The organism is Arthrobacter sp. NPDC089319 (assembly GCF_040684925.1).
In the GTDB taxonomy this organism is placed as follows: domain Bacteria; phylum Actinomycetota; class Actinomycetes; order Actinomycetales; family Micrococcaceae; genus Crystallibacter.
The window spans coordinates 1-113,735 of record NZ_JBFBGZ010000010.1 but is presented as its reverse complement, the minus strand read 5'-3'; the positions used below and the strand labels follow the sequence as shown (position 1 = coordinate 113,735).

Annotated in this window: 109 protein-coding genes, 4 pseudogenes and 1 riboswitch (1 of these 114 running past the window's edge); of the genes and pseudogenes, 37 read left to right on the top strand and 76 right to left on the bottom strand. The window is 61.7% G+C overall.

The annotated features are described in order from the left end of the window. The 9 genes and pseudogenes from AB0N75_RS15215 to AB0N75_RS15175 form a co-directional block, all read right to left on the bottom strand. A protein-coding gene (locus tag AB0N75_RS15215) for an SDR family NAD(P)-dependent oxidoreductase (RefSeq protein ID WP_364651606.1) crosses the window boundary here: on the bottom strand, positions 1-387 show its start. 429 nt of this gene lie to the left of the window's left edge; 387 of the gene's 816 nt are visible here — the first part of the coding sequence; the start codon lies at positions 385-387; its stop codon lies beyond the left edge, outside the window. Further along, the gene (locus tag AB0N75_RS15210) at positions 387-1,145 is read right to left on the bottom strand and encodes an alpha/beta fold hydrolase (protein WP_364651648.1); all 759 of its coding nucleotides are present in this window, start codon (positions 1,143-1,145) and stop codon (positions 387-389) included. Before AB0N75_RS15210 ends, AB0N75_RS15215 begins: the two co-directional genes overlap by 1 nt. Before the next feature lie 108 nt (positions 1,146-1,253). After that, entirely contained in the window at positions 1,254-2,204 is a 951-nt protein-coding gene (locus tag AB0N75_RS15205) for an ABC transporter substrate-binding protein (RefSeq protein ID WP_364651603.1), read from the bottom strand. A 149-nt stretch (positions 2,205-2,353) separates the two neighbouring features. Further along, positions 2,354-2,797 carry a DUF126 domain-containing protein gene (locus AB0N75_RS15200; RefSeq protein WP_364651600.1) on the bottom strand — a complete coding sequence of 148 codons (444 nt, stop codon included), beginning with the start codon at positions 2,795-2,797 and terminating at the stop codon, positions 2,354-2,356. Then, positions 2,794-4,080, bottom strand: a complete 1,287-nt coding sequence (locus AB0N75_RS15195; protein WP_364651597.1) for an aconitase X catalytic domain-containing protein — start codon at positions 4,078-4,080, stop codon at positions 2,794-2,796. Before AB0N75_RS15195 ends, AB0N75_RS15200 begins: the two co-directional genes overlap by 4 nt. Beyond that, positions 4,077-5,372: an FAD-dependent oxidoreductase gene (locus AB0N75_RS15190; protein ID WP_364651595.1), complete on the bottom strand. Its 1,296-nt coding sequence runs from the start codon at positions 5,370-5,372 to the stop codon at positions 4,077-4,079. Before AB0N75_RS15190 ends, AB0N75_RS15195 begins: the two co-directional genes overlap by 4 nt. Then, positions 5,369-7,138, bottom strand: coding sequence for a dihydroxy-acid dehydratase (locus AB0N75_RS15185; protein ID WP_364651592.1), 1,770 nt, complete (start codon positions 7,136-7,138; stop codon positions 5,369-5,371). The genes AB0N75_RS15190 and AB0N75_RS15185 overlap by 4 nt, the downstream gene beginning before the upstream one ends. Before the next feature lie 77 nt (positions 7,139-7,215). Further along, a complete protein-coding gene (locus tag AB0N75_RS15180; protein ID WP_364651589.1) occupies positions 7,216-8,094 on the bottom strand; it encodes an IclR family transcriptional regulator in 879 nt (292 codons plus the stop codon). Positions 8,095-8,551: 457 nt separating this feature from the next. Then, positions 8,552-9,859 (bottom strand): annotated as a pseudogene (locus AB0N75_RS15175) (IS256 family transposase). Between the two features lie 579 nt (positions 9,860-10,438). On the opposite strand from AB0N75_RS15175, the gene AB0N75_RS15170 reads away from it, so the two are divergent. The 3 genes from AB0N75_RS15170 (at position 10,439) to AB0N75_RS15160 (ending at position 12,672) form a co-directional block, all read left to right on the top strand. After that, the gene (locus tag AB0N75_RS15170) at positions 10,439-11,563 is read left to right on the top strand and encodes an IS110 family transposase (protein WP_364651586.1); all 1,125 of its coding nucleotides are present in this window, start codon (positions 10,439-10,441) and stop codon (positions 11,561-11,563) included. Between the two features lie 93 nt (positions 11,564-11,656). Next, positions 11,657-12,280 (top strand): hypothetical protein, encoded by a 624-nt coding sequence (locus AB0N75_RS15165; protein ID WP_364651584.1) that lies wholly within the window; start codon positions 11,657-11,659, stop codon positions 12,278-12,280. A 2-nt stretch (positions 12,281-12,282) separates the two neighbouring features. After that, on the top strand, positions 12,283-12,672 hold the full coding sequence (locus tag AB0N75_RS15160) for a hypothetical protein (protein ID WP_364651581.1): 390 nt from the start codon (positions 12,283-12,285) through the stop codon (positions 12,670-12,672). Between the two features lie 159 nt (positions 12,673-12,831). On the opposite strand, the gene AB0N75_RS15155 is transcribed toward AB0N75_RS15160, so the two are convergent. The 5 genes from AB0N75_RS15155 to AB0N75_RS15135 form a co-directional block, all read right to left on the bottom strand. Then, positions 12,832-13,599 (bottom strand): NAD(P)H-binding protein, encoded by a 768-nt coding sequence (locus AB0N75_RS15155; protein ID WP_364651646.1) that lies wholly within the window; start codon positions 13,597-13,599, stop codon positions 12,832-12,834. Positions 13,600-13,711: 112 nt separating this feature from the next. Further along, on the bottom strand, positions 13,712-14,353 hold the full coding sequence (locus AB0N75_RS15150; protein ID WP_364651578.1) for an SDR family oxidoreductase: 642 nt from the start codon (positions 14,351-14,353) through the stop codon (positions 13,712-13,714). Positions 14,354-14,462: 109 nt separating this feature from the next. Further along, positions 14,463-14,816, bottom strand: a complete 354-nt coding sequence (locus tag AB0N75_RS15145) for a DoxX family protein (RefSeq protein ID WP_364651575.1) — start codon at positions 14,814-14,816, stop codon at positions 14,463-14,465. A 55-nt stretch (positions 14,817-14,871) separates the two neighbouring features. Then, entirely contained in the window at positions 14,872-15,909 is a 1,038-nt protein-coding gene (locus AB0N75_RS15140; protein ID WP_364651572.1) for an LLM class flavin-dependent oxidoreductase, read from the bottom strand. A gap of 100 nt (positions 15,910-16,009) precedes the next feature. Continuing rightward, complete coding sequence (locus tag AB0N75_RS15135; RefSeq protein ID WP_364651569.1) at positions 16,010-16,885, bottom strand: NADP-dependent oxidoreductase; 876 nt, start codon at positions 16,883-16,885, stop codon at positions 16,010-16,012. A 166-nt stretch (positions 16,886-17,051) separates the two neighbouring features. Between AB0N75_RS15135 and AB0N75_RS15130 the strand changes: the two genes are divergently transcribed. Together AB0N75_RS15130 and AB0N75_RS15125 are read left to right on the top strand one after the other, a co-directional pair. Then, entirely contained in the window at positions 17,052-17,726 is a 675-nt protein-coding gene (locus AB0N75_RS15130) for a helix-turn-helix domain-containing protein (RefSeq protein WP_364651566.1), read from the top strand. 243 nt (positions 17,727-17,969) lie between these two features. Next, positions 17,970-18,558, top strand: a pseudogene (locus AB0N75_RS15125) (recombinase family protein). Positions 18,559-18,984: 426 nt separating this feature from the next. Here AB0N75_RS15125 and AB0N75_RS15120 read toward each other — a convergent pair. From AB0N75_RS15120 to AB0N75_RS15085, 8 genes are all read right to left on the bottom strand, one after another. After that, positions 18,985-19,332 carry a hypothetical protein gene (locus AB0N75_RS15120; RefSeq protein ID WP_364651563.1) on the bottom strand — a complete coding sequence of 116 codons (348 nt, stop codon included), beginning with the start codon at positions 19,330-19,332 and terminating at the stop codon, positions 18,985-18,987. A 225-nt stretch (positions 19,333-19,557) separates the two neighbouring features. Further along, complete coding sequence (locus AB0N75_RS15115; protein ID WP_364651560.1) at positions 19,558-20,424, bottom strand: TIM barrel protein; 867 nt, start codon at positions 20,422-20,424, stop codon at positions 19,558-19,560. Next, positions 20,421-21,431, bottom strand: a complete 1,011-nt coding sequence (locus AB0N75_RS15110; RefSeq protein ID WP_364651557.1) for a VOC family protein — start codon at positions 21,429-21,431, stop codon at positions 20,421-20,423. Before AB0N75_RS15110 ends, AB0N75_RS15115 begins: the two co-directional genes overlap by 4 nt. A 54-nt stretch (positions 21,432-21,485) precedes the next feature. Beyond that, on the bottom strand, positions 21,486-21,911 hold the full coding sequence (locus AB0N75_RS15105) for a carboxymuconolactone decarboxylase family protein (RefSeq protein ID WP_364651554.1): 426 nt from the start codon (positions 21,909-21,911) through the stop codon (positions 21,486-21,488). A 21-nt stretch (positions 21,912-21,932) separates the two neighbouring features. Continuing rightward, complete coding sequence (locus AB0N75_RS15100; RefSeq protein WP_364651551.1) at positions 21,933-22,730, bottom strand: fumarylacetoacetate hydrolase family protein; 798 nt, start codon at positions 22,728-22,730, stop codon at positions 21,933-21,935. Beyond that, entirely contained in the window at positions 22,727-23,773 is a 1,047-nt protein-coding gene (gene dmpG, locus AB0N75_RS15095) for a 4-hydroxy-2-oxovalerate aldolase (protein ID WP_364651548.1), read from the bottom strand. The genes AB0N75_RS15100 and dmpG overlap by 4 nt, the downstream gene beginning before the upstream one ends. After that, positions 23,770-24,705 carry an acetaldehyde dehydrogenase (acetylating) gene (locus AB0N75_RS15090; RefSeq protein WP_364651545.1) on the bottom strand — a complete coding sequence of 312 codons (936 nt, stop codon included), beginning with the start codon at positions 24,703-24,705 and terminating at the stop codon, positions 23,770-23,772. Before AB0N75_RS15090 ends, dmpG begins: the two co-directional genes overlap by 4 nt. Before the next feature lie 52 nt (positions 24,706-24,757). After that, complete coding sequence (locus AB0N75_RS15085; protein WP_364651543.1) at positions 24,758-25,585, bottom strand: 2-keto-4-pentenoate hydratase; 828 nt, start codon at positions 25,583-25,585, stop codon at positions 24,758-24,760. Positions 25,586-25,634: 49 nt separating this feature from the next. On the opposite strand from AB0N75_RS15085, the gene AB0N75_RS15080 reads away from it, so the two are divergent. The 7 genes from AB0N75_RS15080 (at position 25,635) to AB0N75_RS15050 (ending at position 31,547) form a co-directional block, all read left to right on the top strand. Beyond that, on the top strand, positions 25,635-26,402 hold the full coding sequence (locus tag AB0N75_RS15080) for an IclR family transcriptional regulator (RefSeq protein ID WP_364651540.1): 768 nt from the start codon (positions 25,635-25,637) through the stop codon (positions 26,400-26,402). A gap of 164 nt (positions 26,403-26,566) precedes the next feature. Continuing rightward, complete coding sequence (locus tag AB0N75_RS15075) at positions 26,567-27,526, top strand: tripartite tricarboxylate transporter substrate binding protein (protein WP_364651537.1); 960 nt, start codon at positions 26,567-26,569, stop codon at positions 27,524-27,526. Between the two features lie 31 nt (positions 27,527-27,557). Then, the gene (locus AB0N75_RS15070) at positions 27,558-28,127 is read left to right on the top strand and encodes a tripartite tricarboxylate transporter TctB family protein (RefSeq protein ID WP_364651534.1); all 570 of its coding nucleotides are present in this window, start codon (positions 27,558-27,560) and stop codon (positions 28,125-28,127) included. Beyond that, positions 28,124-29,653, top strand: a complete 1,530-nt coding sequence (locus tag AB0N75_RS15065) for a tripartite tricarboxylate transporter permease (RefSeq protein WP_364651531.1) — start codon at positions 28,124-28,126, stop codon at positions 29,651-29,653. The genes AB0N75_RS15070 and AB0N75_RS15065 overlap by 4 nt, the downstream gene beginning before the upstream one ends. 26 nt (positions 29,654-29,679) lie before the next feature. Beyond that, on the top strand, positions 29,680-30,168 hold the full coding sequence (gene aroQ / locus AB0N75_RS15060) for a type II 3-dehydroquinate dehydratase (RefSeq protein ID WP_364651528.1): 489 nt from the start codon (positions 29,680-29,682) through the stop codon (positions 30,166-30,168). Then, on the top strand, positions 30,165-31,058 hold the full coding sequence (locus AB0N75_RS15055; RefSeq protein ID WP_364651525.1) for a shikimate dehydrogenase: 894 nt from the start codon (positions 30,165-30,167) through the stop codon (positions 31,056-31,058). Before aroQ ends, AB0N75_RS15055 begins: the two co-directional genes overlap by 4 nt. Positions 31,059-31,153: 95 nt before the next feature. After that, a riboswitch (guanidine-III (ykkC-III) riboswitch) is annotated at positions 31,154-31,222 on the top strand. 10 nt (positions 31,223-31,232) lie between these two features. Further along, on the top strand, positions 31,233-31,547 hold the full coding sequence (locus tag AB0N75_RS15050; RefSeq protein WP_364651522.1) for an SMR family transporter: 315 nt from the start codon (positions 31,233-31,235) through the stop codon (positions 31,545-31,547). Positions 31,548-32,082: 535 nt separating this feature from the next. Here AB0N75_RS15050 and AB0N75_RS15045 read toward each other — a convergent pair. Further along, positions 32,083-32,391 (bottom strand): hypothetical protein, encoded by a 309-nt coding sequence (locus tag AB0N75_RS15045; RefSeq protein ID WP_364651519.1) that lies wholly within the window; start codon positions 32,389-32,391, stop codon positions 32,083-32,085. Between the two features lie 335 nt (positions 32,392-32,726). Here AB0N75_RS15045 and mobC point away from each other — a divergent pair, with 335 nt between their 5' ends. The 6 genes from mobC to AB0N75_RS15015 all read left to right on the top strand — a co-directional run bounded on the left by mobC (position 32,727) and on the right by AB0N75_RS15015 (position 39,301). Next, positions 32,727-33,032, top strand: coding sequence for a plasmid mobilization relaxosome protein MobC (mobC, locus tag AB0N75_RS15040; RefSeq protein ID WP_364651516.1), 306 nt, complete (start codon positions 32,727-32,729; stop codon positions 33,030-33,032). Positions 33,033-33,035: 3 nt separating this feature from the next. Then, complete coding sequence (locus AB0N75_RS15035; RefSeq protein WP_364651513.1) at positions 33,036-34,667, top strand: relaxase/mobilization nuclease domain-containing protein; 1,632 nt, start codon at positions 33,036-33,038, stop codon at positions 34,665-34,667. Between the two features lie 40 nt (positions 34,668-34,707). After that, positions 34,708-35,940: a hypothetical protein gene (locus AB0N75_RS15030; protein WP_364651510.1), complete on the top strand. Its 1,233-nt coding sequence runs from the start codon at positions 34,708-34,710 to the stop codon at positions 35,938-35,940. A gap of 128 nt (positions 35,941-36,068) precedes the next feature. Continuing rightward, positions 36,069-36,368, top strand: a complete 300-nt coding sequence (locus AB0N75_RS15025) for a hypothetical protein (RefSeq protein ID WP_364651507.1) — start codon at positions 36,069-36,071, stop codon at positions 36,366-36,368. Positions 36,369-36,543: 175 nt separating this feature from the next. Then, entirely contained in the window at positions 36,544-37,638 is a 1,095-nt protein-coding gene (locus AB0N75_RS15020) for an ATP-binding protein (RefSeq protein WP_364651504.1), read from the top strand. 1,444 nt (positions 37,639-39,082) lie between these two features. Then, entirely contained in the window at positions 39,083-39,301 is a 219-nt protein-coding gene (locus tag AB0N75_RS15015) for a DUF2188 domain-containing protein (protein WP_364651502.1), read from the top strand. Between the two features lie 187 nt (positions 39,302-39,488). On the opposite strand, the gene AB0N75_RS15010 is transcribed toward AB0N75_RS15015, so the two are convergent. From AB0N75_RS15010 to AB0N75_RS15000, 3 genes are all read right to left on the bottom strand, one after another. Then, positions 39,489-39,668 (bottom strand): DUF6338 family protein, encoded by a 180-nt coding sequence (locus AB0N75_RS15010; RefSeq protein WP_364651644.1) that lies wholly within the window; start codon positions 39,666-39,668, stop codon positions 39,489-39,491. Positions 39,669-40,029: 361 nt separating this feature from the next. Continuing rightward, positions 40,030-40,440: a Zn-ribbon domain-containing OB-fold protein gene (locus AB0N75_RS15005; protein WP_364651499.1), complete on the bottom strand. Its 411-nt coding sequence runs from the start codon at positions 40,438-40,440 to the stop codon at positions 40,030-40,032. After that, on the bottom strand, positions 40,437-41,624 hold the full coding sequence (locus AB0N75_RS15000; protein ID WP_364651496.1) for a hypothetical protein: 1,188 nt from the start codon (positions 41,622-41,624) through the stop codon (positions 40,437-40,439). The genes AB0N75_RS15005 and AB0N75_RS15000 overlap by 4 nt, the downstream gene beginning before the upstream one ends. Positions 41,625-41,789: 165 nt before the next feature. On the opposite strand from AB0N75_RS15000, the gene AB0N75_RS14995 reads away from it, so the two are divergent. The 4 genes from AB0N75_RS14995 to AB0N75_RS14980 all read left to right on the top strand — a co-directional run bounded on the left by AB0N75_RS14995 (position 41,790) and on the right by AB0N75_RS14980 (position 47,310). After that, entirely contained in the window at positions 41,790-42,782 is a 993-nt protein-coding gene (locus AB0N75_RS14995; protein ID WP_364651493.1) for an alpha/beta fold hydrolase, read from the top strand. A gap of 3 nt (positions 42,783-42,785) precedes the next feature. Next, positions 42,786-44,807, top strand: coding sequence for a dehydrogenase E1 component subunit alpha/beta (locus AB0N75_RS14990; RefSeq protein ID WP_364651491.1), 2,022 nt, complete (start codon positions 42,786-42,788; stop codon positions 44,805-44,807). An 89-nt stretch (positions 44,808-44,896) separates the two neighbouring features. After that, on the top strand, positions 44,897-46,393 hold the full coding sequence (locus tag AB0N75_RS14985) for an AMP-binding protein (protein ID WP_364651488.1): 1,497 nt from the start codon (positions 44,897-44,899) through the stop codon (positions 46,391-46,393). Next, the gene (locus AB0N75_RS14980) at positions 46,390-47,310 is read left to right on the top strand and encodes an alpha/beta hydrolase (RefSeq protein ID WP_364651485.1); all 921 of its coding nucleotides are present in this window, start codon (positions 46,390-46,392) and stop codon (positions 47,308-47,310) included. Before AB0N75_RS14985 ends, AB0N75_RS14980 begins: the two co-directional genes overlap by 4 nt. Positions 47,311-48,252: 942 nt before the next feature. Here AB0N75_RS14980 and AB0N75_RS14975 read toward each other — a convergent pair. From AB0N75_RS14975 to AB0N75_RS14920, 12 genes are all read right to left on the bottom strand, one after another. Then, positions 48,253-49,686, bottom strand: a complete 1,434-nt coding sequence (locus tag AB0N75_RS14975) for an IS30 family transposase (RefSeq protein ID WP_364651482.1) — start codon at positions 49,684-49,686, stop codon at positions 48,253-48,255. Positions 49,687-50,094: 408 nt separating this feature from the next. After that, positions 50,095-50,955, bottom strand: coding sequence for a 3-hydroxyacyl-CoA dehydrogenase family protein (locus tag AB0N75_RS14970; protein WP_364651479.1), 861 nt, complete (start codon positions 50,953-50,955; stop codon positions 50,095-50,097). Then, positions 50,952-52,139 (bottom strand): thiolase family protein, encoded by a 1,188-nt coding sequence (locus AB0N75_RS14965; RefSeq protein ID WP_364651476.1) that lies wholly within the window; start codon positions 52,137-52,139, stop codon positions 50,952-50,954. The genes AB0N75_RS14970 and AB0N75_RS14965 overlap by 4 nt, the downstream gene beginning before the upstream one ends. A 420-nt stretch (positions 52,140-52,559) precedes the next feature. Then, the gene (locus tag AB0N75_RS14960; RefSeq protein WP_364651473.1) at positions 52,560-53,657 is read right to left on the bottom strand and encodes a phosphotransferase family protein; all 1,098 of its coding nucleotides are present in this window, start codon (positions 53,655-53,657) and stop codon (positions 52,560-52,562) included. Continuing rightward, positions 53,657-54,910, bottom strand: a complete 1,254-nt coding sequence (locus AB0N75_RS14955; RefSeq protein ID WP_364651470.1) for an acyl-CoA dehydrogenase family protein — start codon at positions 54,908-54,910, stop codon at positions 53,657-53,659. The genes AB0N75_RS14960 and AB0N75_RS14955 overlap by 1 nt, the downstream gene beginning before the upstream one ends. 33 nt (positions 54,911-54,943) lie before the next feature. Next, positions 54,944-55,708 (bottom strand): SDR family oxidoreductase, encoded by a 765-nt coding sequence (locus AB0N75_RS14950; protein WP_364651642.1) that lies wholly within the window; start codon positions 55,706-55,708, stop codon positions 54,944-54,946. A gap of 131 nt (positions 55,709-55,839) precedes the next feature. Continuing rightward, entirely contained in the window at positions 55,840-56,613 is a 774-nt protein-coding gene (locus AB0N75_RS14945; RefSeq protein ID WP_364651467.1) for an SDR family NAD(P)-dependent oxidoreductase, read from the bottom strand. Between the two features lie 27 nt (positions 56,614-56,640). Next, complete coding sequence (locus tag AB0N75_RS14940; protein ID WP_364651464.1) at positions 56,641-58,146, bottom strand: TRAP transporter large permease subunit; 1,506 nt, start codon at positions 58,144-58,146, stop codon at positions 56,641-56,643. Continuing rightward, on the bottom strand, positions 58,143-58,715 hold the full coding sequence (locus AB0N75_RS14935; protein WP_364651461.1) for a TRAP transporter small permease: 573 nt from the start codon (positions 58,713-58,715) through the stop codon (positions 58,143-58,145). The genes AB0N75_RS14940 and AB0N75_RS14935 overlap by 4 nt, the downstream gene beginning before the upstream one ends. A 69-nt stretch (positions 58,716-58,784) precedes the next feature. Continuing rightward, positions 58,785-59,867 (bottom strand): TRAP transporter substrate-binding protein DctP, encoded by a 1,083-nt coding sequence (dctP, locus tag AB0N75_RS14930; protein WP_364651458.1) that lies wholly within the window; start codon positions 59,865-59,867, stop codon positions 58,785-58,787. 171 nt (positions 59,868-60,038) lie between these two features. Further along, positions 60,039-61,259 carry a CoA transferase gene (locus tag AB0N75_RS14925; protein ID WP_364651456.1) on the bottom strand — a complete coding sequence of 407 codons (1,221 nt, stop codon included), beginning with the start codon at positions 61,257-61,259 and terminating at the stop codon, positions 60,039-60,041. Positions 61,260-61,261: 2 nt separating this feature from the next. After that, positions 61,262-62,170, bottom strand: coding sequence for an enoyl-CoA hydratase/isomerase family protein (locus AB0N75_RS14920; protein WP_364651453.1), 909 nt, complete (start codon positions 62,168-62,170; stop codon positions 61,262-61,264). Between the two features lie 366 nt (positions 62,171-62,536). Between AB0N75_RS14920 and AB0N75_RS14915 the strand changes: the two genes are divergently transcribed. The 4 genes from AB0N75_RS14915 to AB0N75_RS14900 all read left to right on the top strand — a co-directional run bounded on the left by AB0N75_RS14915 (position 62,537) and on the right by AB0N75_RS14900 (position 65,121). Beyond that, complete coding sequence (locus AB0N75_RS14915) at positions 62,537-63,277, top strand: XRE family transcriptional regulator (protein ID WP_364651450.1); 741 nt, start codon at positions 62,537-62,539, stop codon at positions 63,275-63,277. 79 nt (positions 63,278-63,356) lie between these two features. Next, positions 63,357-64,103: an SDR family NAD(P)-dependent oxidoreductase gene (locus tag AB0N75_RS14910; protein ID WP_364651448.1), complete on the top strand. Its 747-nt coding sequence runs from the start codon at positions 63,357-63,359 to the stop codon at positions 64,101-64,103. Positions 64,104-64,562: 459 nt separating this feature from the next. Then, positions 64,563-64,832: a hypothetical protein gene (locus AB0N75_RS14905; protein WP_364651445.1), complete on the top strand. Its 270-nt coding sequence runs from the start codon at positions 64,563-64,565 to the stop codon at positions 64,830-64,832. 55 nt (positions 64,833-64,887) lie between these two features. Further along, positions 64,888-65,121, top strand: coding sequence for a hypothetical protein (locus AB0N75_RS14900; RefSeq protein ID WP_364651442.1), 234 nt, complete (start codon positions 64,888-64,890; stop codon positions 65,119-65,121). A gap of 357 nt (positions 65,122-65,478) precedes the next feature. On the opposite strand, the gene AB0N75_RS14895 is transcribed toward AB0N75_RS14900, so the two are convergent. After that, positions 65,479-65,916, bottom strand: a complete 438-nt coding sequence (locus AB0N75_RS14895; RefSeq protein ID WP_364651440.1) for a DUF4913 domain-containing protein — start codon at positions 65,914-65,916, stop codon at positions 65,479-65,481. 15 nt (positions 65,917-65,931) lie between these two features. Further along, on the bottom strand, positions 65,932-67,701 hold the full coding sequence (locus tag AB0N75_RS14890) for a TraM recognition domain-containing protein (protein ID WP_364651436.1): 1,770 nt from the start codon (positions 67,699-67,701) through the stop codon (positions 65,932-65,934). A 227-nt stretch (positions 67,702-67,928) separates the two neighbouring features. On the opposite strand from AB0N75_RS14890, the gene AB0N75_RS14885 reads away from it, so the two are divergent. The 3 genes from AB0N75_RS14885 (at position 67,929) to AB0N75_RS14875 (ending at position 71,153) form a co-directional block, all read left to right on the top strand. Next, positions 67,929-69,020, top strand: a complete 1,092-nt coding sequence (locus AB0N75_RS14885) for a tyrosine-type recombinase/integrase (RefSeq protein WP_364651433.1) — start codon at positions 67,929-67,931, stop codon at positions 69,018-69,020. A 4-nt stretch (positions 69,021-69,024) separates the two neighbouring features. Next, positions 69,025-69,375 carry a helix-turn-helix transcriptional regulator gene (locus AB0N75_RS14880; protein WP_364651430.1) on the top strand — a complete coding sequence of 117 codons (351 nt, stop codon included), beginning with the start codon at positions 69,025-69,027 and terminating at the stop codon, positions 69,373-69,375. A 407-nt stretch (positions 69,376-69,782) separates the two neighbouring features. Further along, the gene (locus AB0N75_RS14875) at positions 69,783-71,153 is read left to right on the top strand and encodes a hypothetical protein (RefSeq protein ID WP_364651427.1); all 1,371 of its coding nucleotides are present in this window, start codon (positions 69,783-69,785) and stop codon (positions 71,151-71,153) included. Positions 71,154-71,212: 59 nt separating this feature from the next. Here AB0N75_RS14875 and AB0N75_RS14870 read toward each other — a convergent pair whose 3' ends face one another. The 13 genes from AB0N75_RS14870 to AB0N75_RS14810 all read right to left on the bottom strand — a co-directional run bounded on the left by AB0N75_RS14870 (position 71,213) and on the right by AB0N75_RS14810 (position 82,856). Then, on the bottom strand, positions 71,213-72,631 hold the full coding sequence (locus tag AB0N75_RS14870) for a DUF87 domain-containing protein (RefSeq protein ID WP_364651424.1): 1,419 nt from the start codon (positions 72,629-72,631) through the stop codon (positions 71,213-71,215). Positions 72,632-72,743: 112 nt separating this feature from the next. Continuing rightward, positions 72,744-74,252, bottom strand: coding sequence for an SCO6880 family protein (locus AB0N75_RS14865; protein ID WP_364651421.1), 1,509 nt, complete (start codon positions 74,250-74,252; stop codon positions 72,744-72,746). Continuing rightward, positions 74,239-75,525, bottom strand: a complete 1,287-nt coding sequence (locus tag AB0N75_RS14860; protein WP_364651418.1) for a hypothetical protein — start codon at positions 75,523-75,525, stop codon at positions 74,239-74,241. The genes AB0N75_RS14865 and AB0N75_RS14860 overlap by 14 nt, the downstream gene beginning before the upstream one ends. Before the next feature lies 1 nt (position 75,526). Continuing rightward, positions 75,527-76,273, bottom strand: coding sequence for a hypothetical protein (locus AB0N75_RS14855; protein WP_364651416.1), 747 nt, complete (start codon positions 76,271-76,273; stop codon positions 75,527-75,529). A 26-nt stretch (positions 76,274-76,299) separates the two neighbouring features. Then, positions 76,300-76,569 carry a hypothetical protein gene (locus AB0N75_RS14850; RefSeq protein WP_364651413.1) on the bottom strand — a complete coding sequence of 90 codons (270 nt, stop codon included), beginning with the start codon at positions 76,567-76,569 and terminating at the stop codon, positions 76,300-76,302. A gap of 11 nt (positions 76,570-76,580) precedes the next feature. Continuing rightward, positions 76,581-77,180 (bottom strand): DUF6668 family protein, encoded by a 600-nt coding sequence (locus AB0N75_RS14845; protein ID WP_364651410.1) that lies wholly within the window; start codon positions 77,178-77,180, stop codon positions 76,581-76,583. A gap of 39 nt (positions 77,181-77,219) precedes the next feature. Then, positions 77,220-78,677: a chromosome partitioning protein ParA gene (locus AB0N75_RS14840; RefSeq protein WP_364651407.1), complete on the bottom strand. Its 1,458-nt coding sequence runs from the start codon at positions 78,675-78,677 to the stop codon at positions 77,220-77,222. A gap of 45 nt (positions 78,678-78,722) precedes the next feature. After that, the gene (locus tag AB0N75_RS14835) at positions 78,723-79,235 is read right to left on the bottom strand and encodes a hypothetical protein (protein WP_364651404.1); all 513 of its coding nucleotides are present in this window, start codon (positions 79,233-79,235) and stop codon (positions 78,723-78,725) included. Further along, a complete protein-coding gene (locus AB0N75_RS14830) occupies positions 79,232-80,311 on the bottom strand; it encodes a CHAP domain-containing protein (protein ID WP_364651401.1) in 1,080 nt (359 codons plus the stop codon). The genes AB0N75_RS14835 and AB0N75_RS14830 overlap by 4 nt, the downstream gene beginning before the upstream one ends. Positions 80,312-80,544: 233 nt before the next feature. Next, positions 80,545-80,976, bottom strand: coding sequence for a hypothetical protein (locus AB0N75_RS14825; protein WP_364651398.1), 432 nt, complete (start codon positions 80,974-80,976; stop codon positions 80,545-80,547). Next, positions 80,973-81,503, bottom strand: a complete 531-nt coding sequence (locus tag AB0N75_RS14820) for a hypothetical protein (protein ID WP_364651395.1) — start codon at positions 81,501-81,503, stop codon at positions 80,973-80,975. Before AB0N75_RS14820 ends, AB0N75_RS14825 begins: the two co-directional genes overlap by 4 nt. Positions 81,504-81,513: 10 nt before the next feature. After that, positions 81,514-82,512: a hypothetical protein gene (locus tag AB0N75_RS14815; RefSeq protein WP_364651392.1), complete on the bottom strand. Its 999-nt coding sequence runs from the start codon at positions 82,510-82,512 to the stop codon at positions 81,514-81,516. After that, positions 82,509-82,856, bottom strand: coding sequence for a hypothetical protein (locus AB0N75_RS14810; protein ID WP_364651389.1), 348 nt, complete (start codon positions 82,854-82,856; stop codon positions 82,509-82,511). The genes AB0N75_RS14815 and AB0N75_RS14810 overlap by 4 nt, the downstream gene beginning before the upstream one ends. Positions 82,857-83,501: 645 nt before the next feature. Between AB0N75_RS14810 and AB0N75_RS14805 the strand changes: the two genes are divergently transcribed. The 3 genes from AB0N75_RS14805 (at position 83,502) to AB0N75_RS14795 (ending at position 88,002) form a co-directional block, all read left to right on the top strand. After that, positions 83,502-83,660 (top strand): hypothetical protein, encoded by a 159-nt coding sequence (locus AB0N75_RS14805; protein WP_364651386.1) that lies wholly within the window; start codon positions 83,502-83,504, stop codon positions 83,658-83,660. Positions 83,661-83,856: 196 nt separating this feature from the next. Further along, complete coding sequence (locus AB0N75_RS14800; RefSeq protein ID WP_364651384.1) at positions 83,857-85,707, top strand: MarR family transcriptional regulator; 1,851 nt, start codon at positions 83,857-83,859, stop codon at positions 85,705-85,707. A 1,359-nt stretch (positions 85,708-87,066) separates the two neighbouring features. Beyond that, positions 87,067-88,002, top strand: a complete 936-nt coding sequence (locus AB0N75_RS14795; protein ID WP_364651381.1) for a ParA family protein — start codon at positions 87,067-87,069, stop codon at positions 88,000-88,002. 620 nt (positions 88,003-88,622) lie between these two features. Here AB0N75_RS14795 and AB0N75_RS14790 read toward each other — a convergent pair. The 6 genes and pseudogenes from AB0N75_RS14790 to AB0N75_RS14765 form a co-directional block, all read right to left on the bottom strand. Further along, positions 88,623-88,946 (bottom strand): Lsr2 family protein, encoded by a 324-nt coding sequence (locus AB0N75_RS14790; protein ID WP_364651378.1) that lies wholly within the window; start codon positions 88,944-88,946, stop codon positions 88,623-88,625. A gap of 269 nt (positions 88,947-89,215) precedes the next feature. Next, positions 89,216-89,347, bottom strand: a complete 132-nt coding sequence (locus AB0N75_RS14785; protein WP_364651375.1) for a hypothetical protein — start codon at positions 89,345-89,347, stop codon at positions 89,216-89,218. Further along, positions 89,344-89,730, bottom strand: a complete 387-nt coding sequence (locus AB0N75_RS14780; protein WP_364651372.1) for a hypothetical protein — start codon at positions 89,728-89,730, stop codon at positions 89,344-89,346. Before AB0N75_RS14780 ends, AB0N75_RS14785 begins: the two co-directional genes overlap by 4 nt. 225 nt (positions 89,731-89,955) lie before the next feature. Beyond that, positions 89,956-90,252 (bottom strand): annotated as a pseudogene (locus AB0N75_RS14775) (DUF4193 domain-containing protein); the annotation flags it as partial. 264 nt (positions 90,253-90,516) lie between these two features. Then, positions 90,517-90,801 (bottom strand): hypothetical protein, encoded by a 285-nt coding sequence (locus AB0N75_RS14770; RefSeq protein ID WP_364651369.1) that lies wholly within the window; start codon positions 90,799-90,801, stop codon positions 90,517-90,519. Positions 90,802-90,837: 36 nt separating this feature from the next. Beyond that, on the bottom strand, positions 90,838-91,164 hold the full coding sequence (locus AB0N75_RS14765) for a hypothetical protein (RefSeq protein WP_364651366.1): 327 nt from the start codon (positions 91,162-91,164) through the stop codon (positions 90,838-90,840). A gap of 108 nt (positions 91,165-91,272) precedes the next feature. Between AB0N75_RS14765 and AB0N75_RS14760 the strand changes: the two genes are divergently transcribed. The 3 genes and pseudogenes from AB0N75_RS14760 (at position 91,273) to AB0N75_RS14750 (ending at position 94,841) form a co-directional block, all read left to right on the top strand. After that, positions 91,273-92,298 carry an ATP-dependent DNA ligase gene (locus tag AB0N75_RS14760; protein WP_364651364.1) on the top strand — a complete coding sequence of 342 codons (1,026 nt, stop codon included), beginning with the start codon at positions 91,273-91,275 and terminating at the stop codon, positions 92,296-92,298. A gap of 5 nt (positions 92,299-92,303) precedes the next feature. After that, positions 92,304-93,333, top strand: a pseudogene (locus tag AB0N75_RS14755) (PDDEXK nuclease domain-containing protein). Positions 93,334-93,659: 326 nt separating this feature from the next. Next, a complete protein-coding gene (locus AB0N75_RS14750; RefSeq protein WP_364651361.1) occupies positions 93,660-94,841 on the top strand; it encodes an LLM class flavin-dependent oxidoreductase in 1,182 nt (393 codons plus the stop codon). A 362-nt stretch (positions 94,842-95,203) separates the two neighbouring features. On the opposite strand, the gene AB0N75_RS14745 is transcribed toward AB0N75_RS14750, so the two are convergent. From AB0N75_RS14745 to AB0N75_RS14695, 11 genes are all read right to left on the bottom strand, one after another. Then, complete coding sequence (locus tag AB0N75_RS14745) at positions 95,204-96,151, bottom strand: AEC family transporter (RefSeq protein ID WP_364651358.1); 948 nt, start codon at positions 96,149-96,151, stop codon at positions 95,204-95,206. A 22-nt stretch (positions 96,152-96,173) separates the two neighbouring features. After that, positions 96,174-97,484: an enolase C-terminal domain-like protein gene (locus tag AB0N75_RS14740; RefSeq protein ID WP_364651355.1), complete on the bottom strand. Its 1,311-nt coding sequence runs from the start codon at positions 97,482-97,484 to the stop codon at positions 96,174-96,176. Positions 97,485-97,513: 29 nt separating this feature from the next. Beyond that, the gene (locus AB0N75_RS14735; RefSeq protein WP_364651352.1) at positions 97,514-99,037 is read right to left on the bottom strand and encodes an aldehyde dehydrogenase (NADP(+)); all 1,524 of its coding nucleotides are present in this window, start codon (positions 99,035-99,037) and stop codon (positions 97,514-97,516) included. Between the two features lie 9 nt (positions 99,038-99,046). Continuing rightward, entirely contained in the window at positions 99,047-99,550 is a 504-nt protein-coding gene (locus tag AB0N75_RS14730) for a nuclear transport factor 2 family protein (RefSeq protein WP_364651349.1), read from the bottom strand. Positions 99,551-99,652: 102 nt separating this feature from the next. Continuing rightward, a complete protein-coding gene (locus tag AB0N75_RS14725; RefSeq protein ID WP_364651346.1) occupies positions 99,653-100,159 on the bottom strand; it encodes a nuclear transport factor 2 family protein in 507 nt (168 codons plus the stop codon). After that, a complete protein-coding gene (locus tag AB0N75_RS14720; RefSeq protein WP_364651343.1) occupies positions 100,156-100,914 on the bottom strand; it encodes a ribonuclease activity regulator RraA in 759 nt (252 codons plus the stop codon). The genes AB0N75_RS14725 and AB0N75_RS14720 overlap by 4 nt, the downstream gene beginning before the upstream one ends. Before the next feature lie 200 nt (positions 100,915-101,114). Then, positions 101,115-101,900 carry an IclR family transcriptional regulator gene (locus AB0N75_RS14715; RefSeq protein WP_364651340.1) on the bottom strand — a complete coding sequence of 262 codons (786 nt, stop codon included), beginning with the start codon at positions 101,898-101,900 and terminating at the stop codon, positions 101,115-101,117. Positions 101,901-102,125: 225 nt separating this feature from the next. Beyond that, positions 102,126-102,518, bottom strand: a complete 393-nt coding sequence (locus AB0N75_RS14710) for a universal stress protein (protein ID WP_364651337.1) — start codon at positions 102,516-102,518, stop codon at positions 102,126-102,128. Continuing rightward, positions 102,515-104,116 (bottom strand): tripartite tricarboxylate transporter permease, encoded by a 1,602-nt coding sequence (locus tag AB0N75_RS14705; protein ID WP_364651334.1) that lies wholly within the window; start codon positions 104,114-104,116, stop codon positions 102,515-102,517. The genes AB0N75_RS14710 and AB0N75_RS14705 overlap by 4 nt, the downstream gene beginning before the upstream one ends. A gap of 23 nt (positions 104,117-104,139) precedes the next feature. Then, positions 104,140-104,643, bottom strand: coding sequence for a tripartite tricarboxylate transporter TctB family protein (locus tag AB0N75_RS14700; RefSeq protein WP_364651331.1), 504 nt, complete (start codon positions 104,641-104,643; stop codon positions 104,140-104,142). A gap of 1 nt (position 104,644) precedes the next feature. Beyond that, entirely contained in the window at positions 104,645-105,643 is a 999-nt protein-coding gene (locus AB0N75_RS14695) for a tripartite tricarboxylate transporter substrate binding protein (RefSeq protein WP_364651328.1), read from the bottom strand. Between the two features lie 274 nt (positions 105,644-105,917). Between AB0N75_RS14695 and AB0N75_RS14690 the strand changes: the two genes are divergently transcribed. Further along, positions 105,918-106,727, top strand: coding sequence for a fumarylacetoacetate hydrolase family protein (locus AB0N75_RS14690; protein WP_364651325.1), 810 nt, complete (start codon positions 105,918-105,920; stop codon positions 106,725-106,727). On the opposite strand, the gene AB0N75_RS14685 is transcribed toward AB0N75_RS14690, so the two are convergent. Together AB0N75_RS14685 and AB0N75_RS14680 are read right to left on the bottom strand one after the other, a co-directional pair. After that, the gene (locus AB0N75_RS14685; protein ID WP_364651322.1) at positions 106,706-107,452 is read right to left on the bottom strand and encodes a GntR family transcriptional regulator; all 747 of its coding nucleotides are present in this window, start codon (positions 107,450-107,452) and stop codon (positions 106,706-106,708) included. The genes AB0N75_RS14690 and AB0N75_RS14685 overlap by 22 nt on opposite strands. Positions 107,453-107,523: 71 nt before the next feature. After that, positions 107,524-108,735: a mandelate racemase/muconate lactonizing enzyme family protein gene (locus tag AB0N75_RS14680; protein ID WP_364651319.1), complete on the bottom strand. Its 1,212-nt coding sequence runs from the start codon at positions 108,733-108,735 to the stop codon at positions 107,524-107,526. 97 nt (positions 108,736-108,832) lie between these two features. Between AB0N75_RS14680 and AB0N75_RS14675 the strand changes: the two genes are divergently transcribed. After that, positions 108,833-109,783: an NAD(P)-dependent oxidoreductase gene (locus AB0N75_RS14675; RefSeq protein WP_364651316.1), complete on the top strand. Its 951-nt coding sequence runs from the start codon at positions 108,833-108,835 to the stop codon at positions 109,781-109,783. 150 nt (positions 109,784-109,933) lie between these two features. Here AB0N75_RS14675 and AB0N75_RS14670 read toward each other — a convergent pair whose 3' ends face one another. From AB0N75_RS14670 to AB0N75_RS14655, 4 genes are all read right to left on the bottom strand, one after another. Next, positions 109,934-110,998, bottom strand: a complete 1,065-nt coding sequence (locus AB0N75_RS14670) for an Abi family protein (protein WP_364651313.1) — start codon at positions 110,996-110,998, stop codon at positions 109,934-109,936. Positions 110,999-111,289: 291 nt separating this feature from the next. Next, positions 111,290-111,931 carry an NAD(P)H-binding protein gene (locus tag AB0N75_RS14665; protein WP_364651310.1) on the bottom strand — a complete coding sequence of 214 codons (642 nt, stop codon included), beginning with the start codon at positions 111,929-111,931 and terminating at the stop codon, positions 111,290-111,292. A 19-nt stretch (positions 111,932-111,950) separates the two neighbouring features. Then, on the bottom strand, positions 111,951-112,973 hold the full coding sequence (locus AB0N75_RS14660) for an LLM class flavin-dependent oxidoreductase (protein ID WP_364651307.1): 1,023 nt from the start codon (positions 112,971-112,973) through the stop codon (positions 111,951-111,953). A gap of 68 nt (positions 112,974-113,041) precedes the next feature. After that, positions 113,042-113,735: zinc-binding dehydrogenase (locus tag AB0N75_RS14655; RefSeq protein ID WP_364651304.1), on the bottom strand; the 694-nt coding region annotated here is incomplete at its 5' end.

Genomic DNA, 113,735 nt, shown 5'->3' with positions numbered 1-113,735 from the left:
TGAAGTAGACACCTGGAGAGTGTTAAAGAACCCATGCAGATTTACATCGATTACACGATGCCAAACATCCGGATCCAGTGTGTCGATCTGACCGTGTTCCCCGAGCATGTTTCCGCCGGCAAAAATCCCGGCGTTAAGGTAGGCAACGTCGAGTCGTTTTATGGGCCGCATCGCTGCCTCGACTTGAGCACGATCGGTGATGTCCAGTTCACAGCATGTGACGTCTGAGTCGTATTGGCTCAATGCGTTCGAGAGTCGCTCCAGCTCCGGACCGTCTTTGTCTAGCAAAAGCAAATCCTCACCCTCTGCTGCCGCAGCCATTGCGAGGGCACGTCCGATCCCGCTGGCTGCGCCGGTAACGAGGACTAGGCGTCTTGAGGCGGCCATTACTGATTCTCCGTTTCAGAGACTTGGTGGAGGGAAAATCCGGTTACTGGCCCTTGGTCAATAAACTGAGTCAGATGCTTGCCGAGCCATTCCGGAATCTCGACAGGAAGGAGATGGCCGGCGTCGTGATGGAGTCGTGTCTCTGCGCCCAGAAGCTGGGCAAGCCTTTGACTATTCTCGGAATCGACCGCCCGGTCATTCGTGCTCGCCACCACAAGTGAAGGCACTTTCACTGAACGTGCGTCATCTTCGATGTCGAGACCAGACAAAGCACGGGCAGCCGATGCATACCCCTGGGGATCCATAGACGCGAGTTCGTGCTGCAATTCGGCGACACGGTCCGGATTGGAAAGGCGGAAGGTATCGCTGAACCATTTGGTGGGTGTCACCTTGGCAACGTCCGCTAACCCGATTTCTTCCACATGACGTGCCCGCTCCGTCCAGAACTCGGGGTTCGGTTGCCGTAACGGCGCATTGATAGCAGTCACGGATGCGACACTTTCCGGAGCGGCGGCAGCAATCGATATCGCCAACGCCCCGCCCCAAGAAACTCCGCAGATGTGTACGTCGCTGGTCTCCGCCAGAGAAATCGCAAGCTGAGTGTACGATTCAACAGCGCGTTTGTGACTGACTTGGCCGGTGCAAGTCGCGGCTGGTCCATGACCCGGAAGCTCGGTATCAACTATCTGAAGCCCTAGCGGAAGTGCAGCTCTGAGATCCCTCCACATGCTAGCTGAGGTGCCGAAGGAATTGAGCAAGAGCAAGGTTTGGGTACGCGGTTGGTTCAATGTTTACGAATTCCTAATCTTGAAACAGGGTGCTTTTTGGGGCCGGTGGATGCGTTCCGCCGGCCCCAACCGTCTGGCCTAACGCTGGCTCTCGACGAAGGCCATCAATCCTTGGACATCGATAGGCTCTTGCACGACACCGGCATCGAGCATCATTCCAGCAAAATTCTGAATCGGCTCGGTGGGAAAGTCAGAGGCAAACTTGGGCAGAATCAACTTGTCAACGAGAGCCTGTTCGATATCGGTGATCTCGGTAACCGCTGCTCGCACCCGATCGGGGTTTTCCTGCGCGAAGTTGAGTGACTTATCAACAGCCGCTTTGAACTGTGCTGCAATGTCGCCGTTCTCGGCGACAAATGATTCGGTGCTGAAGTATGCTCCAGCAATAAAGTCAGGATCGGCGTCGACGAATTGAGAAGCAATCCTCTTGTTTCCTTCTTCCGACACAATGGTCGTAAACGGTTCGCTCGTTGCAACCGCATCCACTTGCTTGCGGGCGAGTGCGGCGGGCATCTCGGAAAATGCTATCTCAATAAATTCGACCTTCTCAGGGTCACCTCCGGCCTTCTCGATCGAGATCTCGGTGAGAATCTGGTGCAAGTTCTCCACTTGATTCACGGCAACGGTCTTGCCTTCTAAGTCCTTAGCAGATTCCATGTCACTATCGCCGGCTACAAAAATTCCCCCGTGGTCTTCCTCGACGTTTCCGGTGGAGCGTACTGATTCGGAAACTGCCACCAAAGGCAACCCCTTGCCTCGGGCCTGGAGCAATGATGGAGTACTGGTGAACCCGAAATTGTACTGCCCCGAGGATACGCCGGGGACCAGGGCCTGCCCTGCTGCATAGTCGACTGTAAGATCCAGTCCCGCATCTTCGAAGTATCCTTCTTCAATGCCGATTTGAATCGCAGCTAGGTCGATTACGGGCACTGCGATAAGTGACACCGGAGTCAAGCCCTCATCGGTCTTGTCCGCGCTCGCCCCAGTGGAGCACCCCGATGCTACCAAGGCGACAGCCACTGTCATCATCGCACCGAGTGTGATTCGAGAATTCCTTTTCACTTCAAGGTCACTTTCTTGTCAGTAATGCAAATTAAGCAAATTAATGCCTACGAATAGCTTGATCTTTTCAACGATTCTGCACGTACGGAAGGTCGCCTCCCGCATAGTGGAAGTCGTCAGCGATACAGGTCTGAATTGCTGGATTCGGCCGCCGTTTCGAGCACTGTGACGGTTCCCGTTCCTCCATCCACTCGGACGAGGTCTCCAGTTCGGATGCGTTCGGCCGGAGAGTAGCCGAAGGAGGCAACCGTAGGTACCCGCGTGACGACAGCGCCGAGTGCGGACTTTGTGGAAACGACATTGAATACCAGACCTGCCGGAGCGGTACCGTTCAGACGGGTGGCCTGGAAGAACCCCGACCAGCCGGAGGATCCCTTTGCCGAGGGAAAGACGAGTACCTTCCCGGTAAACACTGCCCCTCGTAGCTCGTGGTGCGTGTCGATGATCTTCCCACTTTCCGGGTCGATTCCGCCCCACCCCGAGATGGGTTCGTTTGTCACCAGGGCCTCTGCCTCAACGACGCCCGGCACAAGTCCCCTGCCCACGAGTACGACGGTCATACTGATGCGCCTGCCTTCCATTTGCCGGTGATCGCAGCGTTGATGCAGTCTTCGGTGGTGCCTAGCCAGCCCTCAATTCCGAGCATCCCCGGGAGATAGTTCGCCTGTTTGACTGAGTCCGTGGCGAAAACTTTGGTTCCCTCGGGCGCGACGCGGGACATCGCCGGGCAGGAATCGGTCAATATGCTGGCACCGGCTCCCCTGATTTGCTGAGTCAGTCCACGTTCATCAGCTATCCGGCGGAGGTCTCTCGGGACCATGATCCAAACCCGGGCATCCGCATGAACGCGTTTACCGGCTAAAAGGCTTCCAACGACCTCTAACTGCTCAATGGACGCATGTGGGCAGCCGAGGAGTATGAAGTCCACGTCCCGCTGCTGCCCTTGGTTGTTCAGGAGCTGGTAGATCCTGTTGCGTTCAGCTTTGGTGTAGGTGAAATCCGGGGATCGAGGAGCCTGTTGCCCAAAGGCTGCCTCGAATGTCGGTGCCTCTGGTGTCAAGCCCGGTATGTGGAATATCTCAACACCACCGCCCGTCGCGGCAGCAGCTCCGAAGTGTTTGAGATCAGCATCAGAGGGCTTGTGGACCCGACCTGTTATGACAGGGCGCTGTTCCCCGACCATCTCCCCGACGAAGTACCCTAGCAGTCCCCATTCCAGGAAGGAATCGACCTCGGTTTCCACGCTGATCCACCGGTTTCCCAACCGATTCTCGTCCAAGTGGTTACCCCAGTACGGGATTCTTCCGGTCAGTGCTGCCGCACCGGCGGATGCAGTCCCTTCGCAGTTTGTCCGCGCACCTAGGACCGAGTTGCAGTAGACAACAGCTGAAGATTCCATCCAGGCGCAATGTTCTCCAAACGCGGGTCGGTTTCCGACTTGGTATGGAGTACATGTTGCGAGGACTCTGATTCCCCTTTCAGTGAAGTAGGACTCAGCCCCTTCCTGCAACTCGATGGTCTCCTCCCGGTATTTGCTGAGCCCCAAAGCGTCACGGGCCATGCCGTGCTGGACCTGACAGGTGGGGACCTTCATCCGTGGAATTTCAATAACGCGGTCGCAGTCAAGATTGGTTACGGCGAAGGACTTCGCCCAGCCGCCTTCCTCGACCAGCCGGGTGCGCACTGGAGACGGCTGGGTCATGGTTCCTGCAACATTCCGGGTCTGAACGAGCCGGTCTGCACCCAGCGCGACCCCGTACCTGATCAGCAAGTCCATAGCCGCAGCAACGGCTTCCCCTTCTCTACCATCCCGCATGGCCTTTTCTATTTCAGTCAGCTTCATGCCGGCCTGCTTCCGACATTGTCCTGAACGCGGGCTGCCAGTTCCCTCAGGTTGATCGAGTTAATGCTGTTGCCAAGCGTCAGATCAAGAGCATGGGCGGCTCCTGCCCCCATGGCGGCACAAGGACCAAGCACGCGGATGGACGAAAGCGCTGCCGGATCCCCGTCCACACATCGACCAGCGGCGATCAGGTTTTCGGCGCCGCGCGGGATCATGCAACCCAGGGGAACATAGTGCACATGCCCAGGTTCAAAGACCTCCCACCGATGGGAGTCAGCACGATCATGCAGCTCTATCGGCCACGCCGTCCGAGCGACCGCATCAGCGAAGCGTACTCCTTTGACCACTTCCTGGGACGTCAACGAGTGCTGTGCTTCAATCCAGCGTGTCTGTCGCCGGCCCGGCAACCCGTAGGTCGCGATTCGGGCACCCGAGAATGCCTCAGGAAACGTATCGCGCAGGAATTGGGCCACGCGATCGGCTTCGTCTTTACCCTCTAGATAGCTGGTTCCGACCGCCGCCACGTTTAATGGTGACGGAACATGGGTCATGTTGATGACGGCATGATCAGTGTCGGGGAAGTAGAACGGAATTCCTTCCCTGCGCCTCAACCCGTATCTGTCCCCATGGGCACGAAGGGCAGCAGAAACGTCTTCCCTTGAAGGTGCTCCGGATGCCGCAATTCCTGTCATGCGGAACTGCTGTGAGCCGTAGATCTCTCGATCCGGTAGGTGACATCCGAATCCAGCAAGCCATGTCAAAGTGGCGTCGCCGGTAGCGTCGACGAACCCGGCAGCTGAGACCTGCAGATCACCGTAGCGCGACGCAAAATCTACTGACTGGAGCCGTCCATCCACGACATCGACGTCGTGTGCAACAGCGTTTAGCGCCAGCCGGACACCAGAAGATTGGATCTTTCGTTCCAACCACCGCCCAACTACCACTTCGTCATACTGGACTGACAACGTGTCCCCGTATCTAAAGGACAGGGCATCTGTACCCTCGAGATCGGAGAACATCTCGGCGAAGATGGTTTGGGTCAGCAGCGGGTAATCCGGGCCGGATCCGAATACGCCGCAAAAGAGGCCGATTAGAGAGTGGACGGCTTGGCCTCCAAGGATCGGGAGTGCGTCAGCCAGCACCACATCCCGACCTTGTTCGGCCAGAGTCAAAGCCGCTGCGATTCCGGCCATGCCTGCGCCCACAACGCATACCTCTGCCGTAATTTTTTCGGGTGTCTGCCGCGGCCGTTTTCGAACAGCCGGCAGTGTTCGAACAGAAACGTAAGTCATGCAGACGCTCCTGGCGTTGCAGCTTGGGCTGGTGCCCGAAGGGCGGCGGTTGAGGGGAGGTAACGCTGGTCATAAGTGGAAGCAAAAAGGTGTAGCCAGTCCAATCGCGGCGCTGCATCATCCGGAACCGACGCGATTCTGTTTGCTGCTCTGCCTCGCATTTCGTCCCTAGTAACAGACACTTTCAGGTCGCCACTTTCGAGATCTATGGTGATCGTGTCTCCGTCTTGGACGAGTCCCAGCGGAGTCGCGCCGACTCCTTCCGGCGACACCTCGCCGACGATGATGCCCTTGTTGACCAGGCCGGAGAATTGACCGTCCGTCACCAATGCGACCTTGTCAGTTAGACCTGCTCCGTCCAGAGCAAACACCACGTTGGAGGCCATGCCCATTCCAGGGGTGCCGACTGGGCCGAGGCCGCGCACAACTAGAACGGAGCCGGCTTCCAGGGCACTCTTGTTAATCGCTTCGATGGCATCGTTGGCCCCCGTGAAAACGGTCGCGGGTCCTTGGAAGAATCGCTTCCGTACTTCGGTGACAGAGAGTTTGCTTATTGCGTAATGGGGTGCGAGATTTCCTTTCAGGACCTGTATTGTTGCGTGGCCGGCTTTCGGACTATCTAAAGTGGAAATGATGGTGCGGGAGGATGCGTCCTCGTATGGCTGTAAGAGAGATTCCCATGAGGCGCCCGTGACTGTTTTGGTGCTTCGGTCAAATAGGGTGCCTAGGCCGGCCAGCACCGCGAGGGTGCCACCTTCAGATACAAATTCTTCGATACTGGCGGGGCCGTTTGGCCGAATGGCCGCTATGGGCTTGATTTCTCTGGAAGCGCGTAAGAACTCGTCTGCAACGTCCAGCGCGAGCCCGCTCTCTTTCGCGATGGCGGACAGGTGCTTGACTGAGTTGATGGAACCGCTGACAGCAATGATGGCCCTGATTGCATTCCGGATCGCTTCCGGTGTCAGGATGTCTCGGGGTCGACGATCGGCTAAGACGGCGTCAACGATGGCGCGGCCGGATCCGAGAACGGCCTTCCACATATCTTCGCTATTGGCAGCGACGGGTGCGTAGCCCGGCAGCGTCATGCCGAGGGCTTCTGCCATGAGGTGCATGGAGTTTGCAGTCCCCATGCCGGTGCAGACGCCAGGACTCGTGATCGCGCGATTGCTTAGGTCGCACATCTCCTCAAAGGTTACGCCGCCGCGGGCCAAGTGCCCCGCCTTAATGAAGACTTCTTCCATGTCCACAGCGGTGCCGTCTTTACCCAACCCACAGGACTGAAATCCACATGAAATCACGAGGGTTGGAATGTTGGTTCTGGCCGCAGCCATGAGTTGGCCAGGTGTGGTCTTGTCACAGGAGGCCAGACACACCATTCCGTCGAGCGAGGCACCCTCGACGACGCTTTCGATGTCAAAGGAAACGAGATCACGTGAGGAGAGGACATAACCTCCCTCATGGCCCGCGCTCATGATGAAATCTGTCGGAGCAACAGTTCGTATCTCGAACCCAATGCCACCTGCTTCTCCAATGGACTTGACGACGGCATCGGCAATCGGATCCAGATGTGAGAAACACGGGGAAAGTTTGGAGGACGAATTTACGACTGCGATTTTGGGCTTCGATAGATCCTCGTCGCGGAGCCCCAACTGGCGCCACTGAGTTCGTCTAGTAAACCAGCGGGGACTGGTGCGGGGAAGGTTGCTGCGGAGTGCGCTCTGAGCGTCAGGCATGGTTTGGTCGGTCACAACATCGAAATCTTCCACGGTCCAACGCGGGTAACAACTACCCTTTCCGAAGAGCGGAATTGGCAGCTGAGTACCGTCGATACGCTGTATCGATATCAGGTGGGCTCTGATAACAACCGTTGAATGCTCCGAGCAGTAGTGCGCACGAGGAGCGCGTAGGGCTTATGTTCCTTGCCCCACGGGACGATGATGGAGATTGCACCAATGGGTCTTCCACCACCAAGACAGATCGGGGCACCGAGAGCCACTGCATTAGGTTCTGCCTGGCGGTCGCTGAGGGAGTAGCCTTCGGCCCGGATTCCAGCAAGCTCTCTTCGTAGGGCAAATTCATTGGGTCGCGAGTAAACCTTCTTCTCTGTTAACGCCCCTTCGCTGGTTCCCCCCTCAATGTGCTTCAAGTACCCTTTCACGAACGCTTCGGGCATGTGGGCCAAGAGCGCCATTCCTACCGCAGTGATATGCATTGGGTATTTTGCTCCGAGCCTGGGACGTTCATCCGTCGATGGTTCGCTACGCAGACTCTCGATGAACAGAACCTCGTAGCCCTCAGCTACGCCCAGGTGGATGGGCAAACCTGTTGCCGAGTACATGTCTTGCATGAAAGGTAGTGCGATACGTTGCAGCCCCGATGCCTTGGGAGCGCAAAGCGCAATCTTCCAGAGTTCGGTCCCAATGCTTAAACGGTCTGTCTCATCTCGTTCGAGCAAGCCGAGGGATAGAAGTTCGGTGACAATCCGATGTGCAGTAGTTAGGGGTAACCCTGTAGTGCGACTGACCGCGCTCAGGGACTGAAACTGGTTTGATTGATCGAAACTGCCCAGAATTCGAGAGGCTCGTTCCAAGACGGAGCGACGATCTACCAAGGGCTCGGCGGCGGCTTCTCCGATTGCGGCAGTATGCTTCATTTTCTCGGCTACAAGCTTTCTGGATCTTCGGGAGCGCAGATTCCGCGAGCAAAATATGATCAAAATCACGCTAACATGGCGTGTTGGGAATCGCGGTGTGTGTGAAGAGATTCTCCCTAGTCGGTCAGGGGAGGGAATTGCCACGAACGGAACGTCGAGTGGTCGGATCCTGTTCTGCGATTGTAGAAAGACCCGCTGCACTTGCAAACGTAGTGCCCAGCGACACTTAGATGTAGGGATCGTGGCGGTGGCCAGTCGTTGCCTTCGGTGCGGAAATCCACGAATAGGGTGGAGCCGTCGGTTGCCTCGCGCCGGCGGGCTGAGAGCCACCCGGCCATCGACCGTCCTCCGATATGGGCGTCCGCTGGCGCGGCCGGCTGTTGGGTCCAGTGCCTCCGTCGCAGGGCTCCGGCGGCCCTGGCCCTGTCTACGTCTGCGACGTTTTTTGGTTGCTGTCCTGCGGATTTTAGGCGTCCGCTCCGGCCCGTCGAGCCTGTCAAGTTGTTTGTGTAGGTGAGGTGGAGTCTCATCGGTTCAGGTAGGGTCCGACTCTGTCGGGGTAGTTCAAAACGAGGATGCCGAGGGCCTCGCTCCATCCTTGCGTGGTGATTCCTTCGATGAGTTTGTTTACGGTCTTGGACCGGCTCTCCCGTGCCCCGACCTTCGAGTTTTGCCCGTTCGCTGGCGCGTTTGTCTTCAATGTTGCAGATTGCCAGCCAGAGCAGCTTCACGGCGGCCGATTCGTTGGGGAAGTGCCCGCGGTTCTTGATGACCTTGCGCAGCTGGTAGTTCAGCGACTCGATCGCGTTGGTCGTGTAGATGATGCGCCGCACCGGTGGCGGGAAGGCCAAGAACGGGATGAATTTCTCCCAACCGTTCCGCCAGGTCCGCACCGTTGCGGGATACTTCCGTCCCAGATCGGAGGCCTCGAAGGTATCGAGGGCGTCCTGCGCGGCGTCGGCCGTCGGGGCAGTGAAAACGGGCCGCAGGGCGGAGGCGACCTTCTTGCGGTCCTGGTAGCCGATGAACCGCATCGAGGCGCGGATCAGGTGAACGACGCAGGTCTGGACGGTCGCGGCCGGCCAAGTCGCGGCGATGGCCTCGGGGAAGCCTGTGAGCCCGTCGCAGCAGACAATCAAGACGTCTTTGACCCCGCGGTTGGCGAGCTCGGCGCAGACGCCGGCCCAGAACTTCGCGCTCTCGGTGGCTTCGACCCACATGCCCAGGACGTGCTTGATACCCTCCATGTCCACGCCCACGGCGATGTGCGCGGGCCGGTTCTCGACCTGGTGTCCGTCGCGGACCTTGATGATGATCGCGTCCAGATAGAGGATCGGATACAGCGGCTCCAGCGGTCGATTCTGCCATTCAAGGACCTCATCAAGGACCTCGTCGGTGATCTTCGAAATCGTCTCGTGCGAGAGTTCGGTGCCGAGCGTGAACTCCAGATGGTGGGCGATGTCCGGACCGTCATCCCGCCGGCGTACAGGCTGATGATCATCTCAGCCAGGCCACCGGTGCGGCGGGCACCCTTGGGCACCAGATGCGGGCTGAATGATCCGTCACGGTCCCGCGGCACGGCCAGATCCACGTCCCTTGCGGATGTTCCGAGTGTTTTCGGATACGACCCGTTGCGGGAATTGGGCAGGAAACGACCGATCGGATCGCCCTTGTCATAGCCCAGATGCCCGGACAGCTCGGCCTGCAGCCCGCGTTCGAGGGAGGCCTTGACCAGCTGCTGGATAAAGCCATCCTTGCCGTCGAGTTCCAGCTGCCCGGCATCGATCTGAGCCATCAGCTCATCGAACGCGCCTGAAGCCTTCAACGCATCCATGCTGCCGGCAGCCGCAGCCTTACGGGCAAGCTCCTCGGGCAACTCTTCACGGGGCTTAGTCATAGCCACAATGATTCTCCCAATCAGTCGGCGACTACAGCTCTCCTACACAAACAATCTGACACCCCCGGCCCGTCTAGCCCCGGTCGTTCCTCCAGGGGCCTGCGGTGCAGGAAATGTCCCTCCGGCGCTCCTTCGTCGCTGATTTCCTCCCCCTTGCCCTGCGGGTGGACGGGCCTGCGTCGGCCGCCGAGCAAGCGAGCTTGCCAGCAACAAAAAACAATTGTGAGTCTTTACGTGGCTGGTCTGGGACTAGCTGGCAGTGTTGGTGCCGGTCGTTCTGCTTGGCGCGTGACTCGAAAAAACAATTGCCCCTCAAAGGTGCGTTTCCCCCGATTTGTCCACGCTGGGTGGAGCAACCGGCACTGACCTGTCCCATTTCGTTGGCTTGATTAGAAGCTTGCCCAACCTTTGAGGTTGTGGCTCATCACAGTTTTGCCGCGGAGTGACCCTTCCCAGGTCCGGCGCCGGTCGTGTTGCGACCTGACTTGTCCCTTAGAAGAAAGGAGGGTGGCCGCGTTGACCCTCGTTGCGCAGACCCGCCCGTTCATTATCAGCGTGGACTGTCACGCACGCACCCACACTTACGCCATCATCGAGGCCAGCACTAGGCGACAGATCGCGTGCGAGCAGTTCCCCACCACCTCGGCAGGGATTTCCCGCGCACTTGCTTGGGTAGCCCGAAGGACAGACGGCGATATGGGCTGTTTATGGGCTGTTGAGGGTATCGGTTCCTACGGGGCGCGCTTAGCCAGGGTAGTGACGGATGCTGGCTACGACGTCGCCGAAGCACCACGAATGAACGCCCGAGGCCGTCGAGGGCTGGGAAAATCCGACCCAGTGGACGCTGCAGCCATCGGAAGCGCTGTCTTGGGCTTGGAGGAGTCCGAGCTCCGGGCTCCGCGGCTGGATCAAGGAACCCGTGCGGGACTCAGGGTTTTAAGTGCAGCGCGGGATCAGCTGGCACGGGAACGAACAATGAACGTCAACGCACTCGTCGCTCTCCTCCGAAGCCATGATCTTGGAATCGACGCTCGTAAACCTCTGGTTCCAGCGCAGATCGCCACAATCACCAGGTGGCGGGAACGACAGGAGCAATTAGAACTGTCGATTGCGCGCGAGGAGGCTGTAAGGTTGGCGCGCCGAGTCTCAGAAGTGACCACTCAGTTGGCGGCGAACCAGAAGCGCATGACAGAACTGATCCAGCAAAGTCCGGCAGCGCCGCTGTTGGAGATGATGGGCGCCGGGGCTGTCACAGTCGCAACTGTCCTGACAGCTTGGTCGCATCCAGGAAGGCTTCGCAGCGAAGCTGCCTTCGCTTCACTGGCAGGGGTGAATCCCTTGGCGGCATCAAGCGGTAACACTGTCCGGCACAGGCTCAACAGGGGCGGTGACAGGCGCCTCAACCGTGCCTTGCACACCATCACCATGACCCGCATGACCCACGACCCCGGAACACGGGAGTACGTCGCCAAACGCACCCAAGAAGGCCGTAGTTACCGCGAAATCCGAAGATCTCTCAAGCGCTACCTCGCCCGAGCCCTTTACCGCCAACTCAACACCCTTTACGCGGTAGCCGATCCGACGCGACCCACCGCGCAGGGGCAGGCCCAAGGACCGATGTTTGTCGGGGAGTCAACGTAAGCTCACCGACAAAGATACGATCTGTCGGCCTCGGAGGTTTGGATGAGTGCGAGTCAATACCGCGGACAGTTGGACCGGAAGCGTAAACAGCGTATGGAGGCGGAGAAGAAAGCTGGGGAGTACCGGAATAAGGAAACAGTGAAACGTTCTGCCCCTGCCAAATCTCGGTCCGCTGCGGATAAAGCAACAAGTCCGAGTGGCGCATCCAGCAAGCGACGAGAATCTGAGCGCTATGAGAATGAGGCCGCCACCGCGGGCAAGGAAGCGAACCGCTGGCAGGACAAGGCGACTGCCTATGCCCGGGAGGAATCTAGTCTGCAGGGCAGATTAGCAAATGCGGAGCGCTCTCAAGCCGACGCGGCGGAGCGCAAGCGTAAGCGCGAGCAGCAGCAGAAAGACCGCCGTATGGCGGCTGACTCTGCTGCCCTAAGCCGCCGAATTATCCAGCCTGAAGCCATGGCTAGCAGCGCGGTAAGGAGTCTGCCTTCTCCGAAGCCGGAGCGGTTGAGGATTCTCATTCTCGGAGCAGCCTCCGAAGGTGACCTCCGTGTCGGGCGAGAACAGAAACGCATCCGTGCGGCTGTGGAAAGCGCCCTTCACCGGGATCTCGTCGAATTGGACGTGCGTCCTGCAGCTACGACTTCAGACCTACTTGATGGGATTACCAAGTTCCGGCCTCACGTAGTCCATTCTCTGGGCACAGCAATGATGACCTGATCATGTTCGAACGGGATGAGGATGACAAGCACCAGGGTGTCATCGTCAGTGCAAGAGCTTTTGCGTCGGCAGTCAGGGCGACGGATACACCGCCGCTCCTGGTCCTGCTCAACTCCTGCAACTCCGCGGCCCAAATAGACCAGCTCGTAGACGATGTCGCTCCATTCGCGATCGGGATGGCCGATGAGATCAACGATGGGGACGCCATCACTTACGCCGCACAATTCTATGCAGCCGCTGCCAACGGGCAGTCCATTCAGTCGTCTCATTTCTCGGCCCAAGCTGCTCTTGAACTAGGCGGGCTTGAGGGTGCAGAGTTGCCAACTCTGGCCTGGGCCGCCGATGTCGACCCCTCGATCACAGTATTGGTCCAGCCTGCTGAGGCTAGCTAACGACCCTCGCCAGAGCAACTCGTATCGCTTGGGATACAAGACGTCTCATCCCGGCGAACGCCATCAGCCTTGGCTGGTCCTCCTCCTCCTGTGAACCTCAGCAGCAAATGGCGGCATTTTTGCAGTGCCAAATGGCACTCGGGAGCCGCTCTCCCGCGGCTAGGCCCAGATCCGCATCGTGACTTCGAGGGGCTCGGTGGGTCGTTGGATGAGCCGCGCGAGGTCGCCGGAGGTGTGGGCGAGTGCGCCTTCGCGGGTATTGGCGTTGAGGATGACCAGGAAGCCTGCGGTGCCGGCATCAAGGCCGAAGGCCAGAAGCTGCTCGCGTTCCTCTTCTGCAGTGAGTGCTTTGTAGGAGACCGGGGTTCCGAGGACTTTCCCGGCCACGGTGGTGAATTCGTCGTAGTTCCAGGCGGCGTCGCCGGAGAGTTCGTAGGCTTTGCCTTCGTGGCCGGGAGTCGTGAGTACGACGGCGGCGGCTTCGGCGTAGTCCTTGCGGGAGGCGGTGGCCAGGCGGCCTTCCCCGACGCTGTTGGCGATGGCACCGTTGTTGCGGGCAGCGGCGAAGTCCTGGACATGGTTCTCGGTGTACCAGCCGTTGCGCAGGAATGTTGCCGGAATACCGGGGGCGGTGAGGAGTTCTTCGGTGGCTTTGTGGTCTGCGGCGAGTTCGAGGATGGTGGTCGGTGCCTGCAAAGCCGAGGTGTAGACCAGGTGCCGCACACCGGCCTGGCGGGCCGCTTCGATGGCGTCGGCATGCTGTTGAACGCGTTGGCCGGGGTCGCTGACGGAGATCAGCAGGACCTTGTCTACACCGGACAGTGTCGCGGCGGTGCCGTCAACGTCCTCAAGGTTGACCGCTGCTGTGGCAAGCCCTCGTTCGGCGAGCTGGTCGAGGCGTTCGGTGTTGCGGCCTAGGGCGAGGATGTCGGCGGCGGGAATTTCCCGTTCGAGGAGTTGGTCGATGATGTGGCCGCCGAGTTTCCGGTGGCGCCGAAGATTGCGATGGTCATGGGTGTTGGTTCCTTTGTGATGGGGGTTAGTTGCTGATGGCGGGGGCGCGGTGGATGTAGGAGGGATCCTCGACTTGGGCTGCGGTGAACGCGGCGATGTCGGCGCGGGTGATGGGGAAGCCGATCTTGTCCTTGCCGTAGAAACCCGTACGTATCTTCCCGGTCCTCTCGCCGTCCGTAGGGGCCGAGAAGCGGACGATGGTCCAGTCCACTCCCGAGTTCTTGATGAGGTCGGTCATGCTGAGGAGTTCGTTGTAGGCGCGCTTGAGGAACGTCCGTCCCATGAAGCCGATGAGCCGGGTCTGGAAGGTGGGCTTTTCCTGCGGGTCCAGGATGCTGGGGGTTCCGTGGCCGATATAGCGGGTGACGTGGTGGCGTTTCATGGCATCGAGGATGTGCCTGGTTCCTTCGACCAGGGGCAGGCCGGTGGCCTTCCGGTCCATGCTTGGGCCTAAAGCGCTGATGACAACATCTGCGCCCTTGACTGCGTCGTCGATGGCTGCGGCGTCAGACATTTCCCCGATGACGACTCGGACTGTGTCGCCCCACGTGGCGGGGATTTTGTTGGCGTTGCGGGCGTAAGCGGTGACCGTGTGACCGTGGCTGAGAAGTTCGTTGACGGTGAGTGAGCCGATGGCGCCGGTCGCGCCGAAGACAGTGACGTTCATTGGTGTTGTTCCTCTCCTGTCGCCGACCCGGACGTTCTCGAACCGGGGCAGGCAGGGTTGTCTTGAATGGTGTGCGGACTGTGGTGGCTGGTTACGGATGGGGTCGTGCTCAGGCGGTGATGAGGCGCAGCACCAGAACCGTGATGGAGAGGGCGAGAGGGATCAGCGGCATGGCCAGGTTCTTGGTGTCGCGGACGCGCAGGTGGCCGGCGATGGCCCCAATGAAGTAGGCGGTGAGTCCGGCCGCAGCTGCGATGCCGAGCGGGGCGAGCCACAGGCCGGCGATGATGCCAGCTGCCCCGGCGATTTCGAGCGCAGCCAGGACAGGGAAGTAGCTGACGGGCACGCCGACGGTGCCGCCGATGACGGCCACGACCTGGTCGTTCTTGCGGAGCTTCATCATGGCGGAGTTTCCCGCGAGGAGGGCGAGGAGGGCAGTGGCGATGACGAGGGCTATGAACACGGGTTCTCCTGGAGGGGCAGTGACGTTGTGGGGATGACGGGTGGTTGCGGCGGCCCTACTGGCCGAGTTCCTTGCGGACTTGCGGGAGCACTTCGGTGCCGAGCAGTTCGATGCTCTTGAGGAACGTGGTGTGGGGCATGCCGCCGACGTCCATTTGCAGGATTTGCCGGTCGTGGCCGAGCAGTCCGTGGAGGTGGAGGATGCGGTCGGTCACCTCGTCCGGGCTGCCGGCGAAGACCATGCCACCGGGCTCCATGGCTGCCTCGCGGCCGGACGGCGCCATTCCCGGGCGTCCGATCTCGGCGGACCCGGTGGCGAACATGCGCAGCTCGTGCTCAAGGTAGGTGGCCTTCGCCGCCCCGTTAGCGGTGCCGACGAATCCGTGCACGGCGACCGCGATGCCGGCGTCCTCGGCGGGATGGCCGACCTCGGCCCAGGCGTCACGGTAAGCGTGGCCGTACTGTGCCCAATGCTCAGGGGTCCCGCCGAGGATACCGAAGAACATTGGAAGCCCGAGCTCGACGGCGCGGCCCACCGAACTGGGGCTGCCCCCGGTTCCGAGCCAGATCCGCAACGGATGCTCCGGACGGGGCACGATCAGCGCTTCCTCGAGGGCCCGTTTGCGGTGTGGCCCGTTCCATGTGACGCGGTCGTGGTGGTTGGCCGCCATCAGCAACTCAAGCTTGGAGGCGAACAGCATGTCGTAGTCGGCCTTGTCGTAGTCGAAGAGCGGGAACGTGATCGGGGAAGAGCCCCGGCCGGCGACGGTCTCGATCCGCCCGGGCGCGATCGCGGCCGCGGTGGCGAGCTGCTCGAAGACCCGCAAGGGCTCGTCGGTGGAGAGCACCGTTACCGTCGTGCCGAGTTTGATTCGATGTGTCGCGGCCGCCGCGGCATTGACCATCGAGGTAGGGGAAGACAACGGCATCGAGGCGGTGTGGTGCTCGCCGAACCCGAAGAAGTCGAGGCCGACCTCATCGGCCAGCCGGGCGGCTTCGAGCGCATCACGGATCGCCTGCGCAGTGTTGCCGGTGCCACCGTCGGTGGTTTGCGGTGTATTCCCGAAGGTGTAGACACCGAGTTCGAAGGTCATCAGAAGTTCTCCTTGGTCGCGGGGAGCGCAGCGGTTGGATAGAGGTTGTGCTGCGGAGGTGGCCTTTGCCGGCCCCGCAGCACACCGGTTTGGTGGTGGATTAGGCGACAGTGATCACGAGCTTGCCGAGTGTGCCGGCGGCGAAGTCCTCAAATGCCTTTTCGGCATCCTCAAGGCTGTACGTGCGCTGGACGGTCACAGCAGTGTTCTTTTCCGCTTGGTTCTGGGCCACACGTTCCAGAGTGGCCGGTGCCGGGTGGGCGTAGACCGAGACGACCTGGATGCCCTCCGCCGGGACGTCCTCGGGGCTCATGATGAGGGTCGAAACGAGCCGTCCGCCCTGCTTCACGGCAGGCACCAGGGCGGCCGGGGCGCCCGCGAAGTTCAGCGCCGCGTCGACGCCGTCGGGGTGGCCGGCGAGGACCTGTTCGGTAACGTCAGCCTTGTAATCGACAGTGGCTGCCGCGCCGAGGCGGGTCACAAGTTCCTTCTCCTCAGTGGAGCTGGCGGTGGCGATCACGTGGGCCCCGGCCCGGACCGCGAGCTGAAGGGCCCGCTGACCGACCCCTCCGGTCGCGCCTGCCACCAGGACGGTGGATCCCGAACTGATGTTTGCACCGTCGAACGCGTCCACGGCCGCGGTACCTGCCAGCCCAAGACCGGCGCCCCCGGTAAAGTCCACCGTGTCTGGGAGCTTGGCGATGCCAACCGCCACCGGGACGGTGACGTATTCGCCGAAGGATCCGTCGCCCATGAAGGGCTTGGTCACGACGCCGAAGACCCGGTCCCTGACGTGGCAATCCGCCACTCCGGCCCCGACAGCGTCAACCGTGCCGGCGAAGTCCTTGCCCAACACCACGGGGAAACGGTGCTCCATCATCCCCTCGAGTCGGCCGCTGGCCACGGAGAGGTCAAAACCGTTGACCGAGGCGGCGTGGACGCGGACGCGGACCTCGCCCTCGGCAGGCTCAGGCAAGGGGGCCTCGACGATGGTGGGGTTTCTCCGAAACCGGTCAGTGCAAATGCGCGCATGTCTGTTCTCTTCTTTTCGTAGTGGATTAGTGGAACAACTGCTCCACTTGCTTCGAAAACTCTAACACCTAAAGTGGAGCGCCTATTCCACAAGCGTGTAGGCTGATCACATGGCGAAAGAAAACGACGAGAGCACCGCACCTGCATCCAGCGGCCGGAACCTCCGGGCAGACGCGGAACGCAATCGGGAGCGCGTCCTGGAAACAGCGCGCGAGGTGTTCGCCGAACTCGGGCTCGACGTGTCAACCAACGAGATCGCCCGCCGCGCCGGCGTCGGAGTTGCCACCCTGTTCCGGCGGTTTCCCACCCGCGACGACCTCGTGGCCGCGACATTCGCCGACAAGATGCATGCCTATTCCGATGCCATTGATGAAGCCCTCGCCGACCCAGACCCATGGAACGGCTTCTGTACTTACATGGAGCGGGTTTGCCGGATGCAGGCCGATGACCGAGGCTTCGCCGACGTGCTCACCATGACCTTTCCAACCGCCAAAGCCTTCGAGGAGGAACGCAACCGCTCCGCCAACGCCCTCGGGGAGCTGCTCGACCGTGCAAAAGCCGTTGGCAAACTCCGGCAGGACTTCGCCCACCAGGACGTCCCCCTGATCCTGATGGCCAACGCGGGTGTGGTCACGGCCACCCGCGACGCCGCACCGGATGCCTGGCGCCGGATTCTGGGATACCTGCTCCAGTCATTCGCGGCTGAAGCAGCCCAGCCGCTCCCGGACCCGCCCAGCAAGGGCCAGGTGTACCGGGCACTCATGCGCCTCTCGCAAACGCCGTAGTTGGCTGGGGCTCGGTAGTTCATAGTTGATATGTCCCGAATACATCGGGATAAGAGGGGTCTCGAACCTCCATGTGTTGAAACCCTTGGGATACGAGACGTCTCACGCCACTTTCCTAGCGACCCAGGGGTTCCCCGCGAGAGGGCAATTTTCAGGGTCCTGCGATTCTCGTAACTATGTCTCGAAACCCGTTCGTGGAATCGGCATACTGGCCTTTAGTTATGCGACACATGGAGGCAGGCCATGGTGAAACTTATCGGCTACGCGCGAGTTTCGACACGGCAGCAGTCAACCGACCGGCAACAGGCAGATCTACTGGCCGCCGGCGTTCGAGGTGATGACCTCTACGTCGACCATGGCGTCTCCGGAGCACGCGCTTCACGACCCCAGTTTGATCGAGCAATCGAGGCACTGATCGAAGGGGACACCCTTGTCATCATGACTTTGGACCGGCTCGGCAGATCCACCCAGAACATGCTTGCTCTCGCCGATGAACTCCGTAGCAGGCGTGCCGGGCTGCGCGTACTGAACCTGGGCGGAGGAGACGTCGACACAGCAACTCCGATGGGGGTCAATGCTGTTCACGGTCATGGCTGCCCTTGCCCAGATGGAAACCGAGATCAGGCGCGAACGCCTTACGGATTCCATCAACAAGCGCAGAGAAGCTGGCGCGGACCTCGGCGGCCGGCCCCGCCGGGTTACCGATAGCCAGATCCGAAGCGCCGTCCAACTGGTCAAAGCCGGTGAGCCGGCGGCGCAGGTTGCCCGCGACTTAGGGAAGTCCCGTGCAACCTTTGTACGGGATTTTTCCCGACACGGGAGCGGTCCTTAAGTGTCGCGGTGGGGGACCGGCGAATGGGACCTATCGATTCCTCCATTTGTGGCCAAGTGGGGGATCGTCTAGCCGCAACACGCGCGGAAGTCCCATGGCGACAGGCCTCGGCCGGCCGCTCCACAGGTGAAGCCCTGTCACAAACAGGTTCGGGTGCAAGAGCGCGCACCAAGCGCCACCATTGGCTTCATCCGCGGCGTAGAAGTCGTAGTCACCTTTCTCTGCCAGCAGGAAACGTTGCTGCCTATCGCTTCCGGTGTGTGAGTGTGCGCCTGCAGTTATAGCTCGGCATCTGAAGGCGCGGACAGCGCAGAAACGTTGGGCAGGCTGTCGGCACAGCCTGCCCAACTGTGTCCACTTTCGACACGAGCGCGGAAGCCCAAGAATACCTGCGGCTGCGCTCTTCAGCTTGCTCGCCGGCCCGCGTCAGTTAAGGCGGGCATTTAGCTGGTTTGGCCGCAACCAGATTTCATAGCCTTCATCTTTGAGGATCATCAGGCGCTGATGGCAACCATCTTGAGCGAGCCAAGCCACCTTCGAATCGCCGGTGACTGCTTCTATTAACCCTTCACGCAGGGGATTTCCCCGGTGCCTGACTTCAACATCAGCACCAACTAGTCGCGACCAGTCGTCATAAATGTACGAGTACAGTGCCCCGTTCCTTCCACTCAGCCCCTTGCCCTCTTGGTTCTGCTGCACTTTCGCATCGCTGGGCGTGATGTTCAGGTGGTTCTTACTCAACATGCTGAACCAGGCGCCAGATGGTGTACTCACTGGCATGCAGCATCCTTCGCCGCCTGTTGCCTGACTCCTTAATCCAGAGTGCGTCGAGGCCGGGTGCAGTTTGTTCTATTAGCCCGCTGTACAGGACCCGATTTCCGCGACGCGCCTCGATTTCATCGCCCTTACGCAGAACAGCGGTGTAGGTAACTTGCTCGTATGAGACGTATGAGACGTATGGGTCGGTAGGGGACGTCTCGCCGGCTGCTCTTCCGTTCATCAACCGTAGGCGGCGTCGGAGCGAGCGAGGGCGTCGTCAAGCACCGCACGACTGCTCTCGAACGCTTGAGAAGCGGCTTCCTGCAGAGGCAACTCCCGGTAGGAGGGGTTGTTGACCTCTACGCACCAAGGACCCTGGTACCCATGGGCGGTGACCGCCGTAACTAGGCCGGTGATGTCGAGTTCTCCCTCATGGGGGAGCCAACGCTTGGAGCGGGCGTTGGCTAAGAAGTCGCTATGAACTCGGGGGCCGTTGTTGAGCTGGACTGCCTTTATTGCTCCCGTCGGAAGATGCTGGATCATGTCGACGGTGGCACCGGTGTTAAAGAAGTGCCATACGTCGATCATGAGCCCGGCATTCGGGGCAGCGGAGGCGTCAATGATCTCCAGCGCTGCCTCCAAGGTCCCGATGGACGACCAGGCGAATGGTTCCACGGCAACTTGTACTCCGTAGGGCTCAAGCGCTGCTGCCGTGACGGCAAGGCCCTCTGCGGCAGCACGCATGTCCAGGGGAGCGCCGCCGAATTCCCCAGCCGTCACGTGGTGGCCGCCCCACCGCCGAGCTGCTTGTACTGCTGCTGCAGTCTGGGTCGCTGGGGAGCCGCTGGTCCAGCCGCTGAGGAACTCAAATTCGGTGACCGCCAGCTCTGCTTCGCCGATCATGGAGGCAGATTTTTCCCACTCCTCTTCCGTATCAGGAAGATCCTCTACATGTAGGCCGATTCCGCGGAATCCTGCTGCGGCGGCAGCTTTGACCCTGTCCGGAAGGCTGTGTCGGGCAGGTTGACCGAACCCTGCGCCGGAGAGGCTCACGAAGCTGGCAGTTAGGTCGAAGCTGTTGGTGGCTGCGCGCGGGTGGGCAGTCACGGGGCCTCGTACACAGGTGTGGCGTATTCCTTGAAGCTGGGCGGCGTGGCCAAGCCCCATGCGGTGCTCCGCCCACCGGTTTCTGTGTCCCAGGTGACGGTCTCGAAATCAGGGGAATAGATGTGTATCCCTCCTGAGAAGACTTCGACCCGGTTGCCGCCGGGTTCGATGACATAGAGGAAGAACCCTTGTGTGCGGGAATGCTTGGCTGGTCCGAAATCAATGGGGACGTTGTTCTCCATGAAGATGTCGGCGGCGCGCAGCACGTCTTCCCTGCTTTCCACTGCGTAAGCGAGATGGTGCAAGCGGCCTTCGGTGGGGTAAGGCTCCTGGGTCAGAGCCAGGTCATGGGCTTTCGTCATCAGAGAGAGCCATGCTCCGACTTCGTCGTCACTTCCGGCTGGGATAAGCCGTTCGCGTAGCTTGAAGCCAAGGGATTCTTGGGCGAAGGCGCTGGCCGCCGTGACATCGGGGACCAACAGGTTGATGTGGTCGAGATGTGCTGCTGCAACTCCATGGGGATTGTACTTCTGGGGCTGATTGGGCAGATAAGGCTTCTGCCCCGCCGGTGCGACGTATTTGTCTGTCTCGAAGTAGATTTCCTGCAGGTGGCCGCCAGGACCGCGGTACTCATATGCGGGGCCGTGGCCGATGTCTCCATCGGTCCACTGGCCCTGGACGCCTTTTGCTTCCAGAGCTGCAACCCGTCGTTCCAAAGCCTGGGGGCTGGTGCACCGCCAGGCGACATGCCCCGGGCCTGGTTCAGAAGCGGCAGTGATCTTGAGCGAGGTCAGTACGTCGTCGTTCCAAGCGCGCAGGTAGAGGGAGTCGGCCGTTTCCTCGACGGTGTAGAGACCGTAGACACGGGTGAAGAAATCCGCCGTGTCCTGCAAACGCGGGGTGAGGATCTCGACGTGCCCGAGCTGCGCGACGTCATAAATCGGTTCCTGATATGCGTCGTGGGCGGGATCGGTGAGCCGTTCGGCGTGGAGCGAGATATCGGCCATGTAAGTTCCTTCTTCGAGGCGGCCCCTATCGGGTGCCGCATGTGGATGGTGGTGTCAGCGGGGCGCAGCCGCGGCGCCCTCGCCGGATTCATTCTTGCGTTCCAGCTCAGCGATTCCATCGAGAATTGCCGGCGCGTGGTTGGCTACAGACAGCCCGCCAAACAGATACGCGAGGTTGATGGTCGCCTGCAGTTCTTCCCAAGTGGCCCCTGCACGGCGTGCCGCCAGCCCGTGCAGTTTGGCGGCATCGCGGAGGTTCACCGCAAGCACTGCGAAGAGGATCAGCTGCACGGTCTTCTGATTCAATTCGTCCGTGTAGCAGATCAGGTTTCGGACCCTTTCTTCGGCCAGCAGGAGTTCGGGGTCCGACTCTTCCAGCAGGTCGAAGCGTGACTGGATGCGCGGGGGCACGAAACCCATGAGGTCCTTGTAGGTCTCCAAGTAGCGGCTGATCTCGGCTTTTTGCTCGGGCGTGGGCATGATAGTGCTTTCTCTTAGGCTTCAGGCGCTGGTAACTACCAGGGATCCGAGGTTGGTGAATTCGGCGGATATCTGTTCGCCTTTGCGGATGAACACCGCATCGGTCAAGCCTCCGGTGAGGACGATGCTGCCGGCTTCGATAGCTTCCCCACGTTCTGCAAGAGCGTTGGCGGCCAATGCCAGCGCTTCCGCGGGATGACCCTGCACTGCGGCACCGGTTGCAGTGTCAACGACCGAGCCGTTGACGGAAAGGACGACTGCCTCCAGCGCGAGATCGAGGTCCCGAGGCGGGATACCGAGACCGCCAACATAGAAACGGGCAGAGGACGCGTTGTCCGCGACGACGTCAGGAAGGGTGAACTTAAAGTCCGTGTACCGGCTGTCGATGACCTCGAAGCCCGCATGGACGCTTGCAACAGCGTCGAGAGCGGTCGCTGCCGTCACGCCCGGCCCTGCCAACCGTTTGCCCATAACAAAGACGATTTCCGGTTCAATTCGTGGGTGGATGAGGTCATCAAGGGGTATCGGCACGTCCGCTTCGAGGACCATACCGTCGGTGATGACGGCGGTGAGAGGGGAGTCGATACCCATACGTTGCTGCTTCGCCCGGGAAGTTAGCCCTAGCTTGACTCCGACGACTTTTTCACCCGCGGCAATCTTGCCTTCAATGATTTCCGCCTGGACTTCATAGGCGGTGGGCAGGTCCAGGCCGTCCCACTCCTCCGTCAAGGGTCCGCGATCAGTCCGCTCGGCTTCGGCGCGCAGCAGGACATCGGCTGCGTGTTTTACAGTCCAAGCGGTAGTGCCCGAGGTTTTCATACGGATGCTCCCTGCAACTCGTTGCGCAGTTTGATTGCGACGTCGATAATCATGTCTTCCTGCCCGCCGACATAACCGGCCTCGCCAACGCGTTTGAGCACTTCATGGGCGGGTACGCCGTAACGTTCTGCTGCCCGTTCTGCATGGAGCAGGAATGAATTGTAGACGCCATAGCGTCCTTGAATGATGGCGGAGCGGTCAGCAACTGGCATGCGCGGCACGATAGGTGCCAGCGCTTCTTCTGCGGCTGCCAGCACACCGTTCACGTCGAGGCCGGTAGGAATCTCCAAGGCATTGAAAACAGCTGCAATCAGCTCGGTGGGGGTGTTTCCTGCTCCTGCCCCCAGGGCACGCAGGGTGCCGTCGATTTGCCGGGCACCCGCGCGATAGGCGGCTATGGAGTTGGCGACGCCGAGTGAGAGGTTCTGGTGTCCGTGAAAGCCAACTTGTGCGTCACTACCGAGTTCATCGACGAGGGCGCCGACCCGCGCTGTTACGCCGTCGGGCAACAGGGCACCGGCGGAATCAACGACGTACACGCATTGGCAGCCGGCATCGGCCATGATGCGGGCCTGCCGTGCCAGCCCGGACGGGTCCACCCGATGGGAGAGCATGAGGAATCCCACGGTTTCCATGCCCAGCTGCCTTGCAGCCCCAAAATGCTGGATACTTACGTCGGCCTCGGTGGAGTGGGTGGCGATCCGTGCCACTTGTGCACCGGCTTCTTTAGCTTCCTTCAGGTCGGTGACGGTTCCTAGACCGGGCAGCAGGAGAACGGCGATCCGGGCTCGTTCGACAGCCGCCGCGGCAGCTGCGACCAGTTCGATGTCACGGACCTTGCTGAACCCGTAGTTGAAGGTGGAGCCGGCTAGCCCGTCACCATGGGTGACTTCAATGACCTCTACGCCGGCACGGTCGAGAGCGCTGGCGACGGAGATGACCTGTTCGACGGTGAACTGGTGTCGAACGGCGTGGCTCCCGTCGCGCAACGTCGTGTCAGTGATCCGGACCGGTGACTGAGCGGTTTTCTGTTGGGGGGTCATCGGGAAGCTCCGTTTCCTGTGGCAGCCAGACCGGTGGCAAGGGTTTCCCCTACGCGTACCGCAGCCGCTGTCATGATGTCTAGGTTGCCGGCCCATTCAGGCAAGTAGTCTCCGTTGCCCTTTACTTCCAGGAATACGGCGACCCGTGCATTGCCATCCCAAACGTCCTGGGGGTCATCGAACTGGGGGTCGCTGACGAGACGGTAGCCGGGGACATACTGCTGCACGTCGGCGACCATCGCATGGATGGATTCGCTGATGGCATCGCGGTCGGCGTCGGGGGAGATAGCGGCAAAGACTGTGTCGCGCATAATCATTGGGGGTTCCACCGGGTTCAGAATGATGATGGCCCGGCCCCGCCCGGCTCCGCCGACAGTCTGGATAGCGTGACTGGTCGTTTCGGTGAATTCATCGATGTTCGCGCGGGTGCCAGGGCCGGCTGAGCGCGAAGAGATGGATGCGACAATCTCTGCGTAGGGAACTTCTGTGACCCTTGAGACGGCATGCACCATTGGGATGGTCGCTTGCCCGCCGCAGGTGATCATGTTGACATTCAACGCGGACGCATGCTGGTCCAGGTTCACTGCCGGGCACAGGTAAGGGCCCACTGCCGCGGGCGTCAGGTCAATAGCGGTAATGCCCGCCTCAGCATAGCGGGGCGCATTGGCTTCATGTGCTTTCGCGGAGGTCGCTTCGAAGACGAAGTCTGGCAGTTCTGGTTGCCGCAGCAGCCAGTCCACACCCCCTGCGCTGGCTGTTACGCCGAGTTTTTCGGCTCGGGACAGCCCGTCGGAGGCAGGGTCGACCCCGATCATGTACTGCACGTCGATGGTATTGCCCCGCTGCAGCTTCATCAGGAGGTCGGTGCCGATGTTTCCCGGGCCGACGATGGCGGCCGTGGGCTTGCGAGCTGGCAGGTTGGTCAAACTCATGGGTGAGATCCTCTGCTGGATTGCATGGAGTATTTGTCGGGTGGGAGAGGGGTCAGTTGGATGAGGGAGGCGCGAAGCTTGCCGTTACCGAACCGAGCCCCGCGAAGTTGGCGGAAATTGTGTCACCCGGGCGCACATCGATTGCTGCAGTCAGCGCCCCGGGGAGTATGACGGAGCCGGCTTCCAACCCCACGCCGAGCCTGCCCACCGTGTTGGCGAGCCAAGTCAAGGCATTGATCGGAGAGCCCATAACGGCTCCTCCTGCACCTGTGCCCGCGATCTGTCCGTTGCGGTACAGGACAATTCCCGTCAGGCGCAGATCCAGGTCATCGAGCCTGACCGGGCGGCTGCCCAGCACGACCCCGCCGGACGAGGCATTGTCCGCGATCGTATCTGGCAACGTAATTTTCCAGTTCGCGATTCGTGAATCGATGATCTCCAAGGAGGCTACGGCAAAGTCGACAGCGGCAATGGCTTCGGCAACAGTAACGCCCGGGCCCTGCAACGGCTTCTTCAGGACAAAGGCAATTTCCGGTTCGATGCGGGGCTGAATGAAGGTATCGGCGCGAATGGGTTCCGAATCCATGTAAAACGTGTCAGCGAATAAATGACCGTAGTCGGGTTCGCTGACCCCAAGCTGCTTCTGGATAGCGGCTGATGTCAACCCCACTTTGTGGCCTTTCAGGACGCGTCCGCCGCGCTGCCAGGTTTCCACCTGTGCCATTTGGATCGCGTATGCCTCCTCTAGCCCCAGAGCCGGGTGGGTTTGAGTTAGGGGAGGGATTGGCGTTCCTGTGTTGTAGGCGCCAAGCAGCGTCTCAACGCACGGAGTAATGCGGGAATCGTTCACAGCAGCCTCACTGTCGAAATTCTTTGTCACGGGGATACGTTGAATTGATTCTGGGAGTGATGGACCTCATAATGCAACGATGCGTACCGCTGATTGGAACACCACGTCGTCAGTACTTGAAAGAGCCTCCAAGATTCTCGCTGTCTTCAGTCCAGATCGCCGCAGCATTGGGGTCTCCGAATTGTCCCGTCGGACCGGGCTTCCCAAGTCCACCGTCTCTCGGCTCGTATCGGAGCTGGTTGAACTCGACTATTTGGAACGACAGGGCACGAGGCTGGCACTGGGTTTGGCACTTTTCGAACTGGGACAGTTGGCAGCTACACCACAGGCACTGCGGCAATCGGCCATCGCGACCATGGCTGACCTCCGCAATGCCACCGGCCAGACAGTGCATTTGGCGGTCCTGAGCGGTTCCGAGGTCGTCTACATCGAGATTCTGCGCGGACGCGCGATGCCCAGACTTCCTTCCCGTGTGGGCGGAAGGATGCCTGCGTATGCGACGGGCGTTGGCAAGGCGCTGCTTGCCTTCTCATCTGAAGAGGTTATTGAGTCTGTTATTTCCGCCGGGCTGAGGCCCGTGGGACCGAAGACGATCACGGATCCGGAGCGACTCCGGCGTGAATTGGTCCGAATAGCTAAGACAGGGCTGGCTTACGAACATGAAGAGTCCGCAGCAGATATCTCCTGCGCCGCCAGCCCCGTCTTAGCGGGGGATGCTCCGGCAGCAGCTATTTCCGTCTCGGGAAAAAACGGGCTGCTGGACATTCGCCGGATCGGCCCCGCAGTTCACACGGCAGCTCTGACCCTGGGCCGGCAACTGCCCCCTCACGCGAACCTGCTTGGTTAACTTCCGTTCCATTCAGCGGGTCAGCTGTTTTTCATTTTGTTCGGGATTGGTGAGAATCGTCACAGCCCGCCGGGGGGTGGGATGAGAGTCACAATCCACCGTTTGCCCGCAGTGATTCTTCCACTGCGTTCCTGGATGACAGACCGTATACGAAGGAGTATTCCGTGAAATTTCGCGTAGCTTCAACCATAGGACTCGTAGGCATTCTTGGCCTTTCCGTGACTGGTTGTGTGGCACAAGGCAGTGCCGATGAAGGTTCGTTTCCGCAGAAGCCAATTCATCTAAGCGTTCCCTGGGGGGCGGGCGGCGGCGGTGACCTCAATGCCAGGACGCTGGCACCGATCCTGGAAGAGATTCTCGACGTGGATGTCATTGTCGAGAATAGGCCAGGCGCAAGCGGCTCGGTGGGTATGGAATGGCTTGCTGACCAGAAACCGGATGGCCACACGATCGGTTTTGTGGGGGCGGAACTTGCTTCATTGCAGCACCTTGACTACGACATCAAGCCCGAGAGCCTGACACCGGTGGCCCAGATCGTCAGCGTTCAGGCAGCCATCGCGGTGCCGAGCGACAGCAAATTCAAGACCTTGGATGATTTGGTTGAGGCAGCCAAAGCAAAACCGGGTGCTGTTTCCTACTCGAACCCGGGACCCGGCTCAATTTTCGAGGGAACGGGCAACGGATTCCAGCAGGAAGCCGGCATCACCCTGGCATCAGTTCCCTTCGACGGCTCCGCGCCGTCGGTGACCGCTGCCGTCGGCGGTCAGGTCGATGTGGTGATCGACAACGTGGGCAACATCGGCCCGCAGGTCGAATCCGGCGCGCTGCGCTACCTCGCTGTCTTCGCCGAGGAACGGCGGGAAGATCTGCCCGACGTTCCTACCGCGAAAGAACACGGAATTGATTTGGTGAATGCATCGTGGAACGGTGTGGCAGCGCCCCCGGAGACACCGGAGGAAGTGGTCGCAACGATTTCTGATGCCTTCGAGCAGGCGTTGAAGGATCCCCGCTTCGTCGAGCATGCCCAGAAAACCGACCAGGACATCAATTACCGCGACCCCGCCGGCCTGAAGACGTACCTCACTGAGCAGGCGGACATGTACGGCAAGTGGCTTGCAAAGTAGCAAGACTTCGCAACCTTTGGAGGAGAGACCCATGACTAGGTCCAGTGCAAGATCCCGGCCTGCGCAGGAGGTGATCAATGCTCACACCGAACCCAGGCATGAAGAAGACGTCACAGTGCTCATGGCTGAACATGCCAGCGGGAGCCGTCAGGTCTCCCGCTGGCACGACATGATCGCTTCGGCTGCCTGCCTCGCCGTGTCGGCCGTCGTGTTGCTCAGCCTGTCCGGGATCGCTGACCGCGGCAGCGGTATGAGCGCTCTGAACGGCCGGTTTTGGCCGACTATGCTCTCCTTTGGTCTTATCGCGATAGCACTGGGCATTGCCTTAATCCGGGTTTTCAGCAAAGGGAAACCCGTGTCTGATCAGGACGCCATTACCACTGCGGGCGTTCTGCGCCTTATGGCCGCGATTGTCCTGGTGGCCGTTTACGTGGCTTCGTGGGGCACCATCCAATTCGCCGTCACAACAACTGTCGTCACAGCGGCCCTGACTTGGCTCTTCGGCGGCCGCAATCTGACTTCCTGGCTGTTCTTCCCCTTGGGGCTGGGCGTTCTCTTTCATGTTCTTTTCATCGTCTTACTGAAAGTTCCGATTCAATGAACCACGTAACAGACGGGCTGCTTGCAGTCCTTGATCCGACGGTTCTGATCTGGATCGTCGTTGGACTCCTAATCGGCATGCTGGTCGGCGCCTTTCCCGGCATCACCTCGACCATGGGCGTGGCACTGGCCAGCGGATTCACCCTGACCTTGGAGCCGCTCCAAGGCATGGCCGTCCTCATCACGATCTACGTCGGAGCGACATTCGGTGACCGTCTGCCGGCGATTCTTCTCAATACGCCTGGAACACCGGCATCAATCTCGTCCACCTTCGACGGCTATCCACTGGCAAAGCAAGGCAAGGCCGGGCTGGCCTTGACTTCCTCAGCAATCGGCACCGCGGTCGGCCTGCTCACAGGCGTTGCCGTCCTTGCCATAGCCGGTGTCCCGCTGGCGGCGCTGGCCCTGAGGTTCGGTCCCGCCGAGCTCTTTGCACTCGTGGTCGTTGGGATCACCATGATGGTCGGTGCTTCCTCTGGGCGGCTCTGGAAAGGGCTTGCCTCCGGAGTTTTCGGGCTGCTGCTCGCTACCGTCGGACGTGACCCGATAACCGGTGATCAGCGATTCACTTTCGGAATCAACGAACTCAACAGTGGCATCCCTTTTATCCCCGTGATCATCGGCCTGTTCGGTCTGGCTGAGGTGATGAACCAAATCATCATCCACCGCTCCGGAAAGCAGCCCCAGCCCGTCACACAGCTTGGCGAGTGGTGGCCCAGCAAAGCCATCATGAAACGCCTGCGTAAGCCGACGGCTATTGGGGCTGCGACAGGGGCGGCAATTGGTCTGGTACCGGCTGTCGGCGGCGACATCGCGGGAATCTTGGGCTGGGAAAACGCCCGCAAGGCGTCGAAAAACAAGGAAGAATTCGGCAAAGGATCACTCGAGGGCCTTACCGCCGGCGATACCTCCTCCGCAGCAACCTTGGGTGGAAGCCTTACAACCACTCTGGCGCTCGGCGTACCGGGCGACTCGGTAATGGCTGTCATGATCGGCTCCATGCTTGTCTGGGGCATCACCCCGGGGCCTGCTCTTTTTTCCGAAAGCCCTGACCTCGTTACCTCGATCGTCACCATCATGGTCATAGCTACCATCGTCACGCTCATCCTGAGCTTGTTCCGCATGCGCGGCGTCGCCAAACTCCTCCAGCTGCCCAAGCACTACCTCTGGGTGATTGTGGTTCTGTTCTGCCTTGCCGGGACCTTCTCGGTTCAGAGCAGCATCTTCGACGTCGTCATGATGATGGTATTTGCCCTCGTCGGCCTGTTCATGGTCCGCTTCGGCTTCCCGCCGGGACCGGCAGTCCTCGGACTCATCCTCGGTCCCCTCGCCGAATCGAATCTTCGACGGTCGCTGGTCATTGATGGGTGGTCCGGGATCTTCACCAGTCCGATTGCTGTGACCCTCCTGGCGATCGCAGTCCTAGCTCTGGTACTGCCCCCGGTGCGGCAAACCCTGAAGAAGCGCAAGCTTTTGCGGACGCAGTCAGAAAACGAAGCCCCTGCCGGCGAAGATATTCACGCTTAGTCGGCCGCCCCACCAATCTTGCATAAGTGAGGATCCTCGTGTCCCATACCCAAATCCTTAGTCTCCTGGTGCTCAACGGTCCCAACCTCAACCTGCTTGGAACACGTGAACCGCATCTCTACGGCACCGATACCCTGGCCGACGTCGAAGGCCTCATCCGGAAAGAAGCAGAAACGGCCGGCATCGCCGTGGAGTTCCTCCAGAGCAACCACGAGGGTGCGTTGATTGACGCGATTCATAAGGCGCGTACGGTTCACCACGGAATCATTATTAATCCCGGTGGATTGACGCACACCTCCGTGGCACTGCGGGACGCCTTCGGCGGCGTCGCGCTACCTTTTGTCGAAGTGCACATCACCAACGTCCATCAGCGCGAATCCTTCCGGCACCACTCGTACCTCTCAGACATGGCGGAGGCAGTCATGGTCGGAGCAGGTACCCGCGGCTATCTCTTCGCGCTTCAGACGCTGATCAGCCGACTGAGGCCTGCCGCGCTTGCCGAGGCGAACGCATGAGCGGGCATGTCGAGCCGCGGAGACGATTTCTCGTCGGCCTCATCGGAAACGGCATCGGTACATCCCTCTCACCGGCCTTGCACGAGAGCGAGGCCGCGGCCCTCGGCCTCGACTACCGTTACCAGCTGATCGACCTCGCCGGGTTCCCCAACCCAAGCCTCGAAGACGTGCTGAGATATGCGGAAGCGATGGGATACAACGGTTTCAACGTCACACATCCCTACAAACAGGCTGTGATCCCGTATCTCGACGAACTGAGTGAGGACGCAGCCGCGATCGGCGCCGTCAACACAATCGTCCGACACCCGAATGGGCGGCTGCACGGCCACAACACCGACTGGGTCGGATTCGCCGAACTCTTCGCCCGTAGCTTCCGTTACCCCGACACCGAGAACGTCGTGCAGCTCGGCGCAGGAGGGGCCGGCGCGGCAGTGGCCTACGCGCAGCTCAAAAACGGGGTCTCGAAACTCTGGGTGCTTGACACAGAGGAGCGGAAAGCACGGCAGCTCGCCGAAAATCTGAACGGAATATTTGGAGCGAACCGCGCCCGCGTTGTTATGCCAGCTGATGCGAAGGAGCTGATCGGAAGGGCCTCAGGCCTGGTGAACACCACCCCGATCGGGATGAAAGAGCATCCGGGAATGCCCGTGAGCATCGACTGGTTCAGCCCCGGTCAGTGGCTGGTAGACATCGTTTACATGCCGCTCGTGACGGAACTGCTGTCGTCAGCGCGGGAACGCGGCATTCCCGCTGTTGGCGGCGCAGCCATGACCGTATTCCAAGCCGCCGAAGCCGTGCGCCTGATAACAGGAGTTGAGCCCGACCAAGAACGCATGTATGCACACATGCAACAATTCCTGACAACCCGAGAGCGACAGCCGACACAATAGAACCCGCATTCGGTCAGTTCGTGGGCCACGGCAGGTGGTGGTTATTGTCACCGCCCCCCACCTTGCTCCCGCTTCGCATGCGTGCGATCTTGGAAATAGAGCCCCATCAGAGTGGGCTCCCGGACGATGGGTGCCGTACCCGGTTTGCGACAAGACGGCCTTCAGGAGGTCGTCATGGCGTGGATCGTGCTCGTTATTTCAGGTGTTCTCGAGGCTGTGTGGGCAACCGCCTTGGGCAAGTCCGAGGGCTTCAGCCGTCTTGCCCCTTCAATCGTCTTCGTCGTAGGCCTGATCGCCAGCATGGGCGGTCTCGCCTATGCAATGAAGGAACTTCCCATCGGGACGGCGTACGCCGTGTGGGTGGGAATCGGAGCGACGCTAACCGTCCTGTATGCCCTTCTCACCGGTGAGGAATCTGCCTCCCTGCTGAAGTTCCTGTTCCTCACGATGATCGTCGGCGGCGTTGTCGGGTTGAAGTCCTTGCACTAGGGGGCTTCAGGTAGCGACACCCTCCTGTCTCCGTTTGTTCCGTCAGCCCAGTCTTATGCTGATCGCGATCACCCGGAGCGGGTAGCGGCGAAGAAGGAGCAGCGCCCACCGTAAAGCCGATCCATGGCCAGCACCGGTGTTACAGATGAGCTGTCCTCCCTCTGGATCAGTGCCGCTCCGGTGACGAAGAGTGTCCGGCAGTACAAGTTATGTGCCCACCGAGGCGTTGGGAGACGCGGGGCCAGAGAAGTTTTGGAGTGGATCTGGACAGCGTCTGCGGACAGGTAGACGAAATGATGCAGGCGGAGCAGGCGAACCGGGCACGGAACGGCGTGGACCGTGGGAAAGTCCGACCCTGGCAACCGCCCGGTTTGGAAGCTGTGCATGACCGCCGGGACGTGGTGGTGGGTGTCGGGGCCGGTGGTGACCTGGCGGTTGTGTGCAGCCGGTCGGCTGGGTCCCGTCGTCCACATGTGTGCGGGAAAAGCCCGAAGGAAAAATGCTTATGCCGTGCCCATGTGGGCGAGGGGCAAAGCTAGTGTTCGCGGTGGCTTTCGTCCGCAACTGTTGATGCAGGACTCTCACCGGTGGCACGGCTGGTTGCCTTCCTGCGCCGGGCTGCCGCGCCTGATTCGAGGCCGAGCTTCTTGAGCTCTTCGGGGCTCCATCCGTCCTTGGTGGCGCGCACGTAGGCGCGCTTGTCGTCGCGCTCGGCCTCGGCGAGTTGTTCTTTGAGGTCGGTGATCCGTTGACGGGTTTTCACCAGTGCGGTGACGGATTCGATGCGTGAGTCCAGGAGTGCGCGGGCCTGGTTGCGTGTCTGTTCAATGTCGAGGGTAGCCATGGAGCCAGCCTAGCCGGACGGCACGACAGGTCAGATCATCGAGTCGGCAGCGGTGGGATACCGCTGCCGACTCGCGGCCCACAGGGCGTTTGACATCCGAAAGGCGACCGTAGCGGAGCAAGCTATACACTTACCTACCCGTAAGTGGTGAAACCTTTCGACATTTCTTGTCGGGTCGGGCACACTGGGGGTGTGGTCCCCGGGGTTCCGGGGTCGCTGCGCTGGGCATTCGGAAGGGCGGTGAGAGCGCGTTGGGTGAGGAGCCGGTTGGGCGGGGCCGTTTGGGGAAGCGGCGGCGGGAGAACGCGCCGGCGGGTTCTAAGAAGCGGCGCACCGTGTGGGTGACCGCGGAGGAGGAAGCCCGGCTGGTTGCGCGGGCTGAGCGGGAGCGGGTGACGGTGCCGAACCTGCTGATGTCCTCGGCTCTGTCTGAGTCTTCTGATTCGCCTACGGAACGACGTGCGATTGCTGCGGAATTGATGGCCCTGCACAACCTGTTGGCCCGGTCCTCGAACAACATCAACCAGCTGGCGCGGCAGGCGAACGCCACCGGCGAGTTCCCGGCCGAAGCGAGCCATGCGTTGCGTCATATCCGCTCTGTAGCGATGCGGATTGACGATGCCATTGATGGGCTGATGTAGGCCATGATTCCGAACATCACCCGCGGCTCACGCATGACCGGCCTCATCCTTTATCTGGCATCGACGAATGCTGATAAGACGAAGAACGCCCACACCGAACCGCACCTCGTGGCCGGCGACGCAGCGATCATGGCGTGGTACGACGACGGCGTCCTGGACAAGGACGATGCCCTGGCTATCGCCAAGCACCTTGACCGTCCCCGGAAGGCCTTCGGTGTCTCAGTGCAGGTCAAGGACATGCAGTGGGACGCGGCCAAGAAAGAGCGCATCCACGTCGGCTACAAGGACGCCAGCGTCTGGCACTGCTCACTGAGCCTGCGGGCCGAGGAAGGCGCACTGACGGATCAGCAGTGGGGCGACATCGCCAACGACTTCGTAGACGCCATGGGCTTCACCGAGACCAGCGGAAAGGCCCGCTGCCGCTGGGCCGCAATCAACCACGGCACATCGGAGAACGGGAACCACCACATCCACATTGCTGTCTCTCTTGTGCGCGAGGACGGCACCAAAGCCTCCACCCATGGTGATTACAAGCGGGCACAGAACACCTGCCGGGAGCTGGAGGTCAAGTACGGGCTGGAACAGCTCTCCACGGTGCATGCCGCCCGTGGCTACGATCGTGCGGAGAAGGCCACTGCGGTCAGGGATGAGCGCGAAATGCACCGGTGGTCGCTGGCACGGAAGGTGCGTGCCAGCGCCGGCGCCTCCGTCTCCGAGGCGGAGTTCGTCCGCCGCGCCCGCGACACCGGTTTACTGGTCCGGCCGCGCTATGCGAAGAACACCACGGACGTCATTGTTGGGTACTCGGTAGCCGAGCGGCCCAGACCGGGGGAGCGGCCTATTTGGTTCGGTGGCGGCACCCTCGCCTGCGACCTCAAACTCACTGCCCTGCGGGACGGATGGATGGACTCGCCACAGTTGGCGATGGAAGCTGCAGCCGAATGGAACGCAGCTGCACGGAACAAGCGCAAGGTGTTCAGGACCGGCCCCGAGAAGGCGGAACCGCCTGCGGAAATGTGGGTGGAGTACACCCGTAACGCAACGGAGCTGGTCGAGCAGCTGCGGGCACTGCCGCTTGATGATCACGCCACGTGGGCGAAAGCTGCACGGGACGTATCGGGTGCCTTTGCGGCGTGGTCGCACCGGCTGGAACCAACACCCGGGCCGCTGGCGGCCACCGCGGCTGAGCTCTCCCGCACAGCCCAGCTCCGGACCCCCAAGGCACACGGAAAACCCGTGCCCCTGCCGTCCATTGCCGGGACGGCGATGTTGTTCATGGCGGCCTCGTCCAAGAACAAAACGGCTGCCCAATCAGCGCTCATGCTGCAGCTGGTCAACACGGCCTTCGCCATCCACGAAATGCACCAACAGTCCGGACGAACGAGGGAAGCGCAGCGGATCCGGGCCATCGTCACCGAGCAGCTGAAACCGTTCGCAGCGTCCATGCCCCGACCCGTCGCGGCCGGCGCACCGGGCCAGGCAGCACCGGAGCGGACGACTGTGCCGAAGTCGGTCGAACTTGGCCTTCGCGGCCTGACACCCGTCCGTCCGGGCTCGGCAGTGCCGGCCGCCCCCACACCGGCCAGAACCGGCCAACACACAGGGCGCGGGTCCGGACCTGTGCTCGACCGCTAAAGAACCACACCAAGTGAGACCGAGGGATAAGGGAAACGCCATGAGTGACTCAGACGGAATGGATGATGTCCTGGACAACGGCATGCGGCAGGCCCTGCTGATCGCGTCCCGCGTTGCTGAAACACTTGTCCGGCGCCGGCATGAATCCCTGCGGCAGCAGGAACACGCGGACACCCAGGCAGCACACGACGCCGGGACACGCCTCGCGGCCGAGCGCAGTGCCGCGCGCGCGGCACTGGCACCGGTGGAGAAAGACCAGTGGTGGGACAAAGCCCAGCCCCATGACATCGCCGCCGTGCACGCAGTCGCGGAGGGATGGAAAGACCAAGACCCCGCCGCCTTGGCAGCCTCGGAAAGAATCCGTCTGGAAGTCCTGACGCGCTACGCCATCGACACCCACGACGTCGGTGCTGACGGCGCCTACCTGGAGTCCTATCTCCAAACCCTCACCACGGACAAGGCCCGGCAGGACGCGCTGGCAGCCAGCCAGGAAGAAACGCGCAAGGCAGCCGCCGAGCACGAGAAATCCATGCAGTTGCTCACAGCAGCCCGGGCCGAAGAACTCCGCGCCCAGGCAGAGAAACTGGCCCCGGAAATGGAACGCCACCAGGTACCCGTCGAGTACCTAGCCAACCCCGAGCTCGCCCAGGCGCTGCAGCGGGCCCACAACGCGAAAACCCCCAACGCCGTGGCCGCCGCCGATGCCGAGATCGAGGAACGCCTGTACCTCATCGGCAAGGACGGGATCAACGGACCCGACATTGACCAGCTGCGCCAAGAAACCACCGCCGCCGTCAACGGCGCCGACGATTCACACTTCAAGGACCCCGCATTCGTCAAAGCCGCCAAGGACATGCACGAAACCAGGCTCCTGGCCGAGGGCGGCTTCACCGGATCCCAGTCCGCGTCAATGGAACAGCGCTACGAGAGAGCCGAGAAGGAACTCTTCACCCGCCTCGAAGACATCGGCCGCGACATCGAGAACCGCATCACCGGCAACGACAGCAGCCGGCTCATAGACCAAGGCCTCGGAACAGAAACCGCTTCGTCCGCCGATTACGGCTCAGCCGAGCGCCAGGAAGCTTTCGCCGCATCCCTGGCAACAACCGGGGCCAACGAAACCCAAATCCGGGGCCGTGCCGCCGCGGAACGCAGCGAGGGGACGCACCCCAGCGCAGCCATCACCCAAAGTAAAGGCGCAGCCAAAGCCAAAAAAACCCGCCCAGGGGCAGCCATGGGCGCGGAACGGACCAAGAGCGGCCCCCGCCGCTGATCAAGGGCCAGGGACGGCACCGGTCAGCCTAGGATTCATGAGGTTCTGCTGCCGCAGGACGAGACAGCCGATGCAAGAATGCTTTTCATGCCCAGGACGAGAAGCTCTAGCGGGAAGGCTGCCGGTTGATGAGAGAGCATCCCTATGCCGGTCCCAGCGACACGAACGACTTTGAGGATCTGGACCCAGACGAGGCGTCCCGAATGCTGCGGGCCTACAAGCTCCTCGGGGATGCCTTCGAGGATGCAACGGATGACGAGATGCTCGGCCGGGGTTGGCTGCTGGAAGACCCGCTGGAGCTGGTGCGGGACCGGGCGGCAAGGCTTCGCCAGGCCGTAAGGGAGCTGAATGCAGCCGTTGAGCTGGCCAAACACATGGGAGCCTCAGACCGCGACGTCGGGGGCGCCGAGGGCCGGTCACCGGCCTGATACCCAGCTCCAGCACTCCATTATGGCCGGCTGGATCGTCCGAAGACAGGGCGCGCCGCCGACAGGGCAGTGTCAAAGGCCGGCCCTAAAATTGCCATACCTTTATGGGCTCATACGAGATCACCATGTACACTCAAATTCATAATGTTCACAGAGGTTCACTGAAAAGGTGCATATGGGCGCGATCCCTAACCCGTTCCGCCCTACCGCGGGAGCAGAGCCGCCCCAGCTTGTGGGCAGGGCCGGCCTGCTGGACGAGTTCGTGTACGGCCTGCGGATCCGTTCGGGTGCCCCGGGCCTGCTGACCATTTTTACCGGGGCGCGCGGCGTGGGCAAGACTGTGATGCTGGGCGAGGCCGAGGACGCCGCACGCGCGGCAGGCTGGGCGGTGATTTCCGAGACGGCCACGCGCGGGTTTCTTGGACGGATCGGCGAGGTGATGCGCCAGCTCACCGAAGAGCTTGGACCCGGCCCGGCGGGCCGCAGGATCACAGGTCTCGGTCTCGGAGGGTTCTCCGTGCAAACCGAACTTCCTCCCGAGCAGCAAACCGGCTGGCGCCAGCTGGGGGAGCAGCTGCTGAGACTGCTGGACGCTCAACGAACCGGGCTGGCCATCACGCTGGACGAGATTCACGGGGCCAACCGTGACGAGCTGTCGCAACTGGCAGCTTCTGTTCAGCATTTCATCCGTGCCGGATTGCCGGTGGCACTGGTATTCGCGGGCCTGCCTGCAGCGGTCTCTGACCTGCTGGACGAGGGGGTGGCCACCTTCCTGCGTCGTGCTGACCGCATAGACCTGCACGCGGCGGCGGTGGAGGAGGTAGAGGCCTCGTACCGGGAGGTCTTTGCCTCCTTGGAGCACCCGATAGATCCAGAACTGCTGCACGGCGCGGCTGTAGCCACCGGCGGCTATCCGTTCCTGATTCAGCTGGTCGGCTATCACCTGTGGCAGATTGCGGAGTCCACAGGCCGGCCGCTAGGGGAGGAGGAGGTGCGTCTGGCCGTGGCGGCCGCGCGCCGGCGCAACACCCGGATGGTCATCGAAGCGGCTCTGGCCTCGGCGTCACCCAAGGACCGGGAGTTCCTTTACGCGATGGCGGAGGACGAGGGCCCCTCCAGGACCGCTGACATCGGTCAACGGCTCGGGGATGCCCGCAACACGGTCGGCAACTACCGCGCACGGCTGATTGACGCCGGCCTGATCGAGCCAGCCGGGCACGGCCTCGTGAAATTCGCCATCCCCGGCCTGCGCGAACACCTGCAATCATGACGTGACGGGTTCCCACACGGTGTCTGCCTGTACCTCAGGGCAGCCCAGAGGGGCTTGGACCAATCCAAAACTTCCGACGAAATTCCGTTCCAGCATCGCGGGTGACTTCCGTCCAGCCCACCGTCTCATCGCGCGGCTCCGGCTTTTACTCCGGAAGTAACAGAGTGTTAGAGGTAAACACTCCGCGATTGTCCCTATGTGGCGCCGATTGATGGGCCGGGGGTAGCCGGCAGTGCCTCACCGGTGATGAGGTGGCCCCAGTTCAGCGCGTCGATCAAGGCGCGGTCAATGAAGCCGGGGTGTGTGGCACTCAGAAGGCCATGTGCGGTTCGTGATCCCAGGGGAGCCGATGCCCATGTGGATCCCCTCCTCGATCAGGGAGGGATTTACGTCCAAGGGCTGCGCCCTGCCTGCCGAGGTCCGCAATGAATTGCCCGACGCCGATCGGCTGACCGCCGCTCTCGACTGCTGGGTTGTTGGCTGCGGAGGGCCTCCGCCGAGCGATATAAAAGGCGCCGGACTCGGCCCGGTCGTCAGTGTGGGCGGCCCCGGGAGCGTCAGGGCTAAGCTGACCTGCGACGGGTACGACGCATCCAGTGAGCTGGCCTACGGGTGGGAGTTTTTGCATCGCAACTTGTTGGTGATCGGACTCTAGCAGCGAGATGGCCCCTGGTATTCACGAATATTCAGTAGTTCACTATTCCCGTGAAGATGGGCTGCCTTCGCAGCCCGGAATTGGAGATCGACCGGGGGCGTGTTGCTAGGGCACGAGAAAGCAAATGGGCATGCGGTCGCCGTATTTGCCGGTGGTGGGACGTCTACGTGCTCTCCGGAGGGGCTAAGCCGTTACCTTAATTTTTGCTCTAGATACGTGCTTTCACAGTCTGTGGATTAACGACTGTGATAGTAGGAATTTCCGCGGAAGACCGGCCGAAATTCGGCATGTGCAGTTGTGGATAGCCAGCACAGGGAATGACAAGCATGTCATTCACATCGTTTCAGCACTGGGAGAAGTCACGCAGATCACGTACCATAGAAAGCGTCTCGGGATAGTCCCGAAACACCAGTAGGCGTGAGTGCTCACAACACCCACGCTCTGGTCACGACTATTAGGGGCATAAGGCCCTGTTTTGTTTCGTGTGGAATTTTCTAACTGTTTGGAAGTTCCTTCAGCTTAGAAGCGAGCTGCCCGCGTGTCAAAGACATTGCTTCGTGGCGAAACAAACATCCTTGTGTTCCGGGAAGGGCCATCTTGAAGAAGATTAGGATCCGCATTCGGATTCGTCCGGTTCGCCGCTAAGGCGACTGGCCCAGATGAGGCATACGCTCCTTGCTCCATGAGCCGACCCCTCAGCTGGCAGCCCCGGGGTAGGGGCTGCCAGCAACCTTCACCCAAGGATGCGCAGAGCGCACTGAGCGATTGGATAAATCATTGACTGACAACATGAACGTTTACAAGGACGGCGACCAGTGGAAGGCGAAGCGCCAGGGCGCGTCGCGCGCCTCGGTTGTCGCCGACACTCAGCAGCAGGCCTATGACCGAGGGCGGAACATTCTTTCGCGCTCTGGTGGTGGCGATATCTCTGTCCATGGGCTGAATGGCAAGATCCGTGATAAGAACACGATTAAGCCTGCCCGCGATCCTCGCAGCACAAAAGGCTGACCAGTGCTGGATGTCCCGCCGTTCCCATGAGCGGCGGGACATCCAGGTGGTCAATGTCAGTGTCCGGCCTACTTTAGGAATTGATTACGTCGTCTTCGGCCGGATCGTAATAGCCGAAGCCGACATACTCCATCTCAGAAGCCTGTACAACCAAAACGTTGATTCCTTCCAGTGGGAGCACCTTGTCTCAACCTGGTGGTCGATGCGAAAGCTGACCGCTCAAAACCATGGACCGATCCGGCCCGTCGTTGGCGTCCGGGTTGAAGCTATCTAGTTGCCCAAAGATCCAAAGACCGCTTTTCATTTGCACACTCACCATGATCTTGGCGGTGGGGTCTTTACTTTGAGCATAGGCCCACCCCGAGATATTCCGCTACGAGGCTAAGCATGCTCGACGCCGGTCACTATTTAAAAGTTGGACCGGGACCTTTGAACCGCATGACGCCGGGGACCTGCGATTCTCCAGACACTATCTGGACAATTGGCACTGCCCATGACTCGCAGGGTCCGCTGTTTGCTGCCCGCCCAGGCGGCGAAACACGTAACGGGGCAGCGGGGGAGGGATGATCTTGCATCGGATGAAACCGAATATGCAACCTTTTAGTTTACGTAACGTCGGTTATCGGCTTATTGAAATGTTGCTGGTAGACGCTGCAAAGGCCCTACCTTACCTCCCAGTGAGGGATCTATCAGCTGGCGGCGGACCTTCAGTGCACCGCGCTATATGGCTAGCTGTTGATCCTTCGGAAGCGTGGAAGAGTTACTTCTTCTGTAACGCTGTCGAACAGCACTTCGACGGCATCGCCGATTTTCAAATCATGGGCATCGACGTCAACGACATTCGTCAGAACGAGCGGACCCTCGTCAAGCTCGACGATGCTCACATTGTAAGGAAGGGAATCAGCGAAACCAGGATGGTAAGCCTTATGGAAGATCGTGAATGTATGAACAATTCCACGTCCTGACGCGGCCGTCCAGCGCAGCGCCCCACCACAGGCCGGGCACGCCATTGAGGCGGGCAGATTGTATCGTTCACACCGCTCACAAACCTGGACGAGTAGTGTGTGCTCGCGAGCCGCCGCCCAATATGGCCGGTCAATTGGAGAAATCGCCGGGAGTGGACGATTATAGTGTGTCACTTTGCCCCCTTACTCAGGATCATGGCCGCTTCTGCGTAGTCCATGTTTGGAGTGGAAGTGATGCCGCCGTGCCCGCTTACGAAAGCCGTCTCGGCTCCCGCAACCTGACTGGCACCTGATTCCTCGCGTAGCTGACGGACAGCCTCGACGATTGGTGTAAACCCTTGCTGATAACTCCATGCCAGCTCTCCTCCCGCAGTGTTGGTTGGAAGAAGTCCGTCGAGTTGAAGGTTTCCGTCCTCGATGTAGCGCCCTCCCTCTCCAATTGGACAAAACCCGTAGGCCTCCAAAGCCATCAGGACAGTGATCGTGAAACAGTCGTATAGCTGCGCGGTGTCGATCTCGTCGGCTCTCATTCCCGCCATCCCGAAGGCCCTCTCCCGCGCTCGTTCTACGCCCATAATGCTGTATTTAGTCCGCTCGTAGTCAACGCCGAACGATGATGACATACCGATGCCGGAAATCATCACGGGCCGGGTCGCCAAGTGATGTGCCCGGTCGGCCTTCGTAACTATGAACGTAGTTCCACCGTCCGCGACAAGGCAGTAGTCATACTTATTAAGTGGGTCCGCCACCGGTGTTGCGCTGAGGTATTCCTGCATGGTAAGAGAACGGTTGTGCAGGATGGCTTCAGGGCGCATCGATGCATAGGTTCGCGCCGAAAGGGCCACTTGCCCAAGTTGCTCTTTCGTCGTGCCGAACAAGTGCATATGTCTGCGCGCTGCGAGGGCATGATCTGCGCCTGGCGAATACATTCCGTACGTCCCGAAATTGTCCACATCTACACTAAGACCCCCTCCGTTTGTGCCGGCCTGCCCGACCAGGGCGCCACGGCTACGGGACGTATCGGCGTAGCTCACCGCCACCACGTTCGCCTGACCTGACTCAATCGCCGCGCATGCGGCGAGTATGCAGGCGATGGCGCTGCTTCCGCCGCCTTCTACAGCCCACACGAAATTCGGGATGACACCCAGCATCTTCATAACGTCTCCGCCATGGCCGTATGCGGCATCGCTAATGCCGTCCTGATAGACGTAGCCATCGACATCAATTGGTTGAAGCCCGGCGTCCGAGCAAGCGAGTTGAAGCGCCTGCACCCGAAGGTCGATTCCCCGTAGCCCCGGCGTTAGTCCCTGCTCCGTGACTCCTAGTCCAACTATTGCGAACTGATCGCGTGCCAGCATGTCTTCTCCTCAGGTCCGTGGCGTCACACTATCAGGACTATACGCAAATTATAAGTAGGGTTGACAGTGTGGCCAGTCTCACTTAGAAATTGTTAGTGGAAGTAAATTCTTCTATCTAGAGCAAGAGCAAATGACTGGCTTTCGCCAGGGAAGGTGCGGCATAACATGAGCGTTGAAGAAATGGGTCTCCTCAGCGAGGATCTCGCCGTCGTCGAAGAAGTCGAGTTCCTGAGCGACGGCGTCACTGTACGGGGGGATTTTTACCGTCCGAAGGGCCCGGCCCCTTATCCAACCATCGTGATGGCTGGCGGTTGGTGCTACGTGAAGGAATTGCGTCAGCCGCAGTACGCAATGGAGTTCGTCAAACGCGGTTTTGCAGTACTAGTGTTCGACTACCGAAATATCGGTGCCAGCGACGGCGCCTTCCGCCAACATCTCGATCCGTGGGATCAAATCGCCGACTACAAGAACGCGATCACTTACCTCACAAATCGGGCGGACGTCGACTCGGAGCGGATCGGCGCATGGGGCATTTCGTATAGCGGTGGCCACGTACTGATCCTTGGAGCTATTGACGATCGCGTAAAGGCTGTCGTTTCCAACGTCCCCGTGATTGATGGCTACCTGAACATGTGGCGAGTTCACGGCACGGAACGCTTCCGAAAGCTAAAGCGCCTCGTCGCCGAGGCGCGCCAGCACTTCGCTCAGACCGGCGAGCACACCTACATGGGGATGTCTGCATCGCCGCAGGCAACGGATGCGCCGCTCACCACTTGGCCCCTAGACGAGGTCCGGGACACGTTCGTCATGCTCAAAGAGACTCAGGCGCCTCGGCATGAGCACCGAAATACCGTTGCCTCGGTGGAGAATCTCATGGCCTACAATGCAGCTCCATACGCTCATAGGTTGATCAACGTCCCCACCATGATGATTGTGGCCAATGACGACGACATCACCCTTTGGGACGTGGAGCTGGACGTTTTCAACTCGATTCCCTGCCCTACAAAGGAATGGGTCGTCCTACCTGGCATCGATCACATGACCCTCTACAGCGACCTAACAGCACTGGACTACGCGGCAAAGGCGGCTGGTAGCTGGTTCAGCGAACACCTAACGTCTCGCTCAACGTTGGCTAACGACGTCGCGCGGTTCGGATAGCACATGCAAGCGAGTAGAGGGGAAACGATCGTCATGCCCGTTGAGGCTCCGGATGTCCAGTCGGTTTCGGCAGGACCGCTCGTGGATCGGCTCGCCCTTTACGAGCAGTTGTGCACAATCCGCGAGTTCGAGCTGGTGGTCTCGGCGGAGTACGCCGCAGGGAGGATCCCCGGGTTCGTCCACACTGCCCTTGGCCAAGAAGCTTCGGCTTTGGGCGCGTGCACACCGCTGGCGGCAAGCGACTGGATCACTTCAAATCACCGAGGGCACGCACACTGTCTTGCCAAGGGAATGAGTGCGCGCGAAATGCTAGCCGAACTATACGGGCGCGCTAGCGGATCCGTGGGCGGACGCGGAGGGTCGATGCACATCGCCGATCCCACCATCGGAATCCTCGGTGCCAATGGCATCGTCGGTGCAGGATTGCCGATCGCAGTCGGCGCGGCTTTGGCCGCACGCCTGGGTAACACGGGTGCTGTGTCCGTTGCATTCTTCGGCGACGGGGCTGTCGCCCAAGGCTTCTTTCACGAGTCGATAAATCTCGCTGCGCTGTTGCGCCTGCCGGTGATCTTCTTTTGCGAAAATAACGGCTATGCCGAGTTTACAGCCGCTGCCGACGGCCACCCTGTGACGCTTTCCCAACGCGCGGGGGGGTATGGCGTACCGTATATAGCGGTCGATGGAAGCGACCTGTTCCAGGTCATCGAAACGATGACCAGCGCCGTCACAGAAGCGCGGTCCAATGGCCCGCTTGTGGTTGAAGCTTTCGTGTCTCGATTCCACGGACACTACGAAGGCGACCAACAAAAGTACCGCGATTCGCAACATCTCCAAGAGGCACTCGAACGTGACCCGATCATACGGGCGAAGACGATCCTCCTCAATGAGGGAGTAAGCCCCAGCACCCTGCTCGACATCGAGAAGCGTGCCGCGACTGCAATCGCCGCCGCGGCTGAATGGGCGTGGAACGAACCGGATCCTGAAGTGGGCGGTGCTGCGGATTACGTCCTACAGCTTGAGCCCGCGGTCAAGGAGAAGGGCCTGATCGCGGGTGAGCAGATGAAGTATATCGAGGCAATTAGAAAAGCGATCTCCGATGGACTGGAAGACGCGCCCGACGCCTTCTTCGCCGGAATCGATGTAGCAAAGGGGGGAGGAGTGTTCGGAGTGTCCCGCGGTTTGTGGGATCGGTTCGGAGACCGCGTCATCGATACTCCGATCTCCGAGTCAGCGCTCCTCGGCCTAGCAGTCGGAGGCGCAATGGCTGGCGGCACCCCGTTGGTCGAGGTCATGTACGTCGATTTCATCGGAGCTGCCTTCGACCAGATTCTCAATCAGGCGGCGAAGATGCATTTCATGACCGCTGGACGGGCGAAGCTGGGAATGACAATCCGAACGCAGTTTGGTGCGGGCAAGTCGGCAGGCAGCCAGCATTCGCAAAGCCTCGAGGCGTTGCTCGCGCACATCCCCGGCCTCACTGTTGTGATGCCCGCGACCTCCTCTGACGCCTACGGGTTATTGCGAACCGCGATGGAGAGCCCGAACCCCGTCGTCTTCATTGAGAACCGCGGACTCTACGGGCGGCGCTCTCCTGCTCCAGTGCGCGACCATCGAGTCCCTATCGGCCGCGCAAGGATCGTCCGGTCCGGCACTGACGTGACTGTGGTGTCATACTCCCGCATGGTACTTACGTGCGCGGAGGTCGCCGAGGAGCTGGAAAGCGAAGGTATCTCGGTCGAAGTCATCGATCTCCGTACAATCTCACCCTGGGACCGGGCGCAGGTCATGGAGTCAGTCAAGAAGACGAGTCGCCTCGTCATCGTCCACGAGGCAGTCGAGCAATTCGGGGTGGGCGCAGAAATCGCGGCCTACGCCGCCCGTCACGGTTTCTGGTACCTGGACGCGCCGATCGTGCGCGTAGCAGCGAAGTTCTCGCCGGCACCCTACTCTCCGCCCTTGGAGCGAGAGTGGCTGCCTAACGCTCTGGAGATCTCGCAGACGATCCGCGACACCGTTGCATTCTGAGAGCGAGCAAAATAATGTCACTAACGCCCACATTCGCGAACCGTCATAGTTATCCGGCTCACCAGCTAGATAGTACGACGATCACAGACTTGCTCCTGAAAAACGTAACCGAACGAGCCGACGAGTTGTATGTCATCGATGGTGCCGTGCGACTGACCGTCGCTGACATCGCCAGAGAAGCCGCTCGATGGCAGAAGCTGCTCCAACGTCACGGTGTGGCCGAAGGTGACGTCGTTTTAGTGCAGTTACCCAACCGCTGGGAAATTATTGCAATCCTGCACGCCATCTGGGGTCTCGGTGCAATCGCGAATCCTGTCACCCCGATATATAGAGGGCACGAATTGGGGGTTATCCTATCACTTTGGAACCCCAAGGTCATCATTGCTGCCGACCAATCTGCGGCTTTGGCCCAGGCAACGGTCTCTTCGCATGCCGGTGAGGAAGCGCCTGTGGTGCTGGATCTGACGACAACGAATATTCCAGATGCCCCGCCACCTTTTGCGCGAGTACCTCTCAACCAAGACGCCATCGCACTGCTCATGTACACCTCGGGTACCACGGGGCGTCCGAAAGGGGTTCTACATACCCACGCGACACTGATCGGTGAGTCAACCTCTCTGGATACGGTATTCGGCCTTGAGGGCGAAAGGGTTTTCATGCCGTCACCACTGACTCATATCACGGGACTTCTCTACGGAGTCTTGATGCCGTTGATCACCCGCTCACTGGTTGTGCTTCAGGATCGCTGGGATCCGCTGGTCGCGATGCGGGTGATCGAGCAGGAAGAGTGCGATATGACTGTCGGCGCAACGCCCTTCCTTCAGGGTCTGGCTGAAGCCTACGGCGAGTTCGAACGTACTAGTCATCTTCGGTTGTTTATCTGCGGGGGAGCTGACATCCCGGCAAGTCTCGTTGAGATTGCCGAAACGAAAATGAAGACACAGGTAGCCCGTACCTATGGCTCGACGGAAATACCGACGCTGTGCACCGTGCATCCCCACTCCGAAACAAAGGTGCGCATGCACACGGAGGGACATCCTATCGGCGCGAATCGTGCGCGGCTCGTCTCCGTACGGGACGGCGTCGGCAGTCTTGAAGTTCACGGTCCGGAACTCTTCGTCGGATATGCGGACGCGGCGGATAACGCGTCCGCATTTGCGCACGACGGGTGGTTCCGCACCGGTGATCTCGCGCGAATCGACGAGGACGGCTCCATCACGATCGTCGGTCGCGAGAAAGACATCATCGTCAGGGGTGGCGAAAATATTAGCGCGAAAGAGGTCGAAGACCTCTTGGTCCAACATCCCGCTATCCGCGATGTCGCCGTTGTCGGCTTCGCCGACACGCTAATGGGCGAACGAGCATGCGCCGTTGTCGTCGCTGATGGACGGATCAACCTTCAGGAAATCACTCGTCACCTGGCTTCGTTTGATCTGGCTGTTCAAAAGTACCCCGAGGCGCTTCTCGCTGTAGAAGCACTCCCCCGCACGCCTTCGGGCAAAGTGCAAAAGCATATTTTGCGCGAGTTGCTGGTCGGCTCCCCTGCTCTTGAAATCCGCTCGCTGCCACGAAAGAAGATGACATGAGACAAGACATAACATTCTGTAGTGAAGGAACGACTATCCGCGGTTGGCTCTACCTGCCTGAGGAGGGCGAGGGTCCATTCCCTCTCGTTGTCATGGCTGGTGGATGGTGTTATGTGAAGGAGATTGTACAACCCCACTATGCTGAGGAATTCGCTTCGCGGGGAATCGCGGCGCTTCTTTTCGACTATCGGAATTTCGGCGACAGCGATGGCGACCGGCGGCAGCACATCGACCCGCATGCGCAGATCGAAGATTACCGCAACGCCATCTCTTACGCCGAGACGTTGCCGGAGATTGATGCGACCCGCATTGGTGCGTGGGGACTTTCGTACAGCGGAGGACACGCGCTCGTTCTCGCAGCGATCGACAGCCGCGTACGTTGTATCGTGTCGCAGATACCGGTAATCGATGGATACCTAAACATGAGGCTGAACCATGGGACGGTAAATTTTCGGCGTCTGGAGGCCGAGATCCTCGATGCACGGCGGCGCCGCTTCACGGACGGCGTGGACGTCATGGTCCCCCACTTCACCCTGGATACCGCCGCGGAGACTTCGGCTTGGCCTTTTCCCGAAGGATATGGCGTTTTCGACGCGTTCCGGACCGGTGTAGCACCCAATTACAGTTTCAACTCCACACTCGAGTCGGTTGACCTCCTAATGTCCTACGACGTCCGTCCATACCTGCCACGCATAGTGAACACTCCTACACTCGTAATCGTGGCCGAGAACGACGACATCACGTTATGGGACCAGGAGATCGCGGCTTACAACGCGATCCCTACCACTCGGAAGGACCTGAAGGTTATCCCTAAGTCCGACCACCTTGCGCTCTACAGCAATCGTTCGTTGCTGGAGCAGTGCGCTCAGCACGCCGGCGACTGGTTCGAGCAGGAGCTATCAAAGATGAAGTCCTGACGGATGCCGGAATGGGGGCGGCGGGGCACCAGGGCGGCGTCCGGGATCCCCCGCGGCTCCCATCACCGGTAGCGGTCCGTCCACGTCTTCGCGGTCGTCACAGCGCGCGGCCCGGTGCTCGGTCAGCTCTCGTCCCCCACGAGCTACGCGGCTTGACCCGGAAAGCACGGCGCTGGCGTGGGTTAATTAGGACAATAGGACCTCCGGTTGGTGGCCCCACTCCGTTTAGATCACGACGCTGTTCACATCCGTATATGGCCCCGACGCGGTCGCGAACTCCAAAGGCCTAACTACCGCCTACAACATCGCGCACTCTTGTATCGACCAGTATGCTGCTTCCAAGTTCAGAGGCTGGAGTTCACCTAAGTTGTCTCCATCATCGAAAGTGCTAGTGATGCGACAGTATCTACGGAATTTTTTTAGAAGGCCAAGCCAAAGGCCAAGCCTTTGTCTCGATTGCGGGCACAGATTTACACCAGAAAACTCTTGGATGGGCGCCATGATTGGTGTTTCTCCGCAGCCAGGTGACTGCGATGTTGCAGGTTCCTCTCGAGAACTATGCGGATGTCGAACACCGGGACACTTCCGTTACTGAAGGTGTGCAAACCTCGTGCCCTTTTGGAGCTGTGCGCTTGTGATCCGGTGTCGTCCCCCGCATCGATTACCGCCGATCAGCATGGCTCGTATAAAGATGTGGTGAATCGGACCGTGGATCGTGCTTCGAGGCCTATTCGGAGCGCGTGCGGTCGCTGCTGGCCAGGAAGCCTACGCTGTCGGCCAGGTGCTGGACGAACACGATGGCTTGAAGGGGTCCGTCCTGACCCGGCCGGAGTGCCTGCCGGCTGCCCCGGTACCGGCTGGTCCATGAACCTGGCCGGGCATTGCAGTGCGACCTGGGTTCCTGGGCGGATTCAATCGGTGAATGCAATTTTGTAGTCGGGCTCAGGCTACCTGTGGCAGGAGTAGCTCGGTCAGTGCTTGGGCCGGAATCTTTAGGTTCAGCGTTGGTCGCGGCCTGCTGTTGAGTTTGTCCTGGACGCGGCGGAGGTCCTCGGGAGTATGGCCGGCGAGGTCGCTGCCCTTCTCAAACCAGTGCCGCAATAAGCGGTTGGTGTTTTCGTTGGAGCCTCGCTGCCAGGGCGAGTACGGATCGCAGAAGTAGACCGGCGCTTGCAGCTCAAGCATGATCCGGTCGTAGTCGGCGAGTTCGACCCCGCGGTCCCAAGTGATCGAGCGGCGCAGATGCCAGGGTAGTTCGGCCATGGCCTTCAGCATCGATTCGGCGACGGTATGGGCGGTATGGTCCCCGGGCAAATGCAGCAGAATCGTGAACCTGGTCGATCGTTCGACGAGCGTGCCGATCGCCGATGTGTTGCCGGCACCGAGGATGAGATCCCCTTCCCAGTGTCCGGGCACGGCACGGTCCTGAACGGTTGGAGGACGCTGGCGGATGGTCAGCGCATCTTCGTAGCGGCTGCCCCGCATGCTGGTTGTTCGGCTGTGGGAGCGTCGGGAACTGCGTTTGAGGCTCAAGCAGCGGTAGAGGTCCTGACGAAGGACACCCCGGCCTTGAACGTAAAGGCATTGGTAGATCGTCTCGTGCGATACCTGCATGTCTCTATTCTCCGGGTAGAGACTTTTGAGGACGTCGGAGATCAGTTTCGGGCTCCACCCGTCGTCCATGTTGTCCTCGACGAACTTGACCAGTTCCGGGCTGGCCAACAGCTTGAACCCTTTGGGCCGCTTGAGCTGCTTCTCGGCGTTGCGCTGGGCGCATCTGGCGTCATAGATGCTGTCCTTGTTCAGGTTGCGGTGCCGCTCACGGCTGATCACGCTCGGATCCCTGCCCAGTTCTTTGGCGATCCTGGCTTGTTTCCACCCGTCCTGGAGCCGCAGTTGGATCATGCACCGTTCATAGAAGGTCACCGGGCCCGTGCACGGGCCTGCCGGTGCAGCCGGGATGTCATCCGGGGTCAGTCCCCGCGGTTTCTTCGGCCGCGGTATCCCGCCGATCGCGCCTAGTTGCAGTTTCACGTCGCCCAGTCTTGCCCACCGGGTCCTGCCTTGGTCGTAGGTCAGTCCCGCCTCGCGTGAGGCCGCCAGCATGGATACGCCGGATCTGACCAGCTCCACGAAATGCAGCGAGGCAGAATCAGTGAATTCCCACGGTCCGCGGCTCCTGACGGCAGGCTTGGGGCGGGGTGGCTTCGGCAGGCCGCCCAGCCTGCCGCCCTGCAGCTCCCGGCCATCAAGCTTTGCCCACTGCGTTCTTCCCTGGTCGTAAGACAAGCCAGCCTGGTACGACGCCTTCTTCAGTGAGAGCCCGGAACGGACCAACTCAACAAGACGAATCGACGCTGGATCGGAGAAATCCATGCAACAACCCCTTTCAGGTTGTTGCATTCACCGATTGAATCCGCGCTGTACGAGCCCGCTCCGCTCGAGCCTATTGGGCAGGGACTGCCGACAGAACCGACGCATCCTTCGTGGACGGGCTCGGCTAAACATATCTGCGAGCTGCCGGTGACGGACCTCTCGGTCCGATGGAATGGTGGAGTAGATGAACGGATTCTTCCGGAAAGGATTCAAACTTCTGTAGGGCCTAGTTCGTGGACTGGGATCGTTTGAACCTCCATGCGAAGGCCCGCCTAGATCCTAATTACGAGTTTGTCGGCAGGTTTGCCGTATGTTCGGGCCCTTCATGCACCGTCGGGCACTGCCGAAGTCAATACCCTAGAGCTCACCCCCATGCTTGCAGGATCTTGCTGGTCCGTCGCTCGGACGTCATGCATAGGTGAAGAAGCCCGCGCCGCTTTTGCGACCAAGTCGCCCCGCATCCACTAGGCGACGCAGGTTGTTAGGAATCACAACGGCGGGGTCACGAGTTTCCTTGTGGATTGCCTCCCCGATATCCCGGAGTACATCAAGCCCGATCAGGTCGCTGAGCGCGAGTGGCCCCATACGGTGTCCGGCACCGAGCCTCAGGCCCTCATCGATTTGCTCGGCAGTGGCATATCCCGTGTCGAGCATGCGTGCAGCGGCGAGTAGGAACGGTACCAACAGGGCGTTGACGACGAAGCCGGGTCGATCCTCCACCACAATTGGCGTTTTCTGAAGTCGCTCCAGGATGAATGTGACTATGGGCTCTTCAAGGCGCTTGTCGGAAAGTGGGGTCCGCACAACTTCGACAAGCTGCATGCGCGGTACTGGGTTGAAGAAGTGGACGCCAAAGAACGCCTGCGGATTAGTTACCGCTGACGAGAGGTGCGTGATCGACATCGAAGAGGTGTTGCTTGCGATGATTGCTGCGGGCCCAGCGACTGCTGCGACTTCACGGAGGACGGAGAATTTGATCTCCGGGACTTCGGGCACCGCCTCAATAATGAGGTCGCACCCGGAGAGTTCGTCGTAGGACGTCGCTAGCGAGAGTGCGCCTTCCCGTCTGGTTCGCTCCTCGCTCGAGATTGTTCCCTGTGTCTCGAGTCGGTCGTACTCGATCGCGAGCTGTGCCTGTGCGGAAGCTAACGCTTGTGGTTGGCTGTCGAGCAGTGTCACGTAAAGACCGACGGACGCTAATGCGACGTGGGCGATTCCACGTCCCATCGTGCCCGACCCGACGATGCCAACGGTTTGGATTGGCTTCACCTGTCGTACCTCCGGAAGAGGGCGGCTAAGGCTTGACCTCCGCCTATACACATCGTGACGATCCCATACTCTAGGTTGCTTCGTTGTAGTTCTAGCGCGACGCGGACGCTGAGGATCGCCCCGGTTGCGCCGACTGGGTGGCCCAAGGCGATTGCTCCTCCGTACGGATTAGTGCGTTCGGGGTCGAGACCTGCGTCCCGTATCACAGCGACGGCTTGCGCTGCGAAAGCTTCGTTGAGTTCTACAACGCCTATGTCTTGCGCAGTCAGGCCGGTTTGGGCGAAGAGCTTTTCCAGCGCTAAGACTGGGGCGTAGCCCATTAAGTCAGGGGACATGGCGGCCGTTGATACCGCTTCTAGAGTTGCCAGTCCGTGAAGGCGCTGGGCAGCCACGTCCCTTTCCCGCATGAGCACCACTGCAGCTGCCCCGTCGTTAATCCCAGAGGAATTACCAGCGGTCACTGTACCGCCATCTCGGAATACGGGGCGCAGCTTGGAGAGTTTCTCGGCGGTCGTTGCCGGTTTTGGATGCTCGTCGGTGTCGACCATTTGAGCACTCCTGCCTTGCTGCATGACGGGGACGATTTCCTCGGCGAAGGTAGTCCTGGCCTTCTGGGAAGCTGCGCGGCGCTGGCTCTCTGCGGCAAAGTCATCTTGCTCGCCCCTGGACACTGCATACTTCTCGGCGACATTCTCGGCAGTTACACCCATGTGTGACCCGCTAAACGGATCGGTGAGCATGGCAACTGTGCCGTCGACGAGTTCCCGGTCGCCCAGCCGGTTATTGAACCGTGCGTTGAAGTCGAGAAAAGGCATGGTGCTCATACTTTCGTTGCCGCCGGCCACTACGACGTCAGTTCCGCCCCAGAGTAGTTCTTGGGCACCCCCCCAGATCGCTTGGAGTCCGCTTCCGCACAGTCGGTTGACGTTGAAAGCCGGCGTGCTTTCGGGCATACCGGATTCAAGCGCAACGCGACGGGCGTTGTATGCTTCCGGACCGACCTGGCCGATGCAGCCCATGACGAGCTCGTCGACTGTGTCTGGTGCAAGGCCGGCCCGGTGGAGAGCTCCCTTGGCGGCGGTCGCGCCAAGCACATGGGCCGGAACCGTCCGCAAAGCGGACCCGAAGGAACCGATGGGCGTCCGTGCACCTGCGACAACGACAACCCGTTCGTCTCTAGCCATGGGTCGCACCCATTTCTGCCTCTGCGGTCGTGCTGATCCGGGCCTGACCGTTGCCTGATGGAGAGAGCTTGCGGGATCTCTTGGCTCTCAGCTCGTCAATATTCCGCGGTTGCAAGTGCACGGTCGCTCCAATTTCTTGAATCTGGATTCGGTGACCCAGGCTTATGTGCTCGACGTTGGTTTCTTCTCTCATAACCGAACGAACGGTCGAGGGCATCGCCCCATCAGGAGCGGTTTGGCGTGGAGACTCGGCATGAACCCAGGACCACACATAGTCCCTCACGGGTAATTCGCTACGTGGTCGCAGTGACTCCTGGCGAGGCGTTGCCCATGAGTCGACTTCAGCCGTCGGGTTTGAGGGCATATCGGTTCTCCTGCGGACTCGGTGGGGACCAGAGTTCGTATCCGAAGATCACACGGTCAGAATTGGCTCATGTAGGTGGTGGCTTGCTGCAATAGGTGAGGGATGCCGGCCTCGAGTGACGGACCGAAGACCGTGTCGTGGGGGCGTTCGCCCTTGAGCCAGCGGGTGTAGATGGCCTCGCAGAAGATCGATGACTTCCACAGTGCCAGGGTCTGGTACCACGGCAGCGCATCGACGTTCAGACCGCTCTGTTCGGCGTAGCGGGTCACGAACTTCTCGCGGGTCCAATACCCCGGCTGCGCTGTCACGGAGGTCAGCTCCATGACTGTGGTCGCGCTGCCGGCCTCGGTGTAGGTCGCCGTGAAGTATCCAAGGTCGGCCAGCGGGTCACCGAGAGTCGACATCTCCCAGTCGAGAATGCCGATCACCGCGGCCGGTGCTTGGCCGCCGAACATGAGGTTGCCCATGCGGTAATCACCGTGAACGAGGGACACCACTTGGGTGTCCGGGATGTTGGCTTCGAGCCAGTCGGTGATCTGATGAATTTGGGGAAGGCTACGCGTCGTATTGACGTCCCAAAGCCCGGCGAACCGCTGGACCTGCCGCTTCAGATATCCCTCCGGACGGCCAAGCATGGCCAGGTCACCCTTGCTGACGTCCACCGAGTGCAGCAGGCTCAGGGTGTCCACTACGGCTCGGCTGGTGGCATCCCTTTGGTCCGAGCCTTCCAAAGCGGCCGGAATAGAGTTCGTGATGACTTCGCCGTCTAGGAAAGACATCACGTAGAACGGAACGCCGAGCAGGGAATCGTCCTCGCAGATGGCCAGGATCTCCGGGACCGGCACGCCTTGGGCGCCGAGGAGCTGTTGGACGCGGGCCTCACGGACCATGTCATGGGTGGATTTCGCCAGGGGCGGGCGCGGGCCACGTCTCAGCACGAAAGTCTCCCAGCCCCGTCGGATGCGGTAGGTGATATTGGACTGACCGTCACCGATCCGTTCCCAGGAGAGCGGCCCGGAGCCGAGCCCCTGTGCGTCGAGGAACGACGTCACGGACTCCAGCACGAGCAAGGGGGGGACCTCCAAGGACTGCGCTTCGTCTAAGGTGGCGACGACCTCCACGCCGTCCGGTCGGGTCTGCGTCAGGGCTACCATCAGCGGTCGCCCTCCTTGCGGACCACGGCATCGCCTTGGTAGGGAGCACCGGCTTGGACCTCCCTCCGGCGTCGTGAAGACGCACGCCGAGAGATGGCGAACTTGTGGGTCTCTGTAGAGCCGTCGTAGATGCGGAACGGGCGGACCTCATTGAGAAACTGGGCAAGCGGCAGTCCGTCGGAGACGCCGTCTCCGCCGCAGATCTGGATGCACCGGTCAATAACACGGTAGATTGCCTCCGAGCAGTGGACTTTGGCGATGGAGGACAAGTTCTGGCCCGCCTTTGGGTCCTCGGCCAGCAGCCGGGCCGTCTTGGTGATGATTGCATCCGAGGTCTCGATGTCGATCTCGCACTGAGCAATGAGTTCTTGGGCCATGCCTAGCTTGTACATCTCCGACCCGAAGAGTTCCCGGCGATCGGCGCGGTCGAGTGCGATGTCCAGGGCGCGTCGGGCGAGCCCAAGCCACCGCATGCAATGGGTCAGTCGGGCAGGGCCGAGGCGCGCCTGTGCGTACTTGTTGCCGCGACCGACCTCACCTAGAACGGCGTCATCGGCTACCCTCACGTCCTCAAAGTACATGTGGGGGTGCCCGCCGATAATGGCTCGGTCGATGGTGTGGATCGGTTCGCCGATATGCACCCCCGGAGTGTCCATGTCCACCAGGAACATTGTGGCGCCTTCGGGCGTCGTGTCTGTGGCGTCGGCATGGGCCATGAAGATGCAGAAGCCGGCGCCGTTCGCCCCGGAGGAGAACCGCTTGTGTCCGTTCAGGACCCATTGGTTGCCCTCTCGGCGTGCCGTAGCCCGCAGGGCGGAGGGGTCCGAACCAGCACCCGGATGCGGTTCGGTCATGCCGAAGCAGGATCTGATCCTACCGGAGGCCAGTGGGGCGAGGAACCGCTCTTTCTGCTCCTCGGTGGCGATAAGCCCGAGCATGTGCATATTGCCTTCGTCCGGGGCCATACAGTTGAGTACGGCAGGGCCGATCGAGGAGTATCCGGCCTCCTGGAAGACCGACGACCACCACTCGATGGGCACGCCCTGGCCGCCAAACTCGACGCCGACATGAGGGGCGAAGACCCCGGCGTCTTTTGCAGCCTGCTGTAGCCTGTTGCGGGTGGACGCGTCGAGCTGTTCGCCGGGGCGGGGCTCGGCCGGAATGACCTGCCGGTGGATGAAGCGTCTGACCTTGAGGCGGAGTTCCTCAACGGTTTCCTGAGTGTGCTGGACGCGGGTGGGGGCGGTTGTCATGATGGCTTTCCTTCCGTCACTGACCGGTAACGGTCATGCTCTGCCGCCGGCCACGATGAGGCCGCCATCGAGGTTGATGACCTGCCCTGTAACCCAAGTGGAGTCATCGGAGGCCAGATAGCCCACGGCTTTGGCGATGTCTTCGGGAGTCCCCAGCCGGCCCAGCGGGTACTGGCTCGTGACATCTTCTTCCCTGCCTTCATAAAGGGCCTTGGCGAAGTTCGTCTTCACGAGGGCAGGTGCCACCGCGTTCACGCGCACCTCTGGGCCCAGCTCGACGGCAAGCGTCCGGGTCAAATGGGAAACGGCGGCCTTGCTCACTCCGTACAGGCCGATGTTCGGTGAAGGTCTCTCACCTGTGACCGAGGAAAGGTTCACGATCCGGCCGCCCCGCTGGCGAAAATTCAGCCCGGGGTGCCGGAGAACCTCCTGGGTCCAGGCGAGCGTCCCGAAGACATTTACCTCGAACACCTTGCGGGCCGCATTCAAGTCCAGGTCGGCCAGATGTCCATATACCGGGTTGATGCCGGCGTTGTTAACGAGGATGTCCAAGCCCCCGAACTTCGTGGCGACAGCATTTAGCACTTCCCTCCTGTGGGAGGGATCGTGGGACTTTCCCGCCACGAAGATGGCGGAATCCTCGGGAAATGCCTTAACGACCTGCTGAAGTGTCTCAGCTGTCCGGGCGGTCAAGCAGACCTTGGCTCCTCTTTCAATAAGCTCCTGGGCGATACCGAGACCGATGCCACGGCTGGCCCCGGTTATGATCGCCGTTTTTCCCTGTAGATCTTGATTCATGGTCACTCATGGCCTCTTCGGGTATTTTGCATAAGAGCACACCGGCTGTGCAGCCTGGCCCAAGCAGTGACAGCACCTGTCAAGGAGATGCTGACTGCTCGGTCACTCGGCTGAATTCAGGATTTCTGCCACTACGTCAGGATCATGCCACCCTCGATTGGGACTACCTGCCCTGTGATGTAGTCCGAGTCCGCGCTGGCGAGGAACACGGCAGTGGGAACGATGTCACTTGGTTGTGCGGGTCGGTCGAGCAGAATGCCGTCCGCCATGGCGGCGAACCCAGAATCCTCTTCACCGATCGCGGCGAGATCTTTGTCTAATTGCTCCCACAGGGGAGTCGCGACGACACCGGGGGCGAACGCGTTTACGGTAATCCCGTCCGCGGCGAGGGCACGCGCGCCAGCCTGCGTTAGCGAGATGACTGCTGCTTTCGCCGCGCTATAGGGCGCGAAACTTGGGAATCCCGACCGGCCTGCGATGGATGCCGTGTTAATCACCTTGCCTCGGCGCTTGTCACGGATCACGCGCTTCGCAAATTCTTGCGTGCCGATGAGAACACTAAGTGCGTTCACCGAGATGATTCGTTCAAAGTTGTCCTCCGTAATGTCGAGGAACTTCATCGGCCGGTTAATTCCGGCGTTGTTGAGGTATACGTCCACAGGTCCGATGTCATCCCACACTTCATCGAGTCCGGCAGCGACGGAGCGGCGTCGCGTTACGTCCATCTCGATGGCGCGGGCTGCGCCGCCGGCGTCGCTTATCGAATCTGCGACGATGCGGGCTCCTTCGAAATTGAGGTCAGCTACGATCGTATGCGCTCCCTCCGCGGCCACGCCCTCGGCGATCGCGCGTCCTATTCCAGACGCGCCACCGGTAATCAGCACTACTTTGTCTTGCAGACGCATTGTCGATTCCTTTCGGATTGACCCGCACTACTTAGCGGAAGAGATGTTCGGGAGCCACAGGGCGATGTCCGGGAAGAACACGAGGATTACGACGAGTAGCAGCGCCATGGCAATGAACGGGACAGCCCCGCGGAAGACGTCCGTGAGCTTTACTCGAACGCCGAGATTGACCTCACGCTTCTGTGCGAGTCGGTGAACGATGAACGACAACATTCCAACTGGTGGGGTGACAATCGCGATTTCGGCGAGGAGGACGAGGAAAATGCCGAACCAAAGAAGATTCACGTCCATCGCGGCGAGCGGCGCTGCCATTACGGGCATCGTAATCAGGAGAAGAGCTAGTGGCTCCAGCACGAGCCCCAAGATCAGATAAAGGACAATCAGGAGCAGCAAGAAGGTGGTGGTGTCCAGGTTGAGGTTGACGACGAGCTCGCTCATCGCCGAGCCGATCTGGCTGAGAGTGACAACCCGGCTCAATAACACCGTGGCGATCAGGAGCAGGAAGATCGAGGCGGTCGACACGGCGGCATCTGAGAGGCTCGCACGCACGAATGTCCATGTGGCACGCGGTCCCCGACGCCCCCTGCCCAGCATTAGCCAGCCAATTACGAGGGCCGCGATGGCGCCGACTGCTCCGGCTTCCGTGGGTGTGGCGAGTCCCGCAAACAAGCTTCCTATAACAGCTATCATCACGACGGCAAGCGGGACGACTCCCGACAAAGATCGCATGCGTGTTACCCATGTGATACCAGTTCGGTCGCCGCGAGGAGCCGCGTCCGGACGGATCCAGACCCAGACCAACACCGTAAGCGCGAATCCGATGGCGACCGCCACACCCGGGACGACCGCGGCGAGCAATTGCGGACCTACGGGCACCTGGGCCACCCCGGCATAAATCACCAGAAACACGCTTGGTGGAATCAATTGTCCGAGAGTACCTGCCATTTGCACGACGCCCGTCGCGAGCGCAGGCGAGTACCCCGCCCGAAACATCTCGGGGATTGCGATGCGACCGAGGGCGTAAGAGATTCCAACGGAACTACCGCTCGCTGCGGCCAGACCAGCCCCGGCGAAATTTGTTCCGATAGCCAGTCCTCCGGGAAGTCCCCCGAACCACTGGTGAGCCGCCGTGTACACGTGGGCGGTCATGCCAGAGCGCCACATCGCGATGCCCATTAGAACAAAGAGCGGAATGACGCTCAACTGCCAGCTCGCCGCGGCACTAAATAGCGACGTGCTGAAGGTCGACTCGACGGTACGCCACCCGCCGAGTTCGATCAGACCGAGAATCGATGCTCCGAGCATACTTACTGCGATATTCACGCCTGCGAGCATCGCCGTGATTGTTAGAGCGATCACCAGGAGACCAACAATCGTGCGGTCAAGACCCCCGTATAGGATCGCCAGCGCGATGACGAGGCTAAGCGCGGTGCACAGCCAGAAGGCGAAGGCAGAACGTGGGGGGCTACTCGGTTGAGTCTTGCGGATTGTCTTGGGGGACTCCGATGGCTGCGTGATAGCTTTTGTGCTCATCCCGACACCTCCTCTTCCATCTGTTCGAAGATCTCGTCCGCTTCGTCGAGCCGTTCCAATTCAGCGCTTGAGGCAGCAGCGACCTCGATGAACGACACCAAAAGTTGCACCATGAATACTGCGAGGCCAAATGCTGCAACCCACTTGATCGGCCAGACAGGGACAGCAATCGCGCTGAGCACTGTCTCGCCGATCTGCGTTGAAGCGAGTGCCCCTTCGAATGCAAAGACGGTGGCCATTCCGATTACGGTCATCGCTACGGCGAGCGAGATAAACTCCGCCGCACGGCGGGTTTTCCCGCGGATCCCGTCTAGGAACAATGTGACTCGCAGATGTTCCTTCCCGAGTTGAGCGGCACCAAGTCCTGTAAAAATAACCAAGGGCATCCACCACATGGCGGTGAACTCAAGGGTTGCGGGCAGTGGCTGGTGGGTAAAGCTTCTGAGGATGACGTCCGCAAGCACGTGGAGCGCCATGATGAGCACGACTGCGGCCGAAATCACCCACAGGATCCTGCTCGGCCAAGAGAGAGCCCGGGTCAGAGGTTCGACCCATTTCTTTTTTTCCATGGCGGATCCGCCTTTCCGTTTCCCGTGGATAGGGTTGCACCGCGAGATCCCCCATCCACGGGAAAGTCGCTACTGTCGCTTCGCGAAATTCTCGAAGAAGGGAGTGACGTCCATGTCGCGGGCCGTCATCCAGGCCTTCTTGATGGAATCCGCGTTGTCTTCGGCTACGGGGATGTCGAGACCATCCAGGACTTCTTTCCAGTGAGCCCCCGATTGTTCTTGCGCGCTCAGGACCTCCTGTGCATTAGCGGGTGCCCCTTCGGCTTGTGCGAGCCCCGCGATCCGCTCGTTTTGGTAAGCGGCTAGGGCCTCACGGACATCGGGTGCGTCGTACCACGTGACATCTTTGCCGGGGCCTCCGTCGCCGAACACTGTGGAGTACTTCTCAAGGTCGGCCGCCACTAGGTTGGACATGAAGTTCACGCCCGCCTCGAGGAAGACATCCTGCAACTCCGGTGAGAAGCTGTTCCACATGTCGAGGTTCATGACCGTCGCAACAAAGGGTGAGCTCGCATTTAGCGGAACGAAGTGCGAAGCGACGTCGAATACTCCGTAGTCGCTCATCGACCCTGCCCCAATGAGAACGCAATCGACGACGCCGCGTTGGAGACCCTCATACAACTCCGCGGTTGGAAGGTTTACAGGGACCATCCCGAGGGCTTCGGCTTCCTGTATCCAGAGGTTTCCTGCGGCGCGCACCTTACGTCCCTGCAGGGATGCCAAAGATTCAATCGGCTCTTTGCACGCAAGGTTGTAGCTCGGGTTTGGGTTGATAGTGATGACCTTGAGGTTGTTCTTCTCGAACTCCGCCTGGATCGTAGAGTCCTCGAACAGATCTGAAGTGGTGGCCGCACGCTGCAATAGGTCGTATGGGAACGTGTCTTCTGCGGACGTGTTCAAGGCGGCCGCCCAATTCGTAACAGGCAGCTCTTGCGGATTGTACACAGGCGGGAGAGGAGCCATGTCGGCGACGCCCGATCCAACCCCCGAAAGGAACTCGGCGCCTGGGAGGAGGGCAGCACTCCAGTAGTACTCGAACGTAACTTTACCGTCGGTTTTTTCCTCGACTTCCTCTGCAAAGGCTCGGAAGGCAACACCGGTTGCCGCGGAGTCCGGCCCCTGATCGGCCCATTTGACCACGACCGGGTCCATGTCGGCGATCGTACCTCCGGCCGGTTGGGCGGAACCGGCGCTATCCACGCCGCAAGAGGTTAGGACCAGTGCTCCACCCACGATTGCGGTGGCGAAGCACTTCGTAATTAGGCTTCTTTTCATCTGTTTTCCTTCGTGTGGGAGCCGAAATCTATGGCATTGAACGGACATTTATTTGACGATGCCAGCGCCGCGAAGCTCGTCGATGCGGTCCGGCGTGACGCCGAGTGCGGCTAACACCGAGTCCGTGTGCTCGCCCAGTGACGGTGCTTCGGACTGCGTGCCGACGGTTGGATGATTCCCGTAGATCACTGGCGACCCTGGGATGCGGATAGATCCTAAAGCTCGGTGCTCGTAGTCGACGATGTAGCCGTTTTCTAGCGCCTGCTTATCCTGTAGCACATCGCTAATGCGGTTGACCGGAGCGAAGAGAACCCCATGAGCCCGGAATGCGGCGACCCAGTCCGCCTGCGTTCTGCTCAGCATAAGTTCGTCAAGCAATGCGATGAGCTCCGCCCGGTTGACGAGCCGGTCCTGCTTGGTGGCGAATCGTAAATCGTGGGTCAGGTCAGTGCGCTCGATCGCCTCGCAGAACGCTGGCCAGTACTTCTCCTCCGGGTGGTTCGTGCCGATGATCCATTTGCCGTCAGCGCAACGGAACGTGGTCCGCAGCGCCGAGTTTTCAGCGCGGCGCCAGGAGACGTCGATTTCCTCTCCGTGCACGCTCGTCGCCAGCACGTTGGCGTACATCAGGTTGACGGCTGCGCCGTACAGCGACGCATGAACATCACCGCCATGACCCGTGCGCTCACGCTCCAGCAAGGCCACAACGACCGCCTGGCTCAAGACAATTGCGGTGATCTGGTCGAGCAGGATCATCTGCTGGAGGGTAGGTTCATCGTGTCCCGCGAGAAAGAGCATGCCAGAGATGGCCTGCCCCATGGGGTCGAACCCGCCGTCGTCCGCTTTCTCCCCCCGAGGTCCGAAACCGGTTGCGCTGGCATAAACGATGTTTGGTTTCAGCGCGCGGATCGAATCGTAGTCGATCCCTAACCGGGGTCGGGCGGAGGTGCGCAGATTGCAGAGGAAGACGTCCGCCGTGGCAACTAGTGCCGCGAGTATCTCACGCCCCTCTTCCGCCTTCATGTCAACCGCGATTCCGGTTTTGTTTCGGTTGGACATCTCGAAAAGCAGGCTCCAATCGGGCAGCTCGGCCCGCGTGACCTCGATGGGGCCGAACGAGCCGTGATACCGCTCGGGGTCCCCAACGGGAGACTCGATCTTGATTACCTCGGCACCGAGATCACCAAGAATCGCGCTCGCGCCGGGCCCAGCATGCCACACACCGACCTCAACGATTCGAATGCCCTCCAACGGAAGTTTCCGCGACATGGCTAGAGCCCCCCTACTACTCTGACGGATTGGCTACAACATTCGACCGAGGTGCGGGGCCCATTCTCGGCGACGAGGTACTCCGAGCCACATACCTGACAGCGCAGGCGCTCGGGTTCGAACATAGAGGAAAAATCTGGTTCTTCTTCGGCTGCGAACGCACGCGATCCGACTGCAGAGTCGACAACCACGCCCGGCTTGTTGCCGACCCAATAGAAAAGCTCGTCGGTGAGGTGCGAAACCTCGGACTGAGGAAGAATGCGGCCGTAGTAGAGCAGCTGCTTGTGCTTGCGGACAGATTCCTGGCCCAACGTGCAGATGTGTTCAGCCCATTTAAGAGCTTCAGGTACGACGTCCGCTTGAGGGACGACCTTATTGACGAAGCCAATCTCATACGCCCGCTGCGCAGTCATTTGTTGCCCCATCAAAGCGACCTCTGAGGCGATAGCCCGCGTCGGGAATGTGTGATTTTCAGCAATAAAAGGAGCATGCAGATTCCAACGAACCTCGGTGATCCCCAAACGCGCGTCTTCTGACGCGATGCGCAGGTCACATCGTTGCGCGATGTCCCACCCGCCTGCAAGAGCGAAGCCGTTGATCGCCGCTATCATTGGCTTCCACGTCGGCGCCCAAACATGCGCCTTGCGTCGAGCAGGCGCAGCAGTGTGAACTGCACCTTCCTGAAGCTCCGTGAACTCCCGAAGGTCCATGCCGGAGGAGAAGGCAGTATCGCCCGCGCCTGTTAGAACGAGGACCCACAGGTCATCGTCTTCATTGAAGCGTTCTAGCTCTTCGTCCCAACGGGCATAGAACTCGCGCGAAAGCGCATTGCGACGTTCTTCTCTATTGATAGTAAGGAGATAAGTATGTCCAATGCGCTCCGTAAGCAGAACATCTCGACCGTGTAGCACTATGCGATATCCTTCCGAGTGTGACAGTCAGCCTTAGTTAAACTAAGTGCCACTTATGGGCAGCTCTCAGTAAGGCTAATACGTTCCTAGGACCAGCGCAAGGAAAATTTGTGATGTTAAGCACTGCTTACGCATCCGAGTGGAGCGTCCGGGCCATCGTGTTGCGTCCGCATGCCATCGCCTGGGAAGGGCAGCGCACTTTATGCGTCTGAATTGCCAGATTTCACCGCAGGTGTCACAAGTAGGGTGTCCAGATCTGACCTTCACCCATCAAGGTCTTGATGAAACTCTGCATGCTGACCAAACGCCACTACATGTCGTATAGTGCTACTAAACTGTCTGTGGCTGCATGAGGAGCTGAAACATATGCTCGACCACCTTCCCCAAGCGAATGCTGGGGAAAACGATTCAACGACCGGGACTGCGGCATTTGGCCGATCTCTTCGTGAGGTTCGAACAAACCGGGGCATTAGCCAGAGCGAGCTTGCGCGCCGCCTCAACTTGAGTTCTGGGATGATCTCACAGCTGGAGAAAGGGCTCTCCCTGCCTTCTGTATCTACGATGCTCGCGATCGCGGGCGAGCTGGAAGTGTCACTCGACTCGCTTTTTGGCACGAGAGCATCAGAGGAAAGCTCTTCGTCTCGGAGGCGTCCGGCACCGTCCATGCATTTACCTGGAACCGCGCCGACGTCAGCCGCACCTTCCGAAATATACGACCTCATCACATCTGCAGGGGACAGCGGCAACGGCAACGGCATCGAAGCGTCTGTCCAGCGCCTGCCCGATAGGCCGATCCTCAAGCTTGAGGATGGCGTCACGTGGGAGTTGCTAACGACGGATCGTAGTCACAGCGTCCTTTTCGTGATCGTCACCTACCCCCCGGGGGCGGCCACCACGTCTGGTCGCGCCTTCGTGCGGCATCCGGACATCGAATACTTCCTGTTACTTGAGGGCGAACTCGACGTTTCGCTGGAGTTCGAGCACACGACTGTCCGCGCTGGCGACTCCATGTGGTTTGATTCAATGCGACCGCACCTCTTCGAGAATCGCTCTGACGTTCCCGCTCGCGGCGTATTTTTTATAATCCCTCAAGAACGACACCCTTGACAGGGAACTGAGGCTAAGAAACTATATAGTCACACTAGATTCTTAGTAGCACTAATGGTGTATATAGGAGGGTAAGCTGATGTCGCAGATCCATCGGGGCAAGACCGCTCTCGTGACGGGTGCACACCAGGGCATAGGCAGGGCCGTCGCGCTGAGACTCGCTGAAGATGGCGCTCACGTGCTCTGCGCCGATTTGGGCAATTGCAGAGAGACGGTCACTGCGATCCAAGACGCAGGGGGCTCATCTGAGGCGCTCTCACTCGATGTCACTAACGAGTCGAACTGGGCCTCTGTCCTGAACTCGAGGCAATCAGGCGATGACGTATCGATTCTCGTCAATGTCGCAGGGGTCCTGGCGAAGGGCCCCGACACATTGGAGGAAATCTCCGACTCCGACTGGGATCTCGTCATGGGCGTAAACGTGCGAGGGGCCGTTAACGGTATGCGGGCCGTCGCCCCTCGAATGGTGGCGGCGGAGTGGGGGCGGATTATCAATATCTCTTCGATGGCTGCGCTGAAGGGGCAGCCAGGTCTCCTTGCATACTCGGCCTCGAAGGGCGCGGTCGTGGGACTCACCCAACAGACTGCGGTGGAGTACGCCCATACTGGTGTGACTGTCAATGCCATCGCCCCGGGCGTTACGGAGACCCCGATCCTAGCCGGAATGTCCGAAGAGTCCCGCCTCTCTTACAGCGCAAACCACGCGATCAAGCGCCTCGCTCAACCGCGGGAACTGGCTGCACTCATTTCGTACTTGGCGGGCGACGACGCCGCTTTCGTCACGGGACAGACCATCTCGATTGACGGTGGCGCAACCATATCCTAAGGAATTCGTGTGTCACCCACTGCTATGGCCAGCAACGGAGCGTCCATGTAGCGGTGGAGCTCGCTAGGCATTTTAGTTGGCTCCTCCGTCGACGGGGATGGCGGCGTTCAGCGCCGGCTGCCATAGTGTGGCCCATCGTGCCCTGCCTTGGAGTCGCCATGAGCACGAATGCAACCATTGAAGCATCGCAGATCCGCAAAGGGCAGGCTGCGTCGTCGTCGACACCACGAAGATCTCCAAGGTCACCGCGGAGACCGACTCCCTGCCGCTTACTAACTGCGGTGGGGCACCGGACGATCACCCGGATCGTCAATCCCACCGCCACGATTACGGTGCTCCACCGCCACCATGCTCGCGTCCAAACGAGCAGTGATAGCAGCCACGCAGATGCAACTCATTACTACTCAGACAACTTGCTACGCAACCAGTGGATGACACTAACTCGGAAAGCAGTTCCTTATGGAGAAGACCTCACAACTGACGGCGATGAAGCCAGTAAAAGTCGAGGATTGGGCTGTGCTCAAGGGCGTTACCGTCGATGTCCGTTTGAACGGCAGAGTAATTTGTTCAGGCGTTGTTGATGCGGTGACAGCGGACGGGTCCATTCTTTGGGTGCAACCTGCCGGCTCCGAAAGAAGACTCTTCGAAAAGAGGAGATCATATGAAGCTTGGACCGATGAGCAATCGGCCCCCTTTATATATAGGATCTCGGGGAAATCAAAATATTAGCCTAGTCAGGAAGTGGTGTGCCGGCAATGCTTCCGGGCATTGAGAAGGAGTAAACATGAGCACAGCCACTGCAGCCGTTCGCCAGGGTGTTCTGGCCGACACTCTGGTTCCCAGCACCGCCCTAGTTAACGCCGCGCTGGTGGTCGGTGTCGCAGGCCTGACCTCCGTGACGGCGCAGCGGGCCGAGCCGCTCTGGCCGGTCCCGATCACCGGCCGGACCCTGCGGCATCGTGAACTCCTTGATCGCGGCCGCCGCCATGCCCGCCGCCTGGAAACTTCCCGCGGGTAGTGCATGTGGTCTGCCATCATGCCCTCTCTCTAAGCGTCGATCCCTTGGGTCCGCGCCTGAATTCGAACAAAGTTGGCGACTAAGGGGCACTGGCTGGTTGTCGCATAAGCTGGTCCTTCAACGCACCACTCCCCCCCCGATGGAAACGAGACGTGAGGTTCTCCGCGTTTCCGTGATTCACCAATGCGCGGTTGCCCCGTCCGTAAAAAGCGCCAGCGTAGGTAGCTCAAGTGCTACATCTGGCGGGCCTCTTAAGGGCTGTCAGAATCCGGGTCCTATGTGGGGGTTCTGACAATCGCTGGTGAAACCGCCTAGGGCCTGGCTTGGGACTTTGAATGTCTTGCGGTAGGCGGACTCTCATGCAGGCTGCGTCCGCACGTCTGGGAACCAGCCGGTCGGTGCTCTCTTCGGTTCCAGGTGTTCGGGGTCGCGGTGTTCTTTCATGTCGCAGTTGTAGAACGGTCCGTGGGGGTCCAGGAGGACTCTCATGTGGTGATCTGCGTGGTCCCGCCACCAGACGCTCATGCCGGTGGCCGGGTCCAGGCGCAGGTGCTCCCAGGACCGCCACATGGCCGCTACCCGTGAGACCGCTTCGGGGTGGAAGTACCACTCGGTGCACCATTTTGCTGATTTTCCGGTGACGCTGCGGACATAGGTGGGCAGCAGTTGCTCGTGCAGGAATTCTTCGGCCGAGCCGTAGACGAGCTCCGGTGTCTCCCCGGCCTTTGCGCCCTCGCCATGGCTGGTAGCGGGGTCGGGGGTGTCGGTATCGAATAATCCAAAATCATCTTCCATGAGGGAGGCGCTTCCTTACTTCGTGACCCAGGGATTCGCGTTCGGCGCAGCCGAGACCGGGACTGGCTCAACTTCGGGCTGCGGGCTGTACTTCTGGATGGACGCTTCCACCGCTTCCTTGTGCGGGCCGGTGTACCAGGGCAGTGTGCGCACCAGTGTTGCCGGTGCCCCGGAAGCGAGGACCACCGCGCGGCCGCGGTCGAGTTCGGCGAGGTTGGAGACATCGAAGATGCGCTCCTTGCCTTCCTGACGGGAGCGGCTGGACCCGGTTTTACCGGAGGAGACAGAGACATTGATGTAGCTGTAGTCGCCGATCAGATCCGAGAGTGCCCGGAGGAATCCTTCTTCGGCCACGCCGCCGCCGTAGACCTTGACGTTCGCGGCGGACCAGATTTTGCGCATGTTCGCCTCGCCCCAGAGTTCGACGCCTTGAGACCAGGATTGCAGGATGCCCATGACGATCAGGCCCTTGGAGCCGTAGTGGCTGAACTGGTCGGGCAGCCCGGCCCAGCGGACGACGTTGGCCAGCTCGTCGAGCGCGAACAGCGCCGGTTTGGGCAGGCGGCCGCCGCTGCGCTCGGCGCGTTCTTCCATGGCCTCAGCGATGGCTACCGTCAGTGCCGTTGTGAGCGGGGCAGCCGAGCCGGCACCTTCCTTGGAGAGGATGTAGATCGTCTCCCGGGAGGCAGCGAACGCGTGCGGGTTGAACTCGCGGCGCCGATCGGTGGCCACGCTTGCATCGCCAGTCGGGGCGACCCAGCGCAGCGTGTTCCTGCTCTTGAGGCACTGGATCATTTTCTCGGCGGTGCCGAAGATGCCGTCCCTTTGTTTGTCTGCCAGTTCCAGCGTGGACTCCAAACCTCTGTACTGCAGCTCGTAATCGTGCTGTTTGAGGATGTTGATGGGTTCGCGGTTTACCTGCTCCGTCACCCACAGGTACACCTGCGTGATGGGCAGCCCGCCCAGTGCGGCCGCAAGGAAGTACGAGGAGAGAATGTCCTCGGCCTTGGGATCGAAGTAGGCGTCCGGCTTGGACCCCGGGACCCGGGAACCGACCGAGAAGTGCTGGGTGAGCTTGTAGGCCTTCTCTTCGTCGGTGACGTAGGAGAGCGGGTTCCACCACCAGGTTGGTTCCTCCTGGGAGATTTTCTGCGGATCGAACACCCACACCGGGGCCGTGGCTTCGCGGACGCCGCGGGTGCCGTCCACGACGTCGCGTTTGTTCGACGTCGAGACCACCGCGCCGGGAGCGTCCAGGATCGCGGGCATCACCCGTGAGGTCGATTTACCGGTTCGGGGTCCCCAGATGTCGAGGCTGAGGTCTTCCCAGGACTGGACGAATTTCTGGCCGGTGGAGACGACCTTGCCGACGACGATGCCGGGGTTGTCTTTGATTCCCAGTCGTTCGGCTTTGGCCTGCGCTCCCTTGTCGGAGAATGCGGCGAGGGACTTGCCGCTGCCGAGGTAGCGGGCGGCCTTGTCGACCCGGGCGCGCTTGGACGCGCCCTGCCGCCACGCCACCAGGACGACGACGGCCAGGGCCAGAATCAGGCCGGCCGTGACGCAGACGACGACGGTGGCCTGGGCCGGCCAGGGCACCTTGCCCTTGATGAGTCCGGCGATCAGGTCAATGGGGTGGGCCGGCGGTGCGTCGATGCCTGCCATCCAGGAGCCGATGTGTGCGGCGGCGTACGTGCCGCCGCCGAAGACGACGATAAAGCCGATGGCCAGCCATACGAGGATGGCGTCGCCGAGGCCCATGCCTTTGCGGTTCGGTGCGCTCACAGCGTGCCCCCTTCTGTCGGCAGGATGGGCGGGGTGGAGTCAAGGATCGGTTCCGGGGATATCTCTAGTCGCTTAGGTTCGTTGGCTTGGTTTGCGGGCAGGACTCGCGTTTGAACAGGTGGCATCGGTTGGGAGCCCTTTTGGGCTCGAACCGATGAACCGTCGACGAGAGTGATGGTTTGGGCGTAATGTCGACGCATGCTCGCTCCTTCTGAAGTTGGTAGCTGATGAGACTGGTGGCGTTGCCGGGTGGCAGCGCCACGGACCCGGTGTTCTGGAGTGCGCAGGCCTTCGAGGACTTCGAGCAGGAGATCGTGGATCAGTATGCGCTGGCGATGGCAGCGGCTGGTTTGAGCGACTCGCACATCCGCAATACCCGGGCGACGATCATTGAATTCGCCCGTTCGGTGACCGGCCCGCTGTGGGCAGTGACTTGCCAGGATGCCGACCGGTTCCTTTCCGAGCAGCGCCGGCTGGGCCGCAGTGTGAGCACCAGGGCCGGCAAGGCAGGAGCACTGGCGCTGTTCTACGAGTTCATGGTCAGTCGTTACCAGGGTCGGATCCATCGGGCGACCGGGGTGCTGGTCGAGCAGCCCATCGATGAGTTCAACCGTCAGTCGGGTGCTTCGTTGGGCAAGGTCCGGGTGCCGCCGTCGGATGCCGAGATCGAAGCGTTCTTCACCGGTTGGCGGCATTCGATCCCCCAGGCCCGCAAGTATCTTCCCGCCGCTCGGGACTACTTTGCTGCCTCGTTGTGGCGTCGGCTGGGGTTGAGGATCAACGAGACGGTGATGCTGGATATCCGTGATTGGCGTCCGGACCTGGGCGGGTTCGGCAAGCTCCACGTCCGGTTCGGCAAGGGAGCGCGGGGCCGTGGCCCCAAGCCGCGGCTGGTACCGGCGATCAATGGTGCGGCCGAGCTGATCGACTGGTGGCTGGGCGAGGTCCGACACCAATATGGCGAAGACTGGGCGGATCCGGACGCACCCCTGCTCCCCTCGGAGCGGTTCGACCACGAGCTGGGACGATGCGGCCGGGTCGGCGGCAACGCGCTGCGCCGCACCCTGGCATTGCAGGTCGAGCAGCGGCTGCCGGCGTGGTCCGGACGGATGACACCCCACGTTCTGCGGCATTACTGTGCATCCTCGCTTTACGGGGCTGGGATGGATATTAAGGCCCTTCAGGAGTTGCTCGGGCATCAATGGCTCGCCACTACATCGCGGTATATCCACGTGCGCAGCGAGCATGTCGAGCTGGCTTGGAAGAATGCCAACGAGCGGGTCGAGTCCCGCTTCGCGATCACACAGAAGGAAGGATGAGGCCGTGCAGTGGAACCTGCGGATCAGAGCCGCCGAGCGCGGGATCTGGAAGTCAGCGCAGATGCGCCGGATGCTCGCCGAGGCCGGGCTGGAGATCAGTGCAGGAAAGATGTCCTCGTGGTGGGCCGGGACGCCGGCGACGATGAAACTTGAAGAGCTCGACATGCTCTGCTCGGTGCTGGAGTGCACACCCACTGACCTGATGAGCCCCGAGCCGGACAAGGTCGCCGCCCGCCGCCCCCGCGCCACCGAAACCGTCAACGGCGATAGCCAAGGCCACGCCGCCGGCAAAGGCGGGATATCGCCGACCGTCACGCCGAGATTCGGCAAGCCGCGGTCCGAGCCGCCCCTATAGGCAGGGAGGTTGTGAGTCCTGCCCCAGGCCCGATGGCACCGCTGCGGCCGCCATCGATGTGTCCCGACTGCCAAACCAACCGGGTGGCGTGGGTCCACCCTCGGGTGGACTACTGCTATGACTGCCTTCCCGGCGGCCCCTTCATCCCACCCCCTTGCTCCAAATGCGGCACCAGCACGGGATACTTCAGCCAAGGCATGTGCGCCAGCTGCCATCCCGGCAGCCCGCAACACCCAGGCTCCTGCAAAGATTGCTTCGCCTGGGGTGTCTACCGCCGCTACAACTGGACCTGCTGGCAGTGTCGCTGGTGGCGCTCCCACAACCCGGAAGGAATCTGCGACTATTGCGGGCGGGCGGCCCGCGTCGGAGAGCGGCGGGCCTGCCGGCTGTGCCTGGAACAGGCCCGAATGCTCCAAGAGCCCGGACACGGCCTGGACCTGGTCGGTGCGACGAAGGCCGGTCACCAGCTCTTCTTCGCCAACATGACCTTCGCACGTCGGGGAGCACCACCGCTGAGCCCGGACCAACGAGCCCCATGGCAGCGGCGGGACAAAAACAACCTGCCCGGCAGCGGGGCCGCCGCCGAGTTCGGCGGGCAGATGGCGTTGTTCGACCTGGCGCCCGACCCGAAGGCCCTGGCAGAGCGTGTCCGCCGCGAAGACAACGACCTGACCCGCTACTGCGCCGCCATCGTCCGTGAACACGCCGCAAGGGCCGGCTGGAGCAAGCGGCAACGCAACGATGTGACCCGCTCGCTGCGGATACTGCAGGGCCTGCGGCCAACCCCAACCGCGAAGGTCCGTGCCACCCACGTCCTCCAACTGCGCCAATACTCCGGCAACGTCATCTCCACGATCGACGTACTGGCGGCGGCGGGGCTCCTCATTGAGGACCGGCCGACCCGAGTCGAACGCTACTTCGCAGCAAAGACCAGCACCCTGCCGCCGGTGATGAAGGACCAGCTTGAGGTATGGCTGGAAGTCCTGACCAACGGCGCCCGCCGGCCTCCACGGCAGATTCCGCGTGACCCGAAGACCATCATCGCGCACATTCTGGGCATCGAACCGATCATCCATGCCTGGGCCGCGGCCGGCTTGCAGTCTTTCGCCGAGGTCACCCACGCCGACATCACAGCCGCGCTGGACGAAACGAAGTCCCGCCGCCACATCGCCGGAAACGGGCTCAAATCGCTCTTCACCATCCTCAAAGGACGCCGGCTCATCTTCGCCAACCCGACCCGCGGGATGAAAGCATCCCCGAAAGCCACCAACACTCCGCTCGCCCTGGATGCTGCGGTGATCCGTGGCGAGCTGAACTCCCCAGACCCGGTGGTCGCCCTCGCGGTTGCCTTGGTCGCCTTCCACGCCCTGACAGGCCAGCAAGTCCGTGAACTGAAACTGACCGACATCAGGGACGGGCATCTCGCAGTGGCTGACCGTCACATCCCGCTGGCCGGGCCCGTGCGCACCCGCCTGACAGCCTGGCTCGACCACCGCAACCGGACCTGGCCCGGTACTGCCAACCCACACCTGCTCATCAACCGGCGCACCGCACCCAGGCTCCTCCCCGTCAGCAACCAGTTCCCCTGGTCCGGATTGACGCTGCGGCCGCGCGTTCTGCGAGAGGACCGCATCCTGCACGAGATCCACGCAACCGGCGGCGACATCCGCCGCGTCTGCGACCTCTTCGGACTCAGCGTTGAAGGCGCCACCCGCTACCTCGGCACCCTTGAGCACCCCGACCTTACCCTCGAGAACCAACGGGTTCCCCGAACCTAGGCACGCAGAAGGACCCCAGCCCGCAAGCATGCTCAGGTTCACGCCAAAAGCGTCAAAATTCACGCGAACTTCTCACGGTCGCCGTGCCATTTCCCATCGGTGTCGTTGACCCCGTCGGGGCCGTGCTCCACGGAGGTCAGGCCCACCTGGACCGGGATCCCGGGGCGGCCGCCGACCTTGATGAGGAACTTCCCACGCCCGGGCGGTTCGACGTCTACACCCCGGGAGTCCCACGCTGGCGGGTCCTGCCAGGAAATGAGCTTTTGTTGCTCCTGCCGGGACAGGGGTATCGCGGAGGTCAGCAGCGGCATCTCGGAGGCGGGCAGGCCGCCGCAGATGACCATGCCGGAGCGTTCGACGAAGCCGCGGGCTTTCATCCGGTCCTCTTCGGCCGGCAGTGCCAGCAGGTCGGACATGGTGTGGGAGATCATGATCTGCCCAACGCCGACGGACCGGTTAAGCCGGGTGAGGGCGTCCACCCGGTCGACCATGCCCTTCCCGGCACGCAGGGCCCGCCACAGTTCGTCCAGGACGACGAAGTAGTTCCGGCGCGGTTCCAGGCCCGCGTCGGCGAGGGCGTTGGCGACGTTGACGGTGCCGAAGCCGTAGGACCAGCAGGCCAGCAGCACGGCGGCCTGCAGGTCGGTTTCGGTCTCGTCGATGCTGGAGACGTCGAAGACCACGGCGCGGTCCCGCTTCATGGGGTTGGTGGTCTGGCGGGAGAAGATTTCGCCGAGCTTTCCGCCCCCGGTCAGGCCCAGCAGGGTTGCTTCCAGTGCCCGGGTTTCCTGCAGATAAATGTTCATGTCGCCGCGGTCCAGCGCGACCTGCCGCAGCTCATCCGGAGCGGAGACGATCACATCCAGCAGGTCTTTCAGGACCGGGACACCGTCGAAGGACTCATCGAGGACCCGCAGTGCCCGGTCCAGGATGGTTTGTTCCTGGTCGGTGGGCGGGTTGTTCCGGCTGATGGTGATCAGGGAGACGACCATGGTCAGGCGACGGCCGTGCGCGTCGGCGCGGACCCGTGCGGCGTCTTCGTGGTGGCCGCTGTCTTCGAGCAGCTGGGCTGCTTCGACTGCCTGCCCAGGGTCGAGGATGTTCAGGTAGCCGACGCCGCGGCCGAGCTTGATGACCTGCCCGCCGAGGGCTTTCACGGCTTTGACGTGCTCGCCTTTAAGGTCGCCAAGGATCAGCGGGTGGACTCCCTGGGCCGAGAGGCCGATGAACATCCGTCGGACGACGGTGGACTTTCCAAGGCCGGGTTTGCCGAGGATGAACGCGGACGGGTTGGAAATCAGCCGTGCGCGCTGGAACCAGCTGATCGGGTCACAGCACACCGTTGCCTGGGTTTCCTCATGCCGGCCGAGCGGGACGCCGATCATGGGCGAGGATGCACCCGAAGAGAACGGCCACAGCCCGCAGACCTGGACGGTAGTTCCCCGGTACTCCCGGACGGACGGGAGCAGCCGGGCCATGCCGCCGCCCCGTCCGGTCCAGCCCCGCGAGCCAGGCCCGGCTTCCTTTGCCGGGGCTTTTGCTGTCTTTACTGTCTTGGCTTCTTTGCTGTCAAGAGCTTCATGCGGGCCATTAGAGGGCGTCCTTAATTTCGGAGGGCACCATGCTGTGCTTGGGCAGGACCAGCCCCAGGGGCAGGGACGCGGCGAAAGCGGTGTCCTGGGAGCCGTAGGCGCGGCGCAGCAGCACGCGGGCGGTACCGGAGGTCTGTTCAATGGCGGCAACGGCGTCCGGCAGACGTTCCTTGTCGGTGACCGTCGCGGTGACGACCATGCCGAAGTTCACCAGACCGGCGCCCTGGGCTTCTTCCTGGGCGGTCTGCACAGCAGAGCGGGCATCCACCAGCGCCCGGGCTGTCGGTCGGGTGCCCGAGGTGATGCGGACGTTGGCGTTGTTCTGGTCCCGCTCAACTACCGCTGCGGCACGGGCGGAGTCCATCGGACGGTAAAGCAGGCAGATGCGCTTGCGGTCAATGTCGCCGTGCGGGGCCAGAAGCCGGGAGAGGACGGAGGAGTTCACGGACCCGCGGGGAGCCCCGGTCATGGTCCAGGAAGCAGAGAACGCGGAGTCGTGCCGGTAGTCGTCCCAGCTGGCCTGCGTCGCGGTCGGGCCGACCTCGCCCCAGGTCAGGGACACCGGGGTGCCGGCCGCGTGGGCCTCATCGATGATCAGCGCTGCGGGCGGGTCATAGGCGATCCGTACGACCTCGCAAAGTTCCTGCGCGGACATGGGCCGGGCGATCCCGGCGCCGGTGGACTGCAGCCGGGCCGAAAGCCCGGGGATCCGCGAGGCCAGGTCGCGGGCGACATCCTCCGGGGTGCGCTTTTTCGAGCCCGCGCGCAGGGAGGCGTTGAAGGTCAGGGAAACCCAGGCGCGGACCGTGGCTGATCCTTCCGGGTAGGTGTCGACGACCTCGTGGAGCATTTCCTTGGCGAACTGAGGGGCGTCCGGGTCGATATTCAACATGACCTCGTTCCGCAGCCGGTACCCGGAATCCGGTGCGGTCTCAACGGTGACGGCGGCCGCGTCCAGACCGGCCTCGTCGGCCAGTGCGGCGAGCCAGCCGCCCCAGTTCGCGACCCAGGCATCGACCTGCGCCGGGTCCACGAGGGAGGCCCCGTCTGGTTCGGTGGAGAAGATCACGGTGAAGTGGCTGGTGGCCGGGACGTGCAGCATGGCGAAAGGGCGCTTGTAGGAGTCGGTGAACTCGTAAAGGGTGGACTTCGCCGCCAACCCGGGCAGCTGGTACATGCCCCACTCGGTCACACCCAGCGGACCGGAACGGTACACATTCGTCCCGGAGGACTTCGCGACCTTGTACGCCATGCGGATACCGAGACGGTCCACTACTGACTGGCCGTGCTTGTCTTTGACTGTCAGCAGCAGGGCGCAGGCGCCGGCCACCGCGAGGACGCTCAGGCCGGCGAAGAGGCCCCAGATGGCGAAGCTGACGATGCCCAGCAGGAGGCCGACCATGACAATCGCGGTGCCGATCGCGCCGAGGTTGCCCAGGCCGGCTGAGCGCGGAACGCGCCAGTTGCCGTAGGACGGTTCTTTGTATTCGGTGTTAATTGCTGCCACTGGGGCCCTCCCCGGTTGAATCCTGCGCGGTCGTCTTGATTGCCTCTGACGTCCTGGACGCCACCTGTACGCCTGTGGCTACGGCCATGCCAGCCGGGCCCGTGGCTGCCGCTCCCGTAGCAGCCCCAGCACCTCCGGCCGGTGCTGCCGGTCCCGCTTTGCCTGAGGCGCCAGCGGCGCCACGCGGACCCGAAGAGCCAGGCGTTGGCTGCCCTCCCCCACCGCGGGGGCCTGAAGATCCAGAACTGCCCTTGGGAGAGTTGCCTGTGTTCGTGCTGGTTGTGCTGCTGGTGCTGGCTGGGGTGGGCGCTGCATTGCCCCGTCCACTGCCAACCCGGCCCATGGACACAGCCCCGGTGGCAAGGGCACCCACGGCAGCCCCTGCCGCTGCCCCGCTGCCGGCGGCAACGGCTCCCACCATTGGCGTGACGAACCGCATCAGGGCTGGAAGGGCTAACAGGGCAACGATCATCAACGTGAACCCCGTGATGGAGCCAATCAGGGCATCCTTCCCGCTGGTCTTGCTCATCAACAGGAATGCGACCGAATACACGATGGCGGCAGCCGGCTTATAGAGAATGAAGGCGATGGTCCAACCAACTGCCTTCTGGAACCACTGCCTGCCCATCTCCGTATTCGTAAATGCGGCCGTGGTGGGCAGGATGCCCGCCAGGATCACCAACATGCCGCTGCGCACCACCATCAGCACGATCTGAACCAGAGATGCAATCAAGCCGACGAGGCCCAGAACGATCAGAATGAACACTCCAACCCCCGTCTGTCCGGTCACGACGAGGATGTTCATCGCCTCGGCGAATCCCTTCCCGTTCGTGGAACGGTCGATGATGGCGGCAGAGAAGGCGTCGGCCGCGATCACCAGAATCGACATGACGCCCAGGCCCAGCCCCGACACGAGAGTGAGGGTGAGCAGCGAACGGAGAAGGTCCTTCAAGGGTGCCCCACGCTGTTCCCAAATCATTCGGATCCCTCCGAGGATCACGGCGAGAACCGCCAACGCCAAGGTCCAGGGCATCAATTCGCTGTTGACCGCTGAGACAACGGGGCTTGGTGTCCTGCCGTCCACGCTGGCCAGGTTCACAGTGGGCATTGAGACCCAGAACGTAGACAGTGTTGTCACCATCTGGCTCATGCCCTCCATGATGGCCTTGGCCAGATTGTTGATTGCGTCGTCCGCGATCCCCGCCGCAACATTGCTGGCACCCTCTTTACCCCAGCAGGCCACATCCCAGACTTCGCATGCTTTTTCTGCCATGTCAGACGCCAGCCCAAGGGATAAACAAACTTAGGTCACTGATCTGGCGCACTGTGCCTCCACCGGCGGCGGGCATGTCCAGTTTCCAGTCGCCGTTTTCCCACAGCAGTGACGTTGAGAGAGCGCCTAATCCGCCATCATTGCTTTTGAGCGCTAGCTCTACTACTGCTGCTTCGGGGCTGTACGAATGGATGATGAAGCCGGCGATCTGAACCTTCGGTGACGCCCCGCCACCGACATCCTTGCCTTCCCGTATGGCCTGTACCGCTTTGTCCCGTGAGGGGCTGTCAGCGGCCAGTTCCAGGTAAACCTGTTTTGCATGGCCATTGAACGACGCCGCCCAGATGTTCGCCGTCGCGTAGAGAGCTCCTGTCGGGGACTGGGCAAAGCAGGACCTCAGCCCATCCCTGCCGACCTTTCCAGGACCTGCCGTTGACGGCTCTGCGGGAACAGCCATGGTTCCTAGCAGCTCCCACTTGGACTGAGGCGCGGTTCCAAGTGCGGATTCGCTGCTGCCGGGAAGTCCGCAGACACTTTTGTTCGCCCCAGCTGAAGCACTGGGGCTGACAGTGGCTGAACCGCTGGTTTCTGCCGGGGCAGGGGCGGGCTGGGCGTTGTCCTGCCCTTTGGAGAGAAGGAAGATCACCATGGTTGCTGCAATCAGCGCGACCACCAGCGCGGCAGCGATGATGAAACCGGGTTTGGTGAACGGATTGCTTTCGGTGGTGCTCTCTGCTGACTGGCTCATACGGAACTCCCGTTGATGGTGCTGGCTTAGACGAAGGCGCGGACGATGCCCGCGGCTCCGGTGATGATGATGCAGCCCATGAGGACCCAGCCGAGCTTGCCGATCGCCTGTGCGCCTTCACCGCGCTGGAGCTGGATGACCATGCCGATGCCGACGATGATGACGCCCAGCACGCCCAGGACCAGGCCGATACCGGAAGCCCAGTTCAGGATGGTCAACAGACCGCCGGCCTGCGCCGGGACAACCGGGGTGGGGTTGGGAATAACGCTGGATGAGAGTGCAGTGAACATGTTCATGGTGAGACCTTTCAGTATTTGGTTGCCGTGGCCAGGGCGGCCACGTCGGTAATGAAGCGCTGGTATTCGCGGACGGCTGGCATTGCCGTGGTGTCCGTGTGCCGCCAAGCGTCCACCCAGGGCAGACTCCAGAATCGTGGCGCTCCGCCGCCTACGAGGGCGGTGAAGTCCCGAAGCGCTTTGGGTGTCTTTCCCGGGGCGTCTGCCAGGACGGCGAGACCGAGCAGATCAACCTGCGGGGCGGCGCCTGACGCCCACTGGGTGAGCGCGTTTCTGGCAGTTGTCAGGCCGCGCATGTCTGCGCGGCAGACCAGCAGCACCTGCGGGCTGCCGCCGCTGGGGAGAACAGGCCAGCAATGATCCGTGGAACGGGCAGAATCGATAAGGTCAGCGATCCGGCTTTCACCCGCTCCCCCATGGGTACCAACAACCCAGAGACGGGCTGCGCCGGCCATGCTGCGGGACGCCAGCCGGTCTGCCGCGTCGGGCTCGACCATGCCCCGCAGCGGTGTGCTGATGACCGCCGCCGGCGGGACAGCCGCAGCCCGGGTTTCCTCAGCCGGTTCATCAGCCGTGGGGCGGGTAACCCAGGGGTTCAGGGTCTGTTGCATTGGTCCTCCTCTCAATTCTCAAGTTCCGTAGGGATCGTTCTAGAAGCCTTTGGCGACAGCGGCCGCTGCCGCGAGCCACGCCCGCTGGGTGGCGGGCTGGAGCGCTTCGTAACGGATCGGTCCGTTGACCAGGGCGGGGTCGTACGGGATACGGACGACGGCGCGGACGAACGGCTCGAAGCCGTCGGCGATCCGCTGCGCCTCGGCTTTCGCCCGCTTGAGGGCATCGCCGGTCATGCTGCGCTTGGCGTCAGTGGACTCGGAGACGATCACGACGGCGTTGCGTGCCAGCTCGGCGTCGTGGCCACCACGGGATTCGAGGGTCTGCAGGGTCAGCCGGGCTGCTTCGGCGCGGTCTTCGATGGCGGTGACGGGGACGACCAGCTGGTTGGTGTGGTCGATCATCCGCCGCCAGTTGGCGGCCCTGGCGGTGTTGCCGGAGTCCATGATGACCAGTCGGTAGTAGCGGGTGAGGACCTGGTGGGCGATGTCGACTTCCTCTGCGGTGACTTCGTGGTCGCCTTCTTCGTTTTCGTCCGAGCGCAGCACATCGAACTTGTCGGCGGTCTGGTGGTGGACGAACTTGGCGATCTCGGCCGCGTTCGTGGAAGGGGACAGGAGTTCGGTGGAGGAGTCGATCAGGTCCAGGACGCTGCGGTCGTGGGCGCCTTTCTCGGTCCGCCATCCCAGGGTGCCTTGGGATTCGTTGTTGTCCCAGGCCACCGTTGCGGCGCCGCTGTAGCGGGCAAGGATCGCCGAGAGCATCACAACCGTGGGCGTCTTGTTGGCCCCGCCCTTGCGGTTGACCACGGCGATGGTCCGCGGGCCGGGCCAGTGCTGGCTTACGGTGCGGATGTCCTCACGCTCGGACAGCTCTTCCTCTGAGGGGTCCATCCGGAGGCCCAGGCGAGTCAAGGTCCCGCGCCAGCCCTGCGTGGCCGGCTCCAGTACCGGGGCGCTCACCAGGAAGGAGGTCTCCTTCAAGCTGCGTCGGGTCACCGGCGCGTCGGTTGCAACAGCCTGCTGCGGTGCCTCGGCGGCCGGAGCCACGGCCTCGGCCAACGCAGTCTCCCCGACCAGGGGCGGCCACGGCCGGCGTTCCACCACCGGCTGGGCAGGCTCAGGCTTCACCGCAGGCCTTGGCGCTGGAGTGGTATCGGTGACTTCGGCGGCGGCCGCAGCGGGCGTGCCGGCGGGTGCGGCGGTCCGGCGGCGGCCGGACCGGGGCTCGTAGGAGACGGATTCGACGTTGCCGCCCGGGTGCACGATCAGTTCGCCGTGGCCTTCGGGATCTTCGATGCCGACCCGGACGGGGCGCTGCAGCGTCCTGGCTTCGGCCACGACCAGGGCCAGGGCATTGTCGCGCAGGTCCTGGAGCGTCTGCCCTGCAGGGACGAGGCGGGAGTTACCAGCGACGATGACCTCGGCGGTGCCGTTGTCGCTGATGATGGCCTTGATGTTCGGGAAGGCCAGGACCTCTGTTGGAGTGGTGCTCATGAAACCTGATTCCTTACGTTGACGGGGTTGGTGAGGTGCGTGCGCTTAGGAGGCGGGCGGGGTGAGCCGGTTGACCTTCCACGGGGCCTTCTGGCCGGTTCGGAGCAGCTGCACGGTGTAGGCCCCGGCGTCAGTCGGCACGGCTGCCATAACGCCGTAGCCGTTCGCCTCATCGACCGTCAGCGTCGCGGGGCCAGTGACCCGAGTGGCGGGTACATTGGCCGGGTCCACGGCGGAGTAATCGGCGGTGGCCTGCGGCGTGAGCCAGCGGGCCAGGTCGTTGGCCCACTGCTTTTCCTCCGCGCCCGGGCGGGCGAAGTCCGCCATGGCCTTCTCAGCAACGTCTACGGCGGCGTCCTTACTGGCCTGATCCCAGCTGATGCCGGTGGTGGTCGGCACCGTGCCTTCTGGAGCCTGCGGGCCGCTGCCCGCGCTCAGGGAGACCGGTGCTGAGGCTGTGGCGGCCGTGCTGGGCACCGGGACCGGTGTGGTGTTCGTTGCCGGTGCGCACGCGGCGCAGAGCAGGGCCACCGCGACGAGGGTCAGAGACTTTTTCACGCTTTCTCCTCTTGAGTAGGCAGGTACAGGAAGGCTGAAGGGACATCGCTGCTGACGGTCCGGGTGTAGTAGTTGTGGTCATCAGGGGGCGGGTTGCCGTTGTATCCCTCTTCGACGTAGGTGCCGTCGTCCCTGACTTCCTTGACCACGGCGACGTGGCCGAAAGTGGGGTCCGCTCCCCCGGCCCCCGGCGCGTACCAGACAACCGCCCCGACACGAGGAACGGAACCGGTGGGCCAGCCCTTGGCATCCCAGCCGGCCTTCCACGTCAGCGCAGAACCCAACTTCTGGCCGTCCGGGCGGAAGTTACCGTTGAGGAACTTGAACGGGGCGCTGCTGGACCCCATCTGCTGGTTCACCCGCCACAGGGCAAAGTCCACGCATTCGCGGTAAAACATGCCCAGCGGCGACGCGGCGGCAGCGCCCGCTCCGGCCTGCATCCAGATGGGAGAGTCCTTCCACGGGTAGTCATCCCCGGCACCGGTATTCCCCGGGATGGCGCAGTCGCTGCCTTCCAGTGAGAACTTGCCGTCCGAGAGTGCCTGGACGAGCTTGACGGCCTCGGGCCAGTACTTCTGGTAGTGGTACGGGTCGGCGTTGCGCTGGACCTTGTTTCCGGCAAGGGTCGGCTCCAGCAGCTCCCAGCCCTCGACTTTCTGCAGTTCCTTGATGAAGTTCGTGGCGCTGATGGTCGGGTCCATGCGGTCTGCGTAGGAGCCCCACGCGCCGTTGTCGCGCTGCTGAAACAGACCTCTGGAATCCAGGCCAGGACTATCGCCATGGTTTAGGACCCTGAGACCGGACTCACCCAGGGCAACCATCACGCTGATCATTTGCCCTTTGACCTGCAGGTTCAGCTTGTCGCCTGCGTTGATGATGGCCGCAGCATTCTTCAGTTGCTCCGCCGAGTACCCCTCAACCGCTGCATTGCCGCCGAATGCGGCTGAAACGGCCGGTGCACATACTGCCGAGGCTGGTTCCGCCCCGGCGGGCTGCAGCACTAGCGCGAACATCAGTCCTAGGGACAACACGGGCACCGAAGCGACGGCGCCGGTAAGGAGGCCTGTCGATTTCATGGCTGATTGCCCACACCATCGACCTCGCCAAGCTGCGCGAGCGCGGGCTCATATACATGAGGTATCTGTTGGGCGAAGGAGGTGCGCACCATGGTGCGACCATCGACGACTAGATGTGTGCAGGCATCCCGTTGCATCGGACTGACCCTATCACGCATGTGTCACACATGCGTGACACACCGGCGAGTAGCAGCGTTACATCGTCGATGAAAAGGTACCTGCCGGACGTTGCCTTAGGTTTCTTCGTCCAAGATCTTGGTAATCGCCTTCAGCGCTTCGGGATCGACCGGTCCCAGGGCGCGGGCGGCGAAGTTCCGCACTTCCGCGCGCCTCATACTGCGGAGCAACTCCAGTTCAGCTTCCACTCGTTCAGGCAATTTACCGCCCTCCTGAAGGAGATACTCAGGATCCACGTCGAAGACAGAAGCTATCGCACGCAGTGCTTCGTTCGGGACCACCTGCTCTTTGCCTGCCTTCAGCAGTGACCATCTGGTCCGGGAAAGATAGTAGCCGGCCTTCTGCGCCCCATCACGGATGGCCGGGTAGTCAAAAGGCTTACCGCTGTCAGACATGATCACGTCCAGCAGAAGATTGATCTTCCGTGCGAGCGTTTCTGCTCTGCGGATCCCGGCGGCCCGCTCAGGCGACAGATCGAAATCGCTCAAGTGATCCAGCTCCAATTTATAGCTCCGACGAAACAGCCGAAGGTGACTATTCCGATAAGGGCCCCGGCCAAGGCTTCACCCCACGTGTGTTCCTTCAGAGCGGTTCGACTCACCATCATCAATGGCGATAGTACCAACAGCCAACCAAGGGAAGGGCCGAATACCGCCGTCCCCCATAGAGCAGCGAAGGAAATAACTGACACGTGGGCCGAGGCGTTCAGCCGGCGTCGTGCCAAGGCCAACCCCGCATTCCCTGCAACGAGTCCTACGACTGTGGCCGAAACCGGAGCCGGGACATTCAGCAAAGCACAAGCAGTTACCCCAACAACAGTCAGTATTGTAACCACCCTTGTCCGCCATGTTGCAGGCAAACCCAGCTTCTCGGAGACCAGGGAGTATTTCTTGTAGGTGAATCCGGGGACGACGATGATGCCGACGGCAAGCGCAACCACACCCAAGGACCCGAGCCCGGCATTCACTCCCGCCAGGACGATAACGACCAGCAGGACAACTGCGGGTGCGAACACCTTCGAGAAACTAGCTGCCCATCTGGACTTGGGCGGCGCCGATCGAACCTGGGTGTGCAATTCTTGCCTCAATGGTGTCTACTAACTCGATTTCGTCGGCGGACAAAAGCCCTGGATCTTGAACCCGTATATCGTGAATGAAGATTACCCATCGGTATATCTGGTTCCGAGTTGCCCGGGGACGCAGACTAAGGACCGCTCCTTCCCTAGCTCGTTGGCCCGCATCCGTTTCAACGAGCCGGCCCACAATGGGTCGAAGCCTCAGAAGCGCACTTCGGATTCGCCTGCGTTCAGCCCACTGCAACCGGATGCGCTGGTACGCAGGAAGCGCGAAACCCACAGCGAAGCCAATCAATGTAACCGCGACCAACGCCCGGTAGCCCACATAAACAATATTCGAGGCGTTACTTCCGACCCCAGACGCCGCCTGCCCCACCAGCAGCAGCTTGACGCCAACCGCCAGCACGCCGATAAGGCAAGACACAGCGGTGATATCGAACCCGACGCGAAAGGACGCCGTTTCGCCGGTCCTGTCCCGGCGAAGACATTCGATTCCGGTGTAACCGGAGATGATCCCGATCCAGACGAAGAACAAACTCTGATACCAACCGATAGCTGGAATACCCGCGAAAGCGTCGGTGAAGTTAGTGGCTGACCCTGGCGTTTCTGAGGTGAGCAGCAGAGCTGCTTGAGCAATCGAGAACGCGATTCCCGCCAGTACCAGCAAGCGCCAGCGGGTGTTTGAGGCTCCTGTCGCGGCTACGATCAGACGACTGAGCTCGGTCATGCCAAGCCCCAAGACGATGTGGACCACCAGGTTCAGAATATTTCGATCGCCAAGTACAGCGTCGACGGCCAGGTACACCGGATCAACATTCAGTGTCGTGCCAATCGACACGGGGACCATCGCCGTGAGAATCCCAGGCTTCCAGCCGAACCTCAACCCAGCGCTCCGAGTAAGCACCACAGTCCAGAGGATGAGAGCAGGCAGTATCTGCAGCAGGCTCATCCAAAGACCTTTTCGAAGTCACTGATCGGGGCAGCCGGCGGGGCCAGCACAATTCGAGAAAGTAGGTAGGCGACCTCCTCGGCGGCCTTTTCCATGTCGTTCCATTGCGGGGATCGGGCAAGCATCCGTTTGATGCCTTTCCTCTGCCCCACATGACTGAAGACCGACGGCATGGAAGCGGCGAGCCCGTCGCACCCCTCGTGGTCGAGCAAGATATGGCCAAACTCATGGCAGATCACGTGCATTCGGTGCAGGTCCGAGTGATCTTCAGGAACCAGGATGTGGGACTTGATATCTGTTTCGAGCCAAAGTCCGGAAAGGCCAGGAAGGGCGGACTCTGGCACTGTCCGAACAGTAATAGGTTTGCCATGCACGACTTCAACTGAGGCTAGCAGCTGGTCAAAAGATACCTGGCCCGCAAGTTGCAGCTGCTCAACAGTGGCCTGTGGCATTCGACGTGGCAGGCCGGCCTCTGCGAACCCATCCCTACTTCTGCGCACTACATCTCCACTACACGAACTTTCACACATGGTTCACGCATGTGTGAGTACACTCTTATAGGACAGCATCCCCGCTCGTGGATGGCCTAGACATAACTGCCCATTCCCCGAGCAATCCAATGACCATGTTTAGCACAAGGAAGGAAACATGCCCGGAATCATGCATGAGGCGGCACGACCGGCGCAGCCCGCCCCGCCAGCTACAACTATCCGCGAAACTCCGTCACTAGGTGCAGTCGCAGCAGCCAAAGCGCCGCGGCCAGCTCCGCGCAAGCCCTGGCTTCATCAAGTGGACACCGCACTCGACGGGTTGAGTTCGCCGGCGGCAGCTCGAGCTGCGGTTTGAGGATCAACCAAGTGTTTCCCGACACGCCGAACAGCTTCACGTCAATCGGTTACAGTAACCGTTTGAATTGCCACATGGCTATCTCAGGAAACCGTCGCGGCGGGCGTCGTAGTAAAGGCGAACGCCACCTTATTGGAGCCCGAATGCCGGTACCCGACGCTGACAAGCTCCGCAGCGTCGCCGAGGCTGAAGGCAGTACGGTCAGCGATTACGTTGCCCGGGTCATGCACGAACACCTGATGTCCATCGATCTTGATTCACTGCACGGTCAGGAGGCTCTGCCTATCAGCCGGGCCAGTTAAACGAAGAAGGCCCGCACGAAGCGGGCCTTCTAAATGAAGTTATCCAAGCTCACTGTTGCGTCTCCGCCAAGATTCTTCAACAGCAAGCTTCATACAGAACCGGGTATTTTCATGCCCTCTTCCATATGGAATTGAGTCCATCATACACGCACGCGCCTTTGCAACGAGTGATGCCCTGCCGACCACGCCGCCCGGCGTGTTGAAAACGGGCTCCCCATCGGCTTCCTCGGACCGGGACCAGGCCGCGGCAGAGTGGCGAGCCCTTGCACCGCTGATCGCCTCCGGCCCGTACATGCGGCTTTCCAAGGACGGCGGCAAGACCTACAGAAACAGTGGCGAACGCGCCCTGTCCGAAGCCCTCCCTTCATTCCCGGCGGCGGTGCGGACCTGCGGCCGCGACGGAATGGTTCGTACCCTTTGCTTGGACTTGGACGTCAGCCGCGGCGGCCAGAACAAAGTGGACGACGACTACCGCAGGCTGCGTACCTGGTTCTCGGCCAACGACGTGCGCTGGATCGAAGACCAGTCCCCCAGCGGCGGACGCCACCTGTACATCCCTCTGGCTTTTGCCGTGGTGTTCACTGACGCCAAGGAATTCGTTCAGGCCCTGTCCAAGCGGTTTACCAGCATCGACCCCGGCCCGCACGAAAACGCTGCCACCGGAGCCATCCGAGTACCTGGAAGTGTCTGGAAAAAAGGCGGTTATCAAAGGCTCACCATGAGCCTGAACACTGCCTACGACGTCGCCAAGGCCCGGCGCAACAAGTGGCCGGCGTGGGAGCACCTGCGCCAGGACCTGCGCGATGAGTTGGACGCTGTCAGGCAGCGCCGGAGCCAGCCCTTGGAGCTGTTGGAACCCGCGGAAACCCTGCCCCGCCCCGGCGGACCCCGGGCGCTGCCCCAAGCCAAGGAGTTTATTGCCCGCAGCGGCAATTACGACACCAGCCGGTACTCCAGCCCGTCCGAGGCTCGACAAGGCGTACTGGCGTCCGCGGTTGCGGCCGGCTGGTCCCTGACGGATGTTCAGCGTCTGATGCACCAAAACACCTGGGCCGGCATGGTGGCCTTCTACTCCCGGTACTCCCCCACCCACCGCAGCAAGGCCTTGCACCGGGACTGGCAAAAGGCAGTCGCCTACGTCCAAAGTTTCACCAAAAAACACGAAGTCCGCAAAGAAGGGAATAACAACCGGCATAAAAGCTACACAAGCCAGCCAAATACACACCCCCCTGCACTTACCCTGCTGCCGCAGCCGAAGTCTCCCGCTGAATACCAATACCTGCTCACCTGGCGCAACGCGCTGGCAACCTACGACCAGTCACTGATTGGTTCCAGGGCAGGGCTTGGAACACGGATGCTGCTGCGGGCGATGGGCGAAGCAGCCAGCAAGGCCGGCAGCCGCTTTATTGAGTTCGGTGTGAGGTCACTTGCACTGGCCACGGGCACACACGAGACCACAGTTGCCAGGCAATTGCGTGAACTAGCCACTGGAGAGTATCGCCTGATTCGACTCGCGAATGAAGGACGCGGCGTGCATGCGGACCTCTACGAACTCGTCATCCCCGACGAGTTCAGAGAAAGTGCCGAGCGTAATGCTTGGAAGCCAGGGAAACTGCACGCACTCCGCCCCGTCTTCCGCGAACTCGGTGTTGTCAGCGCCTTTGTCTACGAGACCATCGAGCGAAGCGATATCCCCCTCACTACAGCCGATATCGCGCGATCCAGCGGCCTCTCCCCCAGAGCCACCGCTCAAGCACTGGAAATCCTAGCCGCGTGGAAAATGATCCAACGTACCCGCGAGGGCTGGGAATTCGTAGAAGCGACAAGCCTCCGGGCGCTGGCTGAACGCTTCGGAGTCTTGGAAAGCATTGGAGCCCAGCTCAAGCGTTACCGCACTGAACGAGCAATTTGGCACCAATGGTTGGCGAAACGCCTTCTTTCCAAGGAGCCACTTTTGGCGCTGGCACCAGATGACTACCCATATTGGGACGACGGACCTCCTGAAGAACAATCACTAGTGGACTTGGTCTACAGACGAGCGTCTTGACGCTGTTAGTCCATGAGTTAAGTTGGTGCACCGTGATGATTGGGCTTTGCCTTGCGGTCTTGCTGGCGACGAGTCTTGGGCCATCTGTCTGACCGGCGACATGGCCCCATGGCCTGTACTCAATGGAGGGCCTTTGGTTTAGACGACGGTGACTAGTGAGTGGAAAGAGTATGGAACTCTGTTAGTCCGTCAGTTTTTGGAGGTGTATGTGAGCGAGACTCGTTTTCGCTTCTTGCCCATCAACGCCATGAGACTGTCTCCCTGGCCCCGGCCCGTATGGCAGCACCATCTAAACGGGCTATCCTTCGCCACCTTATAGAAGCAGATGTCCCGTTGCGCAACCATCCAGAGGTCTGTGAGTCTGTGAGTCTGTGATTATAACGTGTGAGTTGTTCTCATGGGCTCGGCCGCACTTTGGTGAGACTGGAGCTGACAGAGTCTCGGAGTAGCCGAGATGCATACTGGGCCGCCGCTCCTCGGCCTCGGACGACGTACTTGGGAAACTGTATGCCCGTGGGACTTTGTTAGTCGAATTTACGGCCGACTGCCTCTATGGTCCGGAGCTCCCCCGGTCATTGCGTGTCCTGGTTGCGAATGCGGGACTAACAGAGTCTGAGACTCACGGAGTTCTAGGGGGGTGTGTAAAAACCTGTACTCGGCCAAGGTTGATCGCTTCGGAAATTACTTCTCTCTGTGACTCTGTTAGTCAATTGCGCAGCTCGACTGCGCGCGTGGAACGTTACGAGGGATAACCGTGGCTCTGGTACTAACAGAGTGCCGTAGTCGCGAACTTACAGAGCTGTCCCCCCGAGTCAGCGTGTGCTAGTTGCGAGTGCGGGACTAACAGAGTCTGGGACTCGCGGAGTGTCAGACGGGCGGAACGGGTGCATATCCCTGTACTCGGCCGAGGCTGAGTCGCCGCAGAATCTGCCGGTCTCTGTAACTCTGTTAGTCAATCGCGCAGCTCGACTGCGCGCGGGGAACGTTCCGAGGGATAACCATGGCTCTGGTACTAACAGAGTGCCGTAGTCGCGAACTTACAGAGCTGCGCCCCCGAGTCAGCGTGGTGCTAGTTGCGAGTGCGGGACTAACAGAGTCTGGGACTCGCGGAGTGTCAGGCGAGCGGAACGGGTGCATAACCCAGTTCTCGGCCGAGGCTGAGTCGCCGCAGAATCTGCCGGTCTCTGTAACTCTGTTAGTCAATCGCGCAGCTCGACTGCGCTTGTAAAGCCTTCCGAGAACTATTCCTGACTCTGGAACTAACAGAGTACTGCAGTCACGAACTTACAGAGTTACGGCGCGCCTCCCTGGTTTGTGATTGTTCGGGCGCGAAGATGGCAAAGATTGAAGGGAGCGCATATGACACAGGGACTGGAACGAGTGGTTGCCGTCGTTAACGGCAAAGGGGGTGTAGGAAAGACAACGATCACCGCCAACATCGGTGGAATGCTTGCAGCAAGCGGCTACAGGGTTTTGTTGGTGGATATGGACCCCCAGGGCAATTTGGCTGAGGAACTGGGCTACACCGCGAGTGACGTCAACGATGACGGGCTGGGGCTAGCCCAGACACTGGCATTCGGCAGCGAACTCAAACCGGTCGTGGGCATCAGAGAGAATCTCGACGTGTTAGTCGGGGGCTCGCATCTAGATATGGCAGCAGCCGGTCTCACCATGAAGGCGCAAAAGGATCCGCAAGGCGCCAAGGCCGCATTGGCTGCAGCCCTCGGGCCAGCGGCACCGGACTACGACTTGATCTTCATCGACTGCCCTCCGGGCCAAGAGACGCTTCAGCAAGCGGCCTTAGCAGCGGCCCGCTGGGCATTGATCCCGGTGAAGACTGATGCTTCCTCGCGCAAGGGACTCAGAGACGTCGCGCGCCGGCTGGACGCAGTCGTGGAGATCAATCCGGACATTGACCTTCTGGGTGTTGTGCTTTTCGGCGTCAATCGCTCAGCCAAGCGAGTATCCGAGGCTGCCCGAGAAGCTGTGCTAAACGACCTGGGGGAGGGAGCGCCGGTTTTCAGGACGTCAATTAGACATGCAGAGGCGGCAGCGCAAGAGAGCCGTGAAAGAGGGCTGCTGGCCTTCGAACTGGAAGAAGCGGTTCTATCTGCACCAAAGTGGTGGGAGTTGCGCCGGAACAACGTTGAGCACGACGGCCCCAGATCAAAAAGTGCTGTCGGCGTTGCCGAAGATTTCCAAGCTCTCGGAGAAGAGATCGTCGCCAGGATCACTGCCAATGAAGGTGTGGCTACCTCAGAAGCCCCAACTGCCGTAGGGGAGGCCACCCGTTGAGTGCACCCATGCGCCGGACTCTTAGCGGCTTGGCACCTAAGGCAGCGCCAAAGAGCGAAGTAAGGCAACTTATTCGTTCTAACCGGACGGAGCCGATAGCCCCAAAACCCACGCCCGATGCAATCGGGTCGTTGCAATCTGCGGACATTACTGCCGAGGCAGTAACTAGTACAACGCCAGAGCCTGTAACTAACAGAGTTCCGAAGTATTTGAAGCTAAAACGTCGGGAAGCTCGCGTGTACGCCGAACAAGCGGACGAACTAACCTTATTGACTCGACGGCTGAACACGGCCCGCCGCCTTCCGGACGGGACAACAACGGGGGAGCGAATTACAGACAACACTCTTCTCCGGCTGGCTATAGATCTCCTTCTCGCCAGAACCGATGACCTCAAGGGGACGACGGAAGAAGAGTTAGCTGCAAGCCTCGGACTGAACCCGCGCAAGCCCGACGGCGGCTAGAAGCCCGGAACCATTCCGAACCTGCTGGAAGCGGCCCTCTCATGACCGCTTCCAGCACCTGTTCGTGGACTGCACTGGGTCGTGTGCTCGAATGGCATATGTTCCGGAGCATGAGAACAGCCCCGGCGGATACCTGCTGGGGCTGTTATTAGTGCAAGTTCAGTGAGCCGCCCGATATTTCTCTACGACGTCGGAGCTGAGTCGCCCGCGGGCGTTTACGGCAACACCGTTCGCGGCAGCCCAGTCGCGTACATCCTTGGGTGCGGGTCCGCCGCTAGTAACTTGGCGTTGGCGGGTCCTGCCGGGTTTTCCGGTTTTGCGGGCACCGTCGATGTATTTCTTCAGGCTGTCGCGAAGCTGGCGGGCGTTTCCGTCGGCGAGGTCGATTTCATACGCGACCCCGTCCAAAGAAAAGTTGACCGTGGTATCCGCTTCAGAGCCATCCAGGTCATCGATTAGTCGCACTACGACTTTCTGAGCCAAATTTATTACCTTCTAGTTATGGGAAAGGGAACAACGCCTCTAAGCGTTACTTGCCATCGTTCCACCCGGCAGGCTCCCCAACCTCGCCGCTAAAACGATTGCAATCTCTAATCTACGGCACAAGCTCATCTGGGTTCCGATTCCACCTTTGACGCCCTTGAGGGCTCTTTCGCTGCCGACGTCCCTTTACTCGGTTGAGGTGCGGCCCGGCAGGGCCTCGGGGGCTTGACCTTGGTGACACCGGGACAGGTGCTCCGTCGTTGGCGCTGTTAGCGGCGTTCGCCGAGGCCTGTCAGGCCCAGCAGTGCCATGGCTTTGCGGAGTTCGGGGCTCCCCATGTCGAGGTCAGTGACTTGTATGTCGGTGATGTGGGCGCGCCGGTCGAGTTCAGCGAACTTCATCCGAGACGGGCGAAGGCGCGCGCGGCGGAGAGGACCTCGGGGCCGATCTGGTGCGGGTGCATCTCCCGGATCAGCCGGGCGGGGGAGCGGTCCTCGAGCTGCGGGTTCATGCCCTGGAACCAAGACTGCACGACGCGGTGTCCGTTGCTTTCCGCGACAATTCCGGCCACGTGATAGGCCAACCGCAGACGGGCCTCGGTCTCGGCCGGCATGTTCCGGGTACCTTCGGACCACTGGCGGACGGCACGGGTCTCCTGGACCCCGCCCAGATAGGCGACAAGCTTGGCCCCGAGGATTTCGCGCAGCTCCGCGACCAGAGGGGCGGTCTCCCGGTTGACCGAATCGCGGTACGCGCGAATTCCGGGTGACGCAGTCTGACTCATGGTTCGATCATTCCCCACAACCAACCCAATGACAAGCCCATCCCAGCTCACAAACCGTTCAGATCACACCCCGAATCACACCCCAAGTGCCGCTGCTGAAGCTCGCCCACGTTCCGTTCCTGTCGTTCTCGCCTTGATACGGTGCGTGCAGCGATTCCGGGCCTGGCCGGGCACGGCTCCGCCATCGGAACGGCCCTCGACGGCCAGCACGTCTAAAAGATAGGCTTCGCAGTCTCTGCAGTAAGCATGCTCGCCCTGCCGGCGGGCGATCTGGGAGCGATGCCTGACAAGAAAGCACGAGTAGCAGGTGAATTCGTCGTCGGCCTGCGGGATGACCTCAACGCTGAGTTCCTCGGCGACGAACTCACCGCCGGGAATGCCGGCTCCGTCCAAGCCGTCGGTCTCATCCAGTTCCAGGGTGACGCTACGGGCGTCCGGCGCAGTTGCGGACTGCAACGCCTCCAGGGACTTGTCCTGGGACTCCTTGACGTCGGCACGTACCTCGTCATAATCGGTTGCCACTTGGTTGGATCTCTTTTCTCGGTAGTTGGATGAGCGGGGTACGACGTCCAGTTCTGCGCCGACATTCCCGATCAAAGGGGCCTGTAAGACTCATTGGCGGCACTATTCGCACACCCGGCTGTAACCGGAGGGACAGGGCAGCAGGCTCCGGACTGCGTTCGAAGCCCTGCAAGTGTAAGGCCGCAACAGTGAACCGTAAAAGCTCAGAGTTTCCTCATCCCGTCTCGAGTGACCGGAGGGCTGCTCTGTGCGGGTCTTTGGGTTTTAGGCTTCGTCGGAGAGATGGACCAGATGCCATCCATCCCAGCCCGGGTGTTTGCGCACCTCCAACGTCCGCAGAGGCGACGTCGAGGTGGCGCGCACCTGCAGGCGCCAGAACTCGATGTCGACAATGTTGCCTTGACCACGTCCGGCCCGCAGGTTTGATTCCCACCAATTCCAGCGGCTGAACCAGCGCAGTGGTTCAGCCGTTACCGGCCAGAGCCGGCCCCGCCAGCGCACCGCCAGCGGCACCCCCTTGGGGTGTGAACCGGAGTTCGACCGGCTCATTGAGCGTTCTCTGGCCTGGTTGTTCCTGTACCGCTGTCATCGGCCTGTGCCGTCCTGTCTCCCAAAGATGTCTTTCGTACCTGGTCGTTCCGCCGCCGCACCGGCGGATGCCCAGACCCAGGTCACCCGCCGGACCCCTGCGTCCGTCCAGGTGACCTGTACCGCCCGGGACGTCCAGCCGAACGCCTCACCGGCAACCAGCTCGGCCGCACCCGGGAACCGGATCCACGCCCACACCGGCACACCCGGCACCACCCGGGTGACCTTGCAGTGCCCGAAATCCAGTTCCTCCGGAGTTAGCGACACCGGTTCGGCCCGCCTGGTGTAACGGGCCGCCAGCTTCGCCAGCGACTCCCGATCCATCCCTTAAAAATCGAACAAATATTCGAATTAAGCGAAGCGCCCGAGCCAAAGATTCCAGCGTCTCGCCCTGCCCAGTGGGTCCAAGGTGTTCCTTGTATCGTGGGCTGCATGGATGCCGGGCTGCCGGCGGGTCTGAGCCTGCCGGTGAAGGTGGCGTTGGCCCGAACGGTGGAAAAGCTGCCGGGCCCCGGCGCGCTGCCCGGAGGGGCCTGGTACGAACCCAAATGGGACGGCTATCGCGCGGTCATCAGCCGCGCCGGGGATGAGACGTCCCTCTGGTCCCGCCAGGGCAAGAACCTTTCCCGGTACTTTCCTGACCTGGTCGAGGCGGCGGGAGAGCAGCTGCCGCCTGACTGCCTGCTTGACGGGGAAGCGGTGATCTGGTTGGGGGAGCGGCTGGACTTCACCACCCTGCAGCAACGCCTGAGCACCTCGGCGAAAACTCTCCCCGCGCTGGTGCGCCGGGTGCCGGCCCACTTCGTGGCCTTCGACCTGCTCGCCGTCGCCGGGCATGACATCCGCCCCGAACCGTTCCGCATCCGGCGGGAACTGCTCGAAGAACTCGCCAAAGACTGGGACGAAACCCTCGAACTATCACCTGGCACCAGCGACCCGGACACCGCGGCCACCTGGTTCGAAGAACTGCCCGCCACCGGCATCGAAGGACTCGTTATCAAAGGCGCCGGCCAAGCCTACGAGGGAGGGCAGCGACAATGGCAAAAGATCAAACACCGCGACACCGTCGACGTTATCTGCGCGGCGGTCATCGGTCCCCTTACCCGGCCCGAGGCCATCGTCGCCGGGCTGCCTGTCGCCGGGGAACTGCGCATCGTCGGACGCTCCGCGCCACTTAAATCTGCGGCCGCGAAACTGCTGGGATCCCAACTACAGGCCGCCGGCCCGGATCATCCCTGGCCGCACCGGGTGAAATCCACGGCCATGGACAGGTTCAACGCCGACGCCGGCGAAACCGAGCTGACCCTCGTAGAACCGCTCGTAGTCGAAGTGTCGGCCGATACCGCAATGTCCGGGACATCCTTCCGGCACCCCGTCCGCTTCCTGAGGGCCAGACCGGAGCTGGAGCCGGAATCGGTGAGCCTGCAGGGAATGCGGGTGGGGCCGGAGATAGAGTAATGGCCATGGCCAGCCGTGAGATTGCCCTGCCCGATGATTACCAGGATCTGTTGAAGGTTCTGAAGGAGCGGGTGCGCGGAAGCCGGGCACAAGCGGTGCGGGCGGTAAATTCCCAGTTGATCGGACTGTACTGGTCGATTGGGCGGGACATCCTGCAACGCCAGATGCCGAAGGATGGGGCAGCGGCGTCACAGCCCGGCTGGCCGAAGACCTTCGGGCAGAGTGCCCGGAGATGAAGGGCTTCTCCCAGCGAAACCTGCAGTACCTGCGGACCATGGCCGGGGCCTGGGGGAGCGAGGCAAATGTGCCACAAGCTGTGGCGCAATTGCCCTGGGGTCATATCCGCACCCTCCTGGACAAGACCAAGACCGGCCCGGAGCGGGATTGGTACGCGGCCGCGGCCGTGGAGCACGGATGGTCCCGGAATGGCTGATGAACATGATCATGAGCCAGACCATGGAACGCACCGGCTCCGCGCCGTCGAATTTCGCTGACCTGTTGCCGGAGCCCGGATCGGAGCTGGCACAACAGGTGGCGAAAGACCCGTGCAACTTCGAGTTCCTCTGCCTGTCCGGTGAAGTCGCCGAACGGGACCTGGAGCAACGGCTGAACGACCGGATCGTGGAGACCCTGCGCGAACTCGGCCCCGGCTTCTCCTTAGTCGGCCGGCAGGTACATCTGGAGGGCGGGGGAGGCGACTTCTACATCGATCTGCTTTTCTTCCATGTCGAACAGCTGCGCTACTACGTCTTCGAGCTGAAGACCGGCCGGTTCCAACCCGAGTACGCCGGGAAACTGAACTTCGATGTCGCTGTGGTCGACGATCTGCTTAAGCGAGATTTTCACAATGAAACGGTCGGGATCCTCATCTGCGGCAGCAAGAACGACCACACCGTCCGCTACGCACTCGGCCGCACCACTTCACCCATGGCGGTGTCCGCCTACACCTACGAGCAGCTGCCCGCCGAGGACCGGGCACTGGTGCCTGGGGAAGACAAGCTCACCGCCGCCCTGGACCGACTGCCCGACAACTAACAACCGTCCCCACTGATCCAATTCCTGGACATTATTGAGCCCGGTGGAAGGGAAGCGAGGGAACAGCCCCGCGGTTGGGGGGATTGCGGGGCTGTTCCTTTCGCTGGGTGCCTTCGGCGCCGCAACGGCAGTCGGGGGAAAGCCGGGGCGCTGCTTGGAGCGGGCACCGAAACCAGTCTTTCAGAAGGCGGACGGTTAAACGAGTCATTCCGTGGTGCGTTGGGCCTGTCCTTTTCCGGATTCCGGCAGGGCCTCCTTTTGCCGGCCCGCCGGCTGCCCTTGCTGCAGGTTCAGCCCTCACCCAGGTTGAAGATGGCTGCTCGCTAATGCAGGTCTCAGCCATGGCCGCGGCCACCGAAAAACTCGGTTTCGGCATCACCGTCTCCGCCACCTATGAACAGCCCTACGCCCTTGCCCGCCGGTTCAGCTCACTGGACCACCTCACCCGCGGCCGCATCGCATGGAACATCGTGACCTCATACCTCGACGGGGCAGCCCGCAACCTCGGCATGGACCGCCAGATGTCCCACGACGAACGCTACGACTTGGCCGAGGAAGTCGTTGACGTCTGCTACAAGCTCTGGGAAGGATCCTGGGAGGAGGACGCCGTCATCATCGACCGCAAGACCCAGGTCTACGCCGACCCCGAAAAGGTCCACACTATCGACCACAAGGGCAAGTACTTCTCCGTCCCGGGCGTCCACCTCTCCGAGCCCTCCCCGCAGCGCACCCCCGTCATCTGGCAGGCCGGCACCTCGGCCAAAGGCCGAGCCTTCGCCGCCAAACACGCAGAAGCCGTCTTCACCGTCGCCCCCACCGCCGAAGTTCTGCGCACATACGTCGATGACATCCGGGCCGTCGCCGCCAGCCACGGCCGCGACCCGCGAAGCGTGAAGATCTACACGGAAATCGCCACCGTTGTCGCCCCGACCGACACCGAAGCGCAGGCTAAGTACGAGGAGTTCCTTAGCTGGGCCGACTACGAAGGTGCCCTCGCGTTCTACGCCGGCATCACCGGAATCGACCTGTCCATGCTCGACCCGGACCAGCCGCTCGAATACGTGGAAACGGACTCCGCCCGCTTCGCTCTGGAAATCTTCTCCAAGGCGGACCCGAACCGGACATGGACCCCGCGCGAGGTCGTGAACTTCGTCTCGATCGGCGCCATGGGACCGGTTTTCGTCGGCTCCTCCCAGACCGTGGCAGATGAACTCGAACGCTGGATCGACGATGCTGATATCGACGGGTTCAACATCGCCTACGTCACCACCCCCGGCACTTTCGAGGACTTCATCGAGCACGTGGTGCCCGAACTGCAGGCCCGGGGCCGCTACTGGACCGACTACGACGAGTCCAACACTCTGCGCGAACGCATTTATGAACCGGGCCAGAACCGCGTGCGCGAAGACCACCCCGCGGCCGTTTACCGGCGCCAACTGGGGGACAAGGCAGCCGCACGAGAAGCCGCAAAACCCACCGGAGAAGTGGTGACCGCCTCGGCCGGGTAAACTCTCCTGCGGTGCTGCCGGCACAGCCGGCAGCACCGTACCGGCTAGACCCGTCTGGGACGGTGCGCACCGGCCAGCAGCACCGGAAGGACGCGTTTCGCTGGTACGGCATATGCGCCGTTATCGGCGTTTCACGGTTAGAGAACGATGTAGTTCTTGCTTTAAGAGGCATGAATATGGCCGACTGCGCTGGGCTCCGGGTGATAGCCGAATCCTGTGGCGGAGTTGGTATACGGTCATGTCCACGGATCTGAACCCACGCGAGCCTGGTGACAGCTAGGTACTGCGCAAATCCATTCCACGTGCGGGGATCCGCTCCTCGCTTATTTCTCCGCACTCTGCCAAGCGGTCTGGGGGAGTAATCATGAAGTAAGGAGTGTCACGACAAGAACAGCTGGAAGGGATAAAACGGCGCTGGCCAGAATGACGTCTCTGGCCAGGACGACAGGCATTCCGAACTGGCTGGCGAAAAGGAAGACGTTCTGAGCGGTGGGGAGTGCCGCCATGATGGTGACGCCTAGCAGCGGGACTCCATCCAGCCCGAATGCAAAACGTCCCAGGGCCCAGGCTATGACCGGCATCGCCGCAAGTTTGACGATGGATGCCCACAGTACGTCCGGCAAGACGTTCTTTTGGCGGAATGGCCTTTGGCCAGGGATGCTCATCCCGAAAGCAAGAAGGAGGAGTGGGATTGATGCTTCGCCCAGCATCCGGATGGGTTCCCACACGATTTCGGGTAGATGGATTCCGAGGGCCGCGACTGCGACGCCGGCTCCCGTTCCGATGGTCATGGGGTTGGCTACTGCTTTCAGGATGGGCCACCACACGGGGGAAGGGCTGGCGTCCCCGGCGAGGTCCCGCCGCCGGGCGCACCACGAGAACAGGACCATGTAGCCGGGGGCGATGACGAGCAGTTGGGCGAGCAGCACGGAGACGACGGGGGCAGAACTGCCGACCACATAGAGGGCGATCGGCACGCCGATGTTACCGGCGTTGACGTAGGTGGACGCCATCGCCCCCACGAGGCAGCGTTCGAGCTTGCGTCGTAGCGCGAGCCTGGCGAACACCGCGTATAGCATTCCCCCAATGGCTGCGGCGAGCAGAGCGATCGGCGTGTAGACGGTGGCAACGGCGCCGAGGTCGGCCTCGGCGGTGAGGATGAACATCAGCGCCGGCCCGGCCAGGTAGTAGGTTACGGACCCCAGTCCGCGCTGCATTTCGCCGGATCGGGTCCGCAAGGCGACCGCGGCCGCCACGCCGACGAGTATCAGCGCGGCGACCACCGCGAAGCCGAGTAAGACCCCTTGCATTGATCATCTTTCCGTGAGCGTTCTACCAGCGGGGGGCCTGGGGCTTCTCCCAGTTTGGGACAAACGCGCGCATGGCGGCGACGTCGTCGCGGATCCGCATTTCGGGCATGTCGAGCCACCGCTCGTGCAGGGCCTTGAGCGCGGTCTCGTCGATCTCCACCCCGAGACCGGGCGCGTCCGGAACGGTGAGTGCTCCTTCAATGAACCGGTGGGGTTCGGTGATGATGTCCTCGGTCTGCCATGGCCGGTGGGTGTCGCACGCATGGAGGTCGCCTTCGGCGGCGCCGGCGGCGTGGAGCATCGCGGCGAGGCTCACGCCGAGATGAGTGTTGGAATGCATGGACATGCCCATGCCGAAGGCGTGGCAGATGCGCGAGAGGTGTTGGGTGGCCCGCAGCCCGCCCCAGTAGTGGTGGTCGCAGAGAACGACCTGTGTCGAGCCGAGGGAGACGGCCTCGGGGATCTGGTCCATCGAGGTGACGCACATGTTAGTAGCCAGCTTGACTCCGGTAGTGTTGTGGACCGCGGCCATGCCTTGACGTCCCATGGTCGGGTCTTCGAGGTACTCGACGACGCCGTCCAGGTCGCGGGCAATGCGGATGCCGGTTTCCACAGACCAGATGCCATTGGGGTCGAGCCGCACGGGGTGGTTGGGGAAGCGCTTCTTGATGGCCTTGATCGCCGCAGCCTCTGTGTCAGGGTCGTGGTATCCGCCCTTGAGCTTGATGGATTTGAACCCGTACCGCTCGACAAAGAGTTCGGCCTGACGCACGATGCCGGTTTCGTCCACGGCTTCGCCCCAGTTGTCTCTCGGGTCGCTTGCGCCGGTGTGCGCGCCGAACTTCCAGAACAGGTACGCGGCGAATTCGACCTTGTTCCGGCTCTTGCCGCCCAGGAAGGTGTGCACGGGCAGGCCGGTCAACTTGCCGAGAGCATCGAGGAAAGCGACCTCAAAGACGGAAACCGCGGTGTTGTGCACCTTAGCCAGCGTATTGTCCCCGGTGACTTGACGGGAGAGCTTGCCGCTGACGAGCCCAGGGTCGATGGCGTGGATCGCGTGGGGTGTGAGGACCTTCTCGGCGACCTGCCACAGGGTCTGGGACTGGTCGACGGTCAGCCCCTTGAGCTGGGTCGCGAAGAGGTTTAGGTATTCGATGATCTCGGTGTCGCCGTATGTTTCACCTACCCCGTATTCCCCTCCCTGCGTTTCGACGCGGACGACGACGCGCGGCGTGTAGGGCTGGTGGACGCCCTGCAGGTTCAGCAGCGGCGCGTCCTGGATGAGGATCGGGGTGACGGTGACGTTGGTGACTGTGAAAGCCGGATTGGCCATGGGCGTCGTTTCCTTGCGTAGGGGACTGTTTAGACGGAGACGGAGGCAGGCTGCCGTAGTTGGCCGTCGACGCGGCGGGGGATGTCCCCGGCCTCGTCGCGTAGTTCCTCCGGGAGGACGTGCCGGGGCGCATTCTGCCAGACCAGGGGGCGCAGGAAACGGCGGACGGCTGTTGCCCCGACGGAGGTGTGCAGGGCGTTCGTCGCCGGCCATGGTCCGCCGTGGTGCTGAGCCCAGGAAACCAGTACGCCGGTGGGGTACTGGTTGAAAATCAGTCGTCCAACGAGGGGCAGAAGGCGCCCGGACAGCTCTTCGACGAGCTCCGCCTCGTCGTCTTCCGCATGGATGGTTGCGGTGAGCGAGGAAGGCAGCAGCTCCAGGGCGCGGTCGATGGACTCCGGAGCGTAGCGGACGACGACAGCGGAAGGGCCGAAGCATTCGTTCAGCTCGGCGCCGGTGAGATCCTCGGCCTGCACCTCCAGAAGACGTGGGCTGACGAAGAACCCCTTCTCCGGTGCGTCCAGTCCTTGGGCGAGGGAGGTGACCTGTGGCAGGGCGCCGAGGTCGGCATGGAGCTCGTTGTACGCGGCGTGTATCCGACCGTTGAGCAACACGGCGGCCGGTGAATCCTGCACCAGGTGACGGATTCTGTTCACGAGGGCGTCGCCGTGCCCGCCGCGCGGCACGAAGATGACGCCGGGCTTGGTGCACAGCTGCCCGGCCGACACCGTCACGGATGCCACGAGACCCTCGGCGATTTCGTCGGCGCGGGCGGCCGCCGCCTGATCGGTCACGACCAGCGGATTGAGGCTGGACAGCTCGCCGTAGAAGGGGATGGGCTCATCGCGCGAGGTGATGATGTCCATCAGCGCCTGGCCGCCGTTCAGCGATCCGGTGAAGCCGACGGCGCGGATTGCCGGATGGGCGACGAGGTCCACACCGGCCTGAGTGCCGAACACGATGCCGACAGTGCCCGAGGGGACGCCGCTTTTCTGGACGGCGGTGACGAGGATGTCGTAGCAGAGCAAGGACAGTGCGGGGTGCGAGCCGTGGGCCTTGACCACGACGGGGTTCCCAGCGGCAAGGGCGGAGACCGTGTCTCCGCCGGGAACGGAGAAGGCCAGAGGGAAGTTGCTCGCACCGAAGACGGCCACCGGCCCGAGGGGCACCAGCATGCGGCGCAGGTCCGGGCCCGGTCCCATGGGAGTGTCGCCGGGGTTGTCGATGGTCGCCTCGAGGTAGCCGCCCTCGTCCACGACGTCGGCGAAGAAGCGCGCCTGGTAGCAGGTGCGGGTCAGCTCGCCGTTCAGGCGGACCTCGGGGATGCCGGTTTCGCGGTGAGCCAGGGCAACGATATCGTCGCGCGCCGCCTCGAGTTCGTCGGCCATGGTGCGTAGAAATGCGCTGCGGGCGTTCCGGGGCAGGGCGGCGTAGAGGGGAGCGGTCGCGGCGGCGCGTGCCACGATCCTGGCGACCTCGTCTGGCGAGGTCGGTTCGGCGACGGCGGCGGTGGTTTCACCGGTGATTGGGTTGATGCTGGCGACAGCGGTCATGAGGTCCTCCTAGTTCGAGTAGCCGACGGCTTCGGGGTGTGGCCGGTGGACCGGGGGCGCCATGTGGTATTGATTGGCCTCGTAGTCGTAGCCCTGAAGTGTGTTGGCCTCCCGCTCGTCGGGGGCGGAAGCGTAAAAGGCCCGAATTTCCGCGATCCTGCCGGTCTCGGGATCGATCTTGTACCACTCGGAACCGCGCACGTAGCTGTTGCGGGCGGGCTTCCAGTGAGTGAATTCGATGATTGCCTGCATGGATTCTGGTTCGCCGATGAGGCGCTCGATGGACCAGGCGGAGTCAATGGTCATCGTCAGGCGGCGCCAGTTATCGGCAATGGTGTGCGCGCCGATCCAGGGGCCGTCGAGTCCGGGCGGGAAGTAATGCACGGCGTCGTCTGTGAACTGCGAGGCCATCTTGTCGACGTCGGCTTCGTTGCAGCCGTCGAAGTAGGTGCGGATGGTCTCTTCCATCAACCGGCGTTGTACCTCCCGCGGGAGATCTGCGAAACGGGTCATGTCTTCACTCTTTCGGTGTCGTTGACGTGCTGTTCCTCGTGGCTGTTGGACCGCCCGCGAGGGGTCGGCCTCAGCACCTCGTGGGCGCATATGACCACGTGACTAGTTGGCGCGGGCGGCGACGGCGTCGGGATGCGGCCGGGGGACAGGGGTGTCCATCTGGTACAGGTTGGCCTCGTAGTCGTAGCCCTCGAGGGTGAGCGCCTCGCGCCCGTCGGCCGAGGAAGCGTAGAAGGCGCGGATCTCGGTGATCTTCCCGGTCTCCGGATCGAACTTGTACCACTCATCCCCACGCAGATAGCCGCCCAGAGCCGTCTTCCAATGTGTCCACTCGATGGCCGCCTGGAGGGATTCGGGCTCGCCGATGATGCGCTCGATGGACCAGGCGGAGCCAATGGTCATAACCAATCGGCGCCAGTTTTCCGCGATGGCACGGGCGCCGATCCAGGGGCCGTCGAGTCCGGGCGGGAAGTAATGCACGGCATTGTCTGTGAACTGCGAGGACATCTTGTCCACGTCGGCTTCGTTGCAGCCGTCGAAGTAGGTGCGGACGGTCTCCTCCATGCGGCGGCGCTGTTCCTCGCGGGGAAGGTCGGCGAAGCGGGTCATGCTTCCACCCTTTCAATGTCGGTGCGTTGCTGTTCTTGCTGCCAGATGCGGTAGTCGTTTAAGGTGCTTTCGTCGGGCGGGTAGACCCCCCAAAGGGATTCGCCGCCGCGAACCCGGCTGTGGAGGTACTGTTCCAGGGCTTCTTGGTCAGCGGCCGGGGCGGCGAGCTCGGCGGCGAGGGCGCGTGGCACAACGATGATGCCGTCGCGGTCGCCCACCAAAATGTCCCCCGGATAGACGGCAACGCCTGCGCATCCGATGGGCACCTGCAATTCGGCGACGTGGAACGATGCCGGGCGGGTCGTGGCCGTGATGCACTTCGCGTAGGCGGGGAAACCCATTTCAGAGACCGCATGTCCGTCGCGCAGCGCGCCGTCGGTGACGAAAGCGGCGGCGCCGCGGTTCATGGCACGGGTGATGAGCATGTCTCCGGCGGATGCCGCGCTGATGTCGCCTCGGCTGTCGACGACGATGACCTGCCGGCGGCCAACCTGCTCGACGGCTTCCCACTGGAGGACGTTGCCGGTGCGGTAGGGGTCGTCCAAAGGATCGATGTCTTCACGGGCCGGAATGAAGCGCATCGTGTAGGCCTCGCCGACGAAGCCGTCAAAGCGGTCCCCCACAGGACTGAGCCCCACCATGAAGGGCTGGCGGATCCCTTTCTTGAAGAGCTGCGTGGCGAGCGTGGAGGTGCTCACGCGGGAGAGGAGCTCAAAGACGTCGTCTCCGAGAGGGGGTTGCTGCTGGTCTGACATGCCCATCCAATCCGTCTAGTCCCAATAAGTGGGACGCATTCCCAATTACTGAAATTATGACATCTTTTGGTCGGATGTGCCATGCGTCTCAGGAAGATGACGAAGGAATCTGTCCTGATCCCTGTGTCCAGGGAAAAAGAGAGTCGCGGCGCACCAGGGAAGGGTGCGCCGCGGCTCGCGAAGGACGGCGGCGGGAGGAGCTAGCCGGCGGCAGGCTGCGGCTGCGTATTGGGCGGCTCGTACCCGAGCCGGCGCGAAATCGCAGAGGCGGTTGCGGCGACGAGGGGCCCGACTATCTCAGTCTGGGCCTGCATACGGGACGCGGGGCCGGCAACGCTGATCGAGGCGACGACCTGCCCGGTATGGTCAAAGATAGGGGCGCCGCAGCACGTGCTGGAGAGGTCGAACTCCTGGTGTTCTTCGGCCCAGCCGCGCTCGGCCGACCGTGCCAGGTCTTCTTCGAGTTCCTGTCGGGAGGTGATGGTGTTGGCCGTGTGTGCGTAGAGCGTGAGTTGCCGCAGCAGCCCTGCCCGTTCCCTGTCGTCGAGCCCTGACAGGTACGCCTTGCCGATGGAGGTGGCGTGCAGTGGGCGGCGTGCACCCAATTGGGTGCTCACGCTGACGGACTGGGGGCCAAGCTCGCGGTAGACGAAAACGATCTCGTGTCCGCTGAGGACGCCGAGGCTGACGCTTTCACGCGTTTGTTGGGCAAGGGTACGCAGCATCTCGGGCGCCACGTCCAGCACTTCAACGGATTGTGCTGCGGCCATGGCCAATCTGGCGATGGAGGGCCCCAGTCTCCACTGTCCACCGGGTGACTGGACAATGTACTGCTCGTCTTGGAGGCGCTCGACGAGGCGGTAGATCGCGCTTCGACTCATACCCATGGCTTGCATGAGATCCGGTGTACTCGCTCCACCCGTTTGGGCCAGGTAATTGAATAGTTCCAGACCGCGGTCGAGCGACCCCCTGCCTGATGCCGCCATGCGTCGTTCCTTTCGCTGGTTTTGGGTGAGGAGCCTGCCATGCCAAGCCCGGGGCTTCCCGCCGAAGCCTCGTCTACCGCTGTCCGTCTCCCTTATCAGGAGCCTAGTCCCGGTAATCGGGACGTGCAATAAAGGCCTCCCTCCGGCATTTCTCGTGCTCAAAGGGCGGCCCTTGTGGAAGCCCCTGCCGTGCCCCTGGGGGAATGACAGGCCAGTTCCTGCGGCCTAGACGGGCTTGACGGCCACTACGGGGACTTCCGACTGGAGGATGATCTGCTGGGCGGTGCTCCCGAGAAGGAGTTTGCCCACAGGGCTGCGCTTGCGCGTGCCGATCACGACCATGGAGGCCTTGTGGTTGTCGATGGCCGCCAGGACTTCCTCCACCGGATCGTTGCCGCGGTTCGGTTGCTCGATGCTGTGCGCCACATTGGCCGATGCCATCATGGATCGGATCTGCTCGAGATCGCTCTCCTCCGCTAGCTGCCGGTCGACGGGGGCGGTGCCGCGGGAGGAGTTCACGACGACGACCGGTTCGCCGCGGTGTTGTGCCTCGGTGGCAGCGAAGCGAAGTGCGTGCCGCGAAGGCTCATCCGGGGTGTAGGCGACGATAATGGTCATTTCTTCTCCTCGGTTGGTGCGGGCTGGCCCGTCCGGGACGGGGCGGAAGTGGTGCTCGGGCCGAAGGCGTCGGCGGGAACATTTGTACCGTCCTCGACGATGGTTTCGATGGCCACGCGCCGGTCGCGGAGCTTCTTGAGTACTGGCAGAAGTGCCACGGTCAGGACCATGGCGGCCAGGAGAACGCCTGAGATCGGGCGTCCCACGAATCCGGCGACGTTGCCGTCGAACATTAGCAGCGACTGGCGTGTCGCGACCTCAAGCATGGAGCCTAGGACGAAAGCCAGCACTAGCGGTCCAGGTTCATAACCGGCCTTCTTCATTAGGTATCCAATGACGCCGAAGAGCAGGACCAGCCACATATCGAAGAGGCTGTTGTTAACGGTAAACACGCCGATCATCGTGACGGTGACCGTGATTGGCGCAAGGACCGTTCCACGCACGCGCAGGAGCCTGACAAAGATGCCGATCAGCGGGACGGACAGGATGAGCAGGAAGACATTTCCGATCCACATCGAGTTGATCACGCCCCAGAAGACGTCCGGGTGCTCGCTGATCAGCTGGGGGCCCGGTGCGATGCCTTGGATCAGCAGCGCGCCATAGATGACCGCCATGGTCGCATTGGCGGGAATGCCCAACGTCAGCAGCGGGATGAAGGAGCTGGTAGCCGCGGCGTTGTTGGCAGTTTCCGGGCCGGCAACACCTTCAATGGCACCGCGTCCGAACCGTTTGGGATTCTTCGCGACCTTCTTCTCCACGGCGTAGGAAAGCATTGAGGACAGGGCCGCGCCGCCACCGGGCAAAATGCCGATGAGGAAGCCGAGGACGGTGCCGCGGAGGACGGCCCACTTCGATTCGGCCCAGTCCTTCATTGAAATGTAGGCGTTGGAAAACTTCATCATCGTTGCGCTGCCGTGGGCGCGCTGCTCCAGATTGTACAGAATCTCTCCAAGCCCGAAGACGCCCATGGCCAGGGGAACGAAGTCGATGCCGTCGCCTAGTTGGCTAAATCCGCCGGTGAACCGGCCGTCGCCCGAGACCGGATCGAGGCCGACGGTGGCCAGGAACAGCCCGATGCAGGCCATGACCAGACACTTGACGACGGATCCTGTCCCGAGGGTCGAGACCAGGAGGATGCCCAGCAGCGCCAGCACCGCGTACTCCGGTGGCCCAAAGTCCAAGGCGAACGAGGAGACCACCGGTGCCAGGAACGTTAGCCCGAGCAGCGCCGCGGTCCCGCCGATGAAGGATCCGATGGCTGCGATGCCCAGTGCCGAACCTGCCCGTCCCTGCTTGGCCATCTGGTACCCGTCCAGGACGGTGACGACGGAGGTTGTCTCGCCGGGTAGCCGCAGAAGGACGGAGGTGATCGTACCGCCGTACTGGGCGCCGTAGAAGATGCCCGCGAGCATGATTACCGCGGGAACGGGATCGATCGTGTACGTGATGGGCAAAAGAATGGAGATGGTGGCCACCGGACCGAGCCCGGGAAGCACGCCGATGAACATGCCGATGAGTACGCCGATGAGGCAAAACATCAGGTTCGACGGCTGGATGACCAGTTGGAAGCCGTCGAGCATTGGTTGTAAGAAGTCCATAGTTTCCTAACAGTGCATCGGCCTTAGATGAGGTGCGGGATCTGAAGTTTCAGCACGAGAATGAACAGGGCGTAGACCACGATGGTCGCGGCCAAGGCCACGGTGCCAGACAGCCTCCAGCTCTCGCCGCCGAGGAACTTGAGCCAGACGAAGAAGAGCAGGAACAGCGGAATCTCGAATCCGGCGAACGGCATCAGCAAGGTGAAGGCGGCCAGCGACGCCAGCCCCGCACCAACAGACCAAACGTTCCAGGTGAACCGTTCGGGGTGTTCGATCCGGCGCGCGTGGAAGAGAAGTGCCCCCGAGGAGAGTACGACACCGGATCCGCAGATCAACGGCCAAAGTCCGGGACCTGGCGTGGACACGGAGCCCAGCGGCAGCTGCAGCGCGAAGGCGATCATGCCGATCCCGAGCAGCAGTGGAATAACGGCCGAGAGCATGGCCGATATGTTCCCGGCCGCCTCTGCTACCGGCTCGTCCGGTTCCTCGTGGGCTGCCGCCACCTCCGGCATTCGTTTCTCCGACATGTCAGCCGCCCAGCTGGACGCCCAGCGCATCGACCTGGGTGCGGTAGTTGGCAAGCTGGGTTTCTACCTCACCGGCCGCGGTATCGCCGTCCTGCACCAGCGGCGTGAAGTAGCCCTGCTCAAGCACCTTCTTGTACTCATCGCTCTCGATGGCCTTGTCGGTCGCGGCCACCAGCTTCTCGAGGATGTCGGCGGGCATGTCCTTCGGTGCGCCGAACAGTCGGCGCTGGTCCATGGCAATGTCCACACCCAGCTCGGCCGAGGTTGTGACTTCGGGCAGGTACTGCGACTTCTCGTTCGAGAACACGACCAGGGGCACCAAGGTCCCTGCCTTGACCTCTTCGGCGATCTCGCCGGGGTGTCCCGCCCCGAATGGGACCTGCTTGCCGAGCACGGCCGTCTTGGCGGGCGCCCCGCCGTCGAACGGAACGCCCGTCGCTTCCGCGCCGACGGCCTGGAAGAAGAGCGCCTGTGCCGTACCGGTCACTGTGCCCGGCCCGGAGGAAGCGTACTTGACATTCTTGCCCTTCAGGCCCGCGACATCCTCACCGGTCTTGTACTCGCTGCCGGCGTAGGTGTAAAGGACTACGTCTTCGGTGGTCAAACCCTTGATGACACTGAAGTCCCCCACCGCGATGGGGTCGGAGTCCTTGATGGACAGCGGGCGCACCGCCAGCGTAGAGGTCGGAATCAGGCCGACTGTGTAGCCGTCAGGATTGGCGTTTTTAAGCTCCTTCAATCCCACGGTGGCACCCGCGCCCGGCTTATTGATGACCGCGACGGGTTGGCCCATCTCTTCGGAGAGCGACTTAGCCAATGCGCGGGACAAGGTGTCCGTGCTGCCGCCGGGGGCGAGCGGAACGATGAACTCAATGGCCTTCGTGGGGTACTCGGCGGAGGCGTTGGTTCCCTGGACACCGCCGCAGGCGGTGGTCGCTAATAGGACGGCGACTCCCGCGGAACCCAGAAGCGTACGGCGGTTGATGATGCGCTGATTCATGGCTGTTGTCCTTGGGTTGAGTGTGTTGTGAGTGCCGGTGCTTGGGCTCAATAACCGGCCTGCTGGCATGGTCGACGATGAACCTAGCCGGCGTTCTGAAGTTTTGTCCCATTTAATGGGATGAACTCCTGTTAGTTGGGATATTTGCTAGATTAGATGCTACGTAATTCGCATCACAGATGCCAATAGTGTTTCCCGAGATTTACATATTCGAGACAACTTCCCGATTACCGGGACTGTAAAGATCTCGCGCGAGGGTTCAGGGAAGGATTTCATGAGATTTGCATATGTCGAGCACGAGGGGCGCCACTACACGGCCATGCAAGTTGAGCAGGGGTGGGTGGAGACAGATCAGGACCTGCCGGCGATCTACATGGGGGCGGACGCTACCGCCCGGCAGGGCGCCGCCCTGGTTCCCAGCCCAAGGTTCCTGGCGCCCTACACCGGGGGGACGATCTTCGGCATCGGGCTGAATTATCGGCAAACCATCGAGGAGATGGGATTTCCCCTGCCGTCCGAGCCCTACCTCTTCCCCAAGCTTGCCAACAGTGTCACCGGACCGGACGGCGTCGTCGTCGCGAACCCCGAAGTCAGCCAGGAGGTCGACTGGGAAGGGGAACTGGCCGTGATCATAGGCCGGAGGGCGGTCCGGGTGTCCGCGGAGGAAGCCATGGACTTCGTGTGGGGATATACGGGTGCCAACGACGTCTCCGCCAGGGATGTCCAGCGCGCCGATCCTCAGTGGGTGCGGGGCAAGGGGCTGGACACGTTCTGCCCCCTGGGTCCCGTCGCCTTGACGAGGGACGAGATTGCCGACCCGCATGACGTGGGCATCCGTACCTGGATCGACGGTGAACTGGTCCAGGACGGGAACACCTCGGACATGCTCTTCAGGGTGCCGGAGCTGATCGAGTACCTGAGCCGGTACTTCACCTTGGAGCCCGGTGACATCATTCTCACGGGCACACCGTCGGGTTGCGGAGGGTTCATGAATCCCCCACGCTTCGTGTGGCCAGGAAGTGAAATGGTTGTGGAGGTCGACGGTGTCGGAAAGCTGCGGAATCAGGTGGTGGCCGGCCCCTGACCCCCGTCGCCCGCGTGCAGGATCCGCCGACGTGAATTGGCCAGGTGCAGGCGCATGGCCGCCCGCGCTGTTTCCGGGTCACCGTCCGTCACGGCCCGGGCGACCGCGGCGTGTTCCGCCGCAATTACTTCGTGCGCGCGGGTGCCTTCCTTGGAGTCCGCCTCGCCGAGGCGGAACGCCGGGAAAGCGATCATGGCCGGCCCAAGGCCGTCCAATAGCTCAGGGAAATGGCGGTTGCGCGAAGCGAGGGCCACCGCCCGGTGGAATTCATAATCGGCGTTTTGGCTTTCGGCTGAGTGCGGAACAGCTGTCCGAAAAGAGTCGGCGGCCTGCCCTATGCGCACGCGCTGCATGTCTGTCGCATGGGATGCAGCCAGGGAAGCCGCCTCCGCTTCGACGCCCATGCGGAAGCCCAACAGGTCAGCCACCTCGGCGCGATTGGTGGCTGGACTTAGCGGGCCGTCCGCGGAGGTCTGCGGCATCATTAGCACGAACGTCCCGCGCCCGCGGTGGCTCTCCACAAGCCCCGCGGCCTTCAGCTGCGCCGTGGCGTCCCTGACGACGGTCCGGCTGACTCCGAATTCCTCAGCCATTGCCCCCTCGGTGGGCAGTTGCATCCCAGGCATGAGCTTGCCGCCGCGGATCCGCTCCGTCAGCTCGACAACGAGACGCTGCGCGAGGTTCCCGGTGCGGGGTGAGGATTTGGGGTCGGTAGCGGATGCCATCTGCGCCTTTCGCGAAGACACTTGGGTGGGGTTTGCGGCTAGTGCCGCAACCCCACCTTAGCTGTGACTGATTACTGCGCGGTGAAACGCTCGGTCGTCCAGGCGCGCGCCTGCTCGCTGAGGGAGAAGCCCAGACCCGGGGTCGACGGGACCCACATGCGGCCGTCGAGGATCTCGAGCCGTTCGTTGAACAGGGGCTCAAGCCACTCGAAGTGCTCTACCCAGGGGTCGATCTCGTAGGCGGCCGAGAGGTGAAGGTGGATCTCCATGGCGAAGTGTGGGGCCATGCGCATCTTGGCGTCTTCGCCGGCGCGCATGATCTTCAGGAAAGGGGTGATGCCACCGACGCGGGGGGCGTCGGGCTGGATAAAGTCCAGGGCCCGCTGGTTGATGAACTCCATGTGTTCACCGTGGCTGGTGAGCATCTCGCCCGAGGCGATCGGCGTGGCCAGCTCGCGAGCGAGGGCCGCGTGCCCTTCTACATCGTAAGCATCCAGAGGCTCTTCGATCCAGGTGAGGTCGAATTTCTCCAGTTCGCGGCCGATGCGGATCGCGGTGCTGCGGTTCCACTGCTGGTTGGCGTCGACCATTAGGGGGAAGTCCTGCCCGACGGTTTCACGCATGGCCGCCACCCGGCGGAGATCGACTAGGGTGTCGGGTTGCCCTACCTTCATTTTGATGCCGCCGATGCCGCGCTCCAGCGAGGCCTTCGCGTTGTCGCGGATCTCGTCGATCGACATCGATAGATAACCGCCGGAAGTGTTGTAGCACTGCACGGAGTCGCGGTGTGCGCCGAGCAGCTTTGCCAGGGGAAGCTTGGCTCGCTTTGCCTTCAGATCCCACAGGGCGATGTCGATTGCCGCGATGGCTTGGGTGGAGAGGCCAGAACGCCCGACGGAGGCGCCAGCCCAGACCATCTTGGTCCAGAGGCGGGCGATGTCGCTGGGATCCTCGCCGATGAGCTCAGGGGCAATTTCCTTGGCGTGGGCGAACTGTCCCGGACCGCCCGCGCGCTTGGAATAGCTGTAGCCGACGCCTGTGTGCCCCTCCTCGGTCGTGATCTCCGCGAACAGGAAGGCGATCTCAGTCAAGGGCTTCTGCCGCCCCGTGAGGACCTTCGCATCACTGATTGGCGCAGCTAAGGGCAAGAAAGCCAAGGAAAGGTCAATGCGGCTGATCGCGTCGGTGCTGGCTGCCCCCCGGCCCAGCCCTGCGAAATGCCGCTCGTTGGTTTCGGACGTCTCCGTGGCGTGGGTGAGATCCAGAAATGTGTTGCTGCTCATCTGATGCCTCCAAGAATATAAGTAATACAATTACCGTAAAACATCATACAACTGTGGAGTGCCGAGGGGAAGTGTTTGTTTCCCAGGGGAGGGACTTATGGATACCGACTTTGCTCCAGCCGATGCTGCCCGCATCTTGGTCGTCCCTGAGCCGGTCGACTGGATCGAAGCAGCAATAAGCGAAGGCGGAGGCATATCTTGGACCTCCGGTACGGATGAGAAAGGGCCTGACGGACTGGTACTTGATTTGAAGGCGGTCCCCGCCGATGTTGCCGTCGTACTTGCCGAGCACCCCGGCCTTCGTTGGGTGCAACTTCGATCGGCAGGGGTCGAGGATTACGCGGATCTATTCGCGAAGCACCCCGAAGTCGTTTGGAGCAGCGCCAAAGGTGCATTCGGCAAACCTGTAGCCGAACACGCCTTGGCGCTGACACTTGCCTTGCTGAGGAACCTCCCAGAGCGGATTCGGGCAACAACCTGGGGACACCCCGGGGGCCGTTCCCTCCACGATCTCCGCGTCACCATTGTTGGCGCGGGCGGAGTCGCGCTCGAGGCCCTTCGGCTCTACAAGTGTCTCGGCGCGCATGTCACCATCGTGCGCCGCAGCCCGACCAGTGTCCATGGCGCAGATCAAACCGTGGCTCCCAACCAGTTCGAGGCCTCCTTGGTGGAAGCAGATGTGGTCCTCCTTGCAGCGGCACAGACCGCGGGAACGCGCGGACTTATAGGTCGAGCGCAGCTGGCCCGAATGAAAAGTGACGCAATTCTTGTGAATGTGGCGCGGGGCGGACTTGTTGATACGGAAGCTCTCGCCGACTCATTGGCAGCGGGCCTAATCGGGGGAGCTGCCTTGGACGTCACTGATCCCGAGCCGCTGCCCGAGGAGCATCGACTTTGGCGCGAACAGAAGTGCCTCATCACGCCCCACACCGCCGACACCGTCGACATGATTCGCCCACTGTTAGCGGCACGAATCACGGAGAACGTGAGACGCCTGATGCAGGGAGAAGTACTTAGTGGAACCGTTGATACCGTTGCGGGCTACTAGGGCCAAGTGACGTGGGGGGGGCGCTGTCGACGTCAGAGACGCGGGGAGTGACTCCTGAAACTGACGGAGAGGGCGGGCTCGGTTAAATCAGACATGCCTCAGTAGCCAGGGCCCTCGTAAGCGCTGTTATCGGCGTTTGTCACTCGACAGTTATTCGCGCACTGACGAAGAGTCCGTAAAAAGGTTCCCCTTCAGTGCCGTTGGCTTCCAGATGTCCAGCTCTTCCCATTGGGCGGGGAATCCCATGCTCACGTGTGGGGAGATGAGTTGAGACCCATCTGGCGCTTGAAGCTCGATATTGAGCTTTCTGACCTGAGTCTTGAAGGTCAAATGCCAGCCAGTGCCGCTCGTGTGTGACCTGAGCATGAATGCGAGAGCGGCCGCGTAGATATAAACCCTTTGATGCGGTTTCGGCGTGGCCGTGAAGTCTGGCTCGAGCAGGTGCTTAAGCAAGTCGCCACTAGTCTCGTGCGCCCTGAGCGAGAGCGCTCGTTTGAAGGCTCGATTGAAGAGACGGGAGCCATGGGCGCATGCGTTTCGAAAATCGACCATCATGCGAAGCACAGCACCAAAGGCTCGGGGGTGGACGAACCCAAACATGCGGGCCACCTCGCGCGCATCCGGCGTCTGCATGAGGTCAAAGAGGAACGGCAAATTCCCGAAACTCAGCACCTCAGTGACAGCCCAAATAGGTACAGATTGCTGCGGATACTTCAACAGGTGGTGCTTGATGAAGTCTTCGTCCTCGGCACCGGAACGAACCGCTTCCTGCCAGGTCACCTTCCACGCGTCAAACTTCGTACGGTCGCCGCTTGGCTTATCGCAGCTCTGCGCATCCAGGAAATCCTTGGAAGCATGGGCAGCAACGTTTCTTGCCGCGAGCGTGTGGGCAATTGCAGCCCTCAATCGAACCTCGAAGTCCAGCAGGCCCTCCTGGCAGACCCGGGCTAACTTGAAATCGAACGCTTCCAGCTTCATGACATGCTCGATACTCGCACCGGGTATGTAGTCGTCTGACCGGTACTGGTGCAGTCGTTCATTGATCTGGTCAGCCGGAAGCAGCTGCCGGAAGACGTATCGGTAAGCGCCTGAACGGAAATAGCCGACCCGCGTGAGGAAGTTGAGCGCCGCGGCGCGGTCAGGAATAGCGAGGCCGCGGACTTCCAGCTGCTGAATCAGCTCGTGGCGCTCTTTGAATTCCTTCGTATACTCCACGCATCACCGAATATCGAACAATGAAAATCGCCCCCTTGAGCCGAAGCTCAGAGGGGGGCGATGTCTGATAAGTAGAACCTAGCACAGTCGGCTGACAAGCGGCTGAACGTCGATATCGGTAGGAGTCAAACACCGCCGCGAAGCAGATGCGACGCTGTCGGCGATGCTCGTTCGACGACCACCTATCGGAAGTTCCCCGCCAGCTACCGCCAGCGCCGCACTTCCTGGACCGGTTTCCCGGTGGTGGGCGTCGGAAGGGATTGGTCGGGCTGCCCTGGTGCTTCCGAACTTTTAGTTGCTCATGGCGGGGGCGCGTCGGAGGTAGGTGCCGTCGTCGATCTGGGCGGCGGTGAAGGCGGCGATGTCGGCGCGGCTGACCGGGAAGCCGATCTTGTCGGTACCGAAGAACCCGACGCGGACGCGGTCCTGCTTGGGAGTGTGCTTCGGTGTCAGGAACCGGACGATGGTCCAATCAAGGTCGGAGTCCATGATGATGCGGCACATGCCGGTGATTTCTTCGTAGGCGCGGGGCATGAAGGTGCGGGGCAGGAACGTGGCGATCCGTGTGGTGAAGGTCGGCTTCTCGTGCGGGTCGAGCACGGCGGGCGTGGCGTGCCCGATGAAGCGTGCGACGTTATGCGTGTTCATCGCGTCGAAGATGTGCTGGCTGCCTTCTATGAGCGGGGTTCCTTGGGCTTTGCGGTCCATGGCCGGCCCGAGGGCGCTGATGACGGCGTCGGCTCCGGCGACCGCTTGGTCGATCTTGGTCTTATCGGTGATCTCCCCGATGACGACGCGTACCTTGACGCCCCAGCTGGTGGGGATTTTGGCGGCGTTGCGGGCGTAGGCGGTGACCGTGTGTCCGTTGGAGATCAGTTCATTGACGGTGAGGGAGCCGATGGCGCCGGTGGCGCCGAAGACGGTGACGTTCATGAGTGTGCTTTCCTGTTGCTTAGGTGGTGGCGTGGACGTGGCGGATGGCGGGGGCGACGACGTCGCCGAAGCGGGCGATGGAGTCGCGGACCATCTCGGTGGGCAGGCCGCCGAGGTCGACCTGGCCGAGGAAGCGGTCGATGCCGAGTTCGCTTTTGAGGTCAAGGATTTTCTCCGCGACTTCCCGGGGGCCGCCTACCATGAGCGCCCCGCCACGGGCGGCAAAGGCGAGCATCGTTTGCTTGTCCACGTCCCATCCGCGTCCGCGGTTGTTCCGTGGTGCGAGGTAGCGCTCGTAGTAGGGGTAGAACTCTTCGTAGGCCTGCTCCGCCGTTTCGCCGATGTAGAAGTGGCTGGTGATGCCGACCTGCAGCCGCTCGTCGGGATGCCCGGCACTCCGGCCGGCGGCGCGGTAGAGATCGACCAGCGCCTTGGCGTGGCCAAGGTTCCCGCCAATGAGGCCCAACGCCATGGGAAGGCCGAGCCGGCCGGCGCGTTCGGCGCTGGCGGGGGTTCCTCCGACGGCCGCCCAGACGGGCAGGACACCGGTTGCCCGCGGGCTGACCTCGGCATGGTGCAGCGGGGTGCGGAAGCGGCCGGACCAGGTGACGGGGTCCTCGCTGCGGATCTTGAGCAGCAGTTCGAGCTTTTCTGCGAACAGGTCGTCGAGCTGGCTGATGTCCTCGCCGAAGAGGGCGAAGGGTTCGGCGAAGGCGCTGCGTCCGGCGATGATTTCGGCGCGGTCGTGGCTGATCAGATCCAGTGTGGCGAAGTCCTGGTAGACGCGCACCGGGTCGAGCACGCTCAGAACGGTTGCGGTGGTGGTCAGCTTGATCTTGGTGGTTGCCCTGGCGATCGCTGCGTGCACTACGGCGGGGGAGGACACGGCGAAGGGTGCGCTGTGGTGCTCGCCGATACCGAACACGTCCAGGCCGTGCCGTTCGGCGAGGACACCGTAGTCGATGATGTCGTCGATGCGGCTGGCCGCGCTGTCCGGGCTTTCCGGGTTGATGTCGCTGAGGGAGAAGACTCCGAGTTCCATGGGTTTCCTTCGGTCCGGGGTGCTGCAAGGGCTGGCCGCTTGCAGCACCCCGTGATTGGCGGTCGTTGTTAGGCGAGGGTGACGACGAGTTTGCCGCGGGTGCCGGCGGCGAAGTCTTCGAATGCCTGCGCCGCTTCCTCATGACGGTAAGTCCGCTGCACGGTGACGGTGGTGTTCTTGTCGGCCTGGTTCCTGGCCAGGCGTTCAAGGGTCTCGGGCGCGGGGTTGGCGTAGATGGCCACGACCTGCACGCCGTCGGCGGGGATGTCGTCCGGGCTCATGATGAGGGTGGAGACGAGCCGTCCGCCCTGCTTCACCGCCGGCACTAGGGCCGACGGGTCGCCGGCGAAACCGAAGGCGACATCGATGCCGTCGGGGTGGTTGCCCAGCACCTGTTCGGCGGCGTCGGCTTTGTAATCAACAGTGGCGGCTGCGCCGAGCCCGGTGACAAGGTCCTTCTCTTCCTCGGAGCTGGCCGTGCCGATCACATGCGCGCCCGCGGCGACAGCGAGCTGGAGCGCCTGCTGACCGACACCGCCGGTAGCTCCCGCGATGAGCACGGTGGCTCCCGGCTCGATGCCGGCCGCGTCGACCGCGTCGACCGCGGCGGTGCCGGCAAGGCCGAGGGCCGCACCCTCAACGAAGTCAACGGTGTCGGGGAGTTTGCCGATTCCGACCTGGACGGGCACGGTGACGTACTCGCCCAAGGAGCCGTCGCCGAGGTAAGGCTTGGTCACGACGCCGAAGACGCGGTCGCCCACA

Excerpts from the sequence above, each read along its gene's own strand:
- AB0N75_RS15205 (WP_364651603.1), bottom strand. The coding sequence starts at position 2,204 with ATGATGACAGTGGCTGTCGCCTTGGTAGCATCGGGGTGCTCCACTGGG.
- AB0N75_RS15200 (WP_364651600.1), bottom strand. The coding sequence starts at position 2,797 with ATGACCGTCGTACTCGTGGGCAGGGGACTTGTGCCGGGCGTCGTTGAG.
- AB0N75_RS15195 (WP_364651597.1), bottom strand. The coding sequence starts at position 4,080 with ATGAAGCTGACTGAAATAGAAAAGGCCATGCGGGATGGTAGAGAAGGG.
- AB0N75_RS15190 (WP_364651595.1), bottom strand. The coding sequence starts at position 5,372 with ATGACTTACGTTTCTGTTCGAACACTGCCGGCTGTTCGAAAACGGCCG.
- AB0N75_RS15165 (WP_364651584.1), top strand. The coding sequence starts at position 11,657 with ATGGAGGCGGAGAAGAAAGCTGGGGAGTACCGGAATAAGGAAACAGTG.
- AB0N75_RS15160 (WP_364651581.1), top strand. The coding sequence starts at position 12,283 with ATGTTCGAACGGGATGAGGATGACAAGCACCAGGGTGTCATCGTCAGT.
- AB0N75_RS15150 (WP_364651578.1), bottom strand. The coding sequence starts at position 14,353 with ATGAACGTCACTGTCTTCGGCGCGACCGGCGCCATCGGCTCACTCACC.
- AB0N75_RS15140 (WP_364651572.1), bottom strand. The coding sequence starts at position 15,909 with ATGACCTTCGAACTCGGTGTCTACACCTTCGGGAATACACCGCAAACC.
- AB0N75_RS15130 (WP_364651566.1), top strand. The coding sequence starts at position 17,052 with ATGGCGAAAGAAAACGACGAGAGCACCGCACCTGCATCCAGCGGCCGG.
- AB0N75_RS15110 (WP_364651557.1), bottom strand. The coding sequence starts at position 21,431 with ATGGCCGATATCTCGCTCCACGCCGAACGGCTCACCGATCCCGCCCAC.
- AB0N75_RS15105 (WP_364651554.1), bottom strand. The coding sequence starts at position 21,911 with ATGCCCACGCCCGAGCAAAAAGCCGAGATCAGCCGCTACTTGGAGACC.
- AB0N75_RS15100 (WP_364651551.1), bottom strand. The coding sequence starts at position 22,730 with ATGAAAACCTCGGGCACTACCGCTTGGACTGTAAAACACGCAGCCGAT.
- dmpG (WP_364651548.1), bottom strand. The coding sequence starts at position 23,773 with ATGACCCCCCAACAGAAAACCGCTCAGTCACCGGTCCGGATCACTGAC.
- AB0N75_RS15090 (WP_364651545.1), bottom strand. The coding sequence starts at position 24,705 with ATGAGTTTGACCAACCTGCCAGCTCGCAAGCCCACGGCCGCCATCGTC.
- AB0N75_RS15080 (WP_364651540.1), top strand. The coding sequence starts at position 25,635 with ATGCGTACCGCTGATTGGAACACCACGTCGTCAGTACTTGAAAGAGCC.
- AB0N75_RS15070 (WP_364651534.1), top strand. The coding sequence starts at position 27,558 with ATGACTAGGTCCAGTGCAAGATCCCGGCCTGCGCAGGAGGTGATCAAT.
- AB0N75_RS15065 (WP_364651531.1), top strand. The coding sequence starts at position 28,124 with ATGAACCACGTAACAGACGGGCTGCTTGCAGTCCTTGATCCGACGGTT.
- AB0N75_RS15055 (WP_364651525.1), top strand. The coding sequence starts at position 30,165 with ATGAGCGGGCATGTCGAGCCGCGGAGACGATTTCTCGTCGGCCTCATC.
- AB0N75_RS15050 (WP_364651522.1), top strand. The coding sequence starts at position 31,233 with ATGGCGTGGATCGTGCTCGTTATTTCAGGTGTTCTCGAGGCTGTGTGG.
- AB0N75_RS15045 (WP_364651519.1), bottom strand. The coding sequence starts at position 32,391 with ATGGCTACCCTCGACATTGAACAGACACGCAACCAGGCCCGCGCACTC.
- AB0N75_RS15035 (WP_364651513.1), top strand. The coding sequence starts at position 33,036 with ATGATTCCGAACATCACCCGCGGCTCACGCATGACCGGCCTCATCCTT.
- AB0N75_RS15030 (WP_364651510.1), top strand. The coding sequence starts at position 34,708 with ATGAGTGACTCAGACGGAATGGATGATGTCCTGGACAACGGCATGCGG.
- AB0N75_RS15025 (WP_364651507.1), top strand. The coding sequence starts at position 36,069 with ATGAGAGAGCATCCCTATGCCGGTCCCAGCGACACGAACGACTTTGAG.
- AB0N75_RS15020 (WP_364651504.1), top strand. The coding sequence starts at position 36,544 with ATGGGCGCGATCCCTAACCCGTTCCGCCCTACCGCGGGAGCAGAGCCG.
- AB0N75_RS15015 (WP_364651502.1), top strand. The coding sequence starts at position 39,083 with ATGAACGTTTACAAGGACGGCGACCAGTGGAAGGCGAAGCGCCAGGGC.
- AB0N75_RS15000 (WP_364651496.1), bottom strand. The coding sequence starts at position 41,624 with ATGCTGGCACGCGATCAGTTCGCAATAGTTGGACTAGGAGTCACGGAG.
- AB0N75_RS14995 (WP_364651493.1), top strand. The coding sequence starts at position 41,790 with ATGAGCGTTGAAGAAATGGGTCTCCTCAGCGAGGATCTCGCCGTCGTC.
- AB0N75_RS14990 (WP_364651491.1), top strand. The coding sequence starts at position 42,786 with ATGCAAGCGAGTAGAGGGGAAACGATCGTCATGCCCGTTGAGGCTCCG.
- AB0N75_RS14980 (WP_364651485.1), top strand. The coding sequence starts at position 46,390 with ATGAGACAAGACATAACATTCTGTAGTGAAGGAACGACTATCCGCGGT.
- AB0N75_RS14975 (WP_364651482.1), bottom strand. The coding sequence starts at position 49,686 with ATGGATTTCTCCGATCCAGCGTCGATTCGTCTTGTTGAGTTGGTCCGT.
- AB0N75_RS14965 (WP_364651476.1), bottom strand. The coding sequence starts at position 52,139 with ATGGCTAGAGACGAACGGGTTGTCGTTGTCGCAGGTGCACGGACGCCC.
- AB0N75_RS14960 (WP_364651473.1), bottom strand. The coding sequence starts at position 53,657 with ATGGTAGCCCTGACGCAGACCCGACCGGACGGCGTGGAGGTCGTCGCC.
- AB0N75_RS14955 (WP_364651470.1), bottom strand. The coding sequence starts at position 54,910 with ATGACAACCGCCCCCACCCGCGTCCAGCACACTCAGGAAACCGTTGAG.
- AB0N75_RS14950 (WP_364651642.1), bottom strand. The coding sequence starts at position 55,708 with ATGAATCAAGATCTACAGGGAAAAACGGCGATCATAACCGGGGCCAGC.
- AB0N75_RS14945 (WP_364651467.1), bottom strand. The coding sequence starts at position 56,613 with ATGCGTCTGCAAGACAAAGTAGTGCTGATTACCGGTGGCGCGTCTGGA.
- AB0N75_RS14940 (WP_364651464.1), bottom strand. The coding sequence starts at position 58,146 with ATGAGCACAAAAGCTATCACGCAGCCATCGGAGTCCCCCAAGACAATC.
- AB0N75_RS14935 (WP_364651461.1), bottom strand. The coding sequence starts at position 58,715 with ATGGAAAAAAAGAAATGGGTCGAACCTCTGACCCGGGCTCTCTCTTGG.
- dctP (WP_364651458.1), bottom strand. The coding sequence starts at position 59,867 with ATGGACCCGGTCGTGGTCAAATGGGCCGATCAGGGGCCGGACTCCGCG.
- AB0N75_RS14925 (WP_364651456.1), bottom strand. The coding sequence starts at position 61,259 with ATGTCGCGGAAACTTCCGTTGGAGGGCATTCGAATCGTTGAGGTCGGT.
- AB0N75_RS14915 (WP_364651450.1), top strand. The coding sequence starts at position 62,537 with ATGCTCGACCACCTTCCCCAAGCGAATGCTGGGGAAAACGATTCAACG.
- AB0N75_RS14910 (WP_364651448.1), top strand. The coding sequence starts at position 63,357 with ATGTCGCAGATCCATCGGGGCAAGACCGCTCTCGTGACGGGTGCACAC.
- AB0N75_RS14905 (WP_364651445.1), top strand. The coding sequence starts at position 64,563 with ATGGAGAAGACCTCACAACTGACGGCGATGAAGCCAGTAAAAGTCGAG.
- AB0N75_RS14900 (WP_364651442.1), top strand. The coding sequence starts at position 64,888 with ATGAGCACAGCCACTGCAGCCGTTCGCCAGGGTGTTCTGGCCGACACT.
- AB0N75_RS14895 (WP_364651440.1), bottom strand. The coding sequence starts at position 65,916 with ATGGAAGATGATTTTGGATTATTCGATACCGACACCCCCGACCCCGCT.
- AB0N75_RS14885 (WP_364651433.1), top strand. The coding sequence starts at position 67,929 with ATGAGACTGGTGGCGTTGCCGGGTGGCAGCGCCACGGACCCGGTGTTC.
- AB0N75_RS14875 (WP_364651427.1), top strand. The coding sequence starts at position 69,783 with ATGCTCCAAGAGCCCGGACACGGCCTGGACCTGGTCGGTGCGACGAAG.
- AB0N75_RS14870 (WP_364651424.1), bottom strand. The coding sequence starts at position 72,631 with ATGGCCCGGCTGCTCCCGTCCGTCCGGGAGTACCGGGGAACTACCGTC.
- AB0N75_RS14860 (WP_364651418.1), bottom strand. The coding sequence starts at position 75,525 with ATGGCAGAAAAAGCATGCGAAGTCTGGGATGTGGCCTGCTGGGGTAAA.
- AB0N75_RS14855 (WP_364651416.1), bottom strand. The coding sequence starts at position 76,273 with ATGAGCCAGTCAGCAGAGAGCACCACCGAAAGCAATCCGTTCACCAAA.
- AB0N75_RS14850 (WP_364651413.1), bottom strand. The coding sequence starts at position 76,569 with ATGAACATGTTCACTGCACTCTCATCCAGCGTTATTCCCAACCCCACC.
- AB0N75_RS14845 (WP_364651410.1), bottom strand. The coding sequence starts at position 77,180 with ATGCAACAGACCCTGAACCCCTGGGTTACCCGCCCCACGGCTGATGAA.
- AB0N75_RS14840 (WP_364651407.1), bottom strand. The coding sequence starts at position 78,677 with ATGAGCACCACTCCAACAGAGGTCCTGGCCTTCCCGAACATCAAGGCC.
- AB0N75_RS14830 (WP_364651401.1), bottom strand. The coding sequence starts at position 80,311 with ATGAAATCGACAGGCCTCCTTACCGGCGCCGTCGCTTCGGTGCCCGTG.
- AB0N75_RS14815 (WP_364651392.1), bottom strand. The coding sequence starts at position 82,512 with ATGAGCCTGCTGCAGATACTGCCTGCTCTCATCCTCTGGACTGTGGTG.
- AB0N75_RS14805 (WP_364651386.1), top strand. The coding sequence starts at position 83,502 with ATGCCGGTACCCGACGCTGACAAGCTCCGCAGCGTCGCCGAGGCTGAA.
- AB0N75_RS14795 (WP_364651381.1), top strand. The coding sequence starts at position 87,067 with ATGACACAGGGACTGGAACGAGTGGTTGCCGTCGTTAACGGCAAAGGG.
- AB0N75_RS14785 (WP_364651375.1), bottom strand. The coding sequence starts at position 89,347 with ATGAAGTTCGCTGAACTCGACCGGCGCGCCCACATCACCGACATACAA.
- AB0N75_RS14780 (WP_364651372.1), bottom strand. The coding sequence starts at position 89,730 with ATGAGTCAGACTGCGTCACCCGGAATTCGCGCGTACCGCGATTCGGTC.
- AB0N75_RS14770 (WP_364651369.1), bottom strand. The coding sequence starts at position 90,801 with ATGAGCCGGTCGAACTCCGGTTCACACCCCAAGGGGGTGCCGCTGGCG.
- AB0N75_RS14765 (WP_364651366.1), bottom strand. The coding sequence starts at position 91,164 with ATGGATCGGGAGTCGCTGGCGAAGCTGGCGGCCCGTTACACCAGGCGG.
- AB0N75_RS14760 (WP_364651364.1), top strand. The coding sequence starts at position 91,273 with ATGGATGCCGGGCTGCCGGCGGGTCTGAGCCTGCCGGTGAAGGTGGCG.
- AB0N75_RS14750 (WP_364651361.1), top strand. The coding sequence starts at position 93,660 with ATGCAGGTCTCAGCCATGGCCGCGGCCACCGAAAAACTCGGTTTCGGC.
- AB0N75_RS14745 (WP_364651358.1), bottom strand. The coding sequence starts at position 96,151 with ATGCAAGGGGTCTTACTCGGCTTCGCGGTGGTCGCCGCGCTGATACTC.
- AB0N75_RS14740 (WP_364651355.1), bottom strand. The coding sequence starts at position 97,484 with ATGGCCAATCCGGCTTTCACAGTCACCAACGTCACCGTCACCCCGATC.
- AB0N75_RS14735 (WP_364651352.1), bottom strand. The coding sequence starts at position 99,037 with ATGACCGCTGTCGCCAGCATCAACCCAATCACCGGTGAAACCACCGCC.
- AB0N75_RS14730 (WP_364651349.1), bottom strand. The coding sequence starts at position 99,550 with ATGACCCGTTTCGCAGATCTCCCGCGGGAGGTACAACGCCGGTTGATG.
- AB0N75_RS14725 (WP_364651346.1), bottom strand. The coding sequence starts at position 100,159 with ATGACCCGCTTCGCCGACCTTCCCCGCGAGGAACAGCGCCGCCGCATG.
- AB0N75_RS14720 (WP_364651343.1), bottom strand. The coding sequence starts at position 100,914 with ATGTCAGACCAGCAGCAACCCCCTCTCGGAGACGACGTCTTTGAGCTC.
- AB0N75_RS14715 (WP_364651340.1), bottom strand. The coding sequence starts at position 101,900 with ATGGCGGCATCAGGCAGGGGGTCGCTCGACCGCGGTCTGGAACTATTC.
- AB0N75_RS14710 (WP_364651337.1), bottom strand. The coding sequence starts at position 102,518 with ATGACCATTATCGTCGCCTACACCCCGGATGAGCCTTCGCGGCACGCA.
- AB0N75_RS14705 (WP_364651334.1), bottom strand. The coding sequence starts at position 104,116 with ATGGACTTCTTACAACCAATGCTCGACGGCTTCCAACTGGTCATCCAG.
- AB0N75_RS14700 (WP_364651331.1), bottom strand. The coding sequence starts at position 104,643 with ATGTCGGAGAAACGAATGCCGGAGGTGGCGGCAGCCCACGAGGAACCG.
- AB0N75_RS14695 (WP_364651328.1), bottom strand. The coding sequence starts at position 105,643 with ATGAATCAGCGCATCATCAACCGCCGTACGCTTCTGGGTTCCGCGGGA.
- AB0N75_RS14690 (WP_364651325.1), top strand. The coding sequence starts at position 105,918 with ATGAGATTTGCATATGTCGAGCACGAGGGGCGCCACTACACGGCCATG.
- AB0N75_RS14685 (WP_364651322.1), bottom strand. The coding sequence starts at position 107,452 with ATGGCATCCGCTACCGACCCCAAATCCTCACCCCGCACCGGGAACCTC.
- AB0N75_RS14680 (WP_364651319.1), bottom strand. The coding sequence starts at position 108,735 with ATGAGCAGCAACACATTTCTGGATCTCACCCACGCCACGGAGACGTCC.
- AB0N75_RS14675 (WP_364651316.1), top strand. The coding sequence starts at position 108,833 with ATGGATACCGACTTTGCTCCAGCCGATGCTGCCCGCATCTTGGTCGTC.
- AB0N75_RS14665 (WP_364651310.1), bottom strand. The coding sequence starts at position 111,931 with ATGAACGTCACCGTCTTCGGCGCCACCGGCGCCATCGGCTCCCTCACC.
- AB0N75_RS14660 (WP_364651307.1), bottom strand. The coding sequence starts at position 112,973 with ATGGAACTCGGAGTCTTCTCCCTCAGCGACATCAACCCGGAAAGCCCG.